At 31.3% G+C, this 115,343-nt stretch carries 74 protein-coding genes, 4 tRNA genes and 1 pseudogene (2 of these 79 cut by a window edge); 49 read left to right on the top strand and 30 right to left on the bottom strand.

Annotation, left to right across the window (positions count from 1 at the left end; genetic code table 11):
• Both gyrA and AQ1685_RS14710 read left to right on the top strand, forming a co-directional pair.
• A protein-coding gene (gene gyrA, locus AQ1685_RS14715) for a DNA gyrase subunit A (RefSeq protein ID WP_095073375.1) crosses the window boundary here: on the top strand, nucleotides 1-718 show its 3' portion. It extends 1,772 nt beyond the left edge of the window; 718 of the gene's 2,490 nt are visible here — the last part of the coding sequence; the start codon falls outside the window, past its left edge; it ends in the stop codon at nucleotides 716-718.
• A gap of 32 nt (nucleotides 719-750) precedes the next feature.
• A complete protein-coding gene (locus AQ1685_RS14710; RefSeq protein WP_095073373.1) occupies nucleotides 751-1,995 on the top strand; it encodes a tetratricopeptide repeat protein in 1,245 nt (414 codons plus the stop codon).
• A 59-nt stretch (nucleotides 1,996-2,054) separates the two neighbouring features.
• Here the strand turns inward: AQ1685_RS14710 and AQ1685_RS14705 are convergent, their stop codons facing one another.
• On the bottom strand, nucleotides 2,055-2,822 hold the full coding sequence (locus AQ1685_RS14705; protein ID WP_095073371.1) for a C40 family peptidase: 768 nt from the start codon (nucleotides 2,820-2,822) through the stop codon (nucleotides 2,055-2,057).
• 18 nt (nucleotides 2,823-2,840) lie between these two features.
• Complete coding sequence (locus AQ1685_RS14700) at nucleotides 2,841-4,016, bottom strand: acetyl-CoA C-acyltransferase (protein WP_095073369.1); 1,176 nt, start codon at nucleotides 4,014-4,016, stop codon at nucleotides 2,841-2,843.
• 98 nt (nucleotides 4,017-4,114) lie between these two features.
• Between AQ1685_RS14700 and AQ1685_RS14695 the strand changes: the two genes are divergently transcribed.
• From AQ1685_RS14695 to AQ1685_RS14640, 12 genes are all read left to right on the top strand, one after another.
• Nucleotides 4,115-6,175 (top strand): HD family phosphohydrolase, encoded by a 2,061-nt coding sequence (locus AQ1685_RS14695; RefSeq protein WP_095073367.1) that lies wholly within the window; start codon nucleotides 4,115-4,117, stop codon nucleotides 6,173-6,175.
• Nucleotides 6,176-6,259: 84 nt separating this feature from the next.
• Nucleotides 6,260-6,341: transfer RNA gene (locus AQ1685_RS14690), tRNA-Ser, on the top strand.
• 21 nt (nucleotides 6,342-6,362) lie between these two features.
• Nucleotides 6,363-6,437, top strand: a tRNA-Pro gene (locus tag AQ1685_RS14685).
• Nucleotides 6,438-6,451: 14 nt separating this feature from the next.
• A tRNA-Arg gene (locus AQ1685_RS14680) sits at nucleotides 6,452-6,525 on the top strand.
• 223 nt (nucleotides 6,526-6,748) lie between these two features.
• Nucleotides 6,749-8,821, top strand: coding sequence for an AAA family ATPase (locus tag AQ1685_RS14675; protein ID WP_095073365.1), 2,073 nt, complete (start codon nucleotides 6,749-6,751; stop codon nucleotides 8,819-8,821).
• On the top strand, nucleotides 8,806-10,821 hold the full coding sequence (locus AQ1685_RS14670; protein ID WP_095073363.1) for an AAA family ATPase: 2,016 nt from the start codon (nucleotides 8,806-8,808) through the stop codon (nucleotides 10,819-10,821). Before AQ1685_RS14675 ends, AQ1685_RS14670 begins: the two co-directional genes overlap by 16 nt.
• Nucleotides 10,822-10,829: 8 nt before the next feature.
• Entirely contained in the window at nucleotides 10,830-12,149 is a 1,320-nt protein-coding gene (locus AQ1685_RS14665; protein WP_095073361.1) for a hypothetical protein, read from the top strand.
• Nucleotides 12,122-12,802: a chromosome partition protein MukE gene (locus tag AQ1685_RS14660; protein ID WP_075344623.1), complete on the top strand. Its 681-nt coding sequence runs from the start codon at nucleotides 12,122-12,124 to the stop codon at nucleotides 12,800-12,802. The genes AQ1685_RS14665 and AQ1685_RS14660 overlap by 28 nt, the downstream gene beginning before the upstream one ends.
• Entirely contained in the window at nucleotides 12,792-16,079 is a 3,288-nt protein-coding gene (locus AQ1685_RS14655; RefSeq protein WP_095073359.1) for a hypothetical protein, read from the top strand. Before AQ1685_RS14660 ends, AQ1685_RS14655 begins: the two co-directional genes overlap by 11 nt.
• Entirely contained in the window at nucleotides 16,072-17,013 is a 942-nt protein-coding gene (locus tag AQ1685_RS14650) for a hypothetical protein (RefSeq protein WP_095073357.1), read from the top strand. The genes AQ1685_RS14655 and AQ1685_RS14650 overlap by 8 nt, the downstream gene beginning before the upstream one ends.
• Before the next feature lie 12 nt (nucleotides 17,014-17,025).
• Nucleotides 17,026-19,233: an AAA family ATPase gene (locus AQ1685_RS14645; RefSeq protein ID WP_095073356.1), complete on the top strand. Its 2,208-nt coding sequence runs from the start codon at nucleotides 17,026-17,028 to the stop codon at nucleotides 19,231-19,233.
• Nucleotides 19,217-20,194: an HNH endonuclease family protein gene (locus AQ1685_RS14640; RefSeq protein ID WP_095073354.1), complete on the top strand. Its 978-nt coding sequence runs from the start codon at nucleotides 19,217-19,219 to the stop codon at nucleotides 20,192-20,194. The genes AQ1685_RS14645 and AQ1685_RS14640 overlap by 17 nt, the downstream gene beginning before the upstream one ends.
• A gap of 179 nt (nucleotides 20,195-20,373) precedes the next feature.
• Here AQ1685_RS14640 and AQ1685_RS14635 read toward each other — a convergent pair whose 3' ends face one another.
• From AQ1685_RS14635 to AQ1685_RS14615, 5 genes are all read right to left on the bottom strand, one after another.
• On the bottom strand, nucleotides 20,374-20,766 hold the full coding sequence (locus AQ1685_RS14635; protein ID WP_095073352.1) for a hypothetical protein: 393 nt from the start codon (nucleotides 20,764-20,766) through the stop codon (nucleotides 20,374-20,376).
• Between the two features lie 10 nt (nucleotides 20,767-20,776).
• Nucleotides 20,777-21,169 carry a hypothetical protein gene (locus AQ1685_RS14630; RefSeq protein ID WP_095073350.1) on the bottom strand — a complete coding sequence of 131 codons (393 nt, stop codon included), beginning with the start codon at nucleotides 21,167-21,169 and terminating at the stop codon, nucleotides 20,777-20,779.
• A 12-nt stretch (nucleotides 21,170-21,181) separates the two neighbouring features.
• On the bottom strand, nucleotides 21,182-21,526 hold the full coding sequence (locus AQ1685_RS14625; protein ID WP_095073348.1) for a hypothetical protein: 345 nt from the start codon (nucleotides 21,524-21,526) through the stop codon (nucleotides 21,182-21,184).
• A gap of 1 nt (nucleotide 21,527) precedes the next feature.
• Nucleotides 21,528-24,128, bottom strand: a complete 2,601-nt coding sequence (locus tag AQ1685_RS14620) for a hypothetical protein (RefSeq protein ID WP_095073346.1) — start codon at nucleotides 24,126-24,128, stop codon at nucleotides 21,528-21,530.
• Between the two features lie 94 nt (nucleotides 24,129-24,222).
• On the bottom strand, nucleotides 24,223-25,527 hold the full coding sequence (locus tag AQ1685_RS14615; protein WP_095073344.1) for a tyrosine-type recombinase/integrase: 1,305 nt from the start codon (nucleotides 25,525-25,527) through the stop codon (nucleotides 24,223-24,225).
• Between the two features lie 134 nt (nucleotides 25,528-25,661).
• On the opposite strand from AQ1685_RS14615, the gene AQ1685_RS14610 reads away from it, so the two are divergent.
• Nucleotides 25,662-25,727, top strand: a tRNA-Arg gene (locus AQ1685_RS14610).
• Nucleotides 25,728-26,466: 739 nt separating this feature from the next.
• Here the strand turns inward: AQ1685_RS14610 and AQ1685_RS20525 are convergent.
• From AQ1685_RS20525 to AQ1685_RS14595, 3 genes and pseudogenes are all read right to left on the bottom strand, one after another.
• Nucleotides 26,467-27,297: pseudogene (locus tag AQ1685_RS20525) on the bottom strand (recombinase family protein); the annotation flags it as partial.
• Nucleotides 27,298-27,363: 66 nt separating this feature from the next.
• Complete coding sequence (locus AQ1685_RS14600; RefSeq protein ID WP_095073341.1) at nucleotides 27,364-27,561, bottom strand: hypothetical protein; 198 nt, start codon at nucleotides 27,559-27,561, stop codon at nucleotides 27,364-27,366.
• A 1,333-nt stretch (nucleotides 27,562-28,894) separates the two neighbouring features.
• The gene (locus tag AQ1685_RS14595; RefSeq protein ID WP_095073339.1) at nucleotides 28,895-29,518 is read right to left on the bottom strand and encodes a JAB domain-containing protein; all 624 of its coding nucleotides are present in this window, start codon (nucleotides 29,516-29,518) and stop codon (nucleotides 28,895-28,897) included.
• Between the two features lie 324 nt (nucleotides 29,519-29,842).
• Between AQ1685_RS14595 and AQ1685_RS14590 the strand changes: the two genes are divergently transcribed.
• Genes AQ1685_RS14590 through AQ1685_RS14560 form a run of 7 tightly spaced genes read left to right on the top strand, consistent with a single transcriptional unit; the run spans nucleotide 29,843 to nucleotide 35,988 of the window.
• Nucleotides 29,843-30,160 (top strand): DUF6660 family protein, encoded by a 318-nt coding sequence (locus AQ1685_RS14590; protein WP_095073337.1) that lies wholly within the window; start codon nucleotides 29,843-29,845, stop codon nucleotides 30,158-30,160.
• Between the two features lie 47 nt (nucleotides 30,161-30,207).
• Complete coding sequence (locus AQ1685_RS14585) at nucleotides 30,208-32,394, top strand: TonB-dependent receptor (protein ID WP_095073336.1); 2,187 nt, start codon at nucleotides 30,208-30,210, stop codon at nucleotides 32,392-32,394.
• 2 nt (nucleotides 32,395-32,396) lie between these two features.
• Nucleotides 32,397-32,810: a Fur family transcriptional regulator gene (locus tag AQ1685_RS14580; RefSeq protein WP_095073334.1), complete on the top strand. Its 414-nt coding sequence runs from the start codon at nucleotides 32,397-32,399 to the stop codon at nucleotides 32,808-32,810.
• Nucleotides 32,811-32,866: 56 nt separating this feature from the next.
• Entirely contained in the window at nucleotides 32,867-33,229 is a 363-nt protein-coding gene (locus AQ1685_RS14575; RefSeq protein WP_095073332.1) for a DUF3703 domain-containing protein, read from the top strand.
• Nucleotides 33,226-33,819, top strand: coding sequence for a mercuric transport protein MerTP (gene merTP, locus AQ1685_RS14570; protein ID WP_095073330.1), 594 nt, complete (start codon nucleotides 33,226-33,228; stop codon nucleotides 33,817-33,819). The genes AQ1685_RS14575 and merTP overlap by 4 nt, the downstream gene beginning before the upstream one ends.
• Nucleotides 33,819-34,025 carry a GDCCVxC domain-containing (seleno)protein gene (locus tag AQ1685_RS14565; protein WP_095073328.1) on the top strand — a complete coding sequence of 69 codons (207 nt, stop codon included), beginning with the start codon at nucleotides 33,819-33,821 and terminating at the stop codon, nucleotides 34,023-34,025. Before merTP ends, AQ1685_RS14565 begins: the two co-directional genes overlap by 1 nt.
• 10 nt (nucleotides 34,026-34,035) lie before the next feature.
• Entirely contained in the window at nucleotides 34,036-35,988 is a 1,953-nt protein-coding gene (locus AQ1685_RS14560; protein WP_095073326.1) for a heavy metal translocating P-type ATPase, read from the top strand.
• A 374-nt stretch (nucleotides 35,989-36,362) separates the two neighbouring features.
• On the opposite strand, the gene AQ1685_RS14555 is transcribed toward AQ1685_RS14560, so the two are convergent.
• From AQ1685_RS14555 to AQ1685_RS14520, 8 genes are all read right to left on the bottom strand, one after another.
• Nucleotides 36,363-36,791, bottom strand: a complete 429-nt coding sequence (locus AQ1685_RS14555) for a heavy-metal-associated domain-containing protein (protein ID WP_095073325.1) — start codon at nucleotides 36,789-36,791, stop codon at nucleotides 36,363-36,365.
• A 20-nt stretch (nucleotides 36,792-36,811) separates the two neighbouring features.
• The gene (locus AQ1685_RS14550) at nucleotides 36,812-38,584 is read right to left on the bottom strand and encodes an efflux RND transporter periplasmic adaptor subunit (RefSeq protein WP_095073323.1); all 1,773 of its coding nucleotides are present in this window, start codon (nucleotides 38,582-38,584) and stop codon (nucleotides 36,812-36,814) included.
• A 1-nt stretch (nucleotide 38,585) separates the two neighbouring features.
• On the bottom strand, nucleotides 38,586-39,323 hold the full coding sequence (locus AQ1685_RS14545) for a heavy-metal-associated domain-containing protein (RefSeq protein ID WP_095073322.1): 738 nt from the start codon (nucleotides 39,321-39,323) through the stop codon (nucleotides 38,586-38,588).
• Between the two features lie 4 nt (nucleotides 39,324-39,327).
• Entirely contained in the window at nucleotides 39,328-40,545 is a 1,218-nt protein-coding gene (locus AQ1685_RS14540) for a TolC family protein (RefSeq protein WP_095073320.1), read from the bottom strand.
• Entirely contained in the window at nucleotides 40,542-44,249 is a 3,708-nt protein-coding gene (locus AQ1685_RS14535) for an efflux RND transporter permease subunit (RefSeq protein WP_095075088.1), read from the bottom strand. Before AQ1685_RS14535 ends, AQ1685_RS14540 begins: the two co-directional genes overlap by 4 nt.
• Before the next feature lie 109 nt (nucleotides 44,250-44,358).
• Nucleotides 44,359-44,772, bottom strand: a complete 414-nt coding sequence (locus AQ1685_RS14530) for an HYC_CC_PP family protein (RefSeq protein WP_231970201.1) — start codon at nucleotides 44,770-44,772, stop codon at nucleotides 44,359-44,361.
• A 329-nt stretch (nucleotides 44,773-45,101) separates the two neighbouring features.
• Nucleotides 45,102-46,319, bottom strand: a complete 1,218-nt coding sequence (locus tag AQ1685_RS14525; protein ID WP_095073319.1) for a S1 family peptidase — start codon at nucleotides 46,317-46,319, stop codon at nucleotides 45,102-45,104.
• Nucleotides 46,312-49,206, bottom strand: coding sequence for a hypothetical protein (locus AQ1685_RS14520; protein WP_095073318.1), 2,895 nt, complete (start codon nucleotides 49,204-49,206; stop codon nucleotides 46,312-46,314). The genes AQ1685_RS14525 and AQ1685_RS14520 overlap by 8 nt, the downstream gene beginning before the upstream one ends.
• A gap of 306 nt (nucleotides 49,207-49,512) precedes the next feature.
• Between AQ1685_RS14520 and AQ1685_RS14515 the strand changes: the two genes are divergently transcribed.
• Complete coding sequence (locus AQ1685_RS14515; RefSeq protein ID WP_095073316.1) at nucleotides 49,513-49,650, top strand: alpha-amylase; 138 nt, start codon at nucleotides 49,513-49,515, stop codon at nucleotides 49,648-49,650.
• 79 nt (nucleotides 49,651-49,729) lie between these two features.
• The gene (locus AQ1685_RS14510) at nucleotides 49,730-50,542 is read left to right on the top strand and encodes a hypothetical protein (RefSeq protein ID WP_157730241.1); all 813 of its coding nucleotides are present in this window, start codon (nucleotides 49,730-49,732) and stop codon (nucleotides 50,540-50,542) included.
• Between the two features lie 146 nt (nucleotides 50,543-50,688).
• On the opposite strand, the gene galE is transcribed toward AQ1685_RS14510, so the two are convergent.
• The 8 genes from galE to galK form a co-directional block, all read right to left on the bottom strand.
• The gene (gene galE / locus AQ1685_RS14505) at nucleotides 50,689-51,699 is read right to left on the bottom strand and encodes a UDP-glucose 4-epimerase GalE (protein ID WP_095073314.1); all 1,011 of its coding nucleotides are present in this window, start codon (nucleotides 51,697-51,699) and stop codon (nucleotides 50,689-50,691) included.
• 150 nt (nucleotides 51,700-51,849) lie between these two features.
• Nucleotides 51,850-53,418, bottom strand: coding sequence for a SwmB domain-containing protein (locus AQ1685_RS14500; RefSeq protein ID WP_095073313.1), 1,569 nt, complete (start codon nucleotides 53,416-53,418; stop codon nucleotides 51,850-51,852).
• A gap of 6 nt (nucleotides 53,419-53,424) precedes the next feature.
• Complete coding sequence (locus AQ1685_RS14495; protein WP_095073311.1) at nucleotides 53,425-55,173, bottom strand: RagB/SusD family nutrient uptake outer membrane protein; 1,749 nt, start codon at nucleotides 55,171-55,173, stop codon at nucleotides 53,425-53,427.
• A 12-nt stretch (nucleotides 55,174-55,185) separates the two neighbouring features.
• Nucleotides 55,186-58,275, bottom strand: coding sequence for a SusC/RagA family TonB-linked outer membrane protein (locus AQ1685_RS14490; protein ID WP_095073309.1), 3,090 nt, complete (start codon nucleotides 58,273-58,275; stop codon nucleotides 55,186-55,188).
• A gap of 418 nt (nucleotides 58,276-58,693) precedes the next feature.
• The gene (locus tag AQ1685_RS14485; RefSeq protein ID WP_095073308.1) at nucleotides 58,694-59,704 is read right to left on the bottom strand and encodes an aldose epimerase family protein; all 1,011 of its coding nucleotides are present in this window, start codon (nucleotides 59,702-59,704) and stop codon (nucleotides 58,694-58,696) included.
• 1 nt (nucleotide 59,705) lies between these two features.
• Nucleotides 59,706-60,722, bottom strand: a complete 1,017-nt coding sequence (locus tag AQ1685_RS14480; RefSeq protein ID WP_095073306.1) for a LacI family DNA-binding transcriptional regulator — start codon at nucleotides 60,720-60,722, stop codon at nucleotides 59,706-59,708.
• 5 nt (nucleotides 60,723-60,727) lie between these two features.
• Nucleotides 60,728-61,756, bottom strand: coding sequence for a UDP-glucose--hexose-1-phosphate uridylyltransferase (locus AQ1685_RS14475; protein WP_095073304.1), 1,029 nt, complete (start codon nucleotides 61,754-61,756; stop codon nucleotides 60,728-60,730).
• A complete protein-coding gene (gene galK, locus AQ1685_RS14470; protein ID WP_095073303.1) occupies nucleotides 61,753-62,877 on the bottom strand; it encodes a galactokinase in 1,125 nt (374 codons plus the stop codon). The genes AQ1685_RS14475 and galK overlap by 4 nt, the downstream gene beginning before the upstream one ends.
• Before the next feature lie 209 nt (nucleotides 62,878-63,086).
• Here galK and AQ1685_RS14465 point away from each other — a divergent pair, with 209 nt between their 5' ends.
• From AQ1685_RS14465 to AQ1685_RS14395, 15 genes are all read left to right on the top strand, one after another.
• On the top strand, nucleotides 63,087-64,700 hold the full coding sequence (locus AQ1685_RS14465) for a tetratricopeptide repeat protein (protein ID WP_157730240.1): 1,614 nt from the start codon (nucleotides 63,087-63,089) through the stop codon (nucleotides 64,698-64,700).
• A gap of 492 nt (nucleotides 64,701-65,192) precedes the next feature.
• Nucleotides 65,193-66,212, top strand: a complete 1,020-nt coding sequence (locus AQ1685_RS14460; protein ID WP_095073300.1) for a zinc-dependent alcohol dehydrogenase — start codon at nucleotides 65,193-65,195, stop codon at nucleotides 66,210-66,212.
• A gap of 17 nt (nucleotides 66,213-66,229) precedes the next feature.
• A complete protein-coding gene (locus AQ1685_RS14455) occupies nucleotides 66,230-66,994 on the top strand; it encodes an SDR family oxidoreductase (RefSeq protein WP_173862381.1) in 765 nt (254 codons plus the stop codon).
• A gap of 24 nt (nucleotides 66,995-67,018) precedes the next feature.
• A complete protein-coding gene (gene aldA / locus AQ1685_RS14450; RefSeq protein WP_095073297.1) occupies nucleotides 67,019-68,473 on the top strand; it encodes an aldehyde dehydrogenase in 1,455 nt (484 codons plus the stop codon).
• A gap of 5 nt (nucleotides 68,474-68,478) precedes the next feature.
• A complete protein-coding gene (locus AQ1685_RS14445) occupies nucleotides 68,479-69,570 on the top strand; it encodes a mandelate racemase/muconate lactonizing enzyme family protein (protein WP_095073295.1) in 1,092 nt (363 codons plus the stop codon).
• A 6-nt stretch (nucleotides 69,571-69,576) separates the two neighbouring features.
• Complete coding sequence (locus tag AQ1685_RS14440; protein WP_095073293.1) at nucleotides 69,577-70,695, top strand: glycoside hydrolase family 117 protein; 1,119 nt, start codon at nucleotides 69,577-69,579, stop codon at nucleotides 70,693-70,695.
• Nucleotides 70,696-71,742: a sugar kinase gene (locus AQ1685_RS14435; RefSeq protein ID WP_095073292.1), complete on the top strand. Its 1,047-nt coding sequence runs from the start codon at nucleotides 70,696-70,698 to the stop codon at nucleotides 71,740-71,742.
• Between the two features lie 91 nt (nucleotides 71,743-71,833).
• A complete protein-coding gene (locus AQ1685_RS14430; RefSeq protein ID WP_095073290.1) occupies nucleotides 71,834-72,520 on the top strand; it encodes a bifunctional 4-hydroxy-2-oxoglutarate aldolase/2-dehydro-3-deoxy-phosphogluconate aldolase in 687 nt (228 codons plus the stop codon).
• Between the two features lie 7 nt (nucleotides 72,521-72,527).
• Entirely contained in the window at nucleotides 72,528-74,090 is a 1,563-nt protein-coding gene (locus AQ1685_RS14425; RefSeq protein WP_095073288.1) for a sugar porter family MFS transporter, read from the top strand.
• A 17-nt stretch (nucleotides 74,091-74,107) separates the two neighbouring features.
• On the top strand, nucleotides 74,108-76,234 hold the full coding sequence (locus tag AQ1685_RS14420; RefSeq protein ID WP_095073287.1) for a beta-galactosidase: 2,127 nt from the start codon (nucleotides 74,108-74,110) through the stop codon (nucleotides 76,232-76,234).
• A 29-nt stretch (nucleotides 76,235-76,263) separates the two neighbouring features.
• The gene (locus tag AQ1685_RS14415) at nucleotides 76,264-78,744 is read left to right on the top strand and encodes a glycoside hydrolase family 2 protein (RefSeq protein ID WP_095073285.1); all 2,481 of its coding nucleotides are present in this window, start codon (nucleotides 76,264-76,266) and stop codon (nucleotides 78,742-78,744) included.
• Nucleotides 78,745-78,814: 70 nt separating this feature from the next.
• Nucleotides 78,815-80,077, top strand: a complete 1,263-nt coding sequence (locus AQ1685_RS14410; RefSeq protein ID WP_162288580.1) for an Ig-like domain-containing protein — start codon at nucleotides 78,815-78,817, stop codon at nucleotides 80,075-80,077.
• A 269-nt stretch (nucleotides 80,078-80,346) separates the two neighbouring features.
• Nucleotides 80,347-82,677, top strand: coding sequence for a beta-galactosidase (locus AQ1685_RS14405; protein ID WP_157730239.1), 2,331 nt, complete (start codon nucleotides 80,347-80,349; stop codon nucleotides 82,675-82,677).
• A gap of 7 nt (nucleotides 82,678-82,684) precedes the next feature.
• The gene (locus tag AQ1685_RS14400) at nucleotides 82,685-84,544 is read left to right on the top strand and encodes an alkaline phosphatase D family protein (protein ID WP_095073283.1); all 1,860 of its coding nucleotides are present in this window, start codon (nucleotides 82,685-82,687) and stop codon (nucleotides 84,542-84,544) included.
• Between the two features lie 119 nt (nucleotides 84,545-84,663).
• A complete protein-coding gene (locus AQ1685_RS14395) occupies nucleotides 84,664-85,731 on the top strand; it encodes a LamG domain-containing protein (protein WP_095073281.1) in 1,068 nt (355 codons plus the stop codon).
• 84 nt (nucleotides 85,732-85,815) lie between these two features.
• On the opposite strand, the gene AQ1685_RS14390 is transcribed toward AQ1685_RS14395, so the two are convergent.
• The gene (locus AQ1685_RS14390; protein WP_095073279.1) at nucleotides 85,816-86,673 is read right to left on the bottom strand and encodes an AraC family transcriptional regulator; all 858 of its coding nucleotides are present in this window, start codon (nucleotides 86,671-86,673) and stop codon (nucleotides 85,816-85,818) included.
• A 127-nt stretch (nucleotides 86,674-86,800) separates the two neighbouring features.
• Here AQ1685_RS14390 and AQ1685_RS14385 point away from each other — a divergent pair, with 127 nt between their 5' ends.
• Genes AQ1685_RS14385 through AQ1685_RS14365 form a run of 5 tightly spaced genes read left to right on the top strand, consistent with a single transcriptional unit; the run spans nucleotide 86,801 to nucleotide 91,455 of the window.
• Nucleotides 86,801-87,952, top strand: a complete 1,152-nt coding sequence (locus AQ1685_RS14385; RefSeq protein ID WP_095073277.1) for a cytochrome P450 — start codon at nucleotides 86,801-86,803, stop codon at nucleotides 87,950-87,952.
• An 11-nt stretch (nucleotides 87,953-87,963) separates the two neighbouring features.
• Nucleotides 87,964-88,272 carry a 2Fe-2S iron-sulfur cluster-binding protein gene (locus tag AQ1685_RS14380; protein WP_095073276.1) on the top strand — a complete coding sequence of 103 codons (309 nt, stop codon included), beginning with the start codon at nucleotides 87,964-87,966 and terminating at the stop codon, nucleotides 88,270-88,272.
• Between the two features lie 3 nt (nucleotides 88,273-88,275).
• Nucleotides 88,276-89,508, top strand: a complete 1,233-nt coding sequence (locus AQ1685_RS14375; RefSeq protein ID WP_095073274.1) for an NAD(P)/FAD-dependent oxidoreductase — start codon at nucleotides 88,276-88,278, stop codon at nucleotides 89,506-89,508.
• 9 nt (nucleotides 89,509-89,517) lie between these two features.
• A complete protein-coding gene (locus tag AQ1685_RS14370) occupies nucleotides 89,518-90,642 on the top strand; it encodes a zinc-binding dehydrogenase (RefSeq protein WP_095073272.1) in 1,125 nt (374 codons plus the stop codon).
• A 9-nt stretch (nucleotides 90,643-90,651) separates the two neighbouring features.
• The gene (locus AQ1685_RS14365; protein ID WP_095073270.1) at nucleotides 90,652-91,455 is read left to right on the top strand and encodes an alpha/beta hydrolase; all 804 of its coding nucleotides are present in this window, start codon (nucleotides 90,652-90,654) and stop codon (nucleotides 91,453-91,455) included.
• Between the two features lie 50 nt (nucleotides 91,456-91,505).
• Here AQ1685_RS14365 and AQ1685_RS14360 read toward each other — a convergent pair whose 3' ends face one another.
• On the bottom strand, nucleotides 91,506-91,988 hold the full coding sequence (locus AQ1685_RS14360) for a helix-turn-helix transcriptional regulator (RefSeq protein WP_157730238.1): 483 nt from the start codon (nucleotides 91,986-91,988) through the stop codon (nucleotides 91,506-91,508).
• Nucleotides 91,989-92,785: 797 nt separating this feature from the next.
• Between AQ1685_RS14360 and AQ1685_RS14355 the strand changes: the two genes are divergently transcribed.
• From AQ1685_RS14355 to AQ1685_RS14340, 4 genes are all read left to right on the top strand, one after another.
• Nucleotides 92,786-93,715 (top strand): PorP/SprF family type IX secretion system membrane protein, encoded by a 930-nt coding sequence (locus AQ1685_RS14355; protein WP_095073267.1) that lies wholly within the window; start codon nucleotides 92,786-92,788, stop codon nucleotides 93,713-93,715.
• 13 nt (nucleotides 93,716-93,728) lie between these two features.
• Nucleotides 93,729-95,474, top strand: a complete 1,746-nt coding sequence (locus AQ1685_RS14350; RefSeq protein ID WP_162288579.1) for an OmpA family protein — start codon at nucleotides 93,729-93,731, stop codon at nucleotides 95,472-95,474.
• Between the two features lie 528 nt (nucleotides 95,475-96,002).
• Nucleotides 96,003-109,604: a GEVED domain-containing protein gene (locus tag AQ1685_RS14345; RefSeq protein WP_162288578.1), complete on the top strand. Its 13,602-nt coding sequence runs from the start codon at nucleotides 96,003-96,005 to the stop codon at nucleotides 109,602-109,604.
• Nucleotides 109,605-109,705: 101 nt separating this feature from the next.
• Nucleotides 109,706-111,607, top strand: a complete 1,902-nt coding sequence (locus AQ1685_RS14340; protein WP_095073264.1) for a tetratricopeptide repeat protein — start codon at nucleotides 109,706-109,708, stop codon at nucleotides 111,605-111,607.
• Nucleotides 111,608-111,685: 78 nt separating this feature from the next.
• Here the strand turns inward: AQ1685_RS14340 and AQ1685_RS14335 are convergent, their stop codons facing one another.
• Both AQ1685_RS14335 and AQ1685_RS14330 read right to left on the bottom strand, forming a co-directional pair.
• Entirely contained in the window at nucleotides 111,686-113,641 is a 1,956-nt protein-coding gene (locus AQ1685_RS14335) for a T9SS type A sorting domain-containing protein (protein WP_095073263.1), read from the bottom strand.
• A 291-nt stretch (nucleotides 113,642-113,932) separates the two neighbouring features.
• On the bottom strand, nucleotides 113,933-114,604 hold the full coding sequence (locus AQ1685_RS14330; protein WP_157730237.1) for a helix-turn-helix transcriptional regulator: 672 nt from the start codon (nucleotides 114,602-114,604) through the stop codon (nucleotides 113,933-113,935).
• A gap of 547 nt (nucleotides 114,605-115,151) precedes the next feature.
• Here AQ1685_RS14330 and AQ1685_RS14325 point away from each other — a divergent pair.
• Nucleotides 115,152-115,343 carry the 5' portion of a hypothetical protein gene (locus AQ1685_RS14325; protein WP_095073261.1) on the top strand. The gene runs 1,362 nt beyond the window's last position, so 192 of the gene's 1,554 nt are visible here — the first part of the coding sequence; its start codon is at nucleotides 115,152-115,154; its stop codon lies off the right edge, out of view.

The raw sequence follows: 115,343 nt of genomic DNA, 5'->3' as shown, positions 1-115,343 counted from the left end.
CGATAAGGTTAAGGCATTTTTAGTTACTGATGATTTAAAAGATGAAGATTACATCAATAATCATTATGTAATCATGGCAACTAAGAAAGGAAAAGTGAAGAAGACTCCTTTAGAGCAGTATTCTAGACCTAGAGCAAACGGAATTAATGCAATTACCATTAAAGAAAATGATGAGTTACTAGAAGCAAAATTAACTACTGGAGACAGTCAGGTAATGTTGGCATTACGATCTGGTAAAGCAATTCGTTTCGAGGAAGAGAAAACTAGACCAATGGGAAGAACAGCTTCTGGAGTTAGAGGTATTACACTTCAAAGTGAAGAAGATGAGGTTATTGGAATGGTTTCTGTAAATGATATGGAAAGTAATATTCTAGTAGTTTCAGAAAAAGGTTATGGTAAACGTTCTAAGTTAGAAGATTATCGAATTACTAACAGAGGAGGAAAAGGTGTTAAAACATTGAATATTTCTGAAAAAACAGGTAATTTGGTAGCCATTAAAAACGTTGATGACTCTAATGATCTAATGATCATCAATAAATCAGGAATTACAATTCGAATGGCTGTTGAAGACTTACGAGTTATGGGTAGAGCAACACAAGGTGTAAAACTAATCAATATAAAGAACAACGATAGTATTGCAGCAGTAGCAAAAGTTATGCATGAAGATGAAGAAGATGAAAATGGCACGGAAATTGAAAACCAAATAAATGAGAATTAAAGAACTGTATAACAATAACTAAAACAATAAAAATGAAAAGACAAGTTTTAGCACTTTCTTTAGGTTTAATGACAATAGCCTCTTTTGGACAGAAAAAAGAGCTAAAATCTATGGAGAAAGCCCTAAATAAAAATGATTTTAACGGAGCACTTACCATTGGTAATTCTCTAAAGAGTACCATAGAAAGCGCTGACGATAAGTATAAAACTAAATATTACTTTTTAACAGGTCAAGCATTATTAGGAGTTAAAAAGTATGAAGAAGCTTCAAGTTCTTTCAATCAATTATTTGATTATGAGAAGAAAATAGGTAAAGAACGTTATTCTTCTGATGCTAGACCAATGTTAGATAAAATCATTAAGTCAGTGTCAGACAAAGCGATAGCGTTATATAACAATGATAAGAACTTCGGAGAAGCATCTAAGTTTTTCTATTTAACCTATAAACTAAGTCCAACTGATACTGCTTTTGCTTATAATGCAGCAGTAAGTGCAACTCAAGCTAAAGATTACGAGACTGCTTTAAAATATTATAGAGAGTTAGAGCAAGTAGGATACACTGGTAAAGAAGTTATGTATTTAGCTACTGAAAAAGCCACAGGTGAAGAAAAGAACTTAGGCTCTAAATCGAATAGAGATCTTATGGTAAAAACAGGTGGTTTTATAAAGCCTGTTGATAAAACTTCTGAAGGTAAATCTGCAATAATTAAAAAGAATATTGCATTAATTTTAAAGGATCAAGGGAAAACAGAAGAAGCGTTAGCGGCAATGTCTGCTGCTAGAAAAGCTATTCCTGGAGATTTAAGCTTACTTCTAAGTGAAGCACAATTATACATTGAGTTAAACCAAATGGATAAATTTGGTGAATTAATGAATGAAGCTATAAGTTTAGATCCTAACAATCCAACTTTATATTACAATTTAGGTGTAGTAAATACAAATCAAGGTAGAAAAGATGATGCTATTAAATATTATAAAAAAGCTATCGAACTAAAGCCTGATTATGCTGATGCTTACATGAATTTATCTGCTGTAATTTTAGAAGAGGAAAAGTCGATCATTGAAGAGATGAATAAAAACTTATCTAATTTTAAAAAGTATGACGAGTTAGCTTTAAAACAAAAGGATGTGTATAAGCAAGCATTACCTTATTTAGAAAAAGCTGATAGTTTAAACCGTAGTGAAGATACTGTTAAATCTTTAATGAGTATTTATGAGGTTTTAGAAATGGGAGCTAAAGCAAAGGAATTTAGAACAATATACAAGTCAATGAAGTAATTTACTCATTGTTCTAATAGATAAAAAAAGGATAGTTGAAAAACTATCCTTTTTTATTTTTATACGATTTTCTTTATGACTCGTAATTTATGAGTGTGTTGCTGTGTATCGGTATTATAAATACCACTATGATCTAGTTTGTCAATTCTTACTTTACCATGTGCATGAATAATGTTGTAATCATTCATAACAATACCCACGTGAGTAATAGTACCCTCTTCATTATCAAAGAAAGCTAAGTCACCAGGTTCACTTTCTTCTATGAAACTTAAAACATCTCCTTGTGTAGCCTGCTCACTCGCGTCTCTTAAAAGTTTAAAACCACATAATTTATATACAGTTTGCGTGAAACCAGAGCAATCAATTCCAAAAGGAGTTTTTCCGCCCCATAAATAAGGAACATTTAAAAAGTGATAAGCCGTTTCAACAATAGATTGTTTATTTAATATCCCATGATTAACTTTCCCTTCATAAGAAAACGTTTTATCATTTAATGAAAAACTGTTATCCTTATAAAATGGAAGTCTAGCACCTAGAGGAACAGTTGTTAAATTATTGTCCTTATCAAAGATAAAGTCAATTAATTCTCCTGAATAATATTGTTCCTGATTGTTTAATTGATGGTACAGTTCTTCGGAAATATTTTCATATTGTTTATTGTCAATATATCCTTCATAGCCATCGTAAGAAAGCTTTATTTTGCTCCATTTTTTAAACTTTTCAAGGACAGTAAAATGTTCTCCAAAAACCAACTGATTTACCATTTCAGACAGATCAGTGGGCTCCAGTCGAAGCGGTACAATACTTAAATTACAAATTCCGTACAAATAGAAAATCTTTATATTTTAGATTCTTTCAATTACCATTGCGCTAGCACCACCACCACCGTTACAAATACCAGCAGCACCAATTTTAGCGTCATTTTGTTTTAATATAGATGTTAAAGCGATAACAATTCTAGCACCAGAAACTCCTAATGGATGTCCTAAAGAAACTGCTCCACCATTAACATTTACTTTATCTGCAGATAAACCCAAAATTTTTGTATTGGCTAAACCTACAACAGAAAAAGCTTCATTTAATTCAAAATAATCTACATCTTCAATTGCAACACCAGCTTTAGCTAAAGCTTTTGGTAATGCTTTTGCTGGTGCAGTAGTAAACCATTTTGGTTCATGAGCTGCATCTGCATATCCTTTAATTCTAGCTAAAGGAGTAATTCCTAATTCTTGAGCCTTTTCAGCAGACATTAATACTAACGCAGCACCTCCATCATTAATTGTAGAAGCATTAGCAGCAGTAACAGTTCCTTCTTTAGTGAAAGCAGGACGCAAAGCAGGAATTTTCTCCATTTTTACATTCTTATATTCTTCATCTTCACTAAAAATAACAGGTTCACCTCTTCTTTGAGGAATTTCTACAGGAACAACTTCGTCTGCAAATTTTCCTTCGCTCCAAGCTTTAGCAGATCTATTGTAAGACTCGATAGCAAAGTTATCTTGATCTTCTCTTGAGAAATTGTATTCTACAGCACATTCATCAGCACAAACTCCCATGGCAACTTGTTCGTAAGCATCAATTAATCCATCTTTCTGCATTCCATCTTCCATTTTAACTGGACCAAACTTAGTAGCAAATCTTGCATGTTGATAATGAGGAATCATACTCATATTTTCCATACCACCAGCAATAACGATATCAGCATCACCTAAGGCAATTGCTTGCGCTCCTAGCATGATTGATTTCATTCCAGAAGAACAAACTTTATTTACTGTAGTACAAGGAACAGTATCTGGAATACCAGCTAAAATAGCTGCTTGACGAGCAGGAGCTTGTCCTAAACCAGCAGAAACAACATTTCCCATAAATACTTCATCAACCAATTCTGGTTTTAAATTAATTTTATCTAAAGCGCCTTTAATCGCTACCGAACCTAATTTTGGAGCAGGAGTTGTTGATAAAGTTCCTAGGAAACTTCCAATTGGAGTTCTGGCAACAGAGGCTATAACTACTTCTTTCATGTTAAATTTGTTTGCTTTTTGTTATGCGAAAATAACTATTTTATAAGAAGTTCTCAAATAATATCAAAAGGTTATATTTACATACTTAATTAAGAATAATGAATAAAATAATTAACAGTCTATACAAGAATAATGCAGCAATTTATAGAGGTTTTCTATTCATTATAACCGCTTTTTTTATTGTGTATTTGTTGCCAAAAGGAGGGAAGTTTCGATATGATTATTCTCCTGGTAAACCTTGGTCTTACAATAACTTGTATGCTCCATTTGATTTTGCTACACAGAAAACTAAAGATGAAATTTCTGAAGAAATTAATCAGATAAAATCTTCTGTTCAACAGTATTTTTTATATGATGTTGAAGTTCCTGAATACACTAAAAATAATTTCATAACGGCTGTTAATACCTTACAAGTTTCTGATAGTTTGTCAGAATCTGATGTGAAAAAGTTGAGAAATAAAGGAGTAGCTGTAATTCGTAAAATTTATGAGTTTGGATTTATAGATGAAGTTTCTAAAGGAAAGGTAAATAAAAGTCCAACAATAATATTAAGGAAATCAAATGAAATTTCGAATATTCCTTTTTCCAAATTAATACAATCTAAAGACATACTTTCTATCATTGTAAATGAATTATCAGTATTAAAAAAAGACTATGGAAGAGATTTTGTAATAAAAAAGCTTTCAGAGATTTTAGAACCTAATGTTACTTTTGATGAAGAATTTTCTCAAAAAGAACTTAATCAAGCACTAAAGGATATTTCATATACTAAGGGGAAGATTAATAAAGATGAGTTAATCATTCAAAAAGGAGATATTGTAGAAGGAGAAAATTTAAATAAGCTAGATTCTTTAAGAGAAGCTTCAAAATCTCAAATATGGACAAAATCTAACTACAATTGGTTGGTTTTCGGATATACAATTTTGGTGTCTTTAGCATTGTTAATGCTTCTTTTATTCTTACATCGTTATCGAAAAGAAATTTTTGATAACAATAGTAAAATAACCTTTATTTACTCTAATATTTTACTAATGATTTTCGTGCAAACTTTATTAGTGAAATACAACCCAGATTATCTATATGTAATTCCTTTAACTATCTTACCGATTGTATTAAAAGCTTTTTTTGATGCTCGATTAGGGCTATTTACGCATATTTTAACAGTCTTATTACTTGGGTTTATAGTACCAAATAGTTTTGAGTTTATTTATTTACATATTATTGCTGGAATAGTAGCAGTATTATCAACTTCAGAATTGTATAAGAGAGCAAGTTTATTCATTTCTGTGGCTCAAATTACATTTATTTATATGCTTACTTATTTTGCCTTTTCGATTATTAAAGAAGGAAATGTAAGTAGTATCAAAGGAATTTATTTTGGGTTATTTGCTATGAATGGTTTATTATCATTTTTAGCTGTGTTTTTTATCTATTTCTACGAAAAAGTATTTGGATTAGTTTCAGATGTAACGTTATTAGAACTATCCAATACAAATTCACCATTATTGAGAGAATTAAATGAAAAAGCACCAGGAACTTTTCAGCATTCAATACAAGTAGCCAATTTAGCTGAAGCAGCAGCAAATGAAATAGGAGCAAATTCTATGCTAGTTAGAACGGGAGCTTTGTATCATGATATTGGTAAGATGGTAAATCCGAAATACTTTACAGAGAACCAAATTACGGGAGTTAATCCACATAATGATTTATCACCTAAAGATAGTGCACATATTATTTTAAATCATGTTATAAAAGGTATAGAGATAGCAAAGAAGAATAATCTTCCAGACAGAATCATAGATTTTATCAGAACACATCATGGAACAAGTTTGGTATATTATTTTTACAAGAAAGAACAAGAAAATAATCCAGATGTTGAAGTTGATGAAAAGAAGTTTAGATATCAAGGACCAATTCCATTTTCTAAAGAAACGGCAATCTTAATGATTTGTGATGCTGCAGAGGCGGCTTCTAAGAGTTTAAAAAAACCATCTGCACAATCTATTGATGAACTTATTGATAAAGTAGTAGAAGGACAAAAAAACATGAATCAGTTCATAAATTCAGATATTACGTTCCGAGAAATAGAAAAAATCAAAAAAGTTATAAAGAGTAAGTTGATGAATATCTATCACTTACGAGTTGAGTATCCAGAATAGTAATTTTTTTTCTAAAAAAAACTTGTGAGATTCTTTTTCTAATCTTAAATTTGCACTCGCAATTTTTAAGTTTTTAAAACTTAAGGAGAGGTGGCAGAGTGGTAATGCAGCAGCCTGCTAAGCTGTCATCCTTCGGGATGCCCGGGTTCGAATCCCGGTCTCTCCGCAAAACATTGCAAGAACACCTCGGGGTGTAGCGTAGCCCGGTCATCGCGCCTGCTTTGGGAGCAGGAGGTCGCAGGTTCGAATCCTGCCACCCCGACAAAAAGAGTTACTGGTCGCGTAGCTCAGCTGGATAGAGCATCTGCCTTCTAAGCAGACGGTCACAGGTTCGAATCCTGTCGCGATCACAAGAAAACAAAGGCTTTCAGGAAACTGAAAGCCTTTCTTGTTTTTGTACTCCCCGAAAACTCCCCGATTTTTGACTGTCTATTTATGGAAAACCGTAGTTTTCAAAAATAAATTTTACTATTTTTAGCAGTGTGAGAGAAAAAGAATTGAAGAAGTCCCCGTTTCATAGCCAAATTCTTCCTTTATATAGATGATTCTCTCTATAATTAATTATGGTTATCGATGAAAATAACAAAAATTAAAGTCGAAAATTTTCGATTGTTAAAAGATTTCTCAATTGATGTTGAGAATAAATTATCACTAATTATAGGAAAAAACAATACTGGAAAAACCTCTTTACTAGCTGTAATTGAAAAGTTCTTGACTGAAAAAAGCAGTTTTTCAATACATGATTTTAATTTAGATGAACAAGAGAAATTAAAAGCATTAGAAAAAAAAGAGGGTATTAGTATACCTGAAGATTTTAAATTTAGCATTTATTTATTATTTGAAATAAAATATGATGATACTGATAACTTAAGAAATTTATCCTCTCTAATTCTTAACTTAGAATCTGAGAATACAGTTGTTTTAGGTTTTGAGTATTATCTAAACCCTATACAGTTCAAATATTTAATAGATGATTTTATAGAGTTTAAAAGCGATAATGAAACCAAAAATATTATTGACTTTTTAAGTTTATCAAAAAGTGTAAAGTATTTTAAAACAGCAATCAAATCATATGAACATTTAAAGGATAGAGAAAATGGTAAATCTGAAGAGATTACTGACAAAAAAATGATCTCTAAAATTATCAATATTCAAAGTATTAAAGCAAAAAGAGAAGTTAATAATTCCGATTCAAACAGAAATGATAAAACACTTTCAAAACTATCTTCTGAATACTATGAAAGTTTAGAAAACACTCTTGAAGAAGAAGTTACAATTAAAAATTTAAAAAAGAAATTAGAAGAGACAGACAAAGAACTCGATGAAGTATATCCTGTAGTATTTAAAGAAGTAATAAATAAGATTAAACTTTTCGGAGGGAAGAAAAAAGGGGAATCGTTAATAAAAATAGTTTCAACTCTTCAAGGAAAAAATATTTTAAAAGAAAATACATCTGTTGTATATGAATATGCTAAAACACTTCTACCGGAAGATTATAATGGATTAGGATATTTAAATCTATTATCAATTATTTTTGACTTAGAGATTATCTTTAGAGAATTCAGAAAAGAAAGAGAACTTAAAGAAGAGCAAATACCCGCAGATATAAATATTCTTTTTATTGAAGAGCCAGAAGCACATACTCATCCTCAAATGCAACATGTTTTTATTAAAAACATTAGCGAAATATTAGAAAAGGAACAAAAAGGTCTTAATCTTAAAGGAAAACGGGATTCAAGTAAATCAATATTTAACTTGCAAAGTATTGTAACAACACACTCTTCTCATATTGTAACCGAGAGTAATTTTGATGATATAAAATATTTTCATAAGAAAGAGAAACAAAATAGAGTTATCTCGAAGAACCTTAAAGATTTAAAAACTGCTTATGAAGAAGATACTAATCAATATCAATTTTTAAAGCAGTATTTAACTCTAAATAGAGCTGAATTATTTTTTGCGGATAAAGCAATTTTAATTGAAGGTGATACAGAAAGAATTTTATTACCTGCTATGATGAGTAAATTAGATAAAGAAGAATCTTTCGACTTACCATTAGTATCACAAAATATTTCGGTTATTGAAGTAGGTGCATATTCACATATTTTTGAAAAATTCATTGATTTTGTTGGTGTAAAGTATCTTTTAATTACTGACATTGACACAAATAAATTGATTCCTACTGGCGAAAAGAATAAAGAAGGTGATGATATAATAGTATCTAAATCATGTCGAGCGAATGATCCTAATGTGAGTGGCACGAGTAATTCTTCATTAAATCATTTTGTTAATAAAAGTGTACAAGAATTAATTAAATCTCAAAATATATTAATTAAGGATAATAATTTATGTATTGCTTTTCAACATGAAGAAAGTGGCTATCATGCAAGAAGTTTTGAAGATGCTTTTATACATATTAATTTATCTTTTATCAAAAAAAATAAAGATGCTTTTAATGGATTAAAAAATAAAAGAGAATTTGATCTAGAGGGAAAAGATAAAAAAGACGCATATGAGCTTGCCGAAAAATGTATTCTAAAGAAAACACATTTTGCTCTAGATGTAGTTTATCATAGTGATCAAAATTATAGTAATTGGAATATTCCATCATATATAAAAGAAGGATTACTATGGCTTCAGAAGTAGATCAAATTATATCAACAATGGCAGCAGGAAATCATTTTTTATTAAATGGTGGTGCTGGTAGTGGAAAAACACATACTTTAATTGAGCTTATTCAAAGAATTACTGAAAAAGAACCAAAGGCAAAAATAGCATGTATAACATATACTAATGTTGCTGCTGATGAAATTACGGAAAGAGCAAATTCTTTTTCATTAAAGGCTTCTACTATTCATGATTTTTTATGGGATAATATAAAGGGGTTTCAAACTAATTTGAGAGATGCAATAATAGAACTAAATGAGGATGTGTCTGAAGAAGAATTATCAAGAGATAAGGAAATTAAATATCTAGAATATAAAAGCTTAAAGAAGGGAGTTATTTCGCATAATGAAGTTTTACAACTAGCCAAATTTCTTTTTATAAAACATCCACTTCTATCGAAAATTATAAACGATAAGTTTGATTATATTTTTGTTGATGAATATCAAGATACTTCTGAAGAAGTTATAGATATTTTATTGACCCACCTTAATAAAAAAGAACTTGATTTAAAAATTGGTCTTTTTGGAGATAGTATGCAATCTATTTATGATGGGATTGGAAAGATAAAGATTGAAGAATTAGAGTTTAGAGAGCATCAAAAACTATTAAAAGAAGTTCCTAAAAAGTTAAATAGAAGAAATCCCAGAAAGGTGTTAGATATAGCAAATCAATTAAGGAACGATGGTTTGACTCAAGAGCCTGCCAAAAATATTGGTTCTCCTAACATTAAAAAGAATGGGACTCATAAAGAAGGAAATGCAATTTTTCTTTATTCTTCACTAAAAAACAAAACTCTTAAAGAAGTTTTAGAAAGTGATTATTGTTCTAACTGGGATTTTGAGAATTACAGCGACAAAGAAAAGCCTCTGTCAAAAATATTATTTACTAGGAATAGTCAAATAGCAAAAGAAGCTGAGTTTAACTCGCTTTTTCAAATCTATGAAAAAGATAAAATAATAGGAGGATCTGGATATGTTAAAAGAATAAAAGATTTTTTAAAAGCAAACCCTATAGAAGATGATATTAACTCACTCACTTTTTTAGAACTTTTAGATAGACTTACAAAAAAATATGACGAAAAATTAGATATAAAAAAGGCTCTTGAATTAGTCGAAAACGAAAAAAAAAATAAAGACACTACTCAAAAAGCTATAAATGCTGTTAAGAAAGTTCACCCAGGAATTGAAAAAATTCTTCCTGCTAGAACTATGTGTGACTTTATTTTTGATAATAAAAAACTTTTTGAAACTGCTCTTAATAGTGAATTTCAAAACTTAGCTAATACATATATTAATAAGGATAAACTTATAGGAAAGAAAAATAGCAAAAATTCAAATTCAAATAAAAGAAATGATGAAAGAGATGTTCTTATAAAGCATTTATATAAAATTCAAGAAATTATTACGTTGTATAAAGACAGTGATATTATTAAGCTGATTAAAAAAGTTGATTTTAAAATACAAATAGGCAAACATAAAATCCTTCTCAAAGATAAAATGGATAATTTATGCTTGCTTACCTCTTCTAAAATAGAAGATATTTTAGATTATATTGAAACTTCTGAACTATTTAATATTGACTCAAGAATTACAGAGTTTATTGAAAAAAATCCTTATTTAATTGAAAGAATTAAAAGAGTAAGTTATTCAGAAATCGAAAATCTTTATAATTATACAGAGGGGCTTAGTTCATATTCAACTCAACATGGTGTAAAAGGAGATGAATTTGACAATGTCTTAGTTGTTATTAATAAAGACAAAATTTCGCAGTTAACGGTATGCTACAAAACTCTTTTTGAAGGAGATTCTGAAGATAAAAAGTATTATGATAGAACATTAAATCTTTTCTACGTTGCTTGTACCAGAGCAAAGGAGGATTTGGTAGTTTTCTATGAAGGTGATTGTTCTGATAAAGTTATTATTAAAGCAAGAGAATGGTTTGGTAAAAGTAATGTTATTGATTTGGATAAAGAAGTATAAAAATAAAGATGGATAGCTTTAATCTTTACATAGAAGCAAAAACTCAATATGAGAAATTAATTCCTAATAAAAATGATGGATTAATCCTCTTATCCCTCTATGATAAGTATAAGGACAAAGAGTTTACAGAACAAAATATTATCTCAATAATAAAGAAAGTTTTTAAAGATCAAGGAAATGAAAGCCCAAGAACAGAAAATCACAGAAACAACAATATTGTTCTTAGGTTACAAGAAACATTTTTATGGCGTAATAACTCTAAAAGAACATATAAATTTAAAAAATATGGTTTTGAATGGTGTCAAAATATTGAAAAACGATTAATTAAACGATATAGCCCTGCCAAAATAAAAAGGTTTTTTGATGAATTGTATAAAAGTCTTAGTGAAAATATTGTAGAACGAAAAAAATTTAATGAATGGATAGAGGATCATTTTGAGATACGAAAGCCAGAGCTTATTTCACAAATTGAAATTTTAGATCAACAAGTTAATGAATCTGTTCAAGAGTTTCAGTCTAATATTAAATCACAAGAAAAAGACATACTCAATATTTTAAAAGAAATAGAGTTTCGTCTTGAGATAATTAAAGAACAAGCATTAAAAATTAAAAATGCTTTTCAAATTTCTTATGATATTGACGAACTAATGACTGGTATTCTTGAAAAAGATAGCGGATATGATCATATTGAAAATATTAAAAGAGTTCAAGATTTTCACGATAATTCTAGAAGTCAATTAGAACATATCAGTAAGAGAATAGAAAAAATAAAGCCTCGAATTAGAGAGTTTATATATGATTTCAATAGAAAAGACTTTGATAGAAAAACAAATAAATTTATTGGTTACCTATTAAATAACTCTTTTGTAAAAAGAGATAGAAATACTAAAAGAATTCATCTTCCAGATAACCTCTCTGGAATACAAATAAAATCTACGGAGCATAATCTAAAATTAAATGTACTTTCAATTAGAGATATAAGTCCTAAAATGCCTGTAGAAGTTACAAAAAGACAAGTTGATATCGAAAAACAAAAAAAATTAATAGAAAAAGCGAAAAAGTGGAAGCAAGAGAAAGCAAGAGTGAAATATTGGACTAATATGGCTTTTCAAGAATTAGAAGAGAAAGGCACCTTAGTTTTTTCACCATTATTTTTCAAAATTTTAGATAAAGATAAACTTAGGATTGCAGTTAAAACTGCTCATAGTATCATTAGAAGATGTACCAAACTTAAACACAAGTATAGTATTGAAATAAAAAAAGAAGCTTTTACTAGCTCATCACATAAAGAAACATCGTTATGGCAAATGAAAATTCAAAAGAGATAGGTAAGTATAGTTTTCTCTATGAAAAGAAAGCATCTTCCATCTTTGGTAAACTTGATTATGTATTAAGAAGTGGAGTGCACGTACAGAGGGAATATCCCTTAAATGTAAATTTATTTCGCTTTCTAAACGAGGCTGAAAACTTTGAGTCTTTAAAAAATTACTATAGCGATTTATTCAATTTAAATCTGATAGAAGAAGGTAGTGAATTTAATCGATACTACTACCTAGCACTAAATGAAGATGGGAAAAGTAATGTTCCTTCGGATAATAGAGAGTACTTAAAAAGTGAGTATATAATCATAGGGATGTTATTTCTAAAAATGTACAAGTTAGATGGGAATATTGAACTTGATAGTATTTCTGAATTTTCAACTACGCTTTATGAAGAATATGAGGAGGAAAAAAATGCGTTAAGAAAATTAATCAATGATAGTTCTTCAGATAAAGGTTCAGATATGAATGATGAAAAGTTTGAAGATGTAATTAGAAAATCATTCTTAAAGTTTGGAGAGTTAGGTTGGTTAGTGTGGGATGATGAAAATGAAAAAGATAAATTTAAGATTATGCCATCCTTTGAAAGATTGAGAGTAGCTTATCAACCACAAATTGCAACAATTGATGACCTAATAAAAGAAATAAAAAATGCTGAATAATTTTCCTCGTATATATAGCTTGTCGACGATAGGTATTAAACAACATTTTAATGCGGATTATTTATTCCACCCTTATAGAACAGATTTCAGTGGAGAAAGTGGTAGTGGAAAAAGTATGATAGCAGATATGATACAATTAATTCTTGTTGGTTCAAGTGAGTTTAAATCTGCAACTGATGGAAATAAAAAGCGAGATGTTAAAGGAATGCTTTTGGGTACTAAAGGGAACTCAACTTCCAGAGGCTATATATTTTTAAATATAGAAATTAAACCAAAGCAGTACATAAGCATTGGTGCCTATATTGAAGGTACAAGTAATATGGCAGACATGTTTATAATTCAAAATGGATATGATTGGGAAGAATTAACAAATCTTACTACACCGATCCTTGCCAAGGATTTAATTATTAATAATAAAATTGAAACACTTAAAAACCTTTGTGAAAAGTTTGAAATAGCAAACATGAAGTCTTTTAAGAGAAAAAGTTATCATCAAATACTTTTTAACAATGATATACTTTCATTGGATTTAACAAAAAATGAGACTTTAAAAACTTTTGCTAGTATACTTAGGTCATTTTCTAGAGGTAAAGGTTTTAAAATAGAATCGGAGAATTTAAAAAAGTTCCTTTTTGGAGATGATGAACAAAACATAATATTAGAAAAATATAAAGAGGAGGTAAATAACATAAATAATGATTTTCATGAACATAAAAGATATTTAGCTGAAATAAATCTTATAAACGAAAAGTGGAATTTATTAGAAGATGCTCTTACAAAAAGTAATAACTACAAAACTATTTATACAAAATACCTCAATAAGAGGTTCAATTTTTGGAATACGCTTCAGAAAAAAGCAATAACAGAAAAAGAAAAGAATACTAAAAATCTTGATGAGACTAATTTAGAACTACAGTTTATAGAAAACTTAATACTTAAATTAGATATAAAAGAGCTTGAAGAACTATTAGATACTAAAGAAAGAATTATTGAATTTAATGAAAAGAACGAGCTTGAGTATGATATAGAAAATAAATTTTTGGAGGTAAAGCAATTTAAATTAAATGTAGAAAAAGTAAAAAAATGGTTGAAGATTAATGATGAAGATTTGGAGAAAGTTAAAGATTGGTTCTTTACTCAAAAAAAAGAAAATAATGCTAAAAATAAATTAGAAGAGTTTAATGACTATCTAACAAATGAAGAAATAGTAACGGATTTTGAAACTTCTTATTGGTTAAAAGATTTTGATAATGCTCAAGAGAAGTTTTCTATAGAAATTGACAAATTAGAAAAGGAAATTAACGAACAAGAAGCTTTATCCAAATTTTCAGATATAAACAACCCTGAGTCGCTCTTAAGATGGGCTACTGAAAATTTAAAGTTCCCAATATCTTATGAGATTGAGAGCATTTTAATATACTTCCAAAAATACGGTAGAGTTAAACCTTCAGAAGAAAACTCTAAAAGATATATCCCTGAACCAGAAGAGCTATTCAATAAAGTAAACGATAATATAAAGGAAATTAGCGAAAAAGGCTTTTGGCTTAATCTTGATGGCGTACACGAATTTGTTGAATGTTCTAAAAATCGAGTTTTGGATATTGATAATCCAAAGGAATTAATTAACTCAATAGTAGAGTTTAAAGATAAGGTTAATAGCAAGTTACAAAACCTTAATTCACAAATAGAAACTAAACGAGAACTTAAGGAAACCTTATTTCAATTTAGTAACCTTAAAGAGCATGTTAAACTTTATGGTCGTAAAGATGAACTTAGTGAGTTTAAAATTCATATCGACCTAGAAGACATAACAGAAGATTCATTCAACAATCTTCTAAACGATTACAAAAGAGAAAAGAAAATTGAAAAAAAATATGATGAATTAAAAGATAGATACCAAAAGCATTTAAACAAGAAAAATACTCTAGATAACTATACTAAAAGAGTTAAACAATTAGAATCTGATTTTTTCGATGAAGATTCAAATGTAGATGATTCAATAATTGAAAGTAGAATTGTTGATAGCAAAGAACAATTGTTAGAACAAGAGAAGAACTTTGAAAAAAAACAGATAGATGTTTTTCAGAAAAAGTATTCAAAACACATTAATGATAAATCTAAATTAATAGGGTTAAGATATGACACTCTAGAATCAAGAAAAGATTTGCTAGTAATTAAAAAGGAAAAAGAAGACCACATAAGTGTATCTGAAGAAGAGTTAGATGAAACAAATCGAATGAATGTTGACTTGTTCAAATCTACTATAAAGTTTAATAATGAAGCAGAAGAATTTACTAATCCAGATGAGGGAGGTAATAATTCTTTAAAGTATAAAGCCGATAGTGTAAAATCAGATTACAAGGCATATTTACGATTGATTACAAAGGATTCACCATATGATGATTCTGTATCAATAGGCCAACTGGCAAACTATCTTTTACCAACAGTATTTCCAACATCAAAAGTGAATGAAGATTTAATCAATAATAATATTGCAGATAGATTAAATAAGTTAACTAAAGATATTCAAGAAATAGGATCAAGAAAAGTTGAAATTCTTGGCGATATTTTTAATCAAGTGTATAAAGTTTATACAGGATATTTGACTAAAATCAATGAAATAAACAGTTATCTTAAAAAGAAAAACAAAGGTATTACAGGAGGTAATAGAGCTTCACTATCATATAAGAAATCTGTTCATTATCCTGAAAATTGGCTTTCGAGTTTTAGAAAACAATTAAATAATCAGATGAATTATACAGGATTATTTAGTGACCTTCGAGAAGAAATAGATATCAATAAAATGATGATTAAAGCTTTTCAAAAACTTGGTGGTAGTGCTAAAGTAGAACCAGAAGATCTTATGGATCCAAAGTCTTACTTTGATTTAGATTTTCATTTAAAACTTGATAATGATGAAATTAATTCTGGAAGTAATGGACAAACTTATACTGCCAATGCATTATTATGCTTAGCAAGAATATCCTTAATTGAAGAAAAGGATGTTGGACTTAAAATAATGCCCATAGATGAAGCTGAGGGGTTAGGTAGTAATTATGATATGCTTCATGAATTAGCTGAAGAAGAGAAGTACCAGATTGTAACGATGGCAATTGAAACAGCTGGTGAAATTACTGATGATGGACAGTATATTTATATAATGAATGAAAATAATTTAGCTGATATGGAAAACTTTGTTCCACCACTTGGTATTTTTTCAGATGAGGTTTTTGAAGATATTAATGAGTATATAAATAGAGTAGCAAAAAATGGATAAGAACATTACTTGGAAAGAATTAAAGGCACTAGATGATATTTACCGATTAAAAAAAACTAGAGCTAATATTCAGGAGCATCCCTACATAAAATATCTTATTGACGATGAAGGTGTTCTTGATTTAAAGCCTGATAATATAAAAGTTATAATAGCTACTGATGTGTTTGAGGGGTTTTATGAAAAGAATTTTAAGGTAGCGTATAATGAAGCAAAATTATTTCTTATTGAGAATGGAATTAAACCAACTGCAAAAAAGAGTTTTACTCTTGAAGATATCAAAACATTAATGCTCATTAGTGAAAACAAAGAAGAGTTAAGAAACAATCCTACTAATATAGAAGATTTTTCAAATGAGTTTTTTGATATATCCAAATATTTAAAAGAGAAGAAAAGTGTTAGGGATGCTGTATTTACCATTTTAGGTATTACTCATTTTCCTTTAGATACAAAAGAGAATTATTGGAGGATAGTAGTAGACCATAAAAACCCGAAAGCTATCGTATTATGTGAAAATAAATCATTCTTAAAACAACCATGGATTGCTCGAAATACAGAGGTTAAAATGTGGTATGTTGGAGGAAATAATATAAAAGTTTTAGATGATATAGATGAAGTGGAACTCTCAAAATCAATTTATTATTCTTGTGATTGGGATTTAGCTGGTTTACAGATTTATTCCAGAATAAAGACAAAGTTAAAAGATAGAAATAGTGATATTCAACTTTTATTCCCCAATGAACCTCATAAAAGAATTAGCACGTACATTAAGTATCATTACAGTCATTGGGATTTAACCAAGGCGTTATCTGGTTTAAAACTTGAAGATTTTTCTAAAAAGGAGTTGGTTCTCATCAACGAGTTAATCAAAAGTGAAGAATGGATTGAAGAGGAATCATTTAACTTAATACAAATGATAAAAGAGGTGTTAAATTAATTTATATAAAGAATGAAAAACTTTAAATTAATATCAATAATACCTTTAGAAGGATGTGACGAAAAGTTTAGTAAAAATTTAATTATTGGTAAGCCCTATAAATTTACTGATCAATACTCTATTAAACTGAACAGGAATAATAGCAGAATTGAAAAAATCACTACAGTTAAAAAGAATGAAAGTAATGGTATCTATAAATTAAAAAATGGTATTAATGTTGAGGTTTCAGCAGTAGTAGGCTTAAATGGTTCTGGTAAAAGTGCTCTCATAGAGCTTTTATATTACTTGGTTTATGCTATGAGCATCTATAATAAAAAAGAGAAACTATTAGATGAATATTCTGAAGTATTAAATTCTCAAATACTTAAAGCTCAAAGTGATGCTAGAAAACTTGAAAGTTTAAAAAATAAAAACCCAAGATCTATAGATTTATTTAAACTTCTTGATGATAATAATCTGGAGTTAGATAAAAAGGATTTGCAAGGTATAACAAATGGACGAACGCTTCTTAATAATTTATTCAAGAAAAAGTTAAAGTTCCTATTAGGTCAAAAGCAAGACGACCTTAAAATAGAACGTTTAATTAAAGACAAATTAAAAGCTTGCCTAATCTATCAAGAGTCAGGAAGTCTATATTCTGTTAGATTTACTAAGGGTAAGTTAGAATTTTATGAATACAGTTCTGATGGTAAACCGGTAAAGAAAAGTAATTTCTTTTTTGAGCCTTTTTTCTATTCAATCTGCTTAAACTATTCCCATCACTCATTGAACTCTAAAGTTATGGGAAATTGGATTAACAGCTTGTTTCATAAAAATGATGGTTATACCACACCTGTAGTTATAAACCCAATGCGAAATGAGGGTAACTTCAATATTAATAAGGAATTATACTTGTCAAGGGAAAGAATAATGTCTAATCTGTCTTTTGATGTTGTATTAAACAAGAAAACGTTATTACTTGAAAAATATGAGCTAAAAAAATTCTTGTTTTTCGCAAAAAAAGATTTTGACTTAATCAAAAGAGTAGATTTTGAAGATCAAAATAACGACTTAAAGCGTCCTTTTACTAGATATCTTGATAGCGATGATTTTAATAATTTAAAATCTGTGAAGTTAGTCCGTTCAAAAATAGGTCAAAACTACTTAAAAAGATATACAAATTATCAAGATTATGCTTTAGGTTATTTAGAGAAAAAAATAGACAGAATAAGAGATAATTATTCGCATTTATTTAGAGATAAGAACCAAAATTATAGTAATAGTAAGTTTATGGCTTTTTTAAGGAATGATAAAAGCCATATCACTAGAAAATTAAGACAAACAATTAATTTTATTAAATTTACCAATAACCCAAATTCTATATGGAATAAAGATAGCCATTACTCATATAGAGAGTTTACAACAGAAGATTTAAAGTCTTGGGTAAAGGAATGTGGCCTGAAAGAAGAAACACTTACACCTTCTTTATTAATAGATTATGCTTTACCTGGCTTTTTTAATATTGATTTTGAAATATCAGTAGATAAAGACAAAACTATACAATTAAGTGAACTAAGTTCTGGTGAGCAACAGATAATCTTTAATATTAATACAATTACGTATCATTTATATAATTTACATTCAGTTCATTTTACAGAAGAAGTTTCTGATATTACGCGAATTACATATAAAAATATAGCAATCATTTTAGACGAAGTAGAAATCTATTATCATCCAGACATGCAAAGAGAGTTAACAAGTAGTATTTTAGATGCCTTAGAGAATATAAAAATTAAAGGGCAAAAAGGAATAGATTCTATTCATTTAATATACTTAACTCATTCTCCATTTATTTTATCAGACATTGAATCATCAAATATTTTAAGACTAGAGAATGGTGAGGTAAAAACGATTCAACAACAGACTTTTGGAGCAAATATTCATGATTTATTAGCCAATGATTTCTTTCTAAAAAAAGGTTTTATGGGTGAGTTTGCAAAAAACAGAATAAATGATGTTATAGAAATCATGAAAAAAATTCAGAAAAAAGAAGAAATAGAGAATAAAAATATAGAAGAGTTAGAAAAAGAATGTAAAGGAATTATAAATATTGTAGGTGAGCCTATTTTATATATGAGTTTAATGGATTTGTATACTGAAACATTTAAAAATTCAAAGAATACATTTATAAATGAACAAATAAAAAAATTAGAAAAATTAAGAGATGATAGCGATTCATGAAAATAAAGTGTTATACGTTCAGTCGCTTTTTAAAATAGAGATAGAAAATCAAAGAGAGAAAGCACTAACCAAATTAAAAAAGATTAATAAAAATCAATTTAATACAGCTGAAAAGAATTATCTAAGATCAGTAATAAGATTGTTTGAAAAAAACTCTTCAATAAAGATTATAGAGTGTGTCCCAAATACTATAGAAACCCTAATAGTATCAATCGGTAGTATTCCTCCAAATTCTAGATTTTATAAAAACGGAAAACCTAAAAAAACTCTTAAAAAATTTATACTCGATGCTCTTAATTATAAATATTTAAGAGGAACATTTTATCCAATATATTTTAAAGAGTTAGGGATTAAGTCATGTGTGTATTGTAACTCACAGTTATCAATAACTGCTGTCAAATCTAACGGAACTTATTCCGCTAAATTTGATGTTGACCATTATTATTCAAGAGATAAATATCCATTTCTAAGTATTTCACTGTTTAACTTATACCCAGCTTGTGCATCTTGTAATAGAGTAAAAAGTAACAATAAGATTGAATTTGAATTATATACACTGGATTCTAAGAAAACAACAAAATCTAAATATAATTTTAAAATGAGTTCATATTCTAAATCTAAGTATTTAACTACTAGAGATGCTCAAGAAATTAATTTTTCCTTTTCTGAACCTACGTATAATGATCCTATAGCTAAGAAATTTAATGATGTTTTTCATATAGAAAGTATATATGAAACTCAGAAAGACTTGATAGAAGAACTAATTATTAAAAGTCAAATTTATAATAAGTCTTACTTGAAAAGTTTAAATGAAAATTTTAACAAATTATCCTTGCACCCTGAGCTATTTAAAAGGTTATTAGTAGGTAATTATACACAAGATAAAGATATCCATAAAAGACCAATGAGTAAAATTGTAATGGATATAGCAAAGCAACTTAATTTAATTCGAGAAGAATAAAAAATGTAATCAATTCTTGTATATACTACATATGTGTGAACAAGAATTTTATCAAATTAAAAACGTGGCATAGGTCTTAGAAAATTTGTCCGACTTTTTGTTGCAAGTCCACTTTAAGGTTGGTTAATTTTATTAATGCAAGATACTTCTTATTTATAGTTGACGGAAGAAGATTGCTTTTAAAGTTCTCTTTTTAGTTCTTCTAGAATTTCATTTTTAAGCTCTTCTCTAAAAGTTCTGCTAGCTAAAATTTCATGTTTTAATGAAGTTAGATCTTGTTGAATTTGGTTTAAACTTTTAGCAATTTCAGTACTAAATTCATTTTTTAATAGATTAACTGTTTCGTTATTGATTTTTGAGATTAAAGAGTCTATTTCATTAGTTGTGTAAACTGAATTTGCTATCCTGTAACCTTTACCAAAAAATTCTTGTTTGTAATTGTCATTTATATTAAGTGCACTAATATCTCCTTTATGGACATGGTTACCTGAATGAATTGGAGTTAAAGCTGGTACTATTTTGGTATTTTTACCTTTATAGCCTCTTTCTAATGAAAATACTTTTATTGGCATATAGTTAATTTTAAGATTGTAGTTTTTCTTTTATTTTATCAAGGAAGGTTTCATTGTTAGTTAATGAGTCCGTAATATTTTCTATGAAGGCTTGATCCTTTATTATTTGTTTTTTTAGACTGATTATTTGTTTTTGAATATCCTCTAAACTTTTAGAAAGTTCAGATTTAAATTCCTCTTCCGATTGGTCTATTGCGTTTTTTACTTCGTTTATTTTATTATTAACTTCCGAGACTAGGTAAACTGAGTTAGGAGGAAGGTGAATTGGGTTAATACAGTTTTTAGTAAATCTTGTTTCAAATTTATTGACATTAGAACGACTAATGAGGCGATTACTATACCAAGGCTCAAAAGTTACTTGTTGTTGCCCTGTTTTTGTGACTTTTACTACGTTGATTGGCATATAATTTTAGATTTAAGAGTTGTTTTTTAATTTTTCTAGAAATGTATTGTCATTTAATATATGTTCAGCAACTTTTTTAGAAAGTTTAGGGTCATTGATAATATTTTCTTTTAAGGAAAGAAAGTGATCCTGAATTATATTTTCTATTTTTTTAATTAAATCAGATGTAACTTTTTTCTTTATGTTGTCAATCTCATCCTTAGAATATACTTCTTCTATGATGTCCTTGTAATCTCCTCTTTTATTTATTACAAATAAATCACCTCCACCAATTACATTTTTTGCAGTAGTAATTTTAGTTGTTGTCCCAGCATAAGTGAAGCTGTCGGCTTTTAGCTTTATAATTTTTACAGGCATTTTAATTAAATTTTAAATGTTGGTAAATATTTTCATTAGGATTGATAAAATCTTTTAATTCATACTCGGAAATTTTATCTAAAATTTTTGATTTTAATTCTAGTAGGGCATACATTTCTCTTCGAAAACGTATTGCGCCTTGTTTAAAATCGGTAGTTTTAGGTAATTCTAAATAAGCTTCTCTATCATCTCTGTGTAAGTCTAATTTCCATTGACCTTTATGATATATGATTTGTGATTGTAAATTATCATCAAAACACATCCTTAAATTAGTTTTATTTCTTATATCTTGAGCATATGATGAAGTATTAGCCAAGTATAAATTATATTCGAAGAAATCAAATTTAACATTTAATTCATCCCCATTAATGGTAACTTTTCGTTCTTTTTCCAATTGTTTTTTTATAAAATATTTAGCGAAATTTGATTTAAATAAACCATTACTGTTTAATACTGTTATAATTTGCTTGTGTTCAGGGGTTTCTTGGTCGATTTTATCAATAAACAATCTTTGATAGAATACTTCTAATAGTTTGTCTCCAGAAAGTAAATTTTGTTGAGTAATAGCAATGTTAACTAAAATAAGTAAATGCTGAAAATGTTGGTAGCCTTTACGTTTGTGAAATCTTTTAGCGAAAAAATCTTCAGTAGAAAGAAGTTCTGATTCGCTAGTGTCAGTTTTTTGAAGTAAGTAGAATATGTGAACCTCATTTAAAATTTCAAAAATTCGTTCTAGTTGTTTCGTGAAAATTAAGGAAGACTTGGTTAAACCCCAAGGAAGTTCCTCATCATCATAATATTCTATTTTTGAAATAGTTTCGAACTTAGAATCTAAGTGATAAACATTATTAATAGTTATTTTTCCAAAAAGATTAATTTGATTTTTAATGCTTGTGAAGTTTTCGATATAGTTAATGATTCTGTCAAACCCTTTAGTAATTATGGATATTTCATTAATTGAATTATCATCTTTAATACCTAAATATTCATATTCCTTTAATTGTAAAAATCGATCTAATGAATGGCTATATATATTTAAAAGAGGTTTGAAGATATCATTATGTTTTTCAAAGCGATCTCCATAATCAAAAAAGAACTGTTGTATATCATTGTATGAGCGATTCTTTATTGCTCTAAATTTCTTAAAAGGTTTACTAAAAGTTTCTAAAACATTTAAATCTCTAGTTTGAAGTTCTAGGTTTGAAAGCCTGTTATAAAGGGTCTCAGTTTTAATTTCTTCTAATTTCTCCATTTCAATAGCATGTAATTCATCTATCTGCTTTGAAATTTTTCCAAGCGTATCTATTATGAATTGTTGATTTTTCATAATAGTAATTTGATTATTTAAGACTTCGGTTAGTTTATTATCTAGAACATTTAATTTGTCCATTATTTGCTTATGTCTTTGGGCAGCAGGATCGGATTTTCCTTTTCCTCCAAAAAGTCCAGAGACAATAGCTGCAGAAGCAAGAACGTTGCCAGAACTATATGCAGTAAATGCATTCATAGCAGTAGTTCCTATATTAATTAGTTCATTAGCTTTTTGGACTGTCTTAGAATCAAAGCCAACATTGCTTAAAATGGTAGTGATGTGTCGAGCTTTATTAATATGCTTATGGATACTGCTTTGTAAATCTTGCTTTGCTTTTAAGGCTTTTAATTGTTTTTCTAACTGATCCTTCTTTTCACTAGTTAAATTTTGATCTAACAAACCGCTATCGAGTAATTTGATTTTTTGATCAACATTAGCATTTGAAAAAACATGGTTTTTAAGAATGTCTATATTCTCAGAATTGTTGCTTACTTCTGAATGTAGAACTTTTACGGATTCACTTAAATTAATGAAATTTTGTTGTATGGTCTCTATATTTTCAGTGATGTTCTCGATGCATTCTTGATGGTTGTTTTGAACTTTAGAGATGAAATCAATTTCATCTTTTATATTTGCTATTTCTATATCTTGAGTTTCATTTACAAGCTTATTTAGGGCAGTAGCATGAACTAATTTGTCTTCAAGAATTTTCGTCATTTCATGTAAAGCCTTGGTACGATCTTCTGGAGTTAAAAACTCAATTGAATTGTCCATTATCCCTATATTAGATTCAAATAGGAGTTTATGAGCAGCTTTAGTATCCATTCCAGATATTTCTTCTAAAGATTTGCCAGTTTTATTTCTAACCTCTCTTAAATGTACTCCTACTATTTTAGCAGAAGAGTTTTTAACTGATTGGTCGAACTCATCTAAAGCATGATCAAGTAGCTTGTCCATGAAAAGGTTAACTCCCCCAACAACAATAGCGCCAACGCCAGTTGCGGCAGCAGGCACAGAAGCTGTACCTACAACATACTTTATTAATTCAGAATTGGCTTCTAATATCTGTCGATTTATGTAAGCATGTTTTTGGTGTTGAGTGTATTTTTGTTGTAGATCACTAAAAATACTTGCACTTTGATTGTCAATTGTAATGGGGAAATTTTCATCAATAAAATCGGAAAGCTCATTTCCATTACTTTTATTAAATTCAGAGAAAAATATTTTGTTTAAACTCGAAGGAACACTGTTGCCGTTTTCAACAATGCTTTTAAATAGTTCTTTACTCATAGGAAGTTAGGTTTATTCCTGAAAGATAATAAAAATAAAAAAGTGCTAAATACCTAGTACTAGGTATTTAATTGAATAGGATTACATGAGTATTCTAAAAAGCCACAGACTTAGTGATATTATCATTGTCCTCAGTTTCAAAGCTGTCTAAATACACTTGAGTAGTTTTAGAAGAGTCATGTCCCAAAGCTTCGGAAATATATGAAATATTTGTTCCTGAGTGCTTTAAAGCAGTAGCGAAAGAATGTCTTAAAACATAAGAAGTTAAATTGGTGTCAATTTCAGCTAATGAGGCAATTTTCTTTAGGTTGTTATTAAACACATCACGGCGACTTTCATAAAGAGTAACCTCTTTTTTTCCTAGTCCTAAAATTTGTTGTGGCAGAATAGGGAAGACTAATTCATTAGAATTTAGTTTTTTTCTTTGTGAGTAATATTGTAATATTTCCTTTGATTTACCTGCGATGACAATATCAAAATCTTTATGGGTTTTTGCTCTTGTATATTTTATACGGTTAAAATCGCCAATAATTTGATTCATTCTTAAATAAGCTAAATCTCGAAAGTTAATTCCATTAGTATTAAACATAAAAATAGCTTGTTGTTGAGAATGCCATAAGGAAGTTTCTCTTTCTAACGGATATTCAAATAAAGCTTTGATTTGTTCTAAATGAATAGCTCTTTTTTGTGTTGGTTGGGGTGTACCCACTGTAAAATACTGAAATCCATAATTTCCATCTTTTGGAAGTTTATGATCTTTAATGCCATGATTGATTACTGCACGTAAGCCTCTTAAATAAGCATTGTACGAAGTGTCTTTCATAGGTTTATTCATCATGTTTACTTTCCATTGCTCTAGGACTTTTCCAGTAATTTCCGCAAAAGTGATATCTTCTTTACAGTTAGTGTATTTCTTAAATGCACTTAAAGCTTGTTTGTAGGATTTAGCTCTACCATAAAGTTTTAAGTTTTCGTAATGGCTAACTAAATGATTACCGTATTCAAAAAGCTTAATGGTTTTAATACCTTTAGGAGTCATTAAAAGTGTACCGCCTTTTTCTTTGATTTTTTTATCTCGTTTTTCGGACTTTTCATCTAAGATCTGTAAAGCAATAAAATCTCTAAGTTGTTTACAGTTCCAAGTTTTAATTTCATTTTCATAATCATCTAAAATATCTTCTGCAATAACAAGCTTTTTATTCAGTTCATTATTAGCTCTTTTAGAATTAGGGTATTTACGATTATATTTATCCCTGTCCCATTGTTCAATTTTAGCATGCTTACTTAAATGAATTGTTAGGTGTTTATTATCATGTTCAATTTTTAACTTGATAGGAAAAGATCCATCTTTTTTTTGTCCACTTTTTCTTTTGTCTAGAACAATTGTTACACTAGCCATAGTCTTTAATTTTGGATACTTTAAAGATATGAAAAAACTCCCCGAAAACTCCCCGATTTTTTTATTTTTATCTGATTTTATAAAATTTAATATTTCGTAAAACCCTTTGTTTATAAGGGTTTTTGTTTTTATATGGTTTTATGTGTGGTCAAAATTTCTGCCTTCTAAGCAGACGGTCACAGGTTCGAATCCTGTCGCGATCACTAAAGCGGATTTTTTATCAAACTGGATAAAATTTCCGCTTTTTTTATTCCCTATATTACTCGTCATTTCTGGGATTAGCGAGAAAAATGAATTTACTCTAGTGGTTCGAACTTGGTCTAATTCGTGATTATAGAAGATTCCGTCAGGAAATAGCATTTGCTGAAAAACTTTTTTATTCTCCAAAGTAGAAGATTCCCATAACGGTAAGACATTGGTAGATGTTTTGGTAACAAAATTGATTACTTTTTTGAGGTTCGAACTGTATCCACTTGTTTTTTCAACTTCTTGTTCAATTTCAAAATATTCTTTTTTGTATTTAGAACTGTATTTATCATAAAGCTGTCTATCTATTTCGCCAATAACAAATCGTTCTTCGATATTCTCTAATTTCTTTTTAAGTGTATTTAGGTTGGTTTTTAAAATCTTTTCATTCTCTGTTTTTGACTTAAAAAACACACCCATTTGTTCTTCTAGTTGAACCTTGATAATTTCTAGTTCTTCTTTTTCAATCTTAAAAGAAGCAAGTGCTTTATTAAACAATTCGTGCATTGCTTTGGCACTACGATTTACTTTACATCCTTTTGTGCGACACTTGTAGTAATATAGATTTTTATTTTTCACTAAATAACCCGTCATTCCTTTTCCACATTTTTCACATTTTGTAAAAATTTTTAAGGGTAGGTTATCGTTGTCTTTATTATGTACAAATCCGTGTATGCGTTTTTCTTTTCTAATATTATGAACTTTTAAAAAAAGTTCTTTAGAAATCATAGCTTCATGATTTCCTTGAATTACTTGGTCTGGAATCATTTTACTTGTGATTAACCCACAATAGAAAGGATTTGAAAATAAATCGTTTAAACGTTTCTCTGATAGGTTAATTCCCATCTTTTTTAAACGTCTTACAATTTCTACGTTTGGTAATTGGCTGTAAGCTTTCCATTCAAAAGCCTTTTTTAGCAGTTTTCCTTCTTCATTAACCACTAATTTACGTTCTGTAGCTTTTCCTTTATTTAAGTCCTCATACCCTCTAGGAACAGCCCAAACCCAATATCCTTTTAAGAGTAGTTCTTTCATTCCTGTAACGGTTTTATCTCTTCTTAATTCATTATCCATTTGTCCGAAGAGGAAAAATATTTTTTGCTGAAAAGAACCAGACGGAGTAGTTGGGTCAAGTTCTTGTGTAATTGCTAATGTAATAACACCATACTTTTTAAGTAGTTCTTCCGCAATTGATGCTCCATTAATCCCCGAACGTGAAAATCGTTCGTAAGAATACACAATAATATAGTTGATGTTTTTAGAGCGTTTTACAAACTTTAATAATTGATTAAACTCTTTTCTGTCATCTGTTTTTGCAGATTCGTATGTACCGCCAAAATATCCAACAACATTTAGGTTTCGTCTTTGTGCATATAAATCACAATGCTTTTTTTGAGAAGCTAAACTGGTATTATCCTCTTGATCGCTGGAGGAAACCCGAGTATAAATAACAGCATTATTACCTTCTTGAAATTTTTTGGGAGCTTTGGGAGCGAATTGTTTGAAAAGAGTTAAGTTATCCATGGTTTTAAGTGTTGAATATCAATAACAAAGATATAGGTATTGGTAAGTTTTGTGTAAAAACCAATGTTAAATAATATTTTGATCTTGTACATTGATAGCTTCTAATACGAGTAAAGAAAAGGTTTCAGCGTTTTTAATAAGCTGATTATATCCTTCAGGAGATATGTTTCTATACTTAGGAATTTGACGTATTTTTTCTATAGGTAATCGTTTCTTAACCCTCTGAGTAGCTTGTTCTATATTTTCCTTATTAATATGTTGCATAGGTTCATAAATAGAAGCACGTTCTTTACTTCTTTTTATAAACTTATAGCTTTGGTAGGCTGTAATTTACTAACAAATAAAATCGTCTTTATTTGTCGTTAATTGTCTGATTTTATTATAATAGCGTCAGGGATTTACATCTGGAATTTTAAATTTTAAGGGGTTTGTAATAAATGAAGCTTTTATCATTTTTCGGGACAACGAAAAACGAGCAGGATATAAGTAGTTCTAATTTGAAAATTGTTGCTTTTTTCGTTTAACTGTCTGTACACTCAAACACAAAAACTTCCAAAAGAACTGCTAGATATCCTTATGGAACTTGTAAAGACTATACAAGTTTTAGAAAATAATAAGGTATCTACTTCCTTGAAAATACGAGTATTTTACTACGTCGTATACACACCTAATTATCTCCTAAAAGTCTTGACAAATTCCACTTCATTCATTTTGTTATGAATGGAAAACCAAACTAATACCCCCCTTAAAATTATTTTTAAAAAAACACAACTTATTTTTTACTGGTGAATAACAATATCACATTATAACTAGTTAGCTAGTTGTACTACTGTATAGTAAGCCATACTTTCATCTGTTTGCACGATTTACTAGTTAACTAGTAGGACTCTCAGCTATAAATATTTCTGTATAGCCAGTCATACAGATGTTTGAGTGGATGACTAGCTAGCTGACTAAACGGCTAACTGTATCGCCGTATGTCTGGCTATACGGCGTTACGGCAATACATCAAGAAAAACAGCTCTTTCGTTCCATTTCTCTTAACGATTTCATTTAGTTGTACCTAATGGCTTTGGGTGTCTTGTTTTATCTCTGAATATCATAGTGTTATTGTCATTTATCCATTTTTAATTTGTAGTGAGCAGTTTTAGGGTAGGTGATATCGCATCATTACATTAAAATCCATTAGAAAACTGTTCAGCGGAACAGAGCAAGTTGTGTAATGAGTGCCTCAAAAATGCTTTTGTGCCTCTCATTACAAACTTGTCCTACGGAGTTTAAAATCCCTCCGAAGTCGAGGATTTTTGAATATATATTGGTTTTTTGAAATAAGAGCGAAGATATTTTCGCACGAAAAATTCATTATAATTAAAATAAAAACCTAAATGGTTATTATTTTAGACAGAAAAAGTATTAAAGAAAGACATTTTTCTAGCTATATAAAGATGATTATTAATAGTGAAAAAGTATCAAAAAATAGAAAAATGATTACTATAATTTAAAATTAGTAAGAATATGCAGGCTTACCAAACTTAAAAACACGCATAATGTATTCGATTCGAAAAGGTTTAGAAAATGAATAAAAATATATTAATTCTTATAACTTCTTAACTCTTAGTTTTTCAATTTCTTGAACAGTTAACCCAGTAGAAAAAGCAATCGTTTCATTATCAACTCCTTTTCTTTTAAGTTGTTTGGCTATTTCTATTTTCTCTTGTCGTTTCGCAATCTTAGAAGCTTCTTCCTTAATGCGTCGCTCTAATTCATATTTAGGCACATACTTTGTGCTTTTCTCTAGTTTCTCTAGCAAGCCAGTATCTTTAAAACTTAAATAACTTTTATAGGTAATAATTAAATGATCTATTACGGGAGTATTTACAATTAGCCCTACTTGTATTAATTTGTCGGTAATATCTTTGTCTGCATCAGAGGGAGTGAGTTCTCCGCTAGGGTGGTTATGACACAGAATGATTTTTACTGCTCGTTTTTGTAATGCTAAACTAAATACCTCCATTGGTTCAGCAAGTGTTTTGTTTATTGTCCCTAAACTGATTAATTCAATGAATAAAATACGATTATTATTCTCTAAACCAATTACCCAAAAGTGCTCTCGGTTTTGGTCTATTTTACCTTCACGGAGCAAAATCTTTTGCATGATTCCGTAAAGGTCGTCTGAGTTTAAGATTTTTATTTTTTCGGCTTCGGTTAAATTAATATCCATAAAATCAAAATTATAATTTTAAATTTAAAAATATAAGTTCTCATACATGCTTTTTTTTATTAAAAAGCTTAATTCTTTAAGATGGCTTATTGTTTGGTTTACAGTTGATAAAATAAATAGAGCCGTTCAAGAGAAGATTACATTACATCAATTAACTTTAGATTGCGTATCAGTATCTATCACTTTTTCCTGTATGATTACTAAATGATGGTAAATCAATCTAGTGAAATGAAAAGTAATGACCATTCAAATTGCAACCATTAAATAAGAATCCTGAAATTATTTGCACAACCATTGCATCAAAAAAGTATTATCTTTGTTTGGATGAAATTTTTAGCTTCCATATTAGCTATAACAATGTTAGCATTATCTACAATGCCTTGTTCTGATGGTCAAAATTTTGAAGACCAACAGCACGAAGAAATTAGTGCAGAACATAATCACCAAGAAGATAGTGATGATTCTTGCCCAATGACTTGTATTTGTAATTGTTGCGGTATGTCAATAACTTATGAGCCTTTAGCAACATATGAGTTATTGAGTTTTTATAAAATTTCTACTCAATTAATTTCTACTTATCAATCAAATTATAGATTTGATTTTCATTCTAATATTTGGCAACCGCCACAAGTAATTAGCTAAAAAAACGATTTTAAATAAACTATTTAGTTAATTACAATTATAATTCAATGAATAAATACTTATTGAGCATAAAGCTCGTATTAATACTTTGCCTATCGTTAAAGGCACAAACATCAGACATACAAATAAAAGTCATCACAGAGGCTGAAAACGAGCCTCTAATGGGTGCTACAGTTTACTTTGAAGCATTAGAAAAAGGGGCTGTAACCAATTTTAATGGTATTGTAGAATTTACAGAAATACCAGATGGTCAACATCAAATAATAATTTCCTTTTTAGGTTTTGAAACATTTGAAACCACAATTCAAGTTCCAAGTAAAACAGAATTAATATTTAAACTAAAAGAAGGAGGTAATGAATTGGATGAAGTTGTACTTAAATCTACAAGAAGTACAAGAACTGTTCGAAAAATACCAACGCGTATAGAGTTTATTGGTGCAGAGGAATTAGGCGAGAAAGCAATAATGAACCCTACTAATATTTCTATGGTACTTCGTGAAAGTACAGGAATACAGATGCAACAAACATCATTAAGTAGTGGGAGTACAAATATTCGTATTCAAGGATTGGATGGTAGGTACACACAGCTTTTAAGAGATGGGTTTCCATTATATGGTGGTTTTTCAAGTGGATTAAGTATTTTACAAATACCACCTTTAGACTTACAACAATTTGAGATTATTAAAGGAAGTTCATCAACACTTTATGGTGGAGGTGCTATTGCAGGATTAGTAAATATGGTATCTAAAACACCAGACGAAGAACCTGCATTAGACATAATGCTCACGCAGACACAAGCATTAGGAAGTACAGCCAATGTATTTTATAGCAAACGAAATGAAAAATTCGGTGTTTCACTTTACGGCTCTGGTCACTATCAAAAAGCGTATGACCCAGAAGATGATGGTTTTAGTAATTTACCAAAAACGACATCAATTTCATTTAATCCTAAATTATTTTATTATCCATCAGATAAAACAACACTTTGGTTTGGATTAAACGGAACGTATGATGATAGAATTGGCGGAGATATTACCAAAATTGAAAATGGTGAAGATGGTATTCATCAATACACAGAAGAAAACAACTCAAAACGATTAAGCAGTCAATTTGTGTATCAAACACAACTAGATTCTGTTAGTTCATTAGAGTTTAAAAATAGTGTCTCTTTTTTCGATAGGAATTTAACAGTTCCTGATTTTAATTTTGATGGTAAGCAAACAAACACTTTTACTGAAGTCTCTTATAGCACAACATCAGATAAAACGGATTGGATAGTTGGAGCTAATCTATATACCTCAAATTTTGATGAAAATGATAACGCACCATTACAGCGTGACCAAAAAGATGTGACCTTTGGAGCATTTGCAAATAATATTTACGACATATCGGATAATTGGATATTGGAAACAGGATTAAGAGCAGATTACAATACTGATTTCGGTTTCTTTCCACTTCCAAGAATTTCATTACTTTATAAAACCAATAGTTGGTTTTCAAGTAGAATTGGTGGAGGTTTAGGGTATAAGATTCCAGATATTTTTACAGAAGAAGCAGAGTATATTAACTTTGAAAATGTGCTTGCAATAGATAAATCTACAGTAGATGCAGAACGTTCTTATGGTGTTAATTTTGATTTGAATTATCAAACTCGTCTATCTGATGAGATTGGTTTTTCTGTAAATCAATTATTCTACGTGACTGCAATAAATGATGGATTGCTTTTAAATTCAAAAGATAACGGATTATTTCAATTTGAAAATGCACCAGATGAAATATTTAGTAAAGGAGCAGAAACAAATATAAAATTTACATATAAAGACTTTAGATGGTTTTTAAACTATGCGTTTATTGATACCAAACTAAATTATTTACCTGGTAATCCACAGAAGCCATTAACCGCAAAGCATAATGCAGGTAGTGTTTTAATGTACGAATCTGATAAGTGGAGAATAGGTTATGAAACCTACTATACTGGAAAACAATTTTTATCTAATGGAACAGAAACCACAGATTTTGTAACCATGGGTTTATTGGTTATGCGTAATTTTAAATTAGGAAGTGTATTTGTAAATTTTGAAAACTTTACAGATAGAAGACAAAGCAGGTTTTCACCTTTGGTTTTACCACCGCACCAAAATCCTGTTTTCCCAGAAATATATGCGCCTACAGATGGTTTTATTTTTAGTGTAGGGCTTATTATTAAACCATTTGGAAACGAAGACCACGATTAATCATGAAAACAATAGAACAACTATTAGAGTCAAAAAATATACGTGTTACCGCAATGCGATTATTAATTTATAAGTTTCTTGCTGAAAAAAAGGTAGCAGTAACATTGAGTGATATAGAAAATGCATTTGAAAAAGCAGATAGAACAACACTTTATAGGACTATTAAGACTTTTGAAGAGAAAGTCATTGTTCATCAAATAGACAATGGTACAGGAATTACCAAATATGCGTTATGCGAAGAGGGATGTAATTGTGATATAAAAAACGATTTGCATCTACATTTTCATTGTAATAATTGTAATGAAACCATTTGCTTAACAGACCATAAAATACCTCAAATAAAGGTTCCTGACGGTTTTGTTTCAGAAAATGTAAACTTGGTTGTAAAAGGTATATGTGATAAGTGTAGTGGATAACAAATGCACTTCCATTGCACTTACTATTAAATTACTTTTATCCAAAATTAGTGGATATGAAGTTTAATACTAAAATACCTAAACATATCAAACAGGCGTATAACGAAGAATTAAAACAATACAGTTTCTGTTTAGAAAATAAGCGTTTTGGTAATGCTTGGTTTCATTTAGAACGCAGTCATATAATAGGACAGTCTTATCCTATAGAACATACCTATTCACATTGGCTAATGCTAAAGTTTGGATTTAGACAAAAAGATACTAAAGAAGTATTCGGTCAAATTATTAGATTGCTTGTTGGTGGTTGGAAATCATTTATAAATCACGTTCCTCTTGGTAATACAGGTGGCGCAAACGTACCACCATTAAAACGTATGCCTATTCCAAATGACATTGAAAAATTATTAGATATAGAATGAAAAATAAATTAGCGATTACAAGTATCCTAACAGCAATCACAGCTTCATTGTGTTGCATCACACCTGTTTTGGCATTAATTGCAGGAACAAGTGGTGTAGCTTCAACTTTTTCTTGGATAGAACCATTTAGACCTTACTTAATAGGGCTAACTATATTAGTTCTTCTCTTTGCTTGGTATCACAAATTAACACCAGAAAAAGAAATCGACTGTGAATGTGAAACGGATAAAAAACCAAAATTTATTCAGTCAAAAACCTTTTTAGGCATTGTAACAATATTCGCAATAGTGATGTTGACATTTCCATACTACTCAAGTATATTTTATCCAAACAGCGAAAAACAAATCATAGTAGTCGATAAATCAAATATCAAAACAACAGAGTATAAAATAAGCGGAATGACCTGTGCCAGTTGTGAAGCACACGTAAACCACGAAGTAAATAAACTTAACGGAATTATAAACTCAAAAACATCATACGAAAATGGTAACGCAATCATTGAGTTTGACAAAACAAAAACAAATGAAGCGGAAATTGAGAAAGCAATTAATTCTACGGGTTATAAAGTAACTGACAAAAAAGAAAATTAATGAAAACCATATTAAAATCGGAAATCACTTGCCCTAACTGCGGATATAAAAAAGTGGAAGATATGCCTACTAACGCTTGTCAATTCTTTTACGAGTGTGAGCATTGTAAAACGGTTCTAAAACCAAACGAAGGAGATTGTTGTGTGTATTGTTCTTATGGAACAGTTCCTTGTCCACCAATTCAACAAAACAAAAGTTGTTGTTAAAACTAACTTGATGAAAAAAAAGAAAGTCAATTTAAGAGGTTTAAAACCAAATTCAGAAGAACAACATTCTCACGATGATGGTCACGACCACGGAGATGGTAGTGCATTCAAAACATACATTCCTGCTATTATAAGTTTTGTTATGTTAATTGTAGGTATCGCTGTAGATTATTTTGATTCCATTCCTCAATTTAAAGGATGGATTCGATTAGTTTGGTACACTTTAGCATATATTCCAGTTGGATTTCCTGTAATCAAAGAAGGATGGAAAAGTCTTATAAAAGGCGATGTTTTTACCGAGTTTTTTTTAATGTCTATTGCTACAATTGGTGCATTTATAATTGGTGAATATCCAGAGGGTGTTGCAGTAATGTTATTCTATGCGGTAGGTGAATTATTTCAAAATGCAGCAGTAAACAAAGCAAAAGGAAACATTAAAGCACTATTAGATGTTAGACCAAAAGAAGCCAATGTGTATCGTGATGGTGACTATATAAGTGTGTCGCCCGAAGATGTAAATATTGGAGAAAAAATTCAAATTCGAGTAGGTGAAAAAATCCCTTTAGATGGTAAGTTGTTATCCTCAAAAGCATCATTAAATACTTCAGCTTTAACAGGTGAGAGTAAACCAGATTCTGTTTTAAAAGAAGCTAAAGTATATGCAGGGAGTATCAATTTGTATAGTGTTATTGAAGTTGAAGTAACCAATAAGTTTGAAGATAGTTCAATTGCCAGAATATTAGACTTGGTTCAAAACGCTACTGCACGTAAATCTAAAACAGAATTATTCATCAGACAGTTTGCACGTATTTATACGCCAATTGTAGTTTTTTTAGCTATAGGTGTTACTTTTCTTCCTTACTTTTTTGTAGATGATTATGTTTTTAGAGATTGGCTTTACAGAGCATTAATTTTCTTGGTGATTTCTTGCCCTTGTGCATTGGTGATTTCTATTCCGTTGGGTTATTTCGGTGGACTGGGAGCAGCTTCAAAAAATGGCATTCTATTCAAAGGTGCTTCATTTTTAGACGCCATGACCAGAATTAACACGTTGGTAATGGATAAAACAGGAACAGTTACCAAAGGTGTTTTTAAAATAAAGAAAGTCAAAGCTATTGGTTGGGAAGAATCCGAATTTATGAAATACCTGATGGCTATGGAAGAACAGTCAACCCACCCTATTGCAAAAGCCATTATGGAGTATAAAGAGAATGGAGATGGCTATGAAGCAAAAGAAGTTTCAGAAATTGCAGGTAAAGGCTTAAAAGGAATAGTAAACGGTAAGACTGTTTTAGTAGGAAATAAAGCTTTGATGAATACAAATGACATAGATGTTCCAACTGAAACAGATTCTATTGTAGAATCAATAGTGTTGATGGCAATAGATAATAACTTTGCAGGTTATGTGGTCATAGCTGATGAATTAAAAGAAGATGCTAAACAGACAATAACAGAATTACAAAAAGTTGGTATCAATAAAATAATGATGCTTTCGGGTGATAAAGACTCTATTACTCAACAAGTCGCCAAAGAGTTAAATATCGAAAATGCTAAAGGTGGATTATTACCAGAAGATAAATTAAACAAAGTTGAAATTTTAAAGAAAAATCCTGAAAACAAAGTGGCTTTTATTGGTGATGGTATTAATGACGCACCTGTTTTAGCAGCAAGTAATGTTGGTATTGCTATGGGTGGTTTAGGTAGTGATGTGGCTATTGAAACAGCAGATGTCATTATTCAAACAGATCAACCTTCTAAGGTAGTTAGAGCTATTAAAATAAGCCGTTCAACTCGCAAAATAGTGTGCCAGAATATTATATTGGCTTTTGGGGTCAAAGTAATTGTTTTAATTTTAGGTGCAGGTGGTTTAGCAACGATGTGGGAAGCTGTTTTTGCAGATGTAGGAGTAGCATTATTAGCAATCTTAAATGCAATTAGATTACAACGAATGAGTTGGAGATAATTTAAAATTACAATCAGAACATTATCTTAGGACTAACAATTGAACTAATAGATTTGAACATAGAGTATAGTTTTAAAAACTGAACCATGAACAAATTTTTTATTTCCGAATTAAAATTTTATTATTTAATTCCACTATTCATAAAACTCACTATAATCTCAAAATCTTCAAGAAGAAAGTTCGATACTTCTTCCGTTGGGCTCACAAAAAGAGATAAATTTAATATTTATCTCTTTTTATTTCACTGAATATCAGTTGTTTATAGTAGGTGATTCGATACTTATCTTATCTGCTTTGTTTTATTTTTTTTGACTTAAGATATTGTTTTTCATGGTTTTATGGTTCGAATCCTTTAAAGTCTGAAAATAATATTTTTAATGAATTTCTTTTTTCACTTCACTATATTGATTCATAGCCATTTCATGGTCGTATTTACAACACCCAGGTAAACCGTCGTAAGCATCTATATCACCTGCCACTTTTTCGGTATCGTAACCTGAAGCTGCAATTGCTTTGTGAATTGCCATTGCATCGGTTTTCGAATCATCAAAAGAAACATCTATTTTCTTTTTATCGACATCCCAATTGGCACTTGCAACACCTTCAACACCGTTAGCTGCCTTTTCGATAGTGCTTTTACACATACCGCAATTTCCTCTTACACCAAAAGACAACTCTTTCATTGCCATATCTTTAGATATTTCAGTAGTTGTTGTAGTTTCTGTTTCTTTTTTGGTTTCGTTTTTACAACTTGTTAAACCTAACGCTGCTATTACAGCGATACTTAAAATTACTCTCTTCATTGTTTAAAATTTAATTGTTATTATTCTATTATTTGTTTTACTTCTCCACAGGTTAGCATTGCATCACCAAAATATGGATTGATTACTTTTTCTTCTTTGCTCAACCAAAACGCACCCTTGTTATTATCTGCCATTGGACAAAATTCTAAATAGACTTTTTCATTTACACCAAATAGTTGAACAGCATTGATTAGATGTGATGACAAATGCTTGAAATGGTCTCTTTGTGCTTTTATATCGGACGCTTTAGAAATAGAAGTTGTAGAAGATTTAATTTCCTTTTCTAATGACATCCAATGTTTATGCGCCTTATTATCTGATAACAATTTCATATCTACTTTGGTTAAATTGTTTAGTAAAGTAGATGCGCTTGTTGAAGCACTTTTTGAATCTTCTTTTACTAAAGCATCTTTTAAATTGATATACTCATTGTAAACACTATTTAACTGTTGTTGAAATTTCTCTGATACTTCCAAACGTTCATTCATATTGGTGTGGTCTGTTTCTTTGTTGGATGAATTGTTATCCATACCTAAATGACCTTCGTGACCAGTCATTACTTTACCACCATCTTTATTCATCATTGATTTCTTGCCTTGTAATTGTGCTGCTGCATCAACCGTAAAGGCTCCGTTAGTCACTATTTCATTTCCAACAAATAAACCTTCTACAACTTCATATTCATTACCAATTTGATTGCCTAATTTAATTTCACGCATTTCAAAAATAGGTTGGTCAGGATTTGTTTTAAGATACACCACAGAACGCTCACCTGTCCATAACACAGCAGATGCTGGAATAGATAAAGCTTCTTTATTTTCATTCTTAACACCATCAATATTTGCGGTTACAAACATTCCTGGTTTAAATACATCATCCTTGTTGTTTAGAACCACACGCAAGGTTACTGTTCTTGTTTTTGTGTTTAAAACTGGGTCTATAAAATCGACTTTACCTCTAAATTCTTTATTAGAATAGGCATTGGTTGTAATCATTACTTCCTGTCCTTTTTCAAACAAATCAATCTGATTTTCATACACATCAAAATTTCCCCAAACTGTGTTTAGATTGGCAATTTTTAATAAAGGTTGACCTTGTTTAATATAATCACCTTGCTCTACCAGTTTTTCTGCGACAGTTCCTGAAACTGTTGCATACACAGGAAAGTTTTCCTTCACTTTTTGGGTTTCTTCAATCTGATTGATTTGATTTTCAGAGAGCTTCCAAAGTTTTAATTTATTACGCACTGCTTTGTATAACGCAGGTTGTGATTCTTTTAAAGATGCTGCTGTAATGAGTTCTTGTTGTGCTGCATACAATTCTGGCGAATAAATAGTTGCCAATAATTTACCTTTACGGACTTCTTCGCCAGTAAAACTCACATTTAAACGTTCAATTCTTCCAGAGAAATAACTGACTTGTACTGCATTGGCTTCTTCATTTTCAGCAATTTTACCAGATAGTTTTATGGTATTGCCTTCTAGATTGCCTTTACCAACAACAGTTGTTTGGATATTTGCCAGAGCCATTGCATTTTCAGTCAGTTTAAATTCGTCTACTGCCAAACCATCAGCGCCAGCTTCTGAAGGAATTAAATCCATACCACAAATGGGGCAATCTCCTGCTTCTGGTTGCATAATCTGTGGATGCATTGAACAGGTCCACATTTGATTGGTTTCTGTAACTGCATCGTGATTATGGTCTGTTTCGTCTTTTGATGAGCCACCAAAGAGTATCCACCCTAAAAGTAGACCTACAGCTAATATTCCAATATATATTATATACTTTTTCATTTTAAAAGATGTTTAATAACATTAATATTGCCATTACAATCATAATAGCATTTTCAATAAAAGTGGCTTCTGTCATAGGTAATTTTAAAGCAGTACCTAAACACGCACATTGTATTGATTTTTTGTCCAATAATGTTTTTGTTACTCCAATAGTTGTTATCCCTAATACTATTAGTGTAATTTTTAAGGCTATATTGATTTCAAACCGCATTAAAAACATTAGTCCTAAAGCTGTTTCAATAAATGGATAAACTTTCCCATAAAAAGGAACACGTTTAGCTAAAGGGTCGTACATACGGAAGGATTCAGGAAAACCTTTTAAATCTAACATCTTGAAAAAACTAAAAACAATGTAGAATAAGCCCATAAAGTCGAGCATAAACGCACTCCAACTCCAATTTTTATAATGTAATAATATACTTGCTGTTGCTATATAAAAGATGATTAGCAATAGTGGTTTGAGTTGTTGTAATTTGCTTTTTTCTTCTTCAATTTCAAAAGTTGAAGATTGCGTAGAAGTAAAAACATTTTTTACCTCTTTTTGAGTTATGGTATATTTTGATGCTAAGGATTTTTGAAGTTCTACAATATCAATATGTTTATCCATAGTTATTGTTGCTTCTTGATTTTCAAGATTAACTTCGACATCGGAAACATCATCTATATCTCTTAAACTTTTTTCTACAGATGCTTTACAACTGCCACAGGTCATTCCTTTTATTATATATATATGTTTCATTTGTTTACTGAATTAAATAGTTGATAATTGTACTTTGCACATAGTAAGTCTTCACAGATTCTATTTGGTTCATTTGAAACTTTAGTTGCAACTCTTGAATATCCAAAACATCATTAAAATCAATCGTTCCTGTTTCATAGCTTTTGATTAAAATATCTTCTGCATCTTTAGCTTGCTTTAAGTTTTTGGTTTGGGTAGCATAACTTATTCTTGCAGAAATGCGTTCGTTAATCGCTTTGTCTAAAAGAGTTTCCAATGAATTTAAACGTTCCTGTTTTTGAGCAGTAATTTCCTGCTGTTGCAACTCATTTTGTTTGGTTTGGGATTTATATTTCTTATTGAAAATTGGTATGGACACTGACACCATTGGCATTACAATATCTTTTCCGTTGTTACTAAAATCCATATTTGGTCTTTCAGCAACATTGATATAATCTAACCCAAAACCAATCATTGGACTGCTTTCTTTTTGATTTAATAATTCTGATTGCTCTATGGATTGATAGAGTTTATCATATTTTAGTAATTCAGGATGTAATGCTAAATTTTCAGAAGTAATATCAAAGTCTTCTGAAGGTATCAGTAAACTATCTACCACATTCACAGTAACATCATTATCTCTATTCAATAAATTATTGAAGTTAGTTTGTTCTGCTAAAAATTGTTGTTGCAATACATCTTTTAATTGTTGCATTTCGTTTTGACGCATTTGCAATCGCAACACATCTACTGCGGATGCTTTACCAACTTCAACAGAAGTTAATGCCAACGTCTCATAAGTTTCTAATAGTTTGATGTTTTCAGTTAAGACTTCTTGCTTTGCTTTGTTGGCGTATAGATTATAATAGGATTGTGATACCGAAGCTATTAGTTTTCGCTTTGCGATAACAATGTCTTCGTATTTAGCATCCGCTAATGAACTCACGTAATTTTCTCTCGAAGTAATAGTCCCAAACCACGGTAACATTTGTTTTGCTGACACTTTAAAGCGTTGCGCACCTGTTCTTGTTTCTGGCTCACTTACAAAATAGCCTACACCAAATTCGGTATTGGGAATGGTATTCACTTCGTTTACTTTTTCAGAAGCTCTTTTGTATTGTAACTCGAACTTTTGAATTTCTGGATTGTTTGATTCTGCTTCTTGAATGTAGGATTGAAGCTCTTGTGCTTTCGCGAAAGCGGAAACAAACAAAATGCTGATTATTAGAATTATATTTTTCATTTTGATGTTCTTTTAAGTTGAACTTCTGCTTTCCAGCTGTACAATACTGGTACAACAAACAAAGTGATTAAGGCAATGAGCATTCCACCGAAACTTGGTATTGCCATAGGAATCATAATATCGCTTCCTCGTCCAGTGGATGTAAGTATTGGTAATAATGCTAAAATCGTGGTCGCTGTAGTCATTAAACAGGGTCTGATTCGTTTTTCACCTGCTTCAACTACTGATGCTCTAATTTCCTTTTTATTATCTGGTGTGTTTCTATCAAATGTTTGGGTTAAATAAGTTGCCATTACTACACCATCATCGGTTGCAATACCGAAGAGTGCAATAAACCCAACCCAAACTGCTACACTTAAATTAATAGGATGCATCTGGAATAAGTCTCGTATATTTTCCCCAAAGAAATTGAAGTTTAAAAACCAACCTTGGCCATAGAGCCATATCATTATAAAACCACCTGCAAACGCTACTGCAATACCTGTGAATACCATTAGTGATGTCCCTATAGAACGGAATTGGAAATACAGAATTAAGAAAATGATTGCCAAGGCTAAAGGCACAACAACCGACAAAGTTTTTTCTGCTCTTAACTGATTTTCATACGTTCCTGTGAATGCATAGTTGATTCCTTTTGGTACAATTAGCTCACCAGAATCTATCTTTTCTTGGATTAGTACTTGTGCATTTTCAACAACGCTTACTTCTGCAAAACCATCCATTTTATCGAATAGCACATAACCAACTAAAAAGGTATCTTCACTTTTAATGACTTGTGGACCTTGTTCGTATCGAATGGTTGCCAATTCACTTAAAGGCAGAGGACTCCCTTTTTCAACAGGGACGTAAATTTGTTGTAAATCGGTAGGATTTGCTCGTAACTCTCTTGGATAACGTACGCGCACACCATAACGCTCTCTACCTTCAACGGTTTGGGTTAATACCATTCCGCCAACTGCAATTTTAAGTACATCTTGTACATTTTGTATTGAAATACCATAACGTGCAATTTTTTCTCTATCAATATCAATTAACAAATAGGGTTTCCCTACTATACGGTCTGCAAAAACAGCTTCTTTTTTAACACCTTCAGCTTGTTTTAAAATGTCTTCCAATTGTACGCCAAATGCTTCAATCTGCTTTAAATCTTGACCTTTCACTTTGATTCCCATTGGCGCACGCATTCCTGTTTGCAGCATTACCAATCGGGTTTCAATAGGTTGTAGTTTTGGTGCAGAAGTGACACCAGGTAGTTTGGTGACTCTTACAATTTCATTCCAAATATCGTCGGGTGACTGTATTTCTGGTCGCCAATTGCGATAGAACTCGCCATTGTCATCTTCTATTAATTGAAACCTTTTTACCGAGCTTAAAGTGACATTTTCAGAATTATTTGGATTTGCAATAAATCGCCCATCTTTTAACTCAAATAAACCATCATCATTGACTTTATAGCGTTGGCGTTGTCCTTTTTCATTCAGCATATATTCTGGTTTGTACTGAATGATATTTTCATACATTGATAGCGGTGCTGGGTCTAAAGCTGATTCTGTTCTACCTGCTTTACCAACTACGGTTTCAATCTCTGGAATACTGGCTACTGCCATATCTAATTGTTGTAAAACCCGTTTATTTTCTTCTACACCAGAATGTGGCATCGAGGTTGGCATTAGTAAAAAAGAACCTTCTTTTAATGATGGCATAAACTCTTTACCTGTATTTTTCATAATGAAAAAACCTGCAATTACAATAGCTGTTGGTACTGATAGAAAGAGCAACTTATTATCTAAACACCACCTTAAAATGCGTGTGTAGTATTTGATAAATAAAGAGAAAACACCCAATAACCCAAAGCAAATAACACTAACGAAAATGAGATTCCAAAAAATGCTTTTATCAACGCCTAATGGTCTCCAATATTCGGCTAATAAGAATACTATTGCTGATGCTGAAATAATAATATTAATAAGGTTAGCTTGTTTGTCTGTTATCTTATTTTGAAGATTGAAAAGTGCTGTAATTCCAAAAGCTATTAATACCAACCCTAACCAATACCCATAAATAATTGCAGCGATACCTAATGCTATTAAAACACCATTTAAAACATATTTAAAAGTGTTTTTAATGCTTTTCTTTCGGAATAAGAATGCAGCAAATGGTGGGATTAAAAATAAAGCTACAATTATAGATGCTGTTAATGCAAAAGTTTTTGTGAATGCTAATGGTCTGAATAATTTTCCCTCCGCTCCAATCATCGTAAATACGGGAATGAAACTAATAATGGTGGTCATTACTGCGGTAACGATTGCGCCAGATACTTCAGCGGTTGCGTTGTAAACTACCGTATTAATGGATTGTTTTCCATCATCTTCATCTAAATGCCGAATGATGTTTTCTGAAAGTATGACACCAACATCGACCATCGTTCCAATAGCAATAGCAATACCAGATAATGCGACAATATTAGCATCGACACCAAAGAGTTTCATCGCTATAAACACCATTAAAACTGCTACTGGTAGTAGTCCAGAAATTAGTACTGAAGCACGAAGATTAAACACCATAATGATTATGACCAAAATGGTTATAAGTATTTCTAAAGTCAATGCTTCGTTAAGTGTGCCTAATGTTTCTTGTATCAGTTCTGTTCTGTCATAAAAAGGCACTATGGTAACTTGTGATGTTCTACCATCCGCTAATACTTTTGAAGGTAACCCTGCGCTTAACTCATTAATTTTTTCCTTTACGTTATTAATGACTTCCATTGGGTTCGCGCCATAACGAGCAACAACAACAGCACCAACAACCTCTGCACCTTCTTTATCTAATAAGCCACGTCTGGTTGCAGGACCTAATGAGACTTTTCCAATATCCTTTATCCTAATTGAAGTATAATCTTCTGAAGTGACTACTGCATTTTCGATGTCTGAAATGGATTTTACATACCCCAAACCACGAACTAAATATTCGACTTGGTTAATTTCCAAAGTTTGTGCACCTATGTCCTTATTGCTTTCCTTAACTGCTTTTACAACGTGATGCAATCCAATATTATATTGACGCATTAATTCTGGATTAACATCCACTTGGTACTCTTGAACATAACCACCAATAGAAGCAACCTCTGAAACACCACTTGCAGAGGACAACGAATACTTTACATAGTAATCCTGAATACTGCGTAACTCTTGCAAATCCCAACCACCAGTTACATTTCCGGTTTCATCACGACCTTCAAGCGTGTACCAAAATATTTGTCCTAATCCTGTGGCATCGGGACCCAAAGCAGGATTAACACCTTCGGGTAATAAACCACTTGGTAAGGAATTGAGTTTTTCGAGAATACGACTTCTACTCCAATAAAATTCTATGTCTTCTTCAAAAATTATATAGATACTGGAAAAACCAAACATCGAAGAACTACGTATGGTTTTAACTCCCGGAATTCCCAAAAGTGATGTGGTTAGCGGGTAGGTAATTTGGTCTTCTATATCTTGTGGCGAACGACCATCCCATTTGGTAAAAACGATTTGTTGGTTTTCCCCTATATCCGGTATGGCATCTACAGCCACGGGATTGCTTGGTAAGAATCCTGTATCCCAATTGAAAGGTGCGTTGACTGTTCCCCAACCTATAAAGAGAACTAATAATAAAACTGCTACGAGTTTATTTTCTATTAAAAATTTGATGCTTTTATTTAGCATTGGCTTTGATAATTTAACAATTAGACATTGGTGTTTGGAAAACACCGAATACAGCAAATTATCCTTACGACATTGCTGTCATAGGATAAAAAAGTCTATTGTTTAAAAATCAAATTAAGTATGTCTCGTCAATCTTGTAGAGTTGCCTGACGACGAGTGGTGGTTTGTATTCTTCGTAAGTAGATACATTATTGTCTAAACCTTCAAAAAGGTTAATATAAGTATAAACAAATGAAGCTATAAATAGGTGTTGCTCAAACGTAATTTTATCAACTTGCAGTTGTAGTTCATCTTGACCTTCAAATGCTAATTGTTCATCATTACAACAATTTTTCTTGGTAATAGAACACCCTTCAGTAGATGGTTTATCCATTTCCATTCCGCAACCTTTGGCTTTTTGAAATATGGCAGTTTCTACTAAAGTATCTCCACAATAATGCATATTCACAGTAAATGACATTGTAGAGAATAACACTACTAAAGCCATTGCTAAAGACATTATTTTATGAATTATATTTTTCATCTATGAAGCAAAGATACAATTTTTAAAAAATTAAAATACAGAATAAGTTTTTGAGATATACCAAATGAATAAAGAGTGGCTAAATTTAATTGTCCTCCTCTTTTCTTTAAGCTCAAAAAGATAGAGAGAAAGAAGTGATTCTATTTTTTTATCTAAATACTTTATAGTATTCTGAAATCAAAAACGTGAACTTTTACAATTAATGAAACTCACTATAATCTCAAAATCTTGAAATAAAAAGTTCGATACTTCTCCTTCAGGGCTCACAATAAGCCTTACTAGTTTTAGTAAGGCTTTTTTGTTTTAAAACTTTCTACTTTTTCGTCTTTTCAATTTCTCATAATATTTTCTACACGTATTACTTTCTCTCCTTTGCAATATGGAAAAGTACATAAAGTAGTTCGATAACAATCACCGTTATATTCATAATCGATCTCACCAGAAACCAAAATACCTATAACTTTATTTGTACATAAATTAAAAATTGGAGATCCTGAATTTCCTTGAAAACTATCTAAAGAGGTGTAGAAAAACTCAAGTGTTGAATTATCAATGATGTCAGCATTTAAAGAAATTTTAGTTGGTAATCCAGATGGATTACCAATCATATAAATTTCATTACTCTCCTTTAATTTAGATGAAGTTTCCCAATCAAGTTTTGGTCTTTTAAAAGGTCTATCAACATTAAAAGTAACTACATCTAAATCTTCAAAACGATTAATAACTTGTTTTGGGTAAAATATATCTGAATCTTTTATTCGACTATGTATTTTGCCTGATTCATTAATGACTTCAAAACCAAAAACTACAACATAACTATCAACATCTCTTTCAAAAACATGATTCGCAGTAACCATAGTGTCTTCAGAAATAATAAAACCAGTGCCGTTTCCTACTACAGGTTGTTCTTGAAAATTTTGATTATCACATAGATTATAAATTTCTTTTAGTGAATTGGAAATATCAAGTTCATATTCGTTTTCAGAAACCATATATAACTTTTCTTTTTCGACAATCATGGCAACAGATTCTATCTGTTTTTTGATTTTTTGTTGCCAAATAGTTGACGAATCAAGTTCATAAGATTCAAATCTACTGTCATAAATAGATGGACTAATAAGTCGAGGAGCATTCCAACAAGGTATGAGCTGTTTTTGACTTCGTTCACTTTCGCTTTCACTTATTGACAGAACAACGACTTCATTTAAAGCAGCTCTTTCATTTAATATTATGCTTAATTCTTCCTCGATATTACTGATAATAATACTTTTTTGTTCAAAGCCTATGTAAGTAAATACCAATTCATCTCCTAAAGAAGCTTCAATACTAAAATTACCGTCAAAATCTGTGGTAGTTCCTTTACCAGTATTTTTATTTAAAATAGTAATACCTGGTAGTGAAATTCCCTCACTATCTACAACAACTCCTTTGATAATTTGTTGTAATAAGCTTTTCGTAGCTATACTATTTTTATTTAAAGAGGTTAATGTATAACTAATAAAAAAAGCTAAAATTAATAAAGGATATATGCTAGGCTTTTTAATCATCGATTCCACTTGTATATAAAGTAAATAAAGGAATATCAATAACAACACCTACGCCTACGCGATAGGCTTCGATATTTGTTAATACTCCAGAACCATTATCAATACCTCGTAATTTTGGTCCATATTGAATTCCTGCGTTGAATGCAAAAGGAGAATTATTTAACCCTATACTAATATATAATCCAGGGGAGAAAATATCATTAAAATCAAAATCGGGTAGTGTTTCAGTATTTTTATTATCGTCAAAACGAAATCTTACTGGTGCTCCAATATCTATGATGGGTACAAATAAGCCCCATGTTGTTTTTTCACTTTTCCATAATTGTGCATAAATACCTACCGGAGCTGTAATTCCAATATGTTCTGCATTATCATTAGTGGTAAATTCTTTACCAAACAATATTCCAGGATATGAGTTAATAGAAAAATAAGAGTTAACTTTTTCTTTTGCAGAAGAACTTCCTGCAGGTAGCGCAAAAGATTCTAAAGCATTTTCTACGTCTTTAGCATTATTTGAAAGCGCCACGTCTGTAATGAAATGTATAATACGAAGTACATTTTTATCTTTCACATTAAAAATACCGTTTGATAATTCTGGTACATAAACAGTTAAGTAACGGACTAAGTTTTCTTTGGAAGATTTTAAATCTTTATCCTCACCTAATAAATATGCTTTAGAAGCATTTTTTGTAAAATCTTCTACATATGTCTTTAATTTTGTTTTGATATTAGCATTTATGGATTTACCATCTATAAAGTTATGAATTGGTGTTATAAAAACTTCTGTTAGTTTAATACCTGCATATTCTTTTAATACATCTTTATATTGTAATTCAATATCACTTTTTAGCTGTTTTAATTCCTTTTTAAAATTATTGTTTTCATTTGAATCAATAGCAGAAAGTACTCTATCAAATTGGGTTTTGATGGCTGTCAAATTCATATTCATCGTTGGACGATAAATAATTTCTTGTACTAGAACAGCCAAATCTTTGAGTGCATTCTTTTTCTTTTCATTTCCAGGAATACTTTTACTTTCTAAAAAGGTTTTTAAAAGTGTGAGGTCACTAGCATTTACAAGCTGATTTTCTATATTAATAAGTTTGGCTAGTGAAAGATCTTTATGTGTGTAATCGTTTACAATATCTAAAGATGTTGTTATTGCAGTGGTGTAGTTTTTATTATGTAAATCTAAAAAGATAGAGTTTACTTTTTTTGCGGTTTCAAAATAAGGTTTAGTTTTATTTACAATAGTAGTAGTATCGATATCTAAATTAGAAAATAAGCCCAAATTGATTCCTTCTCTTATAATATCATCAGAAGTAATTGTAATTTCTTCCGAAAATTCAATCAAGGTTTCTATTAGATTGTGAACTTCTGTAGTTTTAATTTTATCATCGTCTTTATTTGCACGTTTGATGCTGGCAATGACTTCTTGTAACTTTTCAGTATTACTTACAATATTTATAATATGTTCTTTAAAAAATACAAATGCTTTATTGGTGATTTGAATGTTATCTGGGGAAAATTTTGTCATTAAGAGTTTAAAATCTAATGGAACTTCGGTTGCACCATCTTTTGTGAACTTTACATTAAAATACTTATTATTCTGTTGTTGTAGAAAACCTATGTAGAGTAAATAAAATTCTTTTTCTGAGCCATAATCACTCATAAAATCTAGTGATACTAATTTTCGTTTACCTTCATCTATAACCAATAAACTATGAGCCAATAAAGAAGTTAAATTGATACCATTGGCAATATTAAATTTTATCTTTTTTGATGTATCATTACTCCAGTTATTAAGAGTTTTACTGTTTTCTATAATTTTGAAATAATCAAGAGGCTCTTTAATTTTTGAGATTTGAGGAATTAGATCTAGCGCTTCAAATGCAAATTCAATGTCTGGATTTTTGTTAATAAGAGCTTTAAAACGAGCAGTATTCTTTAAATTACGAGCATTTGATAGTAAGTTATTGAGATCTTTTTCAATATATTGTTTAAAATCATTTGTGAAATTTAGTACTTGACTGGCTTCAAAACTTTTCAAATAGTCTGTAGCAGTAGGAAGCAAAATCATTAATTCATTTAAATAACTTTTCTGACTAGGATTCTTTAAATAGTTTTGAATTTTCTCAATAGCATGCGTAGTTAGTTCTTCTTTAATTCGTGTTACTAAAAACCTACTCAAACCATCTATAATAGTTTCAAAAGCTAAATCCCCACCCAAAAAACCAGCTGCTTTTTGTACTGAAGAGTTATAATTTATTTGTGAATTAATATCATCTTTATTGTAATGAACTGTAGCATACTTTCTGATAAAAATTTCGACAACAGCTGCTAAATACGAATTGTTACTATTGTAACTATTTTTTATTTGATACAATTCAGAAATGTCCTTGAAAAACTTTGCTTCATAAAATTCTTTTTTATATTCAGCTAAATCTTCAATAAGGTTGATTCTAGAACTAGAATTCGAACTCATAGCATTAAATTTCTTCTTCTCAAGTTCATATTCTTCATATATTTCCGAAATATCATTTATAGCTCCACAAAAAGTGTCTTTATCGTTTACTCTCGGATCTAACATTCTAGCTTCTGTTAAATGATCATTAGTAATAGTTTTAAGGCTAGTATATGTTTGAGAGCATGTAGTGTTTTTTAAATCATTACGTTGTTGATCATTCATATATGTTTTAAAAATAGAAGTAACTTTAAACATATCTCTAGAAATGATTTCATCTTTGTTTTCAGGATTCACTGCATTGTAATCTTTTTTTAAAAGATCGATAAGTTGAGCTGCATCTCCAGCAACAGGAGCAGATTTTTGTGCTAAAGTTATTTGATAAAATAAAGCACAAAAAATAAAAGTAGTTGTTAGTTTCATATTTAAAAGTCGGTTAATTAGTTTAGTAAGTTATCTACTAGATTTTTAATATACAAGAAAATACGAAACGTTAAAATACCTAAAAATAAGTAGTTTAAGGCGAAAGTTGAAGGGATATACTAGTAAAGTTTATTTCAGGTTATAATCCTATCCCAATAAGAATTAGCATTACTAATTTAGTACGATTTTTGTTTTTAGAGTTGATTTTAGAATTACATATTGTTTTTTGTTATCTGGGATAATTTGGTAGAGAGTCTTTTTACTAATTTAAATTTGAATCATAATTAATTTTAAAAATCATTAACAATGAGAATTAGAAATCACAACGCAGACATTAATAATTCAAATTCAGGAACTAGTGGAGTAAACTCGATTTATCAAAGTCGTTTAAATAATACCTCTAATCAATTGAATCCTAATAACCCTAATTATCAAGGGAAATAATTAGAAATGTCAAGAAAGCTATTTGTTTTTAAATGAATAGCTTTTTTATATTTATGATATGATAGGGAAAGTGTTTGAATTGATAGAAAAAAAATCACAAGAAAATAATTTTTTCATAGATTATAATATAGAGTTGATAGCAAACCTTTATTTTGAAGGAGATAAGACTAGGTTAGCAGAGTTTTTCTACAATAATATAAATAGTTTAGAAACAATAGAAAAAGTTGATGTACTCCTAGAAAATAATTTCCCTTTATTATTTCTATTCAAATTACTGAGTAAAAGAATGACTGAAGCATCAGGTATTGTTGATCTAATCAAACTATCTTCAGATAAAAAGTTGCAAGATCTTGTAAGTGAAATTCCCAAAGAACATTGGAACGTATTTGATGATTTTTATCTAAAAAATAAAGAATCCTTTAGAAATTTCTTTTTAAGTGAATTAAAAATTTTAAACTTAGAGGAAGAGATCATCAAAAAAAAATTATTTTCAACGAATAAAACTAATATAGCTAGTGAGTTTGGGGTTGATATAAAAACACTAAATAAATGGTTAAATATACTATTTAACGATAGGTTTAAGGGAGTAAGAAAAATATATTACGACGATTATATTGAAATTTTTAAAGCTCTATTTTTAGCGAAAGGGGAGAAGTTAGATTTTTCTAAGAATATTAATATTTATCGGAAAAGGCTTTCTAAAGGTTTAAAACATAGAAAGAAAGATATAGTAAAGTACACAAATGAAGGCTCTTCACTAGATGTAAGCACTCTATTGAAAATTCAAAAAGAAGAATTATCTAAGAATAATTATTACCTCTTTACAGATGTTTTTCCTTATTCTATTACGAAACTTTTAGTTGAAGAATTAGGTGATGAGATGGAATTTTAATTTCTTCATATTAACTTATTAAAAATAATTAGTGAAGAGACTATTTTAAGATTCAAAAATTAGTAGAAAAAAGTATCTTATAAAAATTGAAAGAATAAAAAAACCTTACTATTTTTAGTAAGGCTTTTAATTTTTTTGAAGTTAAATTATTTCACAGACTTCTGCCATTCCCATGCAGAAATAAGAGCTTCGTTTAAAGTTTTTTCATTTTTCCAGTTTAATTCTTTTTGAATTTTAGAAACATCAGCAAATGCAGCGGTAACATCACCAGCTCTTCTATTTGTAATTTTATAATTCAATTTTACATTCGTAGCAGTTTCAAATTTTTGAATAATCTCTAATACAGAATTACCTTTTCCGGTTCCAACATTAAAGAATTCAAAATTCTCTTTATTCTTTTTATTTAAAAGTCTTTCTAAAGCAGCGATATGTGCTTTGGCTAAATCTACTACATGAATATAATCTCTAATTGCTGTACCGTCGGGTGTATCGTAATCGTCACCAAAAACAGAAAGTTGTTCTCGAATTCCTAAAGCGGTTTGTGTTATATACGGAATTAAGTTTTGCGGAACTCCAATTGGTAATTCCCCAATTTTAATACTCTCATGAGCTCCAATAGGATTAAAATATCGTAAAGATATGGCACTTAAGTTGTCAGCTTTACAAGTATCTCGTATAATTTCTTCACCAATTTGTTTGGTGTTACCATAAGGTGATTCAGCAGGTTTAATTGGGGAATTTTCTGTAATAGGTAACTCATCTGCCTGTCCGTAAACAGTGCATGAGGAACTAAAAATAAAGTTTGAAATAGTATGAGTCTTCATTTCTTGAAGTATATATACCAACGAATTGATATTATTCTCATAATATTCTAAAGGTTTATTTACGCTTTCACCTACGGCTTTAGAAGCCGCAAAATGGATAATTCCATCAATTGAATTAGTATTAAAAAAATGTTTTACATCTTCTTTATTACGTAAATCAATATTGAAGAATTGAGGTTTTTTACTGGTTATTTCTTCAATATTATTAAGAACTTCGATTTTTGAATTTGATAAATTATCAATAATTATTACATGAAATCCTGCATTTTGAAGTTCTACAACAGTATGTGAACCGATAAAGCCTAGGCCGCCAGTTACTAAAATATTTTTCATTTAAACTTATTTGTTTTTCGTGTTGATTAATCGTTTTCAACTTTTATAAAAAGAAATTAAGCCTAAAGAGTTTTTAGACTTAAATTCCTTTTAACAACTTATTTCGTAGTTAAAATTATATACAATATGAAAACAATAATTCTATGTTTTTTATGGACGCAAATTCACTTTTCTTAAAGTTAAATCATCTATAAAGAATTTTAAAGGTTCTGGATTAAATTCATTAAATCCTCTAATAAGTAATTTAGCATCTTCAGTATTATTAGCAGTAAAAAATAGACTTTGATATAACCATTGTCCTGTAGGGAAAGTATCATTGAAGAAAACAATACCTAATTCTTGGAAAGGAGGATCAGCAAAGAATCTAATTTCTGGTAAAAATTGAGCAGGATCACTATTACCTAAACTTTCTACGTAAATCCAGAAACCTAATTCATAAGTCTGACCTTGCTCTGTTGGAATAGTAGCAGGTCCACTATTTATAATCATGCCTCCGTTTGGCTCGTATTCAACAAGTAAACTATTAGTACCAGTTTTTGCTCTCATAGATGAAACATTACGATTATACTTAGCCCACATGCCACCCCACATATTGTCTGGCCATTCATCATTTATATTCGTACTGTTTTCGAAACTATGATCTAAAATTGAAGTTAATATATTTTCAAGTCTATCGAATCCAACAGGTGTTTGAGGAATAGCATCAGCATTTACTCTATCTGTTGTTGCTAAAGTACCAGGAGTATAGGATACGGTAACCTCGTCGTCTCTAAAAACAGTTTCATTTAACGTAAGAACTAAAATATTAGGAAAATTACTGTCAACATCAATATTGGTAATATTTACTGGAATAGTAGCTCCATTGTTTTCTAAGGTTACACTAAACTGACTAGCAGTTGCACTATTTGGATCCATATCTCTACTGAATTCTAAACCAATTTTTCCATCTAATTCATTAACAGAAATTAAATTTACAGGTTCTGTAGATGGTACTACTTTAATTAGGTTTTTTATTGAAATAGTGTCTCCACCAGCAGGACGATCTCTACGAGCAATAAACTTTAAATCGTGAACTCCTAAACTTCTGTAAGTAACATCAACATCTACATCTGAACCATCAAAAGTATCAGGAGATGCGCCGTTAAACGTCCAATCAAAAATATCAGGATCACCATCAACAGTATACGAAAAACGCACCTTTTTACTAGCTATAACTTCATTTTCAGCATTATCAGCAATCACTAAAGGATTACCTAAAGTACCATCATCGTTTAAAATATTTGCTCGTAAATTAATATTCACTTCAGATAATACATTTACAACAATTGTTGTATCAGCTACATTAGAACCAGTCGATTGACCGTTAGCTAAAACATCACCTTTAAATGTTTGATTTAAAGTTACATTATACGTTCCTGGTTGATTAAAAAAGGCTTTTACTATTTTGTTAGAAGAAGTTTGATTATTGTCTGATCCATCAATGTCAACAGCATTGTCTGGAAAAGTCCAAGTTCTAGAAACTACTCCTGCAGAAGCATCAGCAAAATCAATATCTTGATTAACATTAACTCTGTTATCAAAATCCATTTCAGAAGTAAAAATAGCTCTTTGATTAGGTTCAATTAATACTGTTTCTTCTTTATCACATTGAATTAGAAAAGACCCTGTGAAAGAGATAAGAAGTAACGGAATAATATTTTTAAGTTTAATTTTTTTCATTGTATTTTAATTCGTTATAAGATTACCATTAGCTTGAACCTCACCTGTAGGAATAGGTAAATAATCGTGCTGATTAGAATTATATGAGCTATTGGCTACCATAAAATCTGGTCTAATTCTTTCATCGATAAATAAAGGAGCTACACCGCCATTACCAACTTGTAAAATAGTTTCTTTATTTGCTTCTCTCCAAGCTTCATCGGCTGCAAGTTCACTAAAAACTTCAGCAACAATTCCCCATCGTACTAAATCATTCCAACGATGTCCTTCAAAGCATAATTCTGAAGGTCTTTCAACTCTACGTAAATGAGTCATGACATTTTCTACAGAAGCAGTAACCATTGGTAAAGTACCATGCACTTGTTTACTAATGTGTAATTGAGGAAAAGTTCCTCCATTATCATTTAAATATTGATTTAAGGTAATTACTCCAGCTCTAGCTCTAACTCTGTCTATATATTCAATAGCAGTTTTAACATCGCTGTTTAATTCTAGTACAGCTTCAGCATACATTAAATACACATCTGCAAGTCTTATATGTCTAAAATTAATTCCAGATCTACCACTAAACTCAATAGCATCTTCTTGATCTTTATGATACCAATTGGAATGTTTTTTTACATATGCACTTTGTCCGAATCCCCATCCTGGTTTATCACCAAAAGGAGTATTGTAATAATTACCTTCACCATTTCTAGGAGCAATTGTTGCGGTTAATCTTTCTGAGTGAACATTTCCTGAAGAATTTTTAGGATTTACAGGATCTATTTCATCGTTAATTAGCATTTCATGTAAATAATACGAAGCTAAAACCGTGTTAAAAGCATTAAAACTTAATTGACCTGTTGCAGTTGCTAGAGTAGAAGCTTCTGCACCAACACCTCCAGGGAAATCATCAACAGCTCCACCACCAATACCGGGAGCTAATTCATCGTTATAAACTACTTCAAAAATAGATTCAGAATTAAACTCTGTATCATGTCTGAAATTATCAAGAATTTCAGGAGTTAGCATATAAATTCCAGAATCAATTACCTGTTTAAGGTTTTGAGCAGCCATAGCCCAATTTTCTTCATACAAATACACTTTTCCAAGTAAAGATGTAGCTGCTCCCCAAGTAACACGACCTAAATTTTCATCAGACCAAGATTGAGGTAAATTTGCTTTAGCAAACTCTAAATCTGGTTTAATTACAGTCTCTGTAATTTCTTGCATCGAAGATAAATCTTTATTGAACTCTCCTGCTGCAGGAACAGTGGTATGAATAATTCCCTGCCCGTACGTATGAGCAATTTGAAAGTAAAAGAAGGCTCTTAAAAATCGAGCTTGGGCTTCAATTTCTACTTTACTATTATCAGCAAACATTACTGAAGGATCAGCAGATTGTAATTCATTTATTACCTGATTGGCTCTAAATACACCAATGTACAATTCGTTCCATTTGTCTGTTACATAAAATGTTCCATCATTAAAAGTCAAGTTTCGGAATTGTAATGGTCTATACCAAGGTTCTGTACCAGCAATATCACCTCTAACCATTTGGTGTTGTAAAAGTCCACCACTTATAGACTGAAATTGTAATGCTCCATAAACAGTAGTTAATGCCGAATTAAATTGTTCTTGTGTTTGCCAAAATGTATCGCTTGTAATAGCATTTGGATTCACTTCCTTTAAGAAATCATCTTCATCACAACTTACAAAGCTAATTGCTAAAATGAGTAGTGATAATAAACTTGTTTTTTTAAATTTTTTCATGATAAATATTTTTTAAAAACTTAATTGAACACCTAAAGAAAATTGACGAGAAACAGGATAATCTCCACGATCAACTCCTCTAGTAAAAATACCATCACCACCAACTTCAGGATCAAAACCTGTATATCTGGTAAATGTAAAAGGGTTAACAGACGATAAATAAATTCTTGCTTTATCTATTCCTGATGCTTCTAAACCAGGTATTGTATAACCAAGTGTTATATTTCTTATTCTCCAATAGGTTCCATCTTCTAAGAAGAAATCAGATCTAGCTCTTACGTTATTGTGAAAAGCACTAATTCTGTCTGTTGGAATATCTGAGTTTGGATTTTGAGGAGACCACATATTGAATAAATCACGATGTCTTCCTTGTCCGTATGCATGTAGTTTTGCCCCATTATAAATTTCAGCTCCTTGAGAATAGAAGTTCTGTACGTATAAATCGAAGTTTTTGTACTCAAAACTAAAATCTAAACCAACTTCAAAATCTGCTTGACCAGAGCCTTTATAAACACGATCATTATCATCTATTACGTTATCTCCGTTTTGATCTACAAACATTAAATCTCCCAGTTTAGCGCTACTATCTATAGGTAAATATGCATCTAATTGTTCTTGAGTTTTAATCACGCCATCATTTTCAACTAAGAAAAATGCCCCAGCTTCTCTACCAACTGCTAAGAATGTTGTAAAATCGATATTTGGTCCTTGAGAAGTAATAGGTCTACCATTTGCAAAACCTCTTTGAATACCGTTTAAATTGGTAACAGTATTTCGGTTTCTTGTAAAGGTAGAAGAGATATTATATTTCAAACCAAATTTAGTTTCATCTCTGTAAGATAATGCGAATTCAAAACCTTCATTAATCATATCTCCAGCATTAATAACTAGTACATCAAAAATACCAGCTCCACCACCAGGTTGAGAAGTACCCGAAGAAGGAGGAAGTCTTTGTTCTAAAAGCATATCTTCTCTTCCGTTTTCATAATAATCGGCAGTAAATGAAAGTTTGTTATTGAAGAATGTGGCATCGATACCAATATTTTTAGAAATAGTAGTTTCCCAACGAATATTTTCATCAACAAAACGTCTTTGAGAGAAACCAAAATTTAAACTTTCATTCGGTCCAAAAGGATAATTAACACCAGATTCTATAACAGGAGTAAAAGCATAATTTGGAATATTTTGATTTCCTACTTCAGCCCAACTTCCTCTAAGTTTTAAACTATTGATAAAATCTACTTTAAAGAAATCTTCTTCATGAATATTCCAACCAGCAGAGAAACCAAAGAAGTTTCCGAATCTGTTTTTTGGTGCAAACCTAGACGAACCGTCTCTTCTGTAACTTGCAGAGAACAAATAACGATCATCGTAATTGTATTGAACTCTTAATAATTTACCAGCTAAAGTATTTCTTTGAATTACTTCTCTAGGTCTTGTTGCTTCTGCACCAGCACTTAAAACTTGAATATCGTTACTTGCGTTTTCATCGAAAATTACACCAGTAGCAATATCTTGACTTTCTTGTTCTTCATAAGAAATTACACCTGTGAAATTTAAATTATGGTTACCAAAGTTGGTTTTATAATTTAAAATTCCTTCTAAGGTTTCTCTCTTATTAAAAATTAAAAATCGATCTAAAAGTGCTTGCGATCTTGATGCAGTTGGATTTATTTGTCCGCTAAAATCTCTAACGATATATTGTGGTCTGAACCATTTTCTTCTGAAATCCCAAGTATTTCTACCTAAATTTAATTTAATGTCTAATCCTTTTGCAATTTCGTAACTAAAGTTAGCAGCAATGTTTGTAGCATTTACTTCCCTTTCATCTATATTCGTTAAGTTTCTAGATAAATTACTAAATAGAATAGCATTTCGAACAGGAATAGAAACAGTGTTTTGTCCTACATTTTCTACTTGACTAAGACTTGGTTGCCAAGGATTTTGAGCTACTGCAAATTCGTATAAAGCAAAAGGTTCTTCTTCTGTATCTTCTTGTGTAATACCAACAGAAGCAAAAGCTCTAAATTTTCCTTTTCTATAATCAGCAGTTAATCTATTTGCAATTCTTCTGAAACTAGATTTTATAATAACTCCTTCTTGGTCAAAGTATGAACTGTTCAGATTTATTTTCAAATTATCTGTTCCTCCATTTAAGTTTAAACTCGCACTTTGAATTAATGCATTATTGTTTTGGATGTCTCCAACAAAATCAGAATTAAAATCCAAAGCGTTTGGATTAAAAAAGAAAACAAGAGGTTCTTGTCCAATAGCATCTAATCTGGTGTCTTCTGCAAATAATTGTTGAGTTGTATTCATTAAAGGTGTTCCAGAAGTTATGTTTTGAATACCTGTATATGCGTTAACATCTACCTTCATTCTTCCACTTTTACCTTTTTTTGTAGTGATTAAAATTACACCATTAGAAGCTCTAACTCCATACACAGAAGCAGAAGCACCATCTTTTAAAATATCAACAGATTCTATTTGCTCTGGGGCAATATTAGGATTATCTGTAAAAGGAACACCATCAACAACATATAAAGGACCTAAAGCATTTGGATTTACAGATCCTAAACCTCTAATTTGAATATTTGCTGCTTGTCCTGGTCTACCATTTGCAGCTTGAATATTAACCCCAGCTACTTTACCTTGTAACGCACTTCCTAAATCAGGAACAGCAAGTTTTGTTATACTTTCTGCTTTTACATTTGCTACAGCACCTGTAATTTCTTTTTTACGTTGTGTTCCATATCCAACAACAACTACTTCATTTAATATGTTGGAGTCTGTTTTTAAGATTACCTTTAGATTAGCATCAGATTTAGTTACTCTTATTTCTTGAGTTTTAAAGCCAACAAAACTAAAAATTAGCGTATTATTAGCATCAACGTTTATATTATAAAAACCGTCAAAGTCTGTTTCTACACCTTTACTTGTACCTTTAATAATTATACTAGTTCCTGGTAGAGGGTTGTTTTCTTCATCCACAACTTGTCCTTTTACGTTAATTTGTTGAGCACCGATGTACCCAAAAAGAAACAAAAAGATCATAGTAATTAAAGGATTTTTGAAATGTGAATATCGCAAATATCCGTCCATATTTTTGTTTTTTTATTGATTATCGAATCCAAATATTGTTAAATTATAAATTGATTTCTCAAATTACCACTTGATAAAAACTTGACAATAACGTTTTAGTTGTGTAAACACTATGTTTTTTATAAAGAATATCAATAAAACACCAGTATTGGCGTATAATGTAGAGTTTTTATTTTTTTAACGATAAATTTTATTATAAGGAATTTTCGATGCCTTTTTTTATCATTTGTTAGTTTTTAAATAACACTATATTGATGTTTTTTTAGATAAAATGCAGTTAGTTTTTCTAAAAATATATCAATTAAAGATTTTTCAATTCTTTATTTTTAGTATTCATAAAAAAATACCATTTCAAATTTTAAGAAATTAATTGAAACGGTAAAGTAGTTTTGATATTTTTTTAGAAAAATATTCGATTTTATAACAAAGAAAAGGAAAGAGTAGTTTCGTTCTTGTATTCTTTTCCTGGTTCTAAAAGTGTAGATGGAAAATGAGCGTTGTTTGGTGTATCAGGATATTTTTGAGTTTCAAAGCAAATACCTGGATAATTTGAAAAGTTAGAACCATTTCTGAGGTTTAAATGATCGAAATTTAAAGGAGTATATATTACTACTGCTGGTTGATTTGTAGAAATTTTCATTTGAATTCCTGATGTAGCAGAACTTAATATGATTTTGTTTTCATTCTGATTGAAAATAAAAGTATCGTCCAATCCTTCAAAATTATTTTCTCCAATTGTTTTTAGTTTTCTGTAATCGTATTTAGTTTTATTCACGTCCAGTAATTTTCCTGAAGGAATTAAATTTTTATCAACTTCTAAATACTGATCGCAGTTTAATTGTAATTTATGTTCTAATATTGAATCATTTCCATTCAAATTATAATAATTATGATTCGTAAGATTTACATGAGTTTTTCTATCTGTTATTGCTGAATATATGATGTGTACCGTATTTTCATTTGTTAAAATAAAAGTTGCACTACAGTTTAAGTTCCCTGGGTAACCTTCTTCTAAATGTTTGCTTTCATAACTTAATGTAAGTTCAGAGCGTTCCTCATTTTCTAGAATTTCTTTTACATTCCACATTTTTCTGTCAAAACCATTTTTTCCACCATGTAAATGAATATAATTATTGTCGTGATATAACTCATAAACTTCGTCATCAATTCTGAAAGATTTATTTGAAATTCGTCCAGCATATCTGCCAACAGTACTTCCTAAATATATTCTTTCTTTTAAATAAGTTTCATTATAATATTCTTCTTCAGTATGTAAGTTCAGAATAGTTTCAGTAAGCTGATTATTTTTATTAGGTACCTTTAAACTGATTATAGTTGCTCCGAATGGATTAATAACTAATTCCATTCCATTTTTATTAGTGAGTTTAATAGAAGATTGTATAATTGTTGCTGTTTTCTGAATGTTCATTTTATAAGGATGATTTCCTTTGAATTAAATTGGTTTTTAGAATTTCATGAGAAAAATCAATAGATTCTTCTTCGGTTATATTTTCTATCCTATTGATTAAAGTTTTCAAAGCTAACTTTCCCATTTTTTCTTCGTTTTGATCAATAATAGATAATGAAGGAATTGTATATTGAGGAACAAGTCCATCAGTAAAACCAATAACTGAAATATCTTTTGGGATTTTGAAACCGTTTTCTTGTATCACTTTTAAAGCACAAATGGCTGATAACTGATCAGAAGTAATAATTGCATCGATACTGTGTTTTTTTAAATGAGACTTTAAAATAGAATTGAATTTTTTGTAGTTTGGAATTTCAATAACTAAATTTTTATCAATTTCAAGATCTTCATTAGCTTTTAAATATCCTTTTTTTCTTAATTTTCCTACACTAGTCTGATAAATTGTAGACAAGAAAGCGATGTTTTTACAACCTTTGTGGTGTAAGTACTTTGTAGTTTCATAAGTAGCCTCAAAATCATCAATAGTAATTTTATCACAATCAATTTCATGACAAACTCTGTCGAACATTACTACCGGTAGTTTTCTTTGATTGAAATTTTGTAAGTGAGAAAACTCTTGTAAATCTTCTGTTTCTTGAGCCAAGGAAATAATTACACCATCAACACTACCATTTAATAAAATAGATACACCTTCTATTTCTTTTTTAAGAATATCATTTGATAAGATAATAAGAATTTTATAATTCCTTTTCGTTGCTTCCTCTTCTATAGCTCTTATAATTTTAGCAAAGAAATCACTTTCAATATTAGGTAAAATAACACCTATACGTTTTGTAGCGTTGGATTTTAAACTTCTAGCTATATCATTAGGAATATAGTTTAAAGATTTGGCTATTCTGGCTACATTGTCTTTGGTTTGTTGACTTATTTCATGACTATCATTCAGAGCTTTGGATACAGTTGAAGCAGAAACATTTAAAATTTTGGCAATGTCTTTAAGTGTAACTTGATTACTCATTTGCTCTATAAACTATAATGTTTATCACTTAATCCTTTTAATGTATTAGCTGCTTGTTCGGCAGTAATATCTCGTTGCGGATTAGCAAACATCTCATAACCAACCATAAACTTTTTAACTTCAGCAGATCTTAATAACGGCGGATAAAAAGACATATGGAAATGCCATTCGGGATGCGCCTTATCTGTAGGACTTTGATGAATTCCAGATGAATAAGGAAAAGAAGTTTCAAATAAATTATCGTATCGAATGGTTACTTCTTTAATGATTTTAGCGAAAGAAATTTCTTCTTCTGTATTGAGTTCTTTAATGCTACTGTAATGTTGTACTGGAGCAATCATAACTTCATATGGCCACACTGCCCAAAACGGAACTAATGCAACAAAATGTTCGTTTTTTGCAATAATTCGTTCGTCTAATTGTAACTCTTTTTGAATATAACTTTCAAGTAAGCTCCTTCCTGTTTTGTTGTAATATTTTAACTGTTGATCTTGTTTTTTAAGAACGATTTCAGGAATTGAATTTTGTGCCCAAATTTGACCATGAGGATGTGGATTACTACATCCCATAATAGCGCCTTTGTTTTCAAATATTTGAACATGGTTGATTTTTTCTAAACTACCTAATTCAGTATATTCTTCTTTCCATAATTGTACGACTTTGGTGATATCTTCAACTTCCATTAAAGGAAGTGTCAAAGAATGGTTAGGAGAAAAACAAACAACTTTACAAATCCCAGATTCTGTTTTAGCCTTTAACATATCATCTTCATAAACTTCCTCTGCAACACCTTGTTGTAATGCTGCAAAATCGTTTGTGAAAACAAAGGTAGAATCGTAGTTCGGATTTATCTCTCCATTAGCTCTAGTATTACCAGGACATAAATAACAGTCTGGATCGTAATCGATTTTAGGTAAACTTGTTGGAGTATCTTTTTTTCCTTGCCATGGTCTTTTAGTTCTGTGTGGAGAAACTAAAACCCATTCGTCGGTTAAAATATTATATCTTCTGTGTGATTGTTCGTATATCTTCATGATTGTTTTTTTACACCATCACCAATGTGAATAGCAATTGGAGTTAAGTCAATAGAAAATTGATTTCTATATGCGTTTGAAATTTCCTCAATAAGATCTTCAACAAAATCTTTATGAATAAGATTTATTGTGCATCCACCGAAACCACCGCCCATCATTCTAGCACCTAAAATTTGATCAAACTTTTTAGTGTATTTTACTAAAAAATCTAATTCTTCACAGCTTACTTCATACAAAGTACTTAAACCTTCGTGAGACTTGTATAAAAGTTCTCCTAAAGTATTAAGGTCTTTTCTATTAATAGCTTCTACGGCTTTAAGTGTTCGTTGATTCTCTTTAGAAATGTAAAGCGCTCTGTTGTATATTTTTTCAGGAAGTAAGTTTTTAAACTCTTTAACTACTTCTGGTTTAACATCACACAAATAATCAAGATCATTATATTTTGCACCAATAGTTTTCATGGCAATTTCACATTCACTTCTTCTAACATTATATTCACTAGTAGCTAAATTATGAGATACATTGGTGTTTAGTAAAACTAATTTGTAATCACCGAAGTCTACTTTTATAGTTTCGTGTTCACTTGTTTTGCAATTCAGTAATAATAAATGATCTTTTTTACCTTTAACAACAGTAAACTGATCCATAATACCACATTTGGTACCAACCATTGTGTGCTCGGCATCTTTAGATAAATTAATGATTTCTGTATCAGTTAAACCGATATTAAAAAGTTCATTTATTCCTTTAGCAATACCACATTCTAAAGCGGCAGAAGAACTAACACCAGAGCCTAAAGGTAAATTGCTGTCGATATAACAATTGAAACCTTGTACAGATTTTGGTTTTAGAACATTTATATAATAAATAACACCAATAATATAGTTATGCCATTCTATATTACTACGATTAAGATTTGCCAAATCAATTGTAAATTGGCTGTCAATATTTTTAGAATACACAGTAACATCATTACTGTTGTTTTTTTTAAATTTAAGAGTGATTACTTTATCAATTGCCGCAGGCAATGCATGTCCACCATTATAATCTACATGTTCTCCAATTAAGTTAATTCTTCCTGGAGATTTTATCACGAGATCATAAGAATCGTTTTTATTCATAATAAAAGAAAAGTTTTAAAACACAGAAATGTGTTAAGTAAATATATGTCAAGGAGGTTGTAGTAGTAAAAAAATAACTTGACAAAAACTTGACAAACCTCTATTAATCCATTGTAAAATAATGAACAACGCCTTTTTAGTAGTTTTTTTGATCCAGTTTTATTATTAATATTGTTTAGCAAATTAACTTTTCAAAGAATACAATAGTCATGCATAAATCATTATCGTTACTACTATTTTTTATCATTTTCCTTTTTTCTATGAATCAAGTTCTAGGTCAAGATAACGATCCAGATAAAGTTTACGAAAAGGCAATTAAAATTCGTTTAGAACATCCAGATAGTGCGATTTACTTGTTCAGTAAAAGTTATAATAAGTACATACAGCAAAAAGATACGATAAAGGCAATTTATAGTATTTTGAATGAAAGTGAAGTTTATGAGAATAATGCAAAATATGCCAAATCATATGAGATTTTGTGGAAGGCGGTTATTATGCTTGATGAATCTAAAAATGAAAGTTTAAAATCAGTTTTATATCATAGATTGGGAAGAATCTTCTCTTATCATAAAAGAGAAAAAGAATCCATAGAATATTTAAAGAAAGCGTTAAACATTCAAAAAGCAATTACAAAAAAGAATAACTTTTCTAAAGTAAATTTAGTTCCATATTATTATTCTTTAGTAGCTACGTACAGAGAATTGAATAATGATGCGTTAACAAAAGCTTATTTAGATAGTTGCTACATGTATTACAAAAAGAAAGAATCTTTAGTAGCGAAAGCTTTTATTGATTTTGAGAAAGCTTGTCAGTTTATAAAATCAGATAGTAAAAAAGCAATTGAATTATTAGACGAATTGTATCCTTGGTTTAAGAAGAATTCACCGACTTATTTAGTGTTGTTTAATAAATATAAAGGAGACGCATACTTTGAAATTTCGAAATTTGAAGAGAGTGAAAAGTGCTATTTAGACGCTTTAGAAACATCAAAAAAATACAATAGTCATGTTGATTTTACAGCATTAATATATGGGCAGTTAGCAAAGCTTTATGCTGAAAAAGGGAATTACAAATCAGCATTTGTTAATTTAAAGAAAGAGAAAGAATTAGATCAGGAGGTGTTTGATATCCGTAGTGAAAGAAATCAAAACCATATAGAAATTAAAAACGAATATCTGATAGAGAAAGAGAAACAAAATCAACTACTACAAGAGCAATATTTAAAGCAGTTAGAGCAAGAAGATAAGATTAAAAACCTACAAAGAATTGTGTTGTTAATCTCTATTATATTCATATTAGCAATAGGATTTTCATATGTCAAACGTTTAAGGTATAAGCATTTTTCTGAAAGGAAAATGTTAGAAATGAGTAAAGAGTTGGAGATTAAGAAGAAGAACGAAATGCTAGATCTAAAGAATAAAGAATTAGCAACATCAGCCTTACAAATTATAGAAAAAGACGAACTCTTAAAAATGCTGAAAAATAAAATTGAAACTGCAAAAACAGACAAGTCTAAAGTTAGTGAAATCAATAATGTTTTAAGAACAATCTCTGTAAGTAATAATAAAAATTGGGAAGAATTCAAGTTGAGATTTGTTGATGTAAACAAAGAGTTTTACGATAAGGTTTTTGAGCGTTTTCCAAATCTAAGTCAAGGAGATCAAAAGATTTGTGCCTTAATAAAACTAAATTTTTCAAGTAAAGATATGGCCAAGCTTTTAGGTATATCTGTTGAGTCTGTACATACGTCTAGACACAGAATCCGTAAAAAAATGAATTTAGATAGAAGTATAAATTTAGAAGATTTTATCAATTCAATTTAAGAGAAAAGCAACTATTTCTAGTTGCTTTTTTATTGTTGTTTTACATGTAAGTAAAAGTGATAATCTTAATTTATGGGTTGTGAAACTAAGAATGTATTAAGTAATCGAGTCTTTTTTTGTCATTTCAATATTGAGTTTTATAGCGAAAATCTTAATTAAAAATGAACAAAGTATAATTACAGTATGCTTTTTCATGTTTTTTAAACCTTACTTTTAAATCGAAGTTTATATGATTGAAAATCTTCTAATGATTAGTAAATAAGCTATGAAGCTACATTTTTAGATAGCATTAAAAAACTGCTATATACTTCATAATTAGTACTTGTAAAGTTTTTGTCAAGTATCTAAATTAAACTCTTCGCACTGTTTTCTTCTATTTTTAACTCACTCAAATTATGTAATGAAAGCTGTCATGTTTTTTAGAAGCATTTAGAGTAGTAAATATTAATTACAAAGAGGTGTTCACCTCAACAACAAATCAAATTCAATCAGATGAAAGCAACTTTTTACGAGGGAAATAAAAAACTGTCTTTAGTTGACAAAGAAATAGAAGCACCAAAAGAAGGAGATGTAAGAATAAAAGTAGCATATGCAGGAGTTTGCGGTACAGACATGCATATTTATCATGGAATGATGGATGGTAGAGTAGCTATTCCTTTAACTATTGGTCATGAAATGTCAGGTACAGTTGATGCAGTAGGAAAAGAAGTTACAGATTATAAAATTGGAGATAAAGTTGTCGTTAGACCTTTAGACGATAGACTGGCTAAACCATCTGATAAAGGTTTTAATCATATTTGCGAAGAATTAAAATTCATAGGTATTGATAGTCCTGGTGCCATGCAACAATACTGGAATGTTCCAGCTTTTACACTTCACAAACTTCCAGATACAACAGATTTAAAATTAGCAGCATTGGTAGAACCACTTTCTGTGGCAACACACGATGTTCGTATGAGTGAATTAAAACCGAACGAGTATGCTGTTGTTTTAGGCGGAGGTCCAATCGGAATGCTAATCGCTTTAGTAGCAAAAGAAATGGGAGCTAATGTTATTATTTCGGAAGTTAATGAAAGTAGAATTACAAAGGCAAAAGAAATGGGATTGGAAGCTGTTAGTCCAATAGAAACAGATTTGGTTGCTTATGTAAAAGATAAAACTGAAGGAAGATTGGCCGACGTAGTTTTTGAAGTTGCCGGAGTTCAATCCACACTAGATATCATGACTGAAATATCTGGAATACGAGGGAGAATTGTTATGGTGGCGATTCATGGCCAACCTAAGCCTGTAAATCTTTTCAAGTTTTTCTGGAAAGAATTAAAGCTGATAGGAGCAAGAGTTTATGAAAAAGAAGACTATGAAAAATCAATTCAATTAATCAATGATAATAAACTTCCATTTTCAGAAATGATTACGGGAGTAGAATCAATTAGTAAAATTCAAGAAGTTTTCGAAGGAATTGACAAAAATCCTAATGGGATGAAAACATTAATCGATTGTCAATCCGTATAAAAATATAATCGATGGGAATATTAAACAAATTTAGTTTAGAAGGTAAAACTGCATTAGTAACAGGTTGTAAAAGAGGAATAGGTAAAGCAATGGCTGTTGCATTAGCAGAAGCTGGTGCAGATATAATTGGAGTTTCTGCTTCATTAGAATTAGAAAATAGTAATGTAGAGAAAGAAGTTGTTGCAATTGGAAAATCTTTTAAAGCTTATCAATGCGATTTTGGAGATAGAAAGGCTTTATATGAGTTTATCAAACAAGTAAAAGAAGATTTTCCTAAAGTAGATATTCTTGTAAATAATGCTGGAACTATTTTACGAGCTCCTGCTGTAGAACATTCGGATGAATATTGGGATAAAGTAATTGAAATCAATCAATCTGCGCAATTCATTTTAACTCGAGAGTTTGGTAAAGAAATGGTAAAAAGGGAGGAAGGTAAAATCATTTTTACAGCCTCTCTATTAACTTTTCAAGGAGGAATTACAGTGCCAGGTTATGCTGCAAGTAAAGGAGCAGTCGGACAATTAACTATGGCTTTTGCTAACGAATGGGCAGGAAAAGGAGTAAATGTAAATGCAATTGCTCCAGGTTATATTTCTACAGATAATACCGAAGCTTTAAGAAATAATCCAGAAAGAGCAACTTCTATTTTATCTAGAATTCCCGCTGGAAGATGGGGACAACCAGAAGATTTTGCAGGTCCAGTAGTATTCTTAGCATCTAAAGCTTCAGACTATATGAGTGGTTCTGTAATGCTTGTAGATGGTGGATGGATGGGAAGATAAACTAAACTTAAAAACAACTAAATCATGTCAACAGTAAAAGAATATCAATTATTTATAAATGGCGAATGGAAAAAATCGTCATCTGGAGAAACTATAAATGTTGTTTGTCCTGCAACAGAAGAAATTGTTGCAACAGTTCAAAACGGAACACCAGAAGAAGCTATAGAAGCATTAAAAGTTGCTGAAAAAGCACAGAAAGAATGGAGAAAATTACCTGCTCGTACAAGAGGAGAGTATTTATATAAATTGGCAGATGAAATTGATGCAGAATCTGATCGCTTGGCTAAACTTTTAGTAAAAGAGCAAGGAAAATTATTAAAAGTCGCTAAGATGGAAGTTGCGGTCACAGCTTCGTTTATCAGATATGCAGCTGAGGGAGCAAGAAGAATTGAAGGAGATATTATTCCTTCAGATAACCCAAATGAACAAATTTGGATTCAAAAAATTCCAAGAGGTGTTGTGGTAGCTATCACTGCTTGGAATTTCCCTTTAGCTCTAGCGGGTAGAAAATTAGGCCCAGCTTTAGTAGCTGGAAATACTGTTGTTATCAAACCTACTTCAGAAACACCATTGGCTACATTAGAGTTAGGAGATTTAGCAAATAAAGTTGGAATTCCTGCTGGAGTTATCAATATTTTAACCGGACCAGGAAGAGCGATGGGAAATGCTCTTGTAGAAAGTCCAATAACGAAAATGGTAACAATGACAGGTTCTACACCTGTCGGACAACAAATTGCCAGAAATGCTGCCCAAAATTTAACTCATGTACAGTTAGAGTTAGGAGGAAAAGCTCCTTTCATTGTATTTGAAGATGCAGATATAGATGCGGCTGTAGAGTCAGCTTTGCATTCTAGATTTGATAATTGCGGGCAAGTATGTACTTGTAATGAAAGAATGTATGTACATGAAGGAATTTATGATGAGTTTATGGACAAATTCATAGCTAAAGTGAAAGAACTTAAAGTTGGTGATCCTATGTTGGAAGAAACGGATATGGGGCCGAAAGTAAATGCTTCAGAGTTAAAAAACATGGAGCATTTAGTAGCAGTTAGTTTAGAAGAAGGAGCAACATTAGCCACTGGTGGAAAACGACCAGAAGGAACTCAATTTGAAAAAGGTTTTTGGTTTGAGCCTACAGTATTGACTAATGTAACACAAAAAATGACGATTGTTCATGAAGAATCTTTCGGGCCAATTCTACCAGTTTTAAAATTCAAAACATTTGATGAAGTAATAGATTATGCTAACGATTGTGATTATGGTTTAGCAGCTATGGTATTTACAAACGATATCAGCACGATTATGAAGTGTAATGAAGAACTTGAATTTGGAGAAATCTATGTAAATCGTGGTCACGGAGAACAACATCAAGGTTTTCATAACGGATATAAATTATCAGGTTCTGGTGGTGAAGATGGAAAGTATGGTTTCGAACAATATTTAGAAAAGAAAACTTTCTACGTGAGACATAAAGCATAGTTTTTATGAGTACAGCAATAAAAAATATTGAAGTTAAACTTTTCGAAGTTCCTCTGCCAGAAGTACTTTCTGATGCAAAGCATGGAGATCACTATCATTTTGAGTTAGTCACAGTAACGATTACTCTAGAAGATGGTTCCGAAGGTACTGGTTATACTTATACTGGAGGAAAAGGAGGTTACGCAATTAAAGCGATGATAGAACATGATTTTACAAACGCTTTAATTGGTAAAGAAGGAACAGATGTAGAAGCAATTTATGAGTTTTTGGAATGGCATATTCACTATGTTGGTAGAGGAGGTATAGCATCTTTTGCGATTTCTGCTGTAGATATTGCATTATGGGATATTCGCTGTAAAAAATCCAATCAACCTTTATGGAAAATGGCTGGTGGAACTTCAAATACTTGTAAAGCATATTGCGGAGGTATCGATCTAATGTTTCCTATTGAAAAGTTGTTGAAAAACATGGATGATTATATATCCAGAGGTTTTAATGCAGTAAAAATAAAAATAGGAAAAGAAAATTTAGATGAGGATATAGAACGAATTAAAGCTGTTCGAGATCATATCGGACCAGATATCACTTTCATGGTAGATGCGAATTATTCTATGACCAAAGAAAAGGCTATTGAAGCGATAGCACGTTTTAAAGGGTTTGATATTACTTGGTTTGAAGAACCAATTATTCCAGACGATTATAAAGGATATGGTGAAATTGTAGATAAAACAGGATTTCCTTTAGCAATGGGAGAAAACTTACATACAATCCATGAATTTGAATATGCAATGGATCAAGCAAAGCTTTCTTTTATACAACCTGATGCTTCTAATTGTGGAGGAGTTACTGGTTGGTTAGCAGCTGCAAAATTGGCAAAGGAAAATAATATTCCTGTGTGTTCACACGGAATGCAAGAATTACATGTGAGTTTAGTTTCGGCTCAATCGAATGCAGGATGGTTAGAAGTACATAGTTTTCCGATTGATGAATATACGAAACGACCTTTAGTGGTAGAAAATTTTAAGGCTGTGGCTCCAAGCACTTCCGGGGTTGGAGTAGAGTTTGATTGGGAAAAGCTGCAGCCATTTAAAAAGTAAAAGTAGATGAGTAACAATATAACAGAACAGCAGTTAGACTTTCTAGGAATAACAAATCAAGATAAGTTAAGTGCTGCCAGTAAAAGAGCACTAAAATGGCCGATTGATTTAGGTAATGAATGGTTTTTTGAATACGAAGTAGAAAATTTAAAAGGAGACTTAGCATACGAAGAAGGTGTTGTGAGAAGAGATCCTAGTGCAATGATAAAGCACGATGAAAAGTATTTCGTATGGTATTCTAAATCTGTTGGTCCAACAGATGGTTTTGCTGGAGATATAGAAAAGGAAAAAGTATTTCCATGGGACAGATGCGATCTTTGGTATGCCACTTCTTATGATGGAATCACATGGAAAGAAGAAGGTGTAGCAGTAAAAAGAGGAGAAAAAGGAACTTACGATGATAGATCTGTTTTCACTCCAGAAGTTATGGAATACGATGGTAAATATTACTTAGTGTATCAAACTGTAAAATCTCCATACAATGTTAGAGTTAAAAATCAAGTAGGTTTAGCTTGGGCAGATTCTCCACACGGACCTTGGACAAAATCGGAAGAACCAATTTTAAGTCCAGCTGATAATGGAGTTTGGCAAGGAGATAAAGACAATCGCTTTATGGTAGAAAAGAAAGGAGATTTCGATAGTCATAAAGTTCACGATCCATGTATTATTCCTTATAACAATAAGTTCTATTTGTACTACAAAGGAGAGCAAATGGGAGAAGCAATTACGTTTGGAGGAAGACAAATCAGGCATGGTGTTGCAATTGCAGATAATCCTAAAGGTCCTTATGTAAAGTCAGAATATAATCCAATTTCAAATAGTGGTCATGAGATTTGCGTTTGGAAATATAACGGAGGAATTGCTTCTTTAATAACGACTGATGGGCCAGAAAAAAATACGGTTCAATGGGCGCCAGACGGAATTAATTTTGACATCAAAGCTGTAGTAAAAGGCGCGCCTCATGCAATCGGATTGAATAGAACAGCAGATATAGAAAAAGAACCTTGTGAAATTCTTCGATGGGGATTAACTCATGAATATATGAATGACGATTATCAGTATATCAGAAGATTTACAACCTGGAAAATGAAACATCACACAGCAAAAGGAGAAAGGGGAGAATAGATGAAGAAAGTTGTAACATTTGGTGAAATTCTATTGCGATTATCACCTCCAGGATATTTAAGATTCTCTCAAGCTAACAGTTTGGATGTTCAGTTTGGAGGAGGTGAAGCCAATACTGCTGTTTCATTAGCTAATTATGGAGTTAACGTAGATTTTATTACGAGAATTCCAGATAATGATATTGCACAATGCGCTCTTATGGAAATGCGAAAAAGAGGTGTTGGCACCAATAATATCATTTACGGAGGAGATAGATTAGGTATTTATTTCTTAGAAAATGGAGCTGTAAGTAGAGGAAGTAAAGTTGTTTACGACAGAGAGAATTCTGCAATGTCTCAAATTAAAAAAGGAATGATCGATTGGGATTTTGTTTTAAAAGATGCAACTTGGTTTCATTGGTGTGGTATTACTCCGGCGATTTCTCAAAGTGCAGCTGAAGCTTGTTTAGAAGCAGTAAAAGCTGCTTCAGCAAAAGGAATAACTATTTCAACTGATTTTAATTACCGTGCAAAACTTTGGAAGTATTGTAATCATGAAACTCGACAAAAAATCATGACTGAATTAACTTCGTATAGTAATATCATTTTAGGTAGTGAATACGACGCAAAAATGTTCTTCAATATTCTTCCAGATGAAGTTTCAACAACATTAAATACATCAGAAAAAAAGAAAGAAGAGTTCTTATCTGTTTGTAAAAAAATACAAGAACAATTTCCAATAATAAAGAAGATTATAAAAACAGAACGCGGTTCTATATCAGCATCGCACAATACCTGGGGGGGGATTTTATTCGATGGTGCTAAATTATATGAATCTCCGAAGTATGAAATAACAGATATCGTAGATAGAGTTGGAGGAGGTGATTCTTTCATGGGAGCGTTAATTTATGTCTTATTAGAAAATATGAATGACAACCAAAGAGCATTAAACTTTGCTACGGCAGCATCTTGTTTAAAACATACAATTAAGGGAGATGTGAATTTAATGACTGTAGAAGAAGTTGAAAAACTCATGGAAGGTGACGCTTCAGGTAGAGTTTCAAGATAAATAACAGAAAAAAGTAGTAATAATTATAAAAATACGGTAAGTCAGTGAGATGTTACTGAGAGTTCTTACATCTAAAATTTAAAGATTAAAAGTGGCAAAGTATTCAAGATTAGAAGTAATAAATACCATGATAAATACGGGTTTAGTGCCACTTTTTTATCATGAAGATATCAATTTAAGCAAACAAATATTAAAAGCATGTTATGATGGAGGAGCACGATTATTAGAATTTACTAGTAGAGGTGATTTTGCACATCAAGTATTTGAAGAATTAAATAAATACGCATTAGAACATTTACCAGGAATGATATTAGGAGTCGGTTCTGTTACTGATGTAGGTTCTGCTTCTTTATACATGCAATTAGGAGCAAACTTTATCGTAACTCCTGTTTTAAGAGAAGATATAGCAAAGATTTGTAATAGGAGAAAAGTATTATGGTCTCCAGGCTGTGGAAGTTTAACTGAAATAGCAAACGCAGAAGAATTGGGTTGTGAAATTGTAAAACTATTCCCTGGAGGAATTTATGGTCCCAATTTCGTGAAAGCTGTAAAAGGACCTCAACCTTGGACGATGATTATGCCTACTGGTGGCGTATCTACAGAAAGAGAAAATTTAGAAGCTTGGTTCAAATCAGGTGTTACTTGTGTTGGTATCGGATCGAAATTAATTTCTAAAGAAATGATACAAAGTAAAGATTTTAACAAGCTAGAGAAAACAGTAAAATCAACAATCAATTTAATAAAAGAATTAAAAACAACCTATAATCTAAAAACTTAAAAAGAATATGTCTAGTAAACAATTATACATAGTCCGTATTGCAGCAATTGTTGCATTAGGAGGTTTTCTCTTAGGATTTGACGCTTCAGTAATTTCTGGTGTAGTACGATTTATTGAACCAGAATTTAATTTATCAAAATTACAGTTAGGTTGGGCAGTGAGTTCAATTACACTTACAGCAGCTTTAGGTATGCTTATTGCTGGTCCGATGAGTGATAAATACGGAAGAAGAAAATTACTTAAATATGCGGCTTTATTGTTTACAGTTTCAGCTGTGGGATCTGGATTAGCAGGTAATTTTTTCTGGTTAATCATTTTTCGATTAATTGGTGGATTAGCTGTGGGAGCTTCTTTAATTATTGCTCCAATGTATATTGCTGAAATTGCTCCTGCTGAAAAACGAGGACAGTTAGTTTCAATCAATCAGTTAAATATTGTTTTAGGAATATCAATCGCATTTTTCACAAATTATCTCATTCTAAAGTGGGGAGAAACTGATGCAGAATGGGTAAAAATTCTCGGATTAAAAGAATGGAATTGGAGATGGATGTTAGGGATTGAAGCTGTTCCAGCAATCTTTTATTTTCTTGGATTATTTCTAGTGCCTAGAAGTCCGAGATGGTTAATTATTCAAGATAGAAAAGAAGAAGCATTAGCTGTTATAGAAAAAGTAATTTCAAAAGAAGAAGCTCAAAATCAAGTAGCAGAAGTAACACAAAGTATTCTAGAAGATAAAAATAAAGAGAAATCAAAAATATCTGATCTCTTTAGTAAATCTATGCGTAAAGTAATTACGATAGGTTTAATCGTGGGAATTTTTCAGCAAATTGTAGGAATCAATGCTGTATTATTTTATGCTCCAATGATTTTTGAACAAACAGGAATTGGAACCGATGCTTCTTTTGTGCAAGCTGTTTTAGTTGGTTTTACAAATTTGATCTTTACAGTTTTAGCAATTTTTACAATTGACAAATTAGGAAGAAAACCATTATTAATTATTGGAATGGCTGGTATTGCTATTTGTTTGTTTTTATTGAGTTACGGATTTAACTCTGCTACGTATTCATTAGATGCAGATGCAATTGAAAGTTTACCAGAAACGCTTCAGAAAGATAAATTACTTACAATTCAAGGTAAAGTATTTGAAAATGATCTTGAATTCAAAAAAGAAATTTCCTTACTGTTAGGTGAAAAGGAATATAAGTTACACGAAGGAGCAATTGCAAGTGTAGGTACACATATGAATACAATTTTAATTCTTATCGGAATTATTGGTTTTGTAGGATCGTTTGCTATGTCAATTGGTCCAGTAATGTGGGTGTTGTTTTCAGAATTATTTCCTAATAAAATAAGAGGGTTAGCAATTTCATTTGTAGGATTAATAAATCTAGCTGTTTCATTTTTAGTACAACTACTTTTTCCGTGGCAATTATCTGCTTTAGGAAGTACTAAAACATTTTTAATCTACGGACTTTTCGCGCTTATTGGATTTGCTTTTGTGTGGTTTAAAGTACCAGAAACAAAAGGAAAATCATTAGAAGAGTTAGAAGAAATTCTAGTAAAGCAATAGTTCAAAAAAATAAGAAAATGAAAATGAAGTTCTCTTTACAGTATGTGTTAGTTGCAGCAAGTTTAATTATACTTTTAAGCTGTAACCATCAATCTCAACAAGAAGAAAAAGAGCATAAATTGGTATTGTTTGACTTTGAAAATATCCAGCAAAAATCACATATAAGAGCTCAAGATGCAACTTTTGAATTTGTAGAAGAAACTAACAATAATTACATAAAAGTCAATAACGGATTTACTATAAAAGAACCAGGAGTAAAGTTGTTGGCAGAGAAAGCGTCTCCATGGAATTTATCTAGCTATTTTCAGGTAAAAGCAGATGTAAAGAATATCGGAGAAGAAGATATTCAAGTAGAAATGTTTGTTGGTAACGATCCTAATTTATTGTTACGTTGGTATTGTTCTGATTATGTTGATTTAAAACCTGGTGAAGCAAAAACAATAGTGGTTGATTTAGCTTGGACACCATGGATTAACAAACCGCAAATAGAATTCAAGGGAATGAATGGAGCGCCAGGGAAAATCAAAGCAGATTTAACCAAAGTGACAGAAATTACATTCAATTCAAGATATGCAACAAAACGAAACAACTTCACAGTTGATAATGTAAGAGCTGTAGGGAAATATGAAGAAAAAGATGCAAATAATTTCTTCCCATTTATAGATGAATTTGGTCAGTACAAACATGCCGATTGGAAAGGTAAAATCCATTCTAAAAAAGAACTAATTGCAAAGGCAAATAAAGAATTAAAAGTTTTAGAGGCTAGTAAAGGAGCACCGAATATTGGAAAATATGGAGGTTGGACAGCCGGACCAAAACTTAAAGCTACAGGTTTTTTTAGAACTGAAAAAGTGAATGGGAAATGGTGGATGGTTGATCCGGAAGGAAATTTATTTTGGACTGCCGGTTTAAATTGTGTGTCATCTAGTTCAGTCGCTACAGGAATTACAGAAAGAGAAAATTATTTTTCTTCAATGCCAAGTAAAGATGAAAAATTAGGTCAGTTTTATCAAGAAACCAAGTTTGTTCCTAATCATGGTTTTTATTTCGATAAGGTTCCTTACACTACGTACAATTTTTATCAAAGTAACCTCTACAGAAAATATGGAGATAATTGGAAAGAAAAATTTCAAGATATCGCTCATAAAAGAATTAAAGATTGGGGAATGAATACCATCGGATTCATGTCTGATTTTGGAGCAACACGACAAGGAAGAACTCCATACGTAGGTTCAATTTGGATTAAAGAAACACCAAAAATTTTAGGTTCAAAAGGATATTGGGGACCAATGCACGATGTTTTCGATCCAAACTTCAGAAAAGCTGTTCAAGAATCTATTCAAAGTCAAAAAGAAGGCGCCAACGATCCTTGGTGTATAGGATATTTTATAGATAACGAATTGTCTTGGGGACTTTTAGGTTCGCTTTCAGTAGGAACATTAAAAAGTCCAGCTGATCAACCTGCTAAAATTGAATTCATTAATGATTTAAAAGCTAAATATGTAAGCATAGAAAAGCTCAATAAAAAGTGGGGAGCAAAATATACTTCATGGAGCAATATGTTAGAAGTCACAGATGAACCTAACGTAAAGTTAGCAGAAGAAGATTTGTTAGTTTTCTATAAAAAAATAGCAGATACATATTTTAAAATTGTTCATAACGAAATTAAAAAAGTTGCACCTCATCAAAACTATTTGGGTTGTCGTTTTGCTTGGGCAAATAACGATGTGGTTTTGTCTACTGCGAGTAAGTATTTAGACATCATGAGTTTCAATAAATACGAATACAGTGTAGAAAAATTCTCATTACCTAAAGATGTAGACAAACCAGTAATGATTGGTGAGTTTCACTTTGGGGCTAATGACAGAGGAAGTTTCCATGTTGGGGTAAAAAAAGCAAAAAATCAAGCTGAACGAGGTCAAATGTATCAAGATTATATTCAAGGAGCATTACGAAATCCATATATCATTGGCGCACATTGGTTTCAGTATATAGATGAACCCAATACAGGTCGTTTTGATGGCGAAAATTATAATGTTGGTTTTATAGATGTTTGCGATAATCCTTTTGAAGAAGTTATTGAAAAAGTGAAAGAAACCACCTACAACATGTATGAATATCGAAGAGATCATCATTTAAAATAAAACGAAATCAAACCAAATCTACCTATAAAATGAAAAATATTAGTCAAGACGAAAAAGAGAAAATGAGTAGAAAAGGAATTAATTCCAATGAAAAAATTGTTTTCGATTTAAGTGGAAACAATTGGCAAATGGAAGGAATTCGACCAGGAGAAGGAGTAAAAACTGGCTTTCATGAACTTAACTTTGATATCACAGGAGATTCGTTTAATTGGATTTACGCCAAAGTCCCAGGAGATGTTTATACAGATTTATGGAGAGCAGGAAGATTAGACGATCCACATTTTGGTAGAAATAGTTTAAAAGCAAAATGGGTTCCAGAGAACGAATGGTGGTATAAACGTCAGTTCGATGTTCCAAGAGAAATGTTTGAAAAAAGAATTCAATTGGTTTTTGATGGAGTTGATTTTGCTTGTGATGTTTGGTTGAATGGAGAGTTTTTAGGAACTCATGAAGGAATGTTCTCTAAATTTAAATTTGATGTTTCAAAAGTCATTCGTTTCGAGAATTTACGTTTCGGAACAAATGTGTTAATGGTTCGTTTGCATCCAGCTCCAAGACGATATAGTCAGGTTGCCGGAAGAAAGCCAGCTTGGCACGGAGATTATTGGGTAAGTTTACCTCCAACAGGAATTTGGAAACCAGTGTATTTAGAAGCTATGGGGAATGTTACTGTTGAAGATACTTACGTAAAGCTTTCAATTCTTTCTAAAAATTCTGCAAAGCTTAACATTGAAGTTGAATTAGAAAACCATACAGATCAATCGAAAAAACTAGAACTTCAAATAGATGTTGAAGGAGAAAATTTCGATTCAAAAATTTATAGAATTTCAAAAGAAATAAATGTTGATACAGGAATACAAAAGCTTGATGTTGATTTAGTTATTGATGAAGCAAAACTTTGGTGGCCTTGGGATTTAGGAGATCAAAATCTCTACAAAGCGAAAGTAACTGTTTTAGAAGGTGAAAATTTACACGATACTACTGAAACAACTTTCGGAATTAGAGAGATTAAAATGGAACATAATCCAGGTTTTACTAGAGAGCAAGTAGAAAATCCTTGGACAGTTATGATTAACGGTAAACGCCACTTTATGCGTTCAGGAACTTGGGGCGGACCACCAGATATTTTTATGGGAAGAGCGCATAAAAGTAAATATGAAGAGTTAATTAGATTAGCAAAAGAAGCAAATTTTAATAATCTAAGAATTTTCGGTTGGCATCCAGAAGAGATTCCGTATTTCTATGAATTATGCAACAGAGCAGGGATTACAGTTTGGCAAGATGTTTTACCATTAGCAAGTTTGTCGCTTCCTAAAGAAGAAGAGTTTAAAAAGGCAGTTTTCGAAGAAGCAATTGCTTCTGTTAAAGAACAAAGAAATCATCCTTGTATCGTTTTATTAGAAGGTTCAGAAGAGTTATTCATGACAGCTTCTGATCCGCAACACAATCTTAACTTCGTGAATGAATTAGGAGAAGCCATAAAACCATACACTTCTTTGTACTATATTCCGTCTTCGCCTTTAAGTGATGAAGTTGGTTTAAATCTAGGTTTCAAACCTAATGAAAGTTACCACGCTAATGATTTATTCTATGGAGAAGGAGAGTTTGTAATGGAAGATTATTTTCCAAGTTTAGATTATGCGGTTATTCCAGAATTAGCCATTTCATCTTGTCCGAATGTAGAAAGTATTAAAAAGTTTATTCCTGAAGATGAAATTTGGCCACCAGGACCAAGTTGGGGACATCATTGGACAGATTTTGATGCATTACGAACATTGAATTTTGAAGTATTAGGAGATCAATCTAGAGATGGTTTCGAAAAGTTTGTAGAAGCTACTCAAATTGCGCAAGGTGTCATCTTTCAATATGCATTAGAACATTTCAGAACTAGAAAACCTAAAACTAGTGCCATTTGTATTTGTCATTACATCACATTTGCACCAGATATGAAATGGGGAATTGTAGATTATTACCAAGAAAAGAAATTATCATTCGATTATGTAAAAAAAGCATATCAGCCGGTTTTAATTACAATGAAACATGATAACAGACGTTGGTTACCTGGAGAAGAATTTATAGGAGAATTATGGATTGTAAATGATTATTACAAATCATTTAAAAACTCTAAAACAATGATCAAATTTTTAGATGCAAACAAATCTGTAGTGAAACAAGAGTTTTATGAAATTGATCAAATTTTAGGTGATAGTTCGAAAAAGTTCATAGATGTTTCTTGTGGTGTGCCAGGGAAATTAGGAGATAAATTCTATGTAGAAATTAATCTGGTAAATGAGAACGGACAAGAATTATCAGCCAATGATTACATGTTGTTAGTAGCAGATAAAAAGAAAGATAAAGAAACATTAAAAGCAATTGGTAAAGAGGCTTTTGATATAAAACAGAAATACGGTTGGGCGAATTATTTTAGATATTATCCGAGTTTAGGTGGAGAGACTGGTTATAAAGAAGCAGATGAAGTAATGCCTGTAGCTAGAGGATTTGAAAAATAATTGAGTTAACTGTACTATTAAATAAGTAAATAATCCAAATAAATAACTTAAGTATAAATTTATGTTTAATATGAAAACACGTAATAGAATAGTAAAATCAATGTTGTTGCTATTTATATTCCAAATATCAATTGGTTGTGGAGGTTCAGATTCAGAAAACCCACCAAATACAAATGATAATCCTGTAGCGCAAGATGATGTATTAACTGTTGAAGAGAATAGTAATTCAGGAACTTCAAATCAAATCAATGTGACAAGCAATGATGAAATTGGAACAGATGGTGGAGATGATGATAATTATGAAATTTCAATGCAACCAGAAAAAGGAACAATAACAGAAGTTAGTGATGGTGTATTCGAATATATTCCAGAGGCAAACTACTTCGGAACAGATTCATTCACTTATAAAATAACAGATAAAGATGGCGATTCAGATACGGCTAAGGTGAATGTAACTATCAATAAACACACATTAACTGCAGATGATTTTAATAATATAAATCCAGATTTTCCTTCATTTACATCAATAGACGATACTACTCCAAATGATAAAAAATGGGTGAAATTAGAAACAATGTCAGACGAATTTGATGCTTGGGACAATACAAAGTGGTTTAAGTCTACATGGAATTATGGAGTGCCAGTATTTATGTCAGAATCTGCTGATAATTCTGGTGTTACTGACGGTAAATTATGGATCAAAGCAACTTTAAATGAAAGTAATCCAGAAGATAGATGGTTTCAAACTGCAAGAATTCATTCAAAAGCAGAAACGAAATATCCAATGTATACAGAAGCAAGAATTCAAACAGCGCACATTTCTGCGTACAATACATTTTGGTTAAACAACGGAGATATTAATAATAGAGATGAAATTGATATTATAGAAAATAACTCAAAACCTTCTTGTGGTTGTCAACCAGATTTTCCAAATCAAATGAACGCACAATATTTTCAGGCTGATGAGAATAAAACACCACAAACAGTTCGTAACAAAGGAAATTACCTAATATCAGATCTATCTTCAGTAAATCCTTTAAAAAATGTAGGTTGGAATGAAGGTTATCATACTTATGGAGTTTGGTGGAAAGATGAAAAAAATATTCAGTTTTATTTAGATGGAGAACCAGCAGGAAGTGTTACTGTTGGAGAACATGAAGATGGAAATACTTATGATAGAAAATTTACAAGAGAATTAGAGATTATTTTCGATTTATGGACCAGCGACGCAAATTGGCTTGGTGGATTGCCACCGAAAAGTGATTTAGGAGACAATTCAATTAATACTATGAAAATTGATTGGGTTAGAACTTGGAAACTGGAGGATAAATAGAATATATTTTCATCTAAAATAAGTACGAGCAGCTCTTATTCTTTTTAAGGAAAGAAAATGGAGCTGCTTTTTTGTTTAAACTCTTAAAAAAACTAAAAAATTAATTGAAAAAAACTTGACAACAGCTCTAAACCCTTTATTTGACGGTACTTTTTTCATTAGGTTTTAGTTTCTTGCATTTGTCTAAAATTAACATATAATCAAAAAATGGAACGAAAAAATTAGAAATAATCATTTTTAAAGTTCCTTTTTTTAGAAAATGAAACCGAATGAGTGCTAAAACTTTGTACAAAGTAACCTTACTGTCATTAGTAACCATTTTTTCTTGTCAAGAGAAAAAAGAAGAATCACAAGAAGCAAAAAAAATATGGAATTATAACTCAGAAATAGTTATTAATGATTTTGAATCAGACACTGTTTCAGTGAATACTATAAAAGATATCAATGCAACATCTAAAGTAATTTCACTTTCAGAAAATAATAAAGTTTTGAAAGTTGCTATAAGAGGTGATGAAAAAGAAAGTGGAGTAAAATTTAGTACAAATACACCATGGAAATTAGATAAAAATAAGAAGTATAATCTAGTTTTTGATGCTAAGAGTGAGAATGGAAGTTCTTCATTCATTAATGTTGTTGTAACCAATTCAAAAAATCAATCTACAAGAAGAATTGTGAGTGTACAACCTAACGAGTTTAAATCATATTATTTTGAATTAACAACTCAAAAAGAAGATATAGAAAGCGGATTAAGAGATACTCCTCCAGCTTGGGAAACTGAAGCTGTACACATGAAAATTAATGGATTGTTAAGTATCATTGACTTTTCTGAAATTAAATCAATTCAAATTTATAGATCTCAAGGTTATAAGAATAAAACAGTACTTCTAGATAATATTAGAATAGTAGAAAGTCCAGAAAGAGATCCTAATTTTTTAAAAGGAATAGTAGATAAATTCGGACAAAATGCTAAAGTAGATTTTCCAATTAAAGTGAGTTCAGATGAAGAGTTAAAAAATATCGCAGATGCAGAACTAAAAACTCTAGCAGAATATACATTAATGCCAGATAGAAGTCAGTATGGAGGCTGGAAAAATGGTCCAAAACTAAAAGCAACTGGATATTTCAGAAAAGAAAAAATAAACGGAAAATGGGCATTAGTAGATCCTGAAGGATATTTATTCTTTTCGATAGGATTGGCAAATGTAAGAATGGCAAATTCTACAACATATACTGGTATCGATTACACAGATGAGAAGTTAAAACATAGAGATCCGGAAGATGTAACTCCAGAAGATTCAAAAGGAATTGTGGCTGTGCCTAAAGAAATTATGAAAACAGCTCATGTAACAAACAAACTAAGAAATGATATGTTTGTGGAATTACCAGCTGTAGACGGACCATTAGCAGATCATTACAGTTACAGAAAGGAATCTCATTTCGGGCCGATAGAACACGGACAAACCTATAGTTTTTATAGTTCAAATTTAGAAAGAAGATATGGCGAACAATATCCGAAATCTTATGTAGATAAATGGTTGCAAGTTACAGAAGATCGAATGCGTAATTGGGGATTTACTTCTTTTGGAAATTGGATTGATCCTGCATTTTACCACAGAAATAAATTACCATTTTTCGCTAATGGATGGATTATTGGAGATTTTCAAAAAGTATATTCTGGATTAGATTATTGGGGACCAATGCCTGATCCTTTCGATCCTGAATTTGAAAGAAGAGCTAAGAAATCAATTGCAGTAGTTGCAGAAGAAGTAAAAAATAATCCATGGTGTATTGGTGTATTTATCGATAACGAAAGAAGTTGGGGAGCAACTAGCGCAAAAAAATATCATTACGGATTAGTGTTAGACGGACTTTCAAAAGACATGACAAGTTATTTGAAAAGACATAGCATAAAAATCTTAAGGAAAAAGTATGCAAAAATTACAGATTTAAATACGGCTTGGAATACTAAAATTACTTCATGGAAAGCCCTAGAAGCTGGAATAGATTATAAATCAAAAGAAGAATATTCCGAAGAAATGATTGCAGATTTATCAGTTTTATTAGAAGCTTTTGCAACAAAATATTTTCAGGTAATTCATGATGCTTTAGAGAAAAAAATGCCGAATCATATGTATTTAGGTTGTCGTTTTGCAGTTTGGGGAGTAACTCCAGAAGTGCGAAAATCAGCAGCCAAATTCGTAGATGTGTTTAGCTACAATTACTATAAAGAAGGTATTGGAAAAAAATATTGGAAGTTTTTAGAAGAAGTAGACATGCCAACATTAATAGGAGAATATCACATGGGAGCTCCAGATTCTGGTTTATTACATTCTGGTTTAGTGCATGCAGTAGATCAAGATGATAGAGCAAAAATGTGGGAAGATTATGCAAACTCTGTAATAGATAATCCATATTTAGTTGGTTGTCATTGGTTTCAATATTTAGATTCACCGCTTACAGGTAGAGCACACGATGGCGAAAACTACAATGTTGGTTTCGTTTCTGCAACAGATATTCCTTATCCATCAATGATAAAAAAAGCCAAAGAAATAAACTCAGGTTTGTACACAAGAAGATTTGGAAATACAGATCACAAGTAATTATCGTATGAACAGAACGTACAATTTTTGTAATAGAAGATTGAGTATATTATTTTTAATATGCTTAATTTTTTCAGTAAAGGCACAAGAAAACTTACTGAAGTTACCAGATTATATAGCACCAAAAGATAGAATAGCATTTGCTTTATATACAATTCACGAAAACACGTTAAAGCTTACAGCACAGTTTTATCCAATAAAAAATGTAGAACCTTTTGAAGCTAGTTTAGAAGTTTTTAAAAATAACAAATGGGAAAAAGTAGCAGAAACTCGAATTATTTATCCAGGTTACACAGCTCCATTTAGAGTAGAAAATTGGGATGATACTAAAGAGTTGAAATATAGAGTAAATCATAACAATACTGCTTACTACGAAGGAATTTTAAGGAAGAATCCGATAGATAAAGATGAGTTTATTATGGCTGCATTTACTTGCAACTCTATTTATCCAGGACATGGTGGAGATATTTCAAGAAATGATATAATAGAGAATGTAAAAAAGATAAAACCAGATTTACTTTTTTTCTCAGGCGATCAAGTATACGATCATAGTCAGCATTATTTGTATTGGTTAAAATTTGGTAAAGATTTCGAAGAAATTATCAGAAATACACCAACGATAACTATTCCAGACGATCATGATATTGGTCAAGGAAATCTTTGGGGACAAGGTGGAAAAAAAGCAAATTCTCGAAGAGGAATATCAGGTGGATATTACATGCCAATTGAATATATAAAAGAAGTAGAAAGAGCACAAACGAGTCATTTACCAGACGCTTACGATGCTACTCCAATTGGACAAGGAATTGGTGTGTATTATACAGACTTAAAATGGGGAGGAATGAGTTTTGCAATCTTAGAGGATAGAAAGTTTAAGTCTGGACTCGATTTAGTTGCTGAAAAAAATCCAGATGTTTTTCCGAATGGTTCTTATGAAGCTATTTTCAATCCAAATGTAGATACTAAGAAAATGGATGTAGAAGGACTTGTTTTATTAGGAGACAGGCAACTTAAATTTTTAGAAGATTGGACTACCGATTGGAAAGATGCAAGTATGAAAACGGTGTTATCTCAAACTATTTTTTCACAGGTAAATAATTATTCAGGAAAACATGATAGAGAGCTTTTAGCTGATTTTGATACGAATGCTTGGCCGCAAACAGGAAGAAATAAAGCATTGTCTGTAATTAGAAAAAGTTTTTCTGTAATGGTTGCAGGTGATCAACATTTAGGAAGTGTTGTTAAACATGGGGTTGATGATTTTGGAGATGCTGGATATTCTTTCTGTACACCAGCCATTGCAAATTTTTGGTTGCGTTGGTGGGATCCAAAAAAAGCGGGAGCAAATCAAGAGAAAAATGCACCAAAATATACGGGTGATTTCCTAGATGGTTTTCAAAATAAAATGACGGTAAAAGCAGTTGGTAATCCAACTTTACCAGAAATAAAAGAAGGAGGGAAGTTATCTACAAGAGCTGCAGGTTATGGTATTGTTCGTTATCACAAGAAAACTAGAGCTATTACTTTCGAATGTTGGGGAAGAAATGTAAATATAACAGATGCGAAAAGTAAGCAATATCCAGGTTGGCCAATTACAATACAACAGTCAGATAATTATACCATTAAAAACGGTTATGAATTACCAGGATTAACTATTTCAAAACCAGACCAAGTTGTAACGATTCATAATTCAGAAACTAATGAATTGATATCTTCTTTAAGAATAAAAGGTTCAAAATATCAAGCAAAAGTTCCTAAAGAAGGTTTGTATACTATTACAATTGGAGAAGGTAAAAACATTAGAGTACTTCAAAATATTAAAGCTAAGAAAAGGAACAGAATCAGGAAGAAAGTAATTATTGACTAAAAAGCTTAATGATGAGAGTTTTTCTAACAAATATTAAGTTTTTGTCAAGTGGGGATTCTCTTAATTTTTAGCATATAAATTTACTTTTGAAAGCTTACGAGCCATAAAATATATGTAATATGAAGCTTAAAAATTTAATTTTTATAATTAGCATAATCTTTGGTGTTGCTTGTTCATCTGGAAACGATAATACTCCTGAACAAGTAGACGGAGATACTACAGATGGAAGTACAGATTCAGGAAATGATTCTGATAATGCAGCAGAAACTTGGATGACAATTCCTGTTCCTGCTAATGCTGGCGATGGAATGACTTGGGAATTTCAATCAGATATTTCAGATGATTTTGAATATGAATTCGCTGGACAACCGAATTTAGCAGAATTTGGGAATGGAAAATGGACTAACTTTTATCATAACCAATGGGACGGACCTGGAGCGACCATTTGGAAACATGAAAACGTAACAGTTTCCGGTGGTAATTTACGTTTAATTACTACAAGAGAACCAGGAGAAATGAAAACATATACTTCAGGTTCAGATACATATACAGATAAAGCTACTCGTTTGGGATGTATTACCTCAACAAAAAGAGTCAAATATCCTGTTTATGTTGAAACTAGAGTAAAAGCTGCGAATGCATTTTTCGCTTCTGATATTTGGATGTTGAGTCCAGATGATACACAAGAAATAGACATTTTAGAAGCTTACGGAGCTCAAAATCCAAGAAACGGACAACAATGGTTCAGCGAAAGATTTCATATTAGCCATCATGTATTTATTAGAAACCCGTTTCAAGATTATCAACCAAAAGATGTTAGTACTTGGCAAAAAATAGATGGATATCCATTTGTGTCTAGTGATTGGGTTCGTATTGGTGTGTATTGGAAATCTCCAACGCATTTAGAGTATTATATCAATGGAAACTTGGTTAAGGTTATGGATAATTTAGATACAGTTGGAGGTAAAGATGGAATAGATCCTTTAGGATACACATCTCCAAACCAAACCGCAGATAATACTAGAACAGGATTAAACAAAGAAATGGATATTATCATAAATGCTGAAGTTCAAAATTGGAATGCAGCTGCAGATAGATTTCCAACAGATGAAGAAATCGCAAATTCTCCAGAAGATCATGTTTTAAAAATAGACTGGATTAGAGTTTTTAAACCAGTAAGTAAGTAAGTTGTAACATAACGTGGATCTTAGAATCTTTAAATATCTCTTAATAATCCCCAAACAACTGTAGATTCTATGATAAGATTCACGTTATTTTTTGTTGTTATACAATTTACTATAAGCCTTCGGGCTTATTTTTTTTTGTTTTTGAAATTGTCTGTTGAAGTAACTTAAGCTATTAAAACCAGAAGCAAAACAGATTTCAGATACAGTCAAATCAGATTCTGATAATAATCGAGCAGCTTTGGTTATTCTAAGTTTATTTACATAATCTGTAAACGTAGTTTTTGTTCTTTTTTTAAAGTACTTACAGAAAGAAGATTTACTCATAAATACTTTTTTACTAATACTATCTAAAGAGATTTCTTGTTCTAAATTATCGAAAATATAGTTCAATATCTTTTGAAAAGTAGCACTATCTTTAGCTTGATAAAATTGCGAGCTTTCTGTTGTAGAAAGTAATTTTTGATTGCTATCTAAACTTAGTGTTTCTAATATTTCATACAAAGAAAGTAATCTAGAAATTCCAGTTAAGTTTCCAAGATTAGTGATTTCTGCTTCATATTTTTTTCCATTGATAAATTGAATGCCACTAGCAGATTTTCTTAGTAACGAATGAATATTTTTCATTTCAGGAAGTTCATTCGCGAAAAATAAATCATCTTTAAACTGTATCACTTGACTTTTAGAAATCAAATCTTCTTGCTGATAAAAAATAGAGTCACAACGCCAATAATGTGGTAATTGCGGACCAATTAAGACCAAATCTCCTTCAGTAAAAGACTCTGCACTAGTCCCCACAAATCGAGTTCCATGTCCAGATTCGATGTAAGTCAATTCATATTCATGATGAAAATGCCAAGGAGAATCAAAATAGTTTTGTTTGAATTCAGAAACTAAAAATGACTGCTGATTCGAATAAAAAAGTTGTTCATTAATAGCTTTCATAACTCAATATGTTCTTTTCTGCGTTGTTTTAATTAATAAAAAGGAAATATAGTTCAAAAAATTGACAATATCCGTCGGTGATTAAAAAACTGTTCTTATCAAATTTGTAAAAAACAACACGATATTTATGAAGAGTGAATTTTCAGATCCTTTTGAAGAAGCTAGAAAAAAAACAGGTTTAGGACATATAGATGATCAAAACGATCCTGTGGCTATGATTTTACGTCATAAAGATGTTAGAAAAACAGCACACAACTGGAAAACATATCAATCTAGTGCAGTTCCAGGGAGAATTGTAGTTCCTTCAGAAGTAAATATTCGTGATATCAGACAGATTCCTTTTGAAGTAGATCCGCCTTTACATAAAGATTTTAGAGATTTATTAGAAGGATGGTTCAAAAGACCAAATAGAGAAGAATACCAAAAGACACTTAAAAATCAGGTTTCAAATTTAATAGATGATGTACTATCAGAAGATGAAATTGAAGTTGTACATGATTTTTCTTTAAAATTACAATCGAGAGCACTTACAATTTTATTAAATACTGAGTACTCAGAATCAGATACATTTATTTCATGGGGAACACATGTATTTAGAAGTGAAGGAGACAGTTTAGACGCTTCTAAAGCAAATGTGTTGTATGATTATTTAGATGCAAAAATTAATGGAGCAAGAGAAAATTTAGGAGAAGATTTGTATTCCGTTTTATTACAAGCAGAAGTAAATGGTAAAAAGTTAACTCACGATGAAATAAAAGGAATTATGATTTTAACTTTTGCTGGAGGAAGAGATACTGTAATTAACGCAGTAACTAATACTGTAGCTTACTTTGCAGATCATCCAAAATCATTACTTGATATAAAGAATAATCCAGAGAAAATTAACAAAGCAGTAGAAGAATTAATTCGTTATTTCTCACCATTAACACATATGGGAAGAGTAGTAACTGAAGATACTCAAGTATGTGAGCATGCTGTAAAAAATGATACTCGAGTTTCTTTATGTTGGGCTTCTGCAAATAGAGATGAAACTGTTTTTGAAAATCCTAATCAAGTGAATTTTGATAGAAAAATAAATCCTCATGTAGCTTTTGGATTTAGTCATCATAATTGTTTAGGAGCAACACATGCGCGTCAAATTATGAGAACTCTATTACAGCTTCTAGCAGATAAAGTTTCATCAATAGATATTATCGATAGCAGAGAAAATATTGAAGAATGGGGAGAATTCAAACGTAAAGTTGGTTTTCATGAATTAAAAGTAAAATTTAATAAATAAGAAAATAAATTATGGCTAACATAACTTTTATCACAAGTGATAATGAAAAAATAATATTAGAAGGAGATTCAGGAAATGTAATGCAATTAGCTGTAAATAATAGCGTAAATGGAATTGATGGTGATTGTGGCGGAGTTTGTTCTTGTGCTACGTGTCATGTTTTTGTCGCTGAAAAAGATATCGATAAAGTAGGAAAAGCAAGTAGTATAGAAGTAGACATGCTTGAGCTAGCAGACGACGCAAATGAATTTAGTCGTTTATGCTGTCAAATAGAAATTACAGAGGCTATTGACGGGGTAGAATTAACTGTTGCTAAATAAGTTATGTTTCAGGATAAAGTTTGCGTTGTTATTGGCGCCAGTCATGCTGGTGTAAATCTAGCTTTTTCATTAAGAAAAGAAGGTTGGAAAGGTAAAATTATCTTGTTTGATAGAGATTCAAATTTACCATATCATAGACCTCCACTTTCTAAAAAGTATTTAGAATTAGAAGACAGTATTCAAAACAATTTATTGAAGCCTAAGGAAAGTTATTCAAAAGAAAATATTGAGTTAAAATTAGGTGTGTCTGTTATCAATATTAATACTGAGAAACAAAATATTTCACTAGATGATAATAGTATTCAAAACTATGATAAGTTAGTTTTTGCAACTGGAGCAAGAACTTTTATTCCACCGATAAAAGGAATCCGACAAGTTAAACATGTTTTTACTTTGAGAAATGCTAATGATGTAGATGGTATTAGAAAAGCCTTACATAAAACTAATACTAAAAATGTTGTGATCATTGGAGGTGGTTATATCGGATTAGAAACAGCAGCTTCATTAAAAAAGTTAGGAGCAAATGTTACTGTTTTAGAACGAGAACAACGCATTTTAGCTAGAGTAACCACATCATATTTATCAGATTTTTTTCACAATCTTCATAAAACGAATAGTGTCAACATTTTTACAAAAAAAAATGTAATTGAGATAACAGATAGTAAAGTGATTTGTGAAGATAGTTCTTCTTACGATGCAGATATCATTATAGTCGGAGTTGGAATACAGGTCAATACAGAACTTGCTAAACAAGTAGATCTTAAAATTGAAAATGGAATTTGTATAAATAAAAGAACAGAAACTTCACAAGAAAATATTTATGCCATTGGAGATTGTACCTATCATTACAATATTTTTTACGATCGATATGTACGATTAGAATCTATTCAAAATGCCGTAGATCAGGCTAAAATAGCAGCCAAAAATATTTGTGAAATAGATGCTACATATGATTCTGTTCCTTGGTTTTGGTCAGATCAATACGATGTTAAACTTCAAATTGTAGGTCTTGCTGATGGTTATGACAATAAAGTAATTAGAATTGAAGGTGATAAAAAATTCTCTATTTGGTATTTCAAAGGAGAAGAACTTTTAGCTGTAGATTCAATTAATAATGCGAAATCATATGTGTTAGGCACAAAGTATATAAAAACTAAAGTAAGAATTGATAAAGTAGCCTTGGTCAATCCAGAATCAGATTTAAAATCGATAGTTACAATTAATCAAGATAAATAAAAGAACAACATGAATACGATAAAGTGTAAAGCAATAGTTGCTCCTGGTGATGGAACTTTTAGAATTGAAGAAACCAAAATTCATCCGCCCCAAGGAGATGAAATTTTAGTAAAAATGAAGGCAGCAGCGATATGTCACACAGATTTTGATTCATTAAATTGGGGAATGCCAATAGTAATGGGACACGAAGGTGCTGGTATTGTAGAAGCTATAGGAGAGAAGGTTACTAAAGTTAAAGTTGGAGACGAAGTAATTTTAAATTGGGCAACTCCATCTTATGATGATTTTCAATGTCAGATAGGAAATCAAAATATAGATGAACGAAATTCTCCAGTTTTGGCAAGTCATGCAGGAAAAATATCAGAAGGACATCCAACTTTTGAATCAACTACTTTAAATGAAAAGCCAATAGAACGCTCATTTAATTTAGGAACATTTTCTGAATACGCATTAGTTAAATCTTCTGGTGTTGTAAAAAAAACATCCAAAAAATTATCTTTTGAAGGAGCTTCAACTATAAGTTGCGCTGTTATGACTGGATGTGGATCGGTATTTAATACTGCAAAACCAGAATGGGGAAGTTCGGTAGTTGTTTTAGGTACAGGAGGTGTAGGTTTAAATGTAGTACAAGCGGCTAGAATTTCAGGTGCAGCTAAAATTATAGCAGTAGACATTAACGAAACACGTTTAGAAATGGCGAAACAATTCGGTGCGACAGAAATAATCTTAGCAGATAAAGAAGATAAAGGTTTACTAAATGTAGCAGAAATCGTAAAAGGTATGACCAATGGAAGAGGAGCAGATTATGCATTTGAATGTACAGCAGTTCCAGCTTTAGGAGTTGCTCCTTTAGCGATGATTAGAAATGCAGGAACGGCTGTTCAAGTAAGTGGTATTGAGGAAGAAATTACTGTAGATATGCGTTTGTTTGAATGGGATAAAATATATATAAATCCATTGTACGGAGGAGCTAAACCTGATATTGATTTTCCAAAGTTTGAAGCGTTATATGAGAAAGGAGATTTGATGTTAGAAGAATTGGTTACACGTACGTATAAATTAGAAGAGCTTCAGCAAGGTTTTGACGATATGTTAGCAGGAAGAAATGCAAAAGGAGTAATTACTTTCTCTTAAGTAAATGATATGAAATCAAAATTTAGAACTATTGAAGTTTCAAATCCAGAATTTGAATCAGATAACTTACGATTTATCACTGTAAAAACTCCAAACCTTAAAGGAAGAGGAGACATTTGTTTGTATGTACCGAGTATTTCGTTAGAAACTAATACACCGTTAGTAATTCTATTGCATGGTGTTTATGGAAGTGCTTGGATTTGGTCTCAAAAAGCTGGAGTTCATCGTACGGCAGAAAAAATGATTTCTAATCAAGAAATAAAACCAGCTATAATTGCAATGCCTTCAGATGGTTTATGGGGAGACGGTTCTGCATATTTACCTCACAATAGTTTAAATTTTGAAAAATGGATTGCTGAAGATGTAATTGAAGCAGTAAAAGAAGTTGTAAATGAAGTTACCGATAAATCGAAAATTTTTATAGCAGGATTGTCTATGGGCGGTTATGGAGCTTTAAGAATTGGAGCTAAATATTCTCATGTTTTTTCTGGTTTTTCTGGACATAGTTCTATAACAGATGTACCGCAAATGAGTTTGTTTGTTGAAGAATCTTTAGATCACTATAAGCAAGATAATTCAAAAGAAGAATCTGTGTTAGAAGTTATAAAAATGAATAAATCTAACATGGTTCCTTTCCGATTTGATTGCGGAAAAAATGATGAATTAATTGAATATAACAGAATATTACATCAAGAATTATTAAAGGAAAATATTTCGCATATTTATGAAGAGTTCTCGGGTAAACATGAATGGAAATATTGGGAAAATCATGTAAAAGATAGTTTGTTGTTTTTCGATAAATTACTATCTTAATTAGCATAAAAAATGCCTTACTGATTTTCAGTAAGGCATTTTTGTGTAAATTAACAAAAGTCTTCTTGATCTATTTTAATAATATAGTCAATAATTTTTTGTCCAGGTTTTAAGTTTAATTTTTTTCGCAAACGATATCGTGCTGTTTTTAAACTTCCAGGAGAAATATTAAGAATATTTGCCGCTTCTTTTATGTTCAAGTTTAATCTTATTAATGAACATATTTTTAAGTCATTTGAATTTAATTCAGGATGTTTCGATTTCAGTTTTGAATGAAAACCTGCTAGAGTTTCTTCAAAAAAAAGCCTAAAGTGTTCCCATTCTTTATCAACCTGTAGATTTTCTTTTCCAATATGTATTAATTCTTGAATTAGTTTTTTCTCTTCAGAAATAGAAGAAGTTTTTTCAAAACCTCTAGCTAAAGAAAACACCTTATTTATGATTTCATTTTTTTGTTGAAAGTTAAAAGCATAAGAACTAAGTAGTTTGTTTTTTAAATCTATTTTCTGTTTTAATTTTTTTTCTTTTTTCAATAAAATTTTTTTTTGAGTATCTAATTTTTTTTGCTTTTCAAGAAAAATGCCACGGTAACGATTTATAATCAAATAAGAGCTAGTTAGAAAAAACAGGAAAAATCCGAGAACTACAATTTTACTCTTATAAGTAGTATGTGTAGTTTTATCTTCAATAGTATAGAATAGAGTTTTATGTAATCCTAAAACTCTATTTAAAAAACTTTCATTTCTTTCATAAGAATAAGGGTTAACTTTAAAATTAAACTGTGTTAAACTTGTGTTTTGAGTTAGTAGTTGTTGATTAATACTCAATATTAATATGAGTATAATTTTTCTTCTCTTTTCAATAGACGTTTGTAGTCTTTTCAAAAACGATTTCATTCTTTGTAGTAATTTAGTTTATATAATTATTTGGCTAAAACAAAAGAAAAGAAGTGATTTAAAATAGAATAAAATTCATAGTGGACAAAGGGGGGACAGGTATTTTTTTTTAGTCATTTTAAATTGAATTTAAGTCGTTTTTTATTGTTTATCAGCGTGTTGTTTTATTTTGAATTTAAGTTGTTTTTATTTCTAATAGTATTTAAATAAAGAAAAAAGTTTTTTAAAAATAATAGCACTGTAACCTTTTGATACGATCTCGTTTCCTTTTGTATACGCTCTATTTTTATTTCTATAACAATATTAATCTATCATTGTACTTCAATTAACTCATCCAAATATTTGCGTTTTAAAAGAAGTGTTTTGTTCAACTTAGATTGAATGAAATATGATTTAGTTCAGATTAAAAATGAAACAATAGATAGAAGATATAAATGAAAGGAAAGAAAAAAAGATGCTTATTATTTGTACTACTAATTATAGTAAATTTTTGTGTTGCACAACAAGATGCGCAGTATACGCAATATATGTATAACACAATTAGTGTTAATCCTGCTTATGCAGGAAATAAAGGAGCTTTAAATATTGTTGCTTTATACAGAAATCAGTGGCAAGGATTAGAAGGAGCACCAACTACTCAAACTTTAGCAGTTGATACTCCTCTAGGAGTTTTACAACGTTTAGGTCTTGGGCTCTCTGTAATTAATGAAAAAATAGGTCCGGCTACAGAAACTTATATAAATTTAGATTTATCGTATCGTATTCCAGTTTCAGAAGAAGGGGAATTAAGTTTTGGTTTAAAAGGAGTTGCGCATTTACTTAGTGTAGATTTTAATAAACTAGAGTTATTTGACCTAAATGATCCTAGTTTTTCTACAAATATTACAAATAAGTTCAGTCCTAATGTCGGTGTAGGAATGTATTACAATACAGATAGGTTTTATCTTGGTTTTAGCGTGCCTAACTTGCTAGAAACAAGCCATTTTAATACGAATCAGAGTTTGGGTGAAGAACGAATTAACTATTACTTAATCAGTGGTTATGTTTTTGATTTAAATAATAATATAAAATTTAAGCCAGCATTATTAACCAAATTAGTTTTTGGTACTCCTTTACAAATAGATTTATCAGCAAATTTCATGTTTTACGAAAAGTTCACTCTAGGATTAGCCTATCGAGTAAGTGCAGCTTTGAGTGCTTTGGTTGGATTTAGAATTTCTAATTCATTAACCTTAGGATTTGCATACGATAGAGAAACAACAGAATTAGGTAATACAAGATTTAATAGCGGTAGTTATGAAGCAATGTTACGCTACGATCTTCCTAAAATCAGTATAAGACGATTAACACCACGTTTTTTTTAAAATCAAGATGAAAATGAAAAAATCATTTAAAAAGACCTTAGTATTAGGAATAATTTTAGTGTTGAATGTTTCGGTTTTTTCTCAAAATAGATTGCTGAAAAAAGGAAATGAACAATACGATAAATACGAATATATAAATGCTCAAAACACATATTTAAAAGTAGTAAACACTGGTTTTGAAAGCTCAGAACTTTTCAAAAAGTTAGGTAATAGCTATTATTTTAACAGTCAGTTTGAAAATGCTTCTAAATGGTATAAAAGACTTTTAGAAAAATATGGGACTATCGTGAAGACTGAATATTTCTTTAGATATGCACAAACTTTAAAAGCTATAGGTAATTATAAAGAGGCAGATTTGTACATGCACAAATTTTCAAGGTTGAATCCAGAAGATAACAGAGCGCAATTATTTCTTAAAAAACAAAATTATTTAAAAGATACCAATTCAGAAGTAGAAAAATATAGAGTTAAGAATTTAGAAATGAATTCTTCTTTTACAGATTTTGGTACAACTTATTATGGTGATTATATACTTTTTAGTTCTTCTAGAAAAGAAGAAACATCAAAACAAAATATTCATGAATGGAATAAAGAATTGTATTTAGATTTTTATAAAGGAAAACCAGATCCTGAAACAGGAGATTTATATGAAATTGAAAAATGGGATCATATTTTCAATAGCGATTTACATGAATCAACTCCAGTTTTTACAAAGAATAAAAAAATAGTTTACTTCACAAGAAATAATGAAGATGGAGGTAGCTATGATAAACTTAATCAGCAAAGAAGGATAAGAACAGATAAATTAAAAATTTATCGAGCAAGTGTTAACGCTAGAGGAGAATGGACAGAGCCTGAACCATTACCTTTTAATAGTGATTCTTATTCTATAGCGCATCCTGCATTAAGTAACGATGGGAAAAAATTATATTTTTCTTCAGATATGCCTGGAGGAAAAGGAGAGTCAGATATTTATGAAGTTGAAGTAAATTCTGATGGATCTTTCGGAGTTCCAACAAATTTAGGATCAAAAATTAATACAGAAGGAAAAGAAACTTTTCCATTTATTAGTGCTAACAATGATTTGTATTTTTCTTCAGATGGTCATGTCGGACTTGGTGGATTAGATATTTTCAAAGTGAAATCATTTTCCGATAGCGATACTTGGAAAGTAGAAAATGTTGGAAAACCAATAAATAGTAGAGCAGATGATTTTGCAATCATAATGAACAAAGATTCAAAAAAAGGATATTTTTCATCAAATCGGAAAGAAGGAAAAGGAAAAGATGATATATACAGTTTTGTACGAATAGAAATTAAGAAAAAAGAAGAACCAAAAATTAAAAAAGATACTGTGGTATTACCAAAAATCACAGAAATTAAAAAAGGAGATGATTTAGGAAAAACTCTAGTGTTAAATCCAATTTATTTTGATTTTGACGAATCTTTCATTAGACCAGATGCGGCTATTGAATTAGATAAAATTGTAACAGTATTAAAAAAATATCCAAGTATTAAAATTCAAGTCAGGTCTCATACAGATAGTCGTGCAATATGGTATTATAATACGGCTTTAAGTAAACGAAGAGCCAAAAGTACAAGAGAATATTTAATCAAAAATGGAATTAACCGAAATAGAATTACAAGTAGAGGTTATGGTGAATCAAGGTTGTTAAATAAATGTAAAGATTATGTGTATTGTACAGAAGAAGAACATCAGTTAAATAGAAGAAGTGAGTTTATCGTAATAGAAAAATAAGAGGGTTTTAATTTAGTTCTTTCCAAATGTAGATTTTTTTTATGGGGATATAAAAATTCTACGTTCCAAAAAGCCATTGTTTATTCAATGGCTTTTCTTTTTATCATTATAAATTATTAAACACAGCCTAATTGAAAACGAGCATAAATAAGAAGTAGATTTTATTAGAGAATGTACTATTTTACTCTTGAGGTTAGTTCGTATTAACGATGAAATGCTTTGTAAAAGTAAATAATAGGCTAAAGTTTGTTGGGGTTTGGTTAGGTGTTTGTTTATTAGTGTTTTGTCTTAAGTTTAAGTGTCTTTTTATTGTTGTTTGTTCTCTTTTTGTCTACTTGTTTTGTTCTGTTTTTTTAGTTTCTAATATTAGTTTTGTTTCGTGAAACAATAGAACGGGGGTTTTATTTACACACACTATATTCCAAAGATAATTCTTGATTTTTTCACCTTTTTTGGTGAAAAAATTGAGGTTATCAAAGCAATAGAAGTTTGAAAATTCCCCAGCTTTATTTATGAATGGATACTAAAATGATTAACAAAACTATTTCCCTAATTTCAAGTATATTTCTTTTAACAGCATGTTTAGTATCTGTTTCTTTTTCTAAAGTTGATACAAATACTTTTTTTGAAAATAAAAGTAGTCAATCAAGTGTAGAGCCTTCAATAAGCAATGATTTTAATTTTCTAGATAATTCAAGTAGCTTTTTACCAATAAGTACATGTATAGAAAATACAATTGAAACAGTAAATACTGAAGCTATATTTTCATTTGATAATACAACAGACGATGAAGACGGAACAAATAATCCTGATATAACCTCATCAATCACTTTTGATACAGACAACATTGCAGGAGGAAATTCTTTAATTTTTGATGGAATTACAGAAATGGGATTTCAGCCTAGCTCTACCGCAGATACTTTTGGTAGAGCATTTAGAAACGTATCTGTTGGTTTTTGGATAAAACCAGATGCAGTTGTGCCAACAACAAATGAAATTTTATATGAAGAAGGTGGTACTAGTGTTGGTTTTGTAATTTACAGAGAGGTTACAACAGGAAACATTGTTACAAGAATAAGAAATGGAGCAAGATCAGTTCTAATTGCTGATTTTCCATACCCTACGGATAATGATTGGCATCATATAGCTTTTACATTTAACAATGGTAGAGGTGTTACTTATTTAGATGGGGAAATAGGAGGAGATGTTACAGTTTCAACTACCTTAATGCCAGCTCATACTAATGCTAGTGGATTTGGAGGGATATATGGAGGTTTACATGCTGCTATGGATGTAGCTACAGCTTTTAGTGGGTATGAAGGTAAAATGGATGAAGCTTTTTATAGTTATAATACAATTAGAGGTGGACAAATTTTACAATATATACAATGTTTAAAAGGAAGTGCTATTGGTGATTCAAATCCAATTTTATGTCCAGACGTATCTTTTCAAACAAATAATGGTGAATATTACAGTATCGATTTAGCATCTGGTGAAACCATACAACAAACAGTTACAAATACTGTATTTACGAATACTCTTGCAGCGGGTTTCAACGAGAACGATGGTTTGATATATTCTCTGACTGCTGATCAAGTAACAATCACCGAGATAGAAGAAACAGCGCCTAAAACTTATGAATTTACCAATCACAAAGCGGGTCCAGTAGTTGGTCTCCCTCCTCGTGTTAATTATGTAGCAGGTGATGTGTATAATAATAAATTATATGTTAAAACCACCTCGCTCCTTGTTATATATGAAATTGATATAGATAATACTTCTCCAACCTATTTAACAGTAACAAATACAATTCTTTTAAGTAATAACATAGCTATTGGAGATTTTGTGATTTCTAATGGAATATTGTATGCTGTAGCGGAAGACGGAAATGCGTATACGATTGATTTAACTACAGGTAATGTAACCAGCCTTAGAAGAGTTGCTGGTGTTGCGCCTCCATTAGCAGGAATGTTTATGGATGGTGAAGGGTTCGTATATGCAGTTAACAACACTACTGGTATAATTTATAGACTAGATGTAAGTGGGGCTTTTCCAAAAGTTGTAGAATTTTCCAATACAATCAGTATGGGACCTAATGATGGTATCTTTTGTAAAAACAATACATTCAATTTTGACTTCGGAGATGCACCTGATTCCTATGGAACAACATTGGTAAATTCAGGCAATGGTGGGCCAAGACATTTAATTACAAATTATGATGCAATAAATTACACATCTAACCTAAGTTTAGGAGCTACAATTGATAGAGAAACCGATGGTTTTGTTAGTTTAGCTAATGGAGATAATAATGATGAAGTTGTTGATGAAGATGCTTTAACTACCATTCAAGATATTGATATAAACGGAACAACGCATAGTATAACTATTCCTTATGTAAATAACACAGGAAGTGATGCCACTATCTATGCTTGGATAGATTTTGATAGAAACGGAACTTTTGATGATAATGAAGAGTTTACAAGTGTCACAGCAAGTTCTGGTGCTACTTCTGCAATTTTAAATTGGACTTTTCCTGGTGATATTACTTTAGGAAATACATACATGCGATTTCGTATTACATCAGATGTGTTAACAGACATAACTTCTGGAAATATAGATGATAGAGCTTTAGGTTTTGCTAGCAATGGTGAAGTTGAAGATTATGCCGTTAGAATAGATGGAGGAGGAAATATAAGTGCTTGTTTAATAGATTACATAAGAGTTGATAATACTGAGGCTGTATTTTCATTTGATAATACGACTAACGATGAAGATGGAACAAATAACCCTGATGTAACCTCATCAATCACTTTCGACACAGATAATATTGCAGGTGGAAATTCTTTAGTTTTTGATGGAACTACAGAAATGGGTTTTCAACATAGCACAACCACAGAAACTTTTGGAAGAGCCTTTAGAAACATGTCAGTCGGTTTTTGGATAAAACCAGATTCAAATACACCTACAACAAATCAAATGTTGTATGAAGAAGGAGGTAATGGTGCTGGATTAGCAATTTTTAGAGCAATAACTACTGGAAATATAACAGTAAGAATACGTAACGGAGCAACTTCAGCTTTAGTTGCTAATTTTGAATATCCTACAGATAATGAGTGGCACCATATTACTTTTACATTTAATAACGGTAGATGTTTATCATATTTAGATGGCGAATTAGAAGGCGATGTAACTGTATCTTCAACTCAAATTCCTGCACATCTTAATGAAAGTGGGTTTGGAGGAATTTATGGAGGTTTACATGCTGCTATGGATGTAACAACTGCTTTTGGAGGTTATGAAGGTAAAATGGATGAAGCTTTTTATAGCTACAACACATTTTCAGGAGGGCAATTGCTTCAATATACACAATGTACAAAGGGTACTGTTATTGGTAGTTCAAATCCAATATTATGCCCTACAGCTCTTTTTCAAGTAGCTACTGGTGAATTCTATGAAATAAACTTATTCACAGGAAACTCTGTACAGCAAACAGTTACAAATGAAGTATACTCACTTTCTAATGCATACGGATACAATGAAAACGACGGTCTAAGTTATTCTATAGTAGATAATGAGAAAGTTATCATTACCGAAATGATAGAAACGGCCTCTGGTTTTGAATTTACCAATCATTTAGTAGGACCAGTAATAGGTATTCCTACAGCAGGAAAGCTATATGTTGCAGGAGATGTTTCCGACAATAAACTATATGTAAAGTCAGTTGTAGATTCAGAAATTCATGAAATAGATATAGACCCAACTTCACCTACTTATTTAACGGTTACCAATACCATTACTATTAGTCCTACTCTCAGTGTTCAAACTGCTGATATAGTTGTAAATGATGGTACCGGATTTTTAGTTGGACTTGATCAAGTTGCGTATTCTGTAGATTTAACTACGGGAGCACTCACTACTTTAGGTGCTGTTCCTTACCCTGTTGGTAATACTAGTTCAGTGCCTCATATATTTGGGGCTATGTTTATGGATGCAGATGACTTCATTTATGGTATTCAAAATAATACGGGAACAGTGTATAGAATGGATTTAAATGTTTCTCCACCAACTATTGTAGAATTTTCAACAAGTGTCCCGACGGCTACTAACGACGGATTTAACTGTAAAAATGTTCGGGTTAATTTAGATTATGGAGACGCACCAGATTCATACGGAACAGTATTAGTTGCTAGTGGGGTTGGAGGACCAAGACATTTAATAAACAATTACGATGAAGTAAATAATACCTCAAGTTTATCATTAGGAAGTACAGTAGATTCCGAGACAGATGGATTTGATAGTTTGGCTATTGGAGATGATAACGATGGAATAAATGATGAAGACGCTTTAGCTAGTAGTGTACCAAACGTGGATATAAATGGAACAAACCATACAATAACAATTCCTTATGTAAATACTACAGGGGTTGACGCTACTATTTATGCTTGGATAGATTTTGATAGAAATGGAACATTTGATGATAATGAAGAGTTTATTAGTGCTATAGCTTCTTCAGGTGGAACATCAGTTTCATTAACTTGGTCTTTTCCTATTGATGTTACCTCAGGAACAACGTATATGCGATTTCGTATTACATCAGATACATTAACAGATACAACTTCTGGAGGAACAGATGATAGAGCTATTGGAGCTGCAATAGATGGAGAAGTAGAAGATTATGAAGTTGAAATAATAGATTGTTCAAGTTTAGTAGAAGCAGGAATTAGTGGTGGTGTGATTTCAATTTGTTCTACGGGAATTGTTAGCGAATTAGACTTACTAAATAACTTAACAGGTGAAGATGCAGGCGGAAGTTGGACGACGAGTCTAGGAATCCCAGTTGTTTTTCCAATTACTGTAGCAGGTGATTATACGTATACGGTAACAGGCTCAGGTGCATGTATTTCAGAAACTGATACTGCTACAGTAACGATTACTGTTACAGATGCACCCGAAGCAGGGATTAGTGGTGGTGTGATTTCAATTTGTTCTACGGAAAGTGTTAGCGAATTAGACTTACTAAATAACTTAACAGGTGAAGATGCAGGCGGAAGTTGGACGACGAGTCTAGGAATCCCAGTTGTTTTTCCAATTACTGTAGCAGGTGATTATACGTATACGGTAACAGGCTCAGGTGCATGTATTTCAGAAACTGATACTGCTACAGTAACGATTACTGTTACAGATGCACCCGAAGCAGGGATTAGTGGTGGTGTGATTTCAATTTGTTCTACGGAAAGTGTTAGCGAATTAGACTTACTAAATAACTTAACAGGTGAAGATGCAGGCGGAAGTTGGACAACGAGTTTAGGAGCACCAGTTGTTTTTCCGATCACAGCAGCAGGTGATTATACCTACACGGTAACAGGCTCAGGCGCATGTATTTCAGAAACGGATACAGCTATAGTAACCATTAGTGTTACAGATGCACCCGAAGCAGGAATTAGTGGTGGTGTGATTTCAATTTGTTCTACGGAAAGTGTTAGTGAATTAGATGTACTTAATAATTTAAGAGGCGAAGATGCAGGCGGAAGTTGGACAACGAATTTAGGAGCCTCAGTTGTTTTTCCAATTACTGTAGCAGGTGATTATACGTATACGGTAACAGGTTCAGGCGCATGTATTTCAGAGACTGATACGGCTACAGTAACCATTAGTGTTACAGATGCACCCGAAGCAGGAATTAGTGGTGGTGTGATTTCAATTTGTTCTACGGGAATTGTTAGCGAATTAGACTTACTAAATAACTTAACAGGTGAAGATGCAGGCGGAAGTTGGACGACGAGTCTAGGAATCCCAGTTGTTTTTCCGATCACAGCAGCAGGTGATTATACGTATACGGTAACAGGCTCAGGCGCATGTATTTCAGAAACGGATACAGCTATAGTAACCATTAGTGTTACAGATGCACCGGAAGCAGGAGTTAGCAGTGGTATAATTTCAATTTGTTCTACGGAAAGTGTTAGCGAATTAGACTTACTAAATAACTTAACAGGTGAAGATGCAGGCGGAAGTTGGACAACGAGTTTAGGAGCACCAGTTGTTTTTCCGATCACAGCAGCAGGTGATTATACCTACACGGTAACAGGCTCAGGCGCATGTATTTCAGAGACTGATACGGCTATAGTAACCATTAGTGTTACAGATGCACCCGAAGCAGGAATTAGTGGTGGTGTGATTTCAATTTGTTCTACGGAAAGTGTTAGTGAATTAGATGTACTTAATAATTTAAGAGGCGAAGATGCAGGCGGAAGTTGGACAACGAATTTAGGAGCCTCAGTTGTTTTTCCAATTACTGTAGCAGGTGATTATACGTATACGGTAACAGGCTCAGGCGCATGTATTTCAGAAACGGATACAGCTATAGTAACCATTAGTGTTACAGATGCACCGGAAGCAGGAGTTAGCAGTGGTATAATTTCAATTTGTTCAACGGAAAGTGTTAGCGAATTAGACTTACTAAATAATTTAACAGGCGAAGATTCGGGCGGAAATTGGACGACGAGTTTAGGAGTTCCTGTTGTTTTTCCAATTAGTGTAGCAGGTGATTATACGTATACGGTAACAGGTTCAGGCGCATGTATTTCAGAGACTGATACGGCTACAGTAACCATTAGTGTTACAGATGCACCCGAAGCAGGAATTAGTGGTGGTGTGATTTCAATTTGTTCTACGGGAATTGTTAGCGAATTAGACTTACTAAATAACTTAACAGGTGAAGATGCAGGCGGAAGTTGGACGACGAGTCTAGGAATCCCAGTTGTTTTTCCGATCACAGCAGCAGGTGATTATACGTATACGGTAACAGGCTCAGGCGCATGTATTTCAGAAACGGATACAGCTATAGTAACCATTAGTGTTACAGATGCACCGGAAGCAGGAGTTAGCAGTGGTATAATTTCAATTTGTTCTACGGAAAGTGTTAGCGAATTAGACTTACTAAATAACTTAACAGGTGAAGATGCAGGCGGAAGTTGGACAACGAGTTTAGGAGCACCAGTTGTTTTTCCGATCACAGCAGCAGGTGATTATACCTACACGGTAACAGGCTCAGGCGCATGTATTTCAGAGACTGATACGGCTATAGTAACCATTAGTGTTACAGATGCACCCGAAGCAGGAATTAGTGGTGGTGTGATTTCAATTTGTTCTACGGAAAGTGTTAGTGAATTAGATGTACTTAATAATTTAAGAGGCGAAGATGCAGGCGGAAGTTGGACAACGAATTTAGGAGCCTCAGTTGTTTTTCCAATTACTGTAGCAGGTGATTATACGTATACGGTAACAGGCTCAGGCGCATGTATTTCAGAAACGGATACAGCTATAGTAACCATTAGTGTTACAGATGCACCGGAAGCAGGAGTTAGCAGTGGTATAATTTCAATTTGTTCAACGGAAAGTGTTAGCGAATTAGACTTACTAAATAATTTAACAGGCGAAGATTCGGGCGGAAATTGGACGACGAGTTTAGGAGTTCCTGTTGTTTTTCCAATTAGTGTAGCAGGTGATTATACGTATACGGTAACAGGTTCAGGCGCATGTATTTCAGAGACTGATACGGCTACAGTAACCATTAGTGTTACAGATGCACCCGAAGCAGGAATTAGTGGTGGTGTGATTTCAATTTGTTCTACGGGAATTGTTAGCGAATTAGACTTACTAAATAACTTAACAGGTGAAGATGCAGGCGGAAGTTGGACGACGAGTCTAGGAATCCCAGTTGTTTTTCCAATTACTGTAGCAGGTGATTATACGTATACGGTAACAGGCTCAGGCGCATGTATTTCAGAAACGGATACAGCTATAGTAACCATTAGTGTTACAGATGCACCGGAAGCAGGAGTTAGCAGTGGTATAATTTCAATTTGTTCAACGGAAAGTGTTAGCGAATTAGACTTACTAAATAATTTAACAGGCGAAGATTCGGGCGGAAATTGGACGACGAGTTTAGGAGTTCCTGTTGTTTTTCCAATTAGTGTAGCAGGTGATTATACGTATACGGTAACAGGTTCAGGCGCATGTATTTCAGAGACTGATACGGCTACAGTAACCATTAGTGTTACAGATGCACCCGAAGCAGGAATTAGTGGTGGTGTGATTTCAATTTGTTCTACGGGAATTGTTAGCGAATTAGACTTACTAAATAACTTAACAGGTGAAGATGCAGGCGGAAGTTGGACGACGAGTCTAGGAATCCCAGTTGTTTTTCCGATCACAGCAGCAGGTGATTATACGTATACGGTAACAGGCTCAGGCGCATGTATTTCAGAAAGTGATACAGCTACAGTAACTATTAGTGTTACAGATGCACCCGAAGCAGGAATTAGTGGTGGTGTGATTTCAATTTGTTCAACGGAAAGTGTTAGTGAATTAGATTTACTGAATAATTTAACAGGCGAAGATGCAGGCGGAAGTTGGACGAACAGTCTAGGAATCCCAGTTGTTTTCCCGATCACAGCAGCAGGTAATTATACGTATACGGTAACAGGCTCAGGTGCATGTAGTTCAGAAACTGATACGGCTACAGTAACCATTAGTATTACAGATGCACCCGAAGCAGGAATTAGTGGTGGTGTGATTTCAATTTGTTCTACGGAAAGTGTTAGCGAATTAGACTTACTAAATAACTTAACAGGTGAAGATGCAGGCGGAAGTTGGACGACGAGTTTAGGAGCTCCAGTTGTTTTTCCAATTAGTGTAGCAGGTTATTATACCTACACGGTAACAGGCTCAGGCGCATGTATTTCAGAAACTGATACAGCTACAGTAACCATTAGTGTTACAGATGCACCCGAAGCAGGAATTAGTAGTGGAGCTATTTCAATTTGTTCTACGGAAAGTGTTAGTGAATTAGATGTATTGAATAATTTAACAGGCGAAGATGCAGGCGGAAGTTGGACGAACAGTCTAGGAGTCCCAGTTCTTTTCCCAATCACTACAGCGGGTGATTATACCTACACAGTAACAGGCTCAGGTGCATGTAGTTCAGAAACTGATACAGCTACAGTAACCATTAGTATTACAGATGCACCCGAAGCAGGAGTTAGTGGAGGTGCGATTTCAATTTGTTCAACGGAAAGTGTTAGCGAATTAGATTTACTGAATAATTTAACAGGCGAAGATGCAGGCGGAAGTTGGACGACGAGTTTAGGAGCTCCAGTTGTTTTTCCAATTACTGTAGCAGGTGATTATACCTACACGGTAACAGGCTCAGGCGCATGTATTTCAGAAAGTGATACAGCTACAGTAACCATTAGTATTACAGATGCACCCGAAGCAGGAGTTAGTGGTGGTGTGATTTCAATTTGTTCAACGGAAAGTGTTAGCGAATTAGACTTACTAAATAACTTAACAGGTGAAGATGCAGGCGGAAGTTGGACGAACAGTCTAGGAATCCCAGTTGTTTTCCCGATCACAGCAGCAGGTAATTATACGTATACGGTAACAGGCTCAGGTGCATGTATTTCAGAAACTGATACGGCTACAGTAACCATTAGTATTACAGATGCACCCGAAGCAGGAATTAGTGGTGGTGTGATTTCAATTTGTTCAACGGAAAGTGTTAGCGAATTAGACTTACTAAATAACTTAACAGGTGAAGATGCAGGCGGAAGTTGGACGAACAGTCTAGGAATCCCAGTTGTTTTCCCGATCACAGCAGCAGGTAATTATACGTATACGGTAACAGGCTCAGGTGCATGTATTTCAGAGACTGATACGGCTATAGTAACCATTAGTGTTACAGATGCACCCGAAGCAGGAATTAGTGGTGGTGTGATTTCAATTTGTTCAACGGAAAGTGTTAGCGAATTAGACTTACTAAATAACTTAACAGGCGAAGATGCAGGCGGAAGTTGGACAACGAGTTTAGGAGCACCAGTTGTTTTTCCAATTACTGCAGCAGGTGATTATACGTATACTGTAACAGGCTCAGGTGCATGTAGTTCAGGAAGTGATACAGCTACAGTAACGATTAGTATTACAGGTGCACCCGAAGCAGGGATTAGTGGTGGTGTGATTTCAATTTGTTCTACGGAAAGTGTTAGCGAATTAGACTTACTAAATAATTTAACAGGCGAAGATGCAGGCGGAAGTTGGACAACGAGTCTAGGAGTTCCTGTTGTTTTTCCGATCACAGCAGCAGGTGATTATACGTATACAGTAACAGGTTCAGGCGCATGTATTTCAGAAACTGATACAGCTACAGTAACCATTAGTATTACAGATGCACCCGAAGCAGGGATTAGTGGAGGTGTGATTTCAATTTGTTCTACGGAAAGTGTTAGCGAATTAGACTTACTAAATAATTTAACAGACGAAGATGCAGGCGGAAGTTGGACGACGAGTCTAGGAGTTCCTGTTATTTTCCCGATCACAGCAGCAGGTGATTATACGTATACGGTAACAGGCTCAGGTACATGTAGTTCAGAAACTGATACAGCTATAGTAAGGATTAATGAAAGCTCAGCCCCAATAACTCCAAGTGCAGTTGTAACCCAACCAACTTGTTTAGTTCCTAGTGGTACAATTACATTTGTGGTACAACCAAATGTTGAGTATAGTATTGATGGGATAAATTTTCAAACTAGTGAAGTATTTATGAGCTTGTCACCAAATACTTACACACTTACAGTAAGACGCACGACAGGATTACGTTGTACAACTGTGAGTCCATTTCCTGTAACTATAAACTCAGTCCCAAGTTCTCCATCAATACCAGTACTAGCAAGTGTTTTACAACCTACTTGTTCTATATCTACAGGAACAATCACTTTTGTAAGTCAGCCAAATGTTGAATATAGTATTGACGGAATAACTTTCAGAACAAGTGAAATTTTTTCAAATGTACCGCCCAATACCTACAATTTAACAGTAAGAAGTTCAATAGAAAGAAATTGTATAACAACAAACCCTATTCCAGTAACAATAAATGCAGTACCTGCTTCGCCGACAGTTCCAGTTTTAGCTAGTGTTTTACAACCGACTTGTTCTATACCAACAGGAACAATCACTTTTGTAAGTCAGCTCAATGTAGAGTATAGTATTGATGGAATAACTTTTCAATCAAGTGAAATTTTTACAAACTTGCTACCTAATACTTATGATTTAACAGTTCGAAGTACAGTTGATGCTACATGTTCAGCAACAAGTTCAGTTCCAGTAGTGATTAATTCAGTACCAATTCCGCCAGCGGTTCCAGTTTTAGCAAGTGTTTTACAACCAACTTGTTCTGTACCAACAGGAACAATCACTTTTGTAAGTCAGCCCAATGTAGAATATAGTTTTGATGGAATTACTTTTCAATCAAGTGAAGTTTTCTCAAACTTGTCACCTGATACTTATGATTTAACAGTTCGAAGTACAGTTGATACTACATGTTCAGCAACAAGTTCAGTTCCAGTGGTTATTAATTCAGTGCCGATTCCGCCAGTGGTTCCAGTTTTAGCGAGTGTTTTACAACCGACTTGTTCTATACCAACAGGAACAATCACTTTTGTAAGTCAGCCCAATGTAGAATATAGTATTGATGGAATTACTTTTCAATTAAGTGAAATTTTTTCAAACTTGTCACCTAATACTTATGATTTAACAGTTCGAAGTACAGTTGATATCACATGTTCAGCAACGAGTTCAGTTCCAGTGGTTATTAATTCAGTACCTAGTCCACCAGCGGTTCCAGTTTTAGCAAGTGTTTTACAACCGACTTGTTCTATACCAACAGGAACGATCACTTTTGTAAGTCAACCAAATATAGAGTATAGTATTGATGGAATAACTTTTCAATCAAGTGAAATTTTTTCAAACTTGCCACCTAATACTTATGATTTAACAGTTCGAAGTACAGTTGATGCTACATGTTCAGCAACGAGTTCAGTTCCAGTGGTTATTAATTCAGTACCTAGTTCGCCAACTGTTCCAGTTTTAGCAAGTGTTTTACAACCTACTTGTTCTATACCAACAGGAACGATCACTTTTGTAAATCAGCCCAATGTAGAATATAGTATTGATGGAATTACTTTTCAATCAAGTGAAGTTTTTTCAAACTTGCCACCTAATACTTATGATTTAACAGTTCGAAGTACAGTTGATGCTACATGTTCAGCAACAAGTTCAGTTCCAGTAGTGATTAATTCAGTACCAACTCCGCCAGCGGTTCCAGTTTTAGCAAGTGTTTTACAACCTACCTGTTCTACACCAATAGGAACAATCACTTTTGTTAGTCAACCAAATGTTGAATATAGTATTGATGGAGTAACTTTTCAGTCAAGTGAAGTTTTTTCAAATTTGTCACCTAATACTTATGACTTAACAGTTCGTAGTACAGTTGATGCCACATGTTCAGCAACGAGTTCAGTTCCAGTGGTAATTAATTCAGTACCTAGTCCGCCAACTGTTCCAGTTTTAGCAAGTGTTTTACAACCGACTTGTTCTATACCAACAGGAACGATTACTTTTGTAAATCAGCCCAATGTAGAATATAGTATTGATGGAATTACTTTTCAATCAAGTGAAGTGTTTGTTAATCTTTCGCCAAATACTTATGATTTGACAGTTCGAAGTACAGTTGATATCACATGTTTAGCAACGAGTTCAGTTCCAGTGGTTATTAATTCAGTACCAATTCCGCCAGCGGTTCCAGTTTTAGCAAGTGTTTTACAACCGACTTGTTCCATACCAACAGGAACGATCACTATTGTTTCTCAGCCAAATGTTGAATATAGTATTGATGGAATTACTTTTCAGACAAGTGAAGTTTTTTCAAACTTATCACCTGATACTTATGATTTAACAGTTCGAAGTACAGTTGATGCTACATGTTCAGCAACGAGTTCAGTTCCAGTGGTTATTAATTCAGTGCCTATTCCGCCAGCAGTTCCAGTTTTAGCAAGTGTTTTACAACCGACATGTTCTATACCAACAGGAACGATCACTTTTGTAAATCAGCCCAATGTAGAATATAGTATTGATGGAATTACATTTCAATCAAGTGAAATTTTTACAAATTTGTCACCTAATACTTATGATTTAACAGTTCGAAGTACAGTTGATACCACATGTTCAGCAACGAGTTCAGTTTCAGTAATGATTAATTCAGTACCAAATCCGCCAGTAATAAATGCAACAGTAACTATTGAGCCAAGTTGTACTATTAACACAGGAGAAATTACAATAAGTAATCCAGTAGGAAATAATTTCGAGTATAGTATTAATGGAACAACTTTTCAAAGTTCTCCTATTTTTTCTAATTTACTTCCAGATACTTATCAAGTAACAGTCAGAGATATTACAGATATCACTTGTATCTCTAACACTTCTCTAAATATAGTTGCTGCTCCAGTAGTGAATTTAGCAATTACTTGTCCGCCTTCAATAACCTTAGAATGTGGAGCTTCATTGGAAACTACTAATACAGGTATGCCAACTGTTATTGAAAGTTGTGGAGAAGTTACATTTACATTTACAGATAGTAATTTGATAAATGGTTGTAATGGTAATACTGGAACTTTTATACGAACTTTTACAGCAACAGATGAAAGAGGAGATACAGTTATGTGTACTCAAGAAATCATTATTGAAGATAATACTCCACCAGTATTTAATACAACTATTCCCCCGAATTTACTAGTTTCCTGTGATTCCATTCCAGAAATAGTAACTGTACAGGCTACAGATACTTGTGATGATACAGTGAACATAACTTTTAGTGAAAATAGAATAGATGGAACTTGTTCAAACAGATATCTTATTGAGCGTATTTGGACTGCAACTGATGTTTGTGGTAATGCTAGTACTTTTACGCAAGAGTTAAATGTTTTTTGTCCAATAAAAGTATACAATGGTGTGTCATTTAATAATGATGGATCTAATGATATTTTTTTGTTAGAAGGAATAGAGTGTTATGCAAATAATACGGTGAAAATTTTTAATCGATGGGGAGTGTTGGTTTTCGAAACAGAAAATTACGATAATGTAAATAATGTATTTAGAGGAGTTTCTGATGGAAGACTAACAATAGCGAGGAATGAAAAATTACCAACAGGAACTTATTTTTATATAATTAAATATGATTTCCCTAACAATGGTAATTTAGAATCATTAACCAAATCAGGCTATTTGTATATAAATGATTAACATCATAATTAGATTAGTTAAAATTATTCGTTCTAACAAAGTTTTAATAAGAAAACAAATGTGTAATTCTATTTTCGTGGTTATAAAAAAAATCATTGTAAGTGAAAATCCCACATTTAATAATTGCTACAGGTTTTTGGTTGTTTAATTTTTATGCATTTTCAGCTCAAAACTTAAGAAAAATTGATAGTTTAAAAAATCTAATAGAAAACAAAAAAACTTCAGATTCTACATTAATTGTAGCCTATAATGACATAGGTATTGAATATGTAACATCCAATTATGATCTTAGTAAAAGCTATATAACAAAAGCTATAAGTATTGCAAAAAAGAGTAATAACAGACGTGGTTTAGCTGGAGCCAATAATTGTTTAGGTATAGTACATTATTATAAAAAGGAATACGATTCAGCTTTAGTTTATTTCAATAAAGCTTTAACTATTAATAGAAAGGAAAAGTACTTGTGGGGACAAGCATCTGCTTTATTTCAAATAGGAGTAATTAATAAATATCAAAGTAATTACTTAAAATCAATATTTAATTTTCAAGAAGCAAAATCAATTTTTGAGTCACATAAAGATTTAATTTCAGTAGCAAAAGCATATGAAAATATTGGATCTTCATACAACCTAATGGGGTATTATCAGAAAGCAATTTCTTTTTATTTAAAAGCGAATGAGATTTATGAAAAAAGAGAAGATGAAAAAGGAATTGATAGAATATATCATTATATAGGTAGTATGTATCTCAAACAAAAAAAATATAATAAGGCATTAGAATATATTAGTAAATCTTTAAGTGGAGTAAAAAAGACAAAGAATAAAAAACAAATTTCAATTGTCTATTTGAATTTAGGAAAATGCTATATAGGGAAGAAAAAATTTAATAAAGCACTTTATTATTATAGAAAAGCACTAGGTATTAGAGTTTCTTGGTTAAATAAAAAAAATATTGCAGTAACTCAATTAAGGATGGGAGAAGTCTATTATCATTTGAAAGAATACGGTAAATCGATTCAGTTTCTAAATAAAGCATTAAAAAATTTTGTAAAAAATGGTGATTTTGTAGATCAAATTATGGCTCATTGCATGATAGGGAAAAGTTACTTAGCAGTTCACAAATTGTATTTAGCTAAGAAACATCTTAAAGAAGCAATGCAGTTATCTGAAAAAGTAGAAGATATAGAGTTACAAAAAAAGTCTTATAAAATTTTTATGAATGTTTTAAAGAAAGAGGGTAGAATAAATACGGCTTTGAAATATGCAGAGAAAGTAAATGTTCTCAATGATTCTATTTACAAATTAGAAGAACTAAAAAAGGTAAGTGAATTACAAGTTATTTACGAAATAGAGAAAAAAGAAAAACAAATTAATGAACAAGAAGTTGAAATTGAATTTTTTAAAAAAGAAAGAAAAATTAGAGAGTTAAGAATCAATATTCTAGTAATTTGTATTACCCTTTTTTTTATGTTTTTAATTTTAGGTTTTTACAATAACAAGCAAAAGGTATTGAAATCGAGATTATTAGTTGAAAATTCAATGTTAGAAAAAGAAAAGTTAAGTGCAGAAATAGCATTTAAAAAACGAGAATTAGTAACGCATACTTTACAAATAACAAAAAAGAACTTAGTCCTTAAAAAAATAAAAAAATATATAGAAGACACCATGAAAACAGATAACGGTGCTATTAATTTTAATTATAAAACGTTATTACAAATTATTAGGAGTGAATTGGTACATGATAAAGAGCAATGGAATAATTTTAGAAATTATTTCGAAAAAGTGCATCCTAATTTTCATTTTAAAATAAAAGAAAAACATCCTAAAGTAACATCTGGAGAATTAAGATTACTTGCGTTAATTAAAATGAATTTATCATATAAAGAGATAGGAGCGATTTTAAATATAACATATGAAGGTGTAAAAAAAGCTAGATATAGGCTGCGAAAAAAAATGGAACTAACTCCAGAAACTTCACTGCAGGATGTGGTAAATCAATTATAATTTAAAAAAGGTCTGATCGTATTAATGATCAGACCTTTGTAATTAGCCCCCTTGATTAACTGACTGTATTAATTCAGTTTATTTGATGATTAGCTTTTTCGTTACAGTTTCAGTTGCTTTCTGAACACGAATTAAATACAGACCTTCTGAAAAATTATCAGTATTAAAAGAAGTAATCTGACCCTCAGCTACTTTAGATAAAACTACTTTTCCAGCTGTATCTACGATACTTATTTTTGCACCTCGTTCAGAAGTAATATTTACAACATTGATAGAAGGGTTAGGAAAAACTTTCACTTCAGTATTAAGTTCTGTAAAGCTTGTTCTAGAAGCAGTACATTGTCCAATTTCCCTCCACTGATTTCTTGAACAATTGGTATTTGCACCTGGTTTACACTTCCCAACGCTATTATTTTTAAGCTCATAGATAATGTTATTCAATTTTACATTATCGCCTTTCTGGTATGAATTAGATTTCTTCCAAGTAGAAATTGAGTTACAATTACCAGAACTAGGCGGAATATTAGTATCTCCATTATCATTATCATTATCATTATCATTATCATTATCATTATCATTATCATTGTCATTGTCAGAATTGTCAGGAGCTAACTCAGCAGATCCTGGAGGAACAGGAATAACAGCTCTTCTAGTTTGACCAGGATTATTCCCAACAGTAATCGTTATGTCATCAAAAAAGTTACCTTCTTCAGTTATTACTCTAAAAGTAGCAGTTCCTTCTTTTAAAGCAGTTACAATTCCTGTTTTAGAATCTACTCTAGCTACGTCCATTCCAGAAACACTGTAAAAAGTAAATCCTTTATTACTTGCTTCAGTAGGTGCAATAACTGGAGTTAAAATCGTATTTCCACCAACTCTAACAGGAACTTCAGACTTTTTTAAAGTTACACCTGTAACAGGAATATTTAGTGTAGATGCATTCATTGGTTCAAATACTTTTACGTAAAGTACTTGCATAGATTGTGGGAAGAAATCTTTTGCTCTAGATAAAACAGTCGGATCTGGCATTACAAATCGATTACTACAAAATTGATTATAAGGCGCACGTATTCCTAAAGATAGAGTAATACGCATAGGATTTGTTAAGTCAGCCTCTTTTTGCCACAAAACATTAGGTTTTCTCCCTATTTCTTTACCATTAACATACCAAATAATTTCCTGACTTGTAACTCTACATCCAAAAATATTGATATCTCTAGGTTCAAATTCATGAGTTTCATTTCGTTCAGCAGCTGTATTTTGTTTTGGTCTCCACCATCTTCTACCAGCAGTACTATTAATTGGTCCAACTGTTAATCCACCATTTTCTACAGACGGAACAAAAGCACCAACTGGAGGATTTACGGAGTTGTCAAAACGTTGTCTAGAAGAAGCTGTGGTAATTGCATGTAAATTATGGTCCATAACTTTACGAGTAGCTTCACTAGTTCCTTCTTGAGTAAGTTCTACTACATCAATTTCTTGATAACGAACTTTACCAACAGTTGCATTAGATTTTATTTGATTATAAAGCCAAAATGCAGGAGAAACACCAGGGAAGCCATCACTTCCTTTAATAGCAGCTTCATAGTATCCGTATACAAATCCAGGAGAAGTACTTCTTAACATTCCAGAAGAAAATCGTACAGGAACCATATTTGATGAAGGATTTCCATTAACACAACCATCTGGAACCATATTTTCTGGGAAACCAGCTTCATTGTATCGAGCAGTAATAAATAAAGAACCGTCTTTTTGTTCTATATTTTGTTTGTTTCTCCAAACCCAACTTTGTACATTTTCAGGTTCTTTGGCCCAAATTCTGGTATTGTATTTATATTCAGAATCTGGGAAATTGTCGTTTTTAAAAAGGTCAGATCGATCCCAACGTATTCTCCAATTAATAGTTGCATCGTCGGCATCTCCGTAAGGTCTTGTTCGTTCTTCAAGAGACTTTTCGTCAAAATTTTGAGAACTAGCACTAAAAATAGCACCTAAGTTTAATAATAAAATTAAAAGATTAGTTTTTTTCATTTTATAAAATTGATGTTTTGGGAGGTTAAAAAAGTAAAGGGGATAACGTTTTTAGGTTTAAGAAATATTTTAATAACTTAAAATCATTAAAAATTTAACCATAAGGGGTATGTGATTATTTACGTTATACTTTGTTTTCCTAACATCCATTATTAATGTTGCTAACCAGCGTAGCAAAATTACTTACACGTTTGTTTTTATACTCAAAAAACAAGGTTACAAAAGAGATACAAAGAAGGTATACATTGTGTATACTACTATCGTATTAGTAATACTTTAGGTATATAATCTTTATATTTTATTCGGGAAAGATTGATAATTTTGAAAAGTATCTAAATATTCTTTTAAACTTATATTATCATTATAGTTTATTTTCTTTTTTATACGTTGTCGTGCTATTTTTATAGCATGTACAGAAACATTTAAGAGCTCGGCAGAATCTTTTAAGCTGAATCCTAATCTCAATAAAATACAATTTCGAATATCGTTTTTTGTAAGATTAGGATGTATATTTTTAATGCTAGTACTAAAATAAGTGTATTGAGATTCTAACTTCTGAAATATTAAGTTCAGGTTAGAAGATGATTGTATAATATTCTTTAGTTTGTTGTATACTTCATGAAGGCTTTGATTATATTTTTCATCTTTTAAATTTTCTATAACCTTTAAAGTTTCTATCAATTCTTCTTGTTGTGCAGAAACGGCAATTACTGTAGCTAAAATTTCTTCTTCTTTTTGTTTAATATGATTCTGAAGTGTTACTTTTTCTTTTATTTCTAAGTTTTTAATTTGTGTTTTATTACTTCTTAGCTTTGAAATAATTATAATTAATAGAGAAGTTAACAAAGAACAAACAACAATAAAAACGATAAGTAGAAGTCTAAATTTCTGTCTAACTTTTAATATTCTTAAATCTAAGCTGTTGTTTTCTTCTGAAAAAAAAATCTCTTTATTAGCAAGCATAAAATTCATTATGCTTTTATTTTTTCTAATTAGTTTAAAATTAAAAATTGATGTATTATCATAAACTTTGTGAGTTTTAGATAAATTTAGAGTATGAATTGTATGAAATATACTTATGTTAGTAATAAAACTAAATCTTTTTGATTGATACGCTTTAACATTTGAAAATGAAAAGAATAATATGAATGGGAGTATGACTTTTTTTATTTTATACATAAAAAAATAAAGTTTGAAAAATGATTTTTTAGTACTAAATAACGATAAAAATAGATTAAGATTACTCAGCTGGAATTTGTAAAAAAATTAGTGTTTATTCCTTTTTTGAAGACTTTTTTCATGAAAAAGGCATCTTTTTTTAGTTTTAAGTAATTGTTAATTAATTGTTTAGTTGTTGTGTTTACTAGTCAAATATTAATTTTTATATAAACAAAATAATAGCGCTTGTTTGCCTTGTTTGGGTAAAATAGATTAATTATAGGGTAATATTGACTTACTACAACGTTTTCGTTAACTGTAGTTTTGGCAACTTAATTGTTAACCCTAAATTATGATTTTTAAGAATTTTTTTTTAGCAGCTGTAACCTTAACAGCTGTAATTACAACGTCTTGTTCAGATAATGTAGAAAATTTAGAAGCTGTAAATGGAAGTGTAGACACAGAATTAGAGCTTGCTAATCGCTTACCTCAAAAATTTAAACCATCTCAATTTTACACTGCCCCAACAGGAACAACAAGAGTT

It is taken from the genome of Tenacibaculum jejuense (genome assembly GCF_900198195.1).
GTDB classification, from domain to species: Bacteria; Bacteroidota; Bacteroidia; order Flavobacteriales; family Flavobacteriaceae; genus Polaribacter; species Polaribacter jejuensis.
The sequence above is the reverse complement of the archived record's forward strand: the minus strand, read 5'-3'. Positions and strand labels throughout refer to the sequence as shown.

Coding starts and splice junctions, on each gene's coding strand:
- AQ1685_RS14710 (WP_095073373.1), top strand. CDS start 751: ATGAAAAGACAAGTTTTAGCACTTTCTTTAGGTTTAATGACAATAGCC.
- AQ1685_RS14700 (WP_095073369.1), bottom strand. CDS start 4,016: ATGAAAGAAGTAGTTATAGCCTCTGTTGCCAGAACTCCAATTGGAAGT.
- AQ1685_RS14695 (WP_095073367.1), top strand. CDS start 4,115: ATGAATAAAATAATTAACAGTCTATACAAGAATAATGCAGCAATTTAT.
- AQ1685_RS14675 (WP_095073365.1), top strand. CDS start 6,749: ATGAAAATAACAAAAATTAAAGTCGAAAATTTTCGATTGTTAAAAGAT.
- AQ1685_RS14670 (WP_095073363.1), top strand. CDS start 8,806: ATGGCTTCAGAAGTAGATCAAATTATATCAACAATGGCAGCAGGAAAT.
- AQ1685_RS14665 (WP_095073361.1), top strand. CDS start 10,830: ATGGATAGCTTTAATCTTTACATAGAAGCAAAAACTCAATATGAGAAA.
- AQ1685_RS14660 (WP_075344623.1), top strand. CDS start 12,122: ATGGCAAATGAAAATTCAAAAGAGATAGGTAAGTATAGTTTTCTCTAT.
- AQ1685_RS14655 (WP_095073359.1), top strand. CDS start 12,792: ATGCTGAATAATTTTCCTCGTATATATAGCTTGTCGACGATAGGTATT.
- AQ1685_RS14650 (WP_095073357.1), top strand. CDS start 16,072: ATGGATAAGAACATTACTTGGAAAGAATTAAAGGCACTAGATGATATT.
- AQ1685_RS14645 (WP_095073356.1), top strand. CDS start 17,026: ATGAAAAACTTTAAATTAATATCAATAATACCTTTAGAAGGATGTGAC.
- AQ1685_RS14640 (WP_095073354.1), top strand. CDS start 19,217: ATGATAGCGATTCATGAAAATAAAGTGTTATACGTTCAGTCGCTTTTT.
- AQ1685_RS14635 (WP_095073352.1), bottom strand. CDS start 20,766: ATGCCAATAAAAGTATTTTCATTAGAAAGAGGCTATAAAGGTAAAAAT.
- AQ1685_RS14630 (WP_095073350.1), bottom strand. CDS start 21,169: ATGCCAATCAACGTAGTAAAAGTCACAAAAACAGGGCAACAACAAGTA.
- AQ1685_RS14625 (WP_095073348.1), bottom strand. CDS start 21,526: ATGCCTGTAAAAATTATAAAGCTAAAAGCCGACAGCTTCACTTATGCT.
- AQ1685_RS14620 (WP_095073346.1), bottom strand. CDS start 24,128: ATGAGTAAAGAACTATTTAAAAGCATTGTTGAAAACGGCAACAGTGTT.
- AQ1685_RS14615 (WP_095073344.1), bottom strand. CDS start 25,527: ATGGCTAGTGTAACAATTGTTCTAGACAAAAGAAAAAGTGGACAAAAA.
- AQ1685_RS14600 (WP_095073341.1), bottom strand. CDS start 27,561: ATGCAACATATTAATAAGGAAAATATAGAACAAGCTACTCAGAGGGTT.
- AQ1685_RS14595 (WP_095073339.1), bottom strand. CDS start 29,518: ATGGATATTAATTTAACCGAAGCCGAAAAAATAAAAATCTTAAACTCA.
- AQ1685_RS14590 (WP_095073337.1), top strand. CDS start 29,843: ATGAAATTTTTAGCTTCCATATTAGCTATAACAATGTTAGCATTATCT.
- AQ1685_RS14585 (WP_095073336.1), top strand. CDS start 30,208: ATGAATAAATACTTATTGAGCATAAAGCTCGTATTAATACTTTGCCTA.
- AQ1685_RS14580 (WP_095073334.1), top strand. CDS start 32,397: ATGAAAACAATAGAACAACTATTAGAGTCAAAAAATATACGTGTTACC.
- AQ1685_RS14575 (WP_095073332.1), top strand. CDS start 32,867: ATGAAGTTTAATACTAAAATACCTAAACATATCAAACAGGCGTATAAC.
- merTP (WP_095073330.1), top strand. CDS start 33,226: ATGAAAAATAAATTAGCGATTACAAGTATCCTAACAGCAATCACAGCT.
- AQ1685_RS14565 (WP_095073328.1), top strand. CDS start 33,819: ATGAAAACCATATTAAAATCGGAAATCACTTGCCCTAACTGCGGATAT.
- AQ1685_RS14560 (WP_095073326.1), top strand. CDS start 34,036: ATGAAAAAAAAGAAAGTCAATTTAAGAGGTTTAAAACCAAATTCAGAA.
- AQ1685_RS14555 (WP_095073325.1), bottom strand. CDS start 36,791: ATGAAGAGAGTAATTTTAAGTATCGCTGTAATAGCAGCGTTAGGTTTA.
- AQ1685_RS14550 (WP_095073323.1), bottom strand. CDS start 38,584: ATGAAAAAGTATATAATATATATTGGAATATTAGCTGTAGGTCTACTT.
- AQ1685_RS14545 (WP_095073322.1), bottom strand. CDS start 39,323: ATGAAACATATATATATAATAAAAGGAATGACCTGTGGCAGTTGTAAA.
- AQ1685_RS14540 (WP_095073320.1), bottom strand. CDS start 40,545: ATGAAAAATATAATTCTAATAATCAGCATTTTGTTTGTTTCCGCTTTC.
- AQ1685_RS14535 (WP_095075088.1), bottom strand. CDS start 44,249: ATGCTAAATAAAAGCATCAAATTTTTAATAGAAAATAAACTCGTAGCA.
- AQ1685_RS14530 (WP_231970201.1), bottom strand. CDS start 44,772: ATGAAAAATATAATTCATAAAATAATGTCTTTAGCAATGGCTTTAGTA.
- AQ1685_RS14525 (WP_095073319.1), bottom strand. CDS start 46,319: ATGATTAAAAAGCCTAGCATATATCCTTTATTAATTTTAGCTTTTTTT.
- AQ1685_RS14520 (WP_095073318.1), bottom strand. CDS start 49,206: ATGAAACTAACAACTACTTTTATTTTTTGTGCTTTATTTTATCAAATA.
- AQ1685_RS14515 (WP_095073316.1), top strand. CDS start 49,513: ATGAGAATTAGAAATCACAACGCAGACATTAATAATTCAAATTCAGGA.
- galE (WP_095073314.1), bottom strand. CDS start 51,699: ATGAAAAATATTTTAGTAACTGGCGGCCTAGGCTTTATCGGTTCACAT.
- AQ1685_RS14500 (WP_095073313.1), bottom strand. CDS start 53,418: ATGAAAAAAATTAAACTTAAAAATATTATTCCGTTACTTCTTATCTCT.
- AQ1685_RS14495 (WP_095073311.1), bottom strand. CDS start 55,173: ATGAAAAAATTTAAAAAAACAAGTTTATTATCACTACTCATTTTAGCA.
- AQ1685_RS14490 (WP_095073309.1), bottom strand. CDS start 58,275: ATGGACGGATATTTGCGATATTCACATTTCAAAAATCCTTTAATTACT.
- AQ1685_RS14485 (WP_095073308.1), bottom strand. CDS start 59,704: ATGAACATTCAGAAAACAGCAACAATTATACAATCTTCTATTAAACTC.
- AQ1685_RS14480 (WP_095073306.1), bottom strand. CDS start 60,722: ATGAGTAATCAAGTTACACTTAAAGACATTGCCAAAATTTTAAATGTT.
- AQ1685_RS14475 (WP_095073304.1), bottom strand. CDS start 61,756: ATGAAGATATACGAACAATCACACAGAAGATATAATATTTTAACCGAC.
- galK (WP_095073303.1), bottom strand. CDS start 62,877: ATGAATAAAAACGATTCTTATGATCTCGTGATAAAATCTCCAGGAAGA.
- AQ1685_RS14465 (WP_157730240.1), top strand. CDS start 63,087: ATGCATAAATCATTATCGTTACTACTATTTTTTATCATTTTCCTTTTT.
- AQ1685_RS14460 (WP_095073300.1), top strand. CDS start 65,193: ATGAAAGCAACTTTTTACGAGGGAAATAAAAAACTGTCTTTAGTTGAC.
- aldA (WP_095073297.1), top strand. CDS start 67,019: ATGTCAACAGTAAAAGAATATCAATTATTTATAAATGGCGAATGGAAA.
- AQ1685_RS14445 (WP_095073295.1), top strand. CDS start 68,479: ATGAGTACAGCAATAAAAAATATTGAAGTTAAACTTTTCGAAGTTCCT.
- AQ1685_RS14440 (WP_095073293.1), top strand. CDS start 69,577: ATGAGTAACAATATAACAGAACAGCAGTTAGACTTTCTAGGAATAACA.
- AQ1685_RS14435 (WP_095073292.1), top strand. CDS start 70,696: ATGAAGAAAGTTGTAACATTTGGTGAAATTCTATTGCGATTATCACCT.
- AQ1685_RS14425 (WP_095073288.1), top strand. CDS start 72,528: ATGTCTAGTAAACAATTATACATAGTCCGTATTGCAGCAATTGTTGCA.
- AQ1685_RS14420 (WP_095073287.1), top strand. CDS start 74,108: ATGAAAATGAAGTTCTCTTTACAGTATGTGTTAGTTGCAGCAAGTTTA.
- AQ1685_RS14415 (WP_095073285.1), top strand. CDS start 76,264: ATGAAAAATATTAGTCAAGACGAAAAAGAGAAAATGAGTAGAAAAGGA.
- AQ1685_RS14410 (WP_162288580.1), top strand. CDS start 78,815: ATGAAAACACGTAATAGAATAGTAAAATCAATGTTGTTGCTATTTATA.
- AQ1685_RS14405 (WP_157730239.1), top strand. CDS start 80,347: ATGAGTGCTAAAACTTTGTACAAAGTAACCTTACTGTCATTAGTAACC.
- AQ1685_RS14400 (WP_095073283.1), top strand. CDS start 82,685: ATGAACAGAACGTACAATTTTTGTAATAGAAGATTGAGTATATTATTT.
- AQ1685_RS14395 (WP_095073281.1), top strand. CDS start 84,664: ATGAAGCTTAAAAATTTAATTTTTATAATTAGCATAATCTTTGGTGTT.
- AQ1685_RS14390 (WP_095073279.1), bottom strand. CDS start 86,673: ATGAAAGCTATTAATGAACAACTTTTTTATTCGAATCAGCAGTCATTT.
- AQ1685_RS14385 (WP_095073277.1), top strand. CDS start 86,801: ATGAAGAGTGAATTTTCAGATCCTTTTGAAGAAGCTAGAAAAAAAACA.
- AQ1685_RS14380 (WP_095073276.1), top strand. CDS start 87,964: ATGGCTAACATAACTTTTATCACAAGTGATAATGAAAAAATAATATTA.
- AQ1685_RS14375 (WP_095073274.1), top strand. CDS start 88,276: ATGTTTCAGGATAAAGTTTGCGTTGTTATTGGCGCCAGTCATGCTGGT.
- AQ1685_RS14370 (WP_095073272.1), top strand. CDS start 89,518: ATGAATACGATAAAGTGTAAAGCAATAGTTGCTCCTGGTGATGGAACT.
- AQ1685_RS14365 (WP_095073270.1), top strand. CDS start 90,652: ATGAAATCAAAATTTAGAACTATTGAAGTTTCAAATCCAGAATTTGAA.
- AQ1685_RS14355 (WP_095073267.1), top strand. CDS start 92,786: ATGAAAGGAAAGAAAAAAAGATGCTTATTATTTGTACTACTAATTATA.
- AQ1685_RS14350 (WP_162288579.1), top strand. CDS start 93,729: ATGAAAAAATCATTTAAAAAGACCTTAGTATTAGGAATAATTTTAGTG.
- AQ1685_RS14345 (WP_162288578.1), top strand. CDS start 96,003: ATGATTAACAAAACTATTTCCCTAATTTCAAGTATATTTCTTTTAACA.
- AQ1685_RS14335 (WP_095073263.1), bottom strand. CDS start 113,641: ATGAAAAAAACTAATCTTTTAATTTTATTATTAAACTTAGGTGCTATT.
- AQ1685_RS14330 (WP_157730237.1), bottom strand. CDS start 114,604: ATGCTTGCTAATAAAGAGATTTTTTTTTCAGAAGAAAACAACAGCTTA.